The 94,339-nt window shown below is 70.4% G+C and carries 91 protein-coding genes and 1 pseudogene (1 of these 92 only partly in view); 37 read left to right on the top strand and 55 right to left on the bottom strand.

Annotated elements, in window-relative coordinates; all coding sequences use genetic code 11:
• Positions 1 to 600: 600 nt before the first annotated feature.
• Entirely contained in the window at positions 601 to 1,611 is a 1,011-nt protein-coding gene (trpS, locus tag AB0G47_RS26220) for a tryptophan--tRNA ligase (protein ID WP_360774512.1), read from the top strand.
• Between the two features lie 87 nt (positions 1,612 to 1,698).
• On the opposite strand, the gene proC is transcribed toward trpS, so the two are convergent.
• The 3 genes from proC to AB0G47_RS26205 all read right to left on the bottom strand — a co-directional run bounded on the left by proC (position 1,699) and on the right by AB0G47_RS26205 (position 4,201).
• Positions 1,699 to 2,511, bottom strand: a complete 813-nt coding sequence (proC, locus tag AB0G47_RS26215) for a pyrroline-5-carboxylate reductase (protein WP_360774509.1) — start codon at positions 2,509 to 2,511, stop codon at positions 1,699 to 1,701.
• A gap of 113 nt (positions 2,512 to 2,624) precedes the next feature.
• The gene (locus AB0G47_RS26210; protein ID WP_360774506.1) at positions 2,625 to 3,362 is read right to left on the bottom strand and encodes an ABC transporter permease; all 738 of its coding nucleotides are present in this window, start codon (positions 3,360 to 3,362) and stop codon (positions 2,625 to 2,627) included.
• Positions 3,359 to 4,201, bottom strand: coding sequence for an ABC transporter ATP-binding protein (locus tag AB0G47_RS26205; protein ID WP_360774505.1), 843 nt, complete (start codon positions 4,199 to 4,201; stop codon positions 3,359 to 3,361). The genes AB0G47_RS26210 and AB0G47_RS26205 overlap by 4 nt, the downstream gene beginning before the upstream one ends.
• A gap of 360 nt (positions 4,202 to 4,561) precedes the next feature.
• Here AB0G47_RS26205 and AB0G47_RS26200 point away from each other — a divergent pair.
• Positions 4,562 to 4,729 (top strand): annotated as a pseudogene (locus AB0G47_RS26200) (SulP family inorganic anion transporter); the annotation flags it as partial.
• 60 nt (positions 4,730 to 4,789) lie between these two features.
• Here AB0G47_RS26200 and AB0G47_RS26195 read toward each other — a convergent pair.
• Positions 4,790 to 5,296, bottom strand: a complete 507-nt coding sequence (locus AB0G47_RS26195) for an EamA/RhaT family transporter (protein ID WP_360774502.1) — start codon at positions 5,294 to 5,296, stop codon at positions 4,790 to 4,792.
• Positions 5,297 to 5,451: 155 nt separating this feature from the next.
• Here AB0G47_RS26195 and AB0G47_RS26190 point away from each other — a divergent pair, with 155 nt between their 5' ends.
• On the top strand, positions 5,452 to 7,683 hold the full coding sequence (locus AB0G47_RS26190; protein ID WP_360774499.1) for a serine/threonine-protein kinase: 2,232 nt from the start codon (positions 5,452 to 5,454) through the stop codon (positions 7,681 to 7,683).
• Between the two features lie 36 nt (positions 7,684 to 7,719).
• Here the strand turns inward: AB0G47_RS26190 and AB0G47_RS26185 are convergent, their stop codons facing one another.
• The 5 genes from AB0G47_RS26185 to AB0G47_RS26165 all read right to left on the bottom strand — a co-directional run bounded on the left by AB0G47_RS26185 (position 7,720) and on the right by AB0G47_RS26165 (position 12,762).
• Positions 7,720 to 8,022: an SH3 domain-containing protein gene (locus AB0G47_RS26185; RefSeq protein ID WP_360774496.1), complete on the bottom strand. Its 303-nt coding sequence runs from the start codon at positions 8,020 to 8,022 to the stop codon at positions 7,720 to 7,722.
• Between the two features lie 233 nt (positions 8,023 to 8,255).
• Positions 8,256 to 10,109 (bottom strand): dihydroxy-acid dehydratase, encoded by a 1,854-nt coding sequence (gene ilvD, locus AB0G47_RS26180; protein ID WP_360774493.1) that lies wholly within the window; start codon positions 10,107 to 10,109, stop codon positions 8,256 to 8,258.
• Positions 10,110 to 10,257: 148 nt separating this feature from the next.
• Complete coding sequence (locus AB0G47_RS26175; RefSeq protein ID WP_360774539.1) at positions 10,258 to 10,830, bottom strand: TetR family transcriptional regulator; 573 nt, start codon at positions 10,828 to 10,830, stop codon at positions 10,258 to 10,260.
• A gap of 83 nt (positions 10,831 to 10,913) precedes the next feature.
• Positions 10,914 to 11,738, bottom strand: coding sequence for a sugar phosphate isomerase/epimerase (locus AB0G47_RS26170; RefSeq protein WP_360774490.1), 825 nt, complete (start codon positions 11,736 to 11,738; stop codon positions 10,914 to 10,916).
• A 76-nt stretch (positions 11,739 to 11,814) separates the two neighbouring features.
• Positions 11,815 to 12,762 carry a Ppx/GppA phosphatase family protein gene (locus AB0G47_RS26165; RefSeq protein WP_360774487.1) on the bottom strand — a complete coding sequence of 316 codons (948 nt, stop codon included), beginning with the start codon at positions 12,760 to 12,762 and terminating at the stop codon, positions 11,815 to 11,817.
• Between the two features lie 71 nt (positions 12,763 to 12,833).
• Here AB0G47_RS26165 and AB0G47_RS26160 point away from each other — a divergent pair, with 71 nt between their 5' ends.
• Positions 12,834 to 13,667 carry a hypothetical protein gene (locus AB0G47_RS26160; protein WP_360774483.1) on the top strand — a complete coding sequence of 278 codons (834 nt, stop codon included), beginning with the start codon at positions 12,834 to 12,836 and terminating at the stop codon, positions 13,665 to 13,667.
• A 9-nt stretch (positions 13,668 to 13,676) separates the two neighbouring features.
• On the opposite strand, the gene AB0G47_RS26155 is transcribed toward AB0G47_RS26160, so the two are convergent.
• Positions 13,677 to 15,377, bottom strand: a complete 1,701-nt coding sequence (locus AB0G47_RS26155) for a hypothetical protein (RefSeq protein ID WP_360774480.1) — start codon at positions 15,375 to 15,377, stop codon at positions 13,677 to 13,679.
• A gap of 177 nt (positions 15,378 to 15,554) precedes the next feature.
• Between AB0G47_RS26155 and radA the strand changes: the two genes are divergently transcribed.
• Positions 15,555 to 16,964, top strand: a complete 1,410-nt coding sequence (gene radA, locus AB0G47_RS26150; RefSeq protein ID WP_360774478.1) for a DNA repair protein RadA — start codon at positions 15,555 to 15,557, stop codon at positions 16,962 to 16,964.
• Between the two features lie 79 nt (positions 16,965 to 17,043).
• Complete coding sequence (gene disA, locus AB0G47_RS26145) at positions 17,044 to 18,168, top strand: DNA integrity scanning diadenylate cyclase DisA (RefSeq protein ID WP_360774475.1); 1,125 nt, start codon at positions 17,044 to 17,046, stop codon at positions 18,166 to 18,168.
• 83 nt (positions 18,169 to 18,251) lie between these two features.
• On the opposite strand, the gene AB0G47_RS26140 is transcribed toward disA, so the two are convergent.
• Positions 18,252 to 19,079, bottom strand: a complete 828-nt coding sequence (locus AB0G47_RS26140) for a hypothetical protein (RefSeq protein ID WP_360774472.1) — start codon at positions 19,077 to 19,079, stop codon at positions 18,252 to 18,254.
• A 206-nt stretch (positions 19,080 to 19,285) separates the two neighbouring features.
• Here AB0G47_RS26140 and AB0G47_RS26135 point away from each other — a divergent pair, with 206 nt between their 5' ends.
• Positions 19,286 to 19,933 carry a phosphatase PAP2 family protein gene (locus AB0G47_RS26135; protein ID WP_360774470.1) on the top strand — a complete coding sequence of 216 codons (648 nt, stop codon included), beginning with the start codon at positions 19,286 to 19,288 and terminating at the stop codon, positions 19,931 to 19,933.
• A gap of 105 nt (positions 19,934 to 20,038) precedes the next feature.
• On the opposite strand, the gene AB0G47_RS26130 is transcribed toward AB0G47_RS26135, so the two are convergent.
• From AB0G47_RS26130 to AB0G47_RS26120, 3 genes are all read right to left on the bottom strand, one after another.
• Positions 20,039 to 20,692: a response regulator transcription factor gene (locus AB0G47_RS26130; RefSeq protein ID WP_360774467.1), complete on the bottom strand. Its 654-nt coding sequence runs from the start codon at positions 20,690 to 20,692 to the stop codon at positions 20,039 to 20,041.
• A complete protein-coding gene (locus AB0G47_RS26125) occupies positions 20,689 to 22,194 on the bottom strand; it encodes a histidine kinase (RefSeq protein WP_360774464.1) in 1,506 nt (501 codons plus the stop codon). Before AB0G47_RS26125 ends, AB0G47_RS26130 begins: the two co-directional genes overlap by 4 nt.
• A gap of 564 nt (positions 22,195 to 22,758) precedes the next feature.
• On the bottom strand, positions 22,759 to 22,947 hold the full coding sequence (locus tag AB0G47_RS26120; protein ID WP_360774460.1) for a hypothetical protein: 189 nt from the start codon (positions 22,945 to 22,947) through the stop codon (positions 22,759 to 22,761).
• On the opposite strand from AB0G47_RS26120, the gene AB0G47_RS26115 reads away from it, so the two are divergent.
• From AB0G47_RS26115 to cseC, 5 genes are all read left to right on the top strand, one after another.
• Positions 22,946 to 23,908, top strand: coding sequence for an A/G-specific adenine glycosylase (locus AB0G47_RS26115; protein ID WP_360774457.1), 963 nt, complete (start codon positions 22,946 to 22,948; stop codon positions 23,906 to 23,908). The two genes, AB0G47_RS26120 and AB0G47_RS26115, sit on opposite strands and share 2 nt — an antisense overlap.
• A 243-nt stretch (positions 23,909 to 24,151) precedes the next feature.
• Entirely contained in the window at positions 24,152 to 24,700 is a 549-nt protein-coding gene (locus AB0G47_RS26110; RefSeq protein ID WP_135333345.1) for a SigE family RNA polymerase sigma factor, read from the top strand.
• Positions 24,701 to 24,720: 20 nt separating this feature from the next.
• The gene (locus tag AB0G47_RS26105; RefSeq protein WP_360774454.1) at positions 24,721 to 25,341 is read left to right on the top strand and encodes a hypothetical protein; all 621 of its coding nucleotides are present in this window, start codon (positions 24,721 to 24,723) and stop codon (positions 25,339 to 25,341) included.
• An 11-nt stretch (positions 25,342 to 25,352) separates the two neighbouring features.
• The gene (cseB, locus tag AB0G47_RS26100) at positions 25,353 to 26,063 is read left to right on the top strand and encodes a two-component system response regulator CseB (protein ID WP_360774451.1); all 711 of its coding nucleotides are present in this window, start codon (positions 25,353 to 25,355) and stop codon (positions 26,061 to 26,063) included.
• Between the two features lie 37 nt (positions 26,064 to 26,100).
• Positions 26,101 to 27,453, top strand: a complete 1,353-nt coding sequence (cseC, locus tag AB0G47_RS26095; protein WP_360774448.1) for a two-component system sensor histidine kinase CseC — start codon at positions 26,101 to 26,103, stop codon at positions 27,451 to 27,453.
• Between the two features lie 204 nt (positions 27,454 to 27,657).
• Here cseC and AB0G47_RS26090 read toward each other — a convergent pair whose 3' ends face one another.
• Positions 27,658 to 29,310 carry an MDR family MFS transporter gene (locus tag AB0G47_RS26090; RefSeq protein WP_360774445.1) on the bottom strand — a complete coding sequence of 551 codons (1,653 nt, stop codon included), beginning with the start codon at positions 29,308 to 29,310 and terminating at the stop codon, positions 27,658 to 27,660.
• 164 nt (positions 29,311 to 29,474) lie between these two features.
• Here AB0G47_RS26090 and AB0G47_RS26085 point away from each other — a divergent pair, with 164 nt between their 5' ends.
• Entirely contained in the window at positions 29,475 to 30,056 is a 582-nt protein-coding gene (locus AB0G47_RS26085; RefSeq protein WP_360774442.1) for a TetR/AcrR family transcriptional regulator, read from the top strand.
• 22 nt (positions 30,057 to 30,078) lie between these two features.
• Here AB0G47_RS26085 and AB0G47_RS26080 read toward each other — a convergent pair whose 3' ends face one another.
• On the bottom strand, positions 30,079 to 30,768 hold the full coding sequence (locus AB0G47_RS26080) for a M23 family metallopeptidase (protein ID WP_360774439.1): 690 nt from the start codon (positions 30,766 to 30,768) through the stop codon (positions 30,079 to 30,081).
• Between the two features lie 476 nt (positions 30,769 to 31,244).
• On the opposite strand from AB0G47_RS26080, the gene AB0G47_RS26075 reads away from it, so the two are divergent.
• Positions 31,245 to 34,328, top strand: a complete 3,084-nt coding sequence (locus AB0G47_RS26075; protein WP_360774436.1) for an NACHT domain-containing protein — start codon at positions 31,245 to 31,247, stop codon at positions 34,326 to 34,328.
• Positions 34,329 to 34,391: 63 nt separating this feature from the next.
• Here AB0G47_RS26075 and AB0G47_RS26070 read toward each other — a convergent pair whose 3' ends face one another.
• Positions 34,392 to 34,577 carry a hypothetical protein gene (locus AB0G47_RS26070; RefSeq protein WP_360774433.1) on the bottom strand — a complete coding sequence of 62 codons (186 nt, stop codon included), beginning with the start codon at positions 34,575 to 34,577 and terminating at the stop codon, positions 34,392 to 34,394.
• Between the two features lie 241 nt (positions 34,578 to 34,818).
• On the opposite strand from AB0G47_RS26070, the gene AB0G47_RS26065 reads away from it, so the two are divergent.
• The 4 genes from AB0G47_RS26065 (at position 34,819) to AB0G47_RS26050 (ending at position 39,883) form a co-directional block, all read left to right on the top strand.
• Complete coding sequence (locus tag AB0G47_RS26065) at positions 34,819 to 35,706, top strand: helix-turn-helix transcriptional regulator (RefSeq protein ID WP_360774430.1); 888 nt, start codon at positions 34,819 to 34,821, stop codon at positions 35,704 to 35,706.
• A 9-nt stretch (positions 35,707 to 35,715) separates the two neighbouring features.
• Complete coding sequence (locus AB0G47_RS26060; protein WP_360774428.1) at positions 35,716 to 35,898, top strand: DUF397 domain-containing protein; 183 nt, start codon at positions 35,716 to 35,718, stop codon at positions 35,896 to 35,898.
• Positions 35,899 to 36,842: 944 nt separating this feature from the next.
• Entirely contained in the window at positions 36,843 to 37,190 is a 348-nt protein-coding gene (locus tag AB0G47_RS26055; RefSeq protein WP_360774425.1) for a DoxX family protein, read from the top strand.
• A gap of 128 nt (positions 37,191 to 37,318) precedes the next feature.
• Positions 37,319 to 39,883 carry an NACHT domain-containing protein gene (locus AB0G47_RS26050; RefSeq protein WP_360774422.1) on the top strand — a complete coding sequence of 855 codons (2,565 nt, stop codon included), beginning with the start codon at positions 37,319 to 37,321 and terminating at the stop codon, positions 39,881 to 39,883.
• 144 nt (positions 39,884 to 40,027) lie between these two features.
• Here AB0G47_RS26050 and AB0G47_RS26045 read toward each other — a convergent pair whose 3' ends face one another.
• Positions 40,028 to 42,556, bottom strand: coding sequence for an ATP-dependent Clp protease ATP-binding subunit (locus tag AB0G47_RS26045; protein ID WP_360774419.1), 2,529 nt, complete (start codon positions 42,554 to 42,556; stop codon positions 40,028 to 40,030).
• 440 nt (positions 42,557 to 42,996) lie between these two features.
• Here AB0G47_RS26045 and AB0G47_RS26040 point away from each other — a divergent pair, with 440 nt between their 5' ends.
• Entirely contained in the window at positions 42,997 to 43,593 is a 597-nt protein-coding gene (locus tag AB0G47_RS26040) for an SCO3374 family protein (RefSeq protein WP_266863709.1), read from the top strand.
• Here the strand turns inward: AB0G47_RS26040 and AB0G47_RS26035 are convergent.
• The 11 genes from AB0G47_RS26035 to AB0G47_RS25985 all read right to left on the bottom strand — a co-directional run bounded on the left by AB0G47_RS26035 (position 43,572) and on the right by AB0G47_RS25985 (position 52,097).
• On the bottom strand, positions 43,572 to 43,907 hold the full coding sequence (locus AB0G47_RS26035; RefSeq protein WP_360774417.1) for an Lsr2 family protein: 336 nt from the start codon (positions 43,905 to 43,907) through the stop codon (positions 43,572 to 43,574). The genes AB0G47_RS26040 and AB0G47_RS26035 overlap by 22 nt on opposite strands.
• Positions 43,908 to 44,131: 224 nt before the next feature.
• Positions 44,132 to 44,665 (bottom strand): amino-acid N-acetyltransferase, encoded by a 534-nt coding sequence (locus AB0G47_RS26030; RefSeq protein ID WP_266863714.1) that lies wholly within the window; start codon positions 44,663 to 44,665, stop codon positions 44,132 to 44,134.
• Between the two features lie 9 nt (positions 44,666 to 44,674).
• A complete protein-coding gene (locus AB0G47_RS26025; protein WP_360774414.1) occupies positions 44,675 to 45,082 on the bottom strand; it encodes a BlaI/MecI/CopY family transcriptional regulator in 408 nt (135 codons plus the stop codon).
• 169 nt (positions 45,083 to 45,251) lie between these two features.
• A complete protein-coding gene (locus AB0G47_RS26020) occupies positions 45,252 to 45,422 on the bottom strand; it encodes a hypothetical protein (protein WP_266863718.1) in 171 nt (56 codons plus the stop codon).
• Positions 45,423 to 45,436: 14 nt separating this feature from the next.
• Positions 45,437 to 46,117: a hypothetical protein gene (locus AB0G47_RS26015; RefSeq protein ID WP_360774410.1), complete on the bottom strand. Its 681-nt coding sequence runs from the start codon at positions 46,115 to 46,117 to the stop codon at positions 45,437 to 45,439.
• 99 nt (positions 46,118 to 46,216) lie between these two features.
• A complete protein-coding gene (locus AB0G47_RS26010) occupies positions 46,217 to 46,519 on the bottom strand; it encodes a hypothetical protein (RefSeq protein ID WP_360774407.1) in 303 nt (100 codons plus the stop codon).
• Between the two features lie 132 nt (positions 46,520 to 46,651).
• Positions 46,652 to 47,458, bottom strand: a complete 807-nt coding sequence (locus tag AB0G47_RS26005; RefSeq protein ID WP_360774404.1) for a type III pantothenate kinase — start codon at positions 47,456 to 47,458, stop codon at positions 46,652 to 46,654.
• Between the two features lie 7 nt (positions 47,459 to 47,465).
• Positions 47,466 to 48,455, bottom strand: a complete 990-nt coding sequence (gene nadC, locus AB0G47_RS26000; RefSeq protein WP_360774401.1) for a carboxylating nicotinate-nucleotide diphosphorylase — start codon at positions 48,453 to 48,455, stop codon at positions 47,466 to 47,468.
• Entirely contained in the window at positions 48,452 to 50,164 is a 1,713-nt protein-coding gene (locus AB0G47_RS25995; RefSeq protein ID WP_360774399.1) for an L-aspartate oxidase, read from the bottom strand. Before AB0G47_RS25995 ends, nadC begins: the two co-directional genes overlap by 4 nt.
• Positions 50,161 to 51,162: a pantoate--beta-alanine ligase gene (panC, locus tag AB0G47_RS25990; RefSeq protein WP_360774396.1), complete on the bottom strand. Its 1,002-nt coding sequence runs from the start codon at positions 51,160 to 51,162 to the stop codon at positions 50,161 to 50,163. The genes AB0G47_RS25995 and panC overlap by 4 nt, the downstream gene beginning before the upstream one ends.
• A complete protein-coding gene (locus AB0G47_RS25985; RefSeq protein ID WP_360774393.1) occupies positions 51,159 to 52,097 on the bottom strand; it encodes a DUF2520 domain-containing protein in 939 nt (312 codons plus the stop codon). Before AB0G47_RS25985 ends, panC begins: the two co-directional genes overlap by 4 nt.
• A 147-nt stretch (positions 52,098 to 52,244) precedes the next feature.
• Here AB0G47_RS25985 and AB0G47_RS25980 point away from each other — a divergent pair, with 147 nt between their 5' ends.
• Positions 52,245 to 53,480 carry a beta-eliminating lyase-related protein gene (locus AB0G47_RS25980; protein ID WP_360774390.1) on the top strand — a complete coding sequence of 412 codons (1,236 nt, stop codon included), beginning with the start codon at positions 52,245 to 52,247 and terminating at the stop codon, positions 53,478 to 53,480.
• Here AB0G47_RS25980 and AB0G47_RS25975 read toward each other — a convergent pair.
• On the bottom strand, positions 53,437 to 53,697 hold the full coding sequence (locus AB0G47_RS25975) for a hypothetical protein (protein ID WP_360774387.1): 261 nt from the start codon (positions 53,695 to 53,697) through the stop codon (positions 53,437 to 53,439). The two genes, AB0G47_RS25980 and AB0G47_RS25975, sit on opposite strands and share 44 nt — an antisense overlap.
• A 262-nt stretch (positions 53,698 to 53,959) precedes the next feature.
• On the opposite strand from AB0G47_RS25975, the gene AB0G47_RS25970 reads away from it, so the two are divergent.
• On the top strand, positions 53,960 to 55,066 hold the full coding sequence (locus AB0G47_RS25970; protein ID WP_266863738.1) for a DUF5937 family protein: 1,107 nt from the start codon (positions 53,960 to 53,962) through the stop codon (positions 55,064 to 55,066).
• A gap of 16 nt (positions 55,067 to 55,082) precedes the next feature.
• Here AB0G47_RS25970 and AB0G47_RS25965 read toward each other — a convergent pair whose 3' ends face one another.
• Both AB0G47_RS25965 and AB0G47_RS25960 read right to left on the bottom strand, forming a co-directional pair.
• A complete protein-coding gene (locus tag AB0G47_RS25965) occupies positions 55,083 to 55,757 on the bottom strand; it encodes a response regulator transcription factor (RefSeq protein ID WP_360774384.1) in 675 nt (224 codons plus the stop codon).
• Positions 55,758 to 55,838: 81 nt separating this feature from the next.
• Complete coding sequence (locus AB0G47_RS25960) at positions 55,839 to 57,041, bottom strand: sensor histidine kinase (RefSeq protein ID WP_360774381.1); 1,203 nt, start codon at positions 57,039 to 57,041, stop codon at positions 55,839 to 55,841.
• 105 nt (positions 57,042 to 57,146) lie between these two features.
• Between AB0G47_RS25960 and AB0G47_RS25955 the strand changes: the two genes are divergently transcribed.
• Entirely contained in the window at positions 57,147 to 58,199 is a 1,053-nt protein-coding gene (locus AB0G47_RS25955) for an SAM-dependent methyltransferase (protein WP_360774378.1), read from the top strand.
• On the opposite strand, the gene AB0G47_RS25950 is transcribed toward AB0G47_RS25955, so the two are convergent.
• Positions 58,164 to 59,315 carry an NADH-quinone oxidoreductase subunit D gene (locus tag AB0G47_RS25950; RefSeq protein ID WP_360774375.1) on the bottom strand — a complete coding sequence of 384 codons (1,152 nt, stop codon included), beginning with the start codon at positions 59,313 to 59,315 and terminating at the stop codon, positions 58,164 to 58,166. The genes AB0G47_RS25955 and AB0G47_RS25950 overlap by 36 nt on opposite strands.
• A 63-nt stretch (positions 59,316 to 59,378) precedes the next feature.
• Between AB0G47_RS25950 and AB0G47_RS25945 the strand changes: the two genes are divergently transcribed.
• On the top strand, positions 59,379 to 59,888 hold the full coding sequence (locus AB0G47_RS25945; protein WP_360774373.1) for a PH domain-containing protein: 510 nt from the start codon (positions 59,379 to 59,381) through the stop codon (positions 59,886 to 59,888).
• A complete protein-coding gene (locus AB0G47_RS25940; RefSeq protein WP_360774370.1) occupies positions 59,885 to 61,228 on the top strand; it encodes a PH domain-containing protein in 1,344 nt (447 codons plus the stop codon). Before AB0G47_RS25945 ends, AB0G47_RS25940 begins: the two co-directional genes overlap by 4 nt.
• 146 nt (positions 61,229 to 61,374) lie before the next feature.
• On the opposite strand, the gene AB0G47_RS25935 is transcribed toward AB0G47_RS25940, so the two are convergent.
• The 4 genes from AB0G47_RS25935 to AB0G47_RS25920 form a co-directional block, all read right to left on the bottom strand.
• Positions 61,375 to 62,352, bottom strand: coding sequence for a hypothetical protein (locus AB0G47_RS25935; RefSeq protein WP_360774367.1), 978 nt, complete (start codon positions 62,350 to 62,352; stop codon positions 61,375 to 61,377).
• 144 nt (positions 62,353 to 62,496) lie between these two features.
• On the bottom strand, positions 62,497 to 63,471 hold the full coding sequence (locus AB0G47_RS25930; protein WP_360774364.1) for an ABC transporter substrate-binding protein: 975 nt from the start codon (positions 63,469 to 63,471) through the stop codon (positions 62,497 to 62,499).
• A 63-nt stretch (positions 63,472 to 63,534) separates the two neighbouring features.
• Complete coding sequence (locus AB0G47_RS25925) at positions 63,535 to 64,248, bottom strand: ABC transporter permease (RefSeq protein WP_360774362.1); 714 nt, start codon at positions 64,246 to 64,248, stop codon at positions 63,535 to 63,537.
• The gene (locus tag AB0G47_RS25920; RefSeq protein ID WP_360774359.1) at positions 64,245 to 64,973 is read right to left on the bottom strand and encodes an ABC transporter permease; all 729 of its coding nucleotides are present in this window, start codon (positions 64,971 to 64,973) and stop codon (positions 64,245 to 64,247) included. The genes AB0G47_RS25925 and AB0G47_RS25920 overlap by 4 nt, the downstream gene beginning before the upstream one ends.
• 142 nt (positions 64,974 to 65,115) lie before the next feature.
• Here AB0G47_RS25920 and AB0G47_RS25915 point away from each other — a divergent pair, with 142 nt between their 5' ends.
• A complete protein-coding gene (locus AB0G47_RS25915; protein WP_360774357.1) occupies positions 65,116 to 66,273 on the top strand; it encodes a betaine/proline/choline family ABC transporter ATP-binding protein in 1,158 nt (385 codons plus the stop codon).
• A 36-nt stretch (positions 66,274 to 66,309) separates the two neighbouring features.
• On the opposite strand, the gene AB0G47_RS25910 is transcribed toward AB0G47_RS25915, so the two are convergent.
• Entirely contained in the window at positions 66,310 to 67,431 is a 1,122-nt protein-coding gene (locus tag AB0G47_RS25910; protein ID WP_360774354.1) for an alpha/beta hydrolase-fold protein, read from the bottom strand.
• Positions 67,432 to 67,612: 181 nt separating this feature from the next.
• Between AB0G47_RS25910 and AB0G47_RS25905 the strand changes: the two genes are divergently transcribed.
• The 6 genes from AB0G47_RS25905 (at position 67,613) to AB0G47_RS25880 (ending at position 72,465) form a co-directional block, all read left to right on the top strand.
• The gene (locus AB0G47_RS25905; protein ID WP_360774351.1) at positions 67,613 to 69,376 is read left to right on the top strand and encodes a phosphatidylglycerol lysyltransferase domain-containing protein; all 1,764 of its coding nucleotides are present in this window, start codon (positions 67,613 to 67,615) and stop codon (positions 69,374 to 69,376) included.
• 30 nt (positions 69,377 to 69,406) lie between these two features.
• A complete protein-coding gene (gene folP, locus AB0G47_RS25900) occupies positions 69,407 to 70,279 on the top strand; it encodes a dihydropteroate synthase (RefSeq protein WP_360774348.1) in 873 nt (290 codons plus the stop codon).
• On the top strand, positions 70,276 to 70,785 hold the full coding sequence (locus AB0G47_RS25895; protein ID WP_360774345.1) for a nuclear transport factor 2 family protein: 510 nt from the start codon (positions 70,276 to 70,278) through the stop codon (positions 70,783 to 70,785). Before folP ends, AB0G47_RS25895 begins: the two co-directional genes overlap by 4 nt.
• A gap of 133 nt (positions 70,786 to 70,918) precedes the next feature.
• On the top strand, positions 70,919 to 71,278 hold the full coding sequence (folB, locus tag AB0G47_RS25890) for a dihydroneopterin aldolase (RefSeq protein ID WP_135330533.1): 360 nt from the start codon (positions 70,919 to 70,921) through the stop codon (positions 71,276 to 71,278).
• Positions 71,275 to 71,886, top strand: coding sequence for a 2-amino-4-hydroxy-6-hydroxymethyldihydropteridine diphosphokinase (folK, locus tag AB0G47_RS25885; RefSeq protein ID WP_360774343.1), 612 nt, complete (start codon positions 71,275 to 71,277; stop codon positions 71,884 to 71,886). The genes folB and folK overlap by 4 nt, the downstream gene beginning before the upstream one ends.
• Before the next feature lie 84 nt (positions 71,887 to 71,970).
• On the top strand, positions 71,971 to 72,465 hold the full coding sequence (locus AB0G47_RS25880) for a DUF3180 domain-containing protein (RefSeq protein WP_360774341.1): 495 nt from the start codon (positions 71,971 to 71,973) through the stop codon (positions 72,463 to 72,465).
• 23 nt (positions 72,466 to 72,488) lie between these two features.
• Here the strand turns inward: AB0G47_RS25880 and folE are convergent, their stop codons facing one another.
• The 6 genes from folE to dacB form a co-directional block, all read right to left on the bottom strand.
• Positions 72,489 to 73,094: a GTP cyclohydrolase I FolE gene (folE, locus tag AB0G47_RS25875; RefSeq protein ID WP_360774339.1), complete on the bottom strand. Its 606-nt coding sequence runs from the start codon at positions 73,092 to 73,094 to the stop codon at positions 72,489 to 72,491.
• 121 nt (positions 73,095 to 73,215) lie between these two features.
• A complete protein-coding gene (gene ftsH, locus AB0G47_RS25870; RefSeq protein WP_360774336.1) occupies positions 73,216 to 75,240 on the bottom strand; it encodes an ATP-dependent zinc metalloprotease FtsH in 2,025 nt (674 codons plus the stop codon).
• Positions 75,241 to 75,455: 215 nt separating this feature from the next.
• Entirely contained in the window at positions 75,456 to 76,016 is a 561-nt protein-coding gene (hpt, locus tag AB0G47_RS25865) for a hypoxanthine phosphoribosyltransferase (protein WP_135330538.1), read from the bottom strand.
• A 51-nt stretch (positions 76,017 to 76,067) separates the two neighbouring features.
• A complete protein-coding gene (gene tilS, locus AB0G47_RS25860; protein ID WP_360774331.1) occupies positions 76,068 to 77,189 on the bottom strand; it encodes a tRNA lysidine(34) synthetase TilS in 1,122 nt (373 codons plus the stop codon).
• Between the two features lie 224 nt (positions 77,190 to 77,413).
• A complete protein-coding gene (locus AB0G47_RS25855; protein WP_266863781.1) occupies positions 77,414 to 78,535 on the bottom strand; it encodes a zinc-dependent metalloprotease in 1,122 nt (373 codons plus the stop codon).
• 186 nt (positions 78,536 to 78,721) lie between these two features.
• Positions 78,722 to 80,275, bottom strand: coding sequence for a D-alanyl-D-alanine carboxypeptidase/D-alanyl-D-alanine-endopeptidase (gene dacB / locus AB0G47_RS25850; protein WP_360774328.1), 1,554 nt, complete (start codon positions 80,273 to 80,275; stop codon positions 78,722 to 78,724).
• An 85-nt stretch (positions 80,276 to 80,360) separates the two neighbouring features.
• On the opposite strand from dacB, the gene AB0G47_RS25845 reads away from it, so the two are divergent.
• Both AB0G47_RS25845 and AB0G47_RS25840 read left to right on the top strand, forming a co-directional pair.
• A complete protein-coding gene (locus AB0G47_RS25845; RefSeq protein ID WP_135330561.1) occupies positions 80,361 to 80,849 on the top strand; it encodes an inorganic diphosphatase in 489 nt (162 codons plus the stop codon).
• A gap of 131 nt (positions 80,850 to 80,980) precedes the next feature.
• Complete coding sequence (locus AB0G47_RS25840) at positions 80,981 to 82,657, top strand: threonine/serine exporter family protein (protein WP_360774325.1); 1,677 nt, start codon at positions 80,981 to 80,983, stop codon at positions 82,655 to 82,657.
• A gap of 4 nt (positions 82,658 to 82,661) precedes the next feature.
• On the opposite strand, the gene AB0G47_RS25835 is transcribed toward AB0G47_RS25840, so the two are convergent.
• Positions 82,662 to 83,357, bottom strand: coding sequence for a VTT domain-containing protein (locus AB0G47_RS25835; RefSeq protein ID WP_360774322.1), 696 nt, complete (start codon positions 83,355 to 83,357; stop codon positions 82,662 to 82,664).
• 136 nt (positions 83,358 to 83,493) lie between these two features.
• Between AB0G47_RS25835 and AB0G47_RS25830 the strand changes: the two genes are divergently transcribed.
• A complete protein-coding gene (locus AB0G47_RS25830) occupies positions 83,494 to 83,862 on the top strand; it encodes a YbjQ family protein (RefSeq protein WP_360774320.1) in 369 nt (122 codons plus the stop codon).
• A gap of 77 nt (positions 83,863 to 83,939) precedes the next feature.
• On the opposite strand, the gene AB0G47_RS25825 is transcribed toward AB0G47_RS25830, so the two are convergent.
• Positions 83,940 to 84,698 (bottom strand): MerR family transcriptional regulator, encoded by a 759-nt coding sequence (locus AB0G47_RS25825; RefSeq protein ID WP_360774317.1) that lies wholly within the window; start codon positions 84,696 to 84,698, stop codon positions 83,940 to 83,942.
• Between the two features lie 148 nt (positions 84,699 to 84,846).
• Here AB0G47_RS25825 and AB0G47_RS25820 point away from each other — a divergent pair, with 148 nt between their 5' ends.
• Positions 84,847 to 86,268: a glutamate decarboxylase gene (locus tag AB0G47_RS25820; protein WP_360774314.1), complete on the top strand. Its 1,422-nt coding sequence runs from the start codon at positions 84,847 to 84,849 to the stop codon at positions 86,266 to 86,268.
• 16 nt (positions 86,269 to 86,284) lie between these two features.
• On the opposite strand, the gene AB0G47_RS25815 is transcribed toward AB0G47_RS25820, so the two are convergent.
• The 3 genes from AB0G47_RS25815 to AB0G47_RS25805 all read right to left on the bottom strand — a co-directional run bounded on the left by AB0G47_RS25815 (position 86,285) and on the right by AB0G47_RS25805 (position 88,841).
• Positions 86,285 to 87,100: an ABC transporter permease gene (locus AB0G47_RS25815; protein WP_360774536.1), complete on the bottom strand. Its 816-nt coding sequence runs from the start codon at positions 87,098 to 87,100 to the stop codon at positions 86,285 to 86,287.
• A 26-nt stretch (positions 87,101 to 87,126) separates the two neighbouring features.
• Positions 87,127 to 88,080, bottom strand: a complete 954-nt coding sequence (locus AB0G47_RS25810; RefSeq protein WP_360774311.1) for an ATP-binding cassette domain-containing protein — start codon at positions 88,078 to 88,080, stop codon at positions 87,127 to 87,129.
• A gap of 119 nt (positions 88,081 to 88,199) precedes the next feature.
• A complete protein-coding gene (locus AB0G47_RS25805; RefSeq protein WP_360774308.1) occupies positions 88,200 to 88,841 on the bottom strand; it encodes a PadR family transcriptional regulator in 642 nt (213 codons plus the stop codon).
• Positions 88,842 to 88,884: 43 nt separating this feature from the next.
• Between AB0G47_RS25805 and AB0G47_RS25800 the strand changes: the two genes are divergently transcribed.
• Positions 88,885 to 89,493, top strand: a complete 609-nt coding sequence (locus AB0G47_RS25800; RefSeq protein WP_360774306.1) for a VOC family protein — start codon at positions 88,885 to 88,887, stop codon at positions 89,491 to 89,493.
• A gap of 7 nt (positions 89,494 to 89,500) precedes the next feature.
• Here the strand turns inward: AB0G47_RS25800 and AB0G47_RS25795 are convergent, their stop codons facing one another.
• The 3 genes from AB0G47_RS25795 to AB0G47_RS25785 all read right to left on the bottom strand — a co-directional run bounded on the left by AB0G47_RS25795 (position 89,501) and on the right by AB0G47_RS25785 (position 92,569).
• Positions 89,501 to 90,046 carry a DinB family protein gene (locus AB0G47_RS25795; protein ID WP_360774303.1) on the bottom strand — a complete coding sequence of 182 codons (546 nt, stop codon included), beginning with the start codon at positions 90,044 to 90,046 and terminating at the stop codon, positions 89,501 to 89,503.
• 144 nt (positions 90,047 to 90,190) lie between these two features.
• Positions 90,191 to 91,648 (bottom strand): aldehyde dehydrogenase family protein, encoded by a 1,458-nt coding sequence (locus AB0G47_RS25790; protein WP_360774300.1) that lies wholly within the window; start codon positions 91,646 to 91,648, stop codon positions 90,191 to 90,193.
• 57 nt (positions 91,649 to 91,705) lie between these two features.
• Positions 91,706 to 92,569 carry a helix-turn-helix transcriptional regulator gene (locus AB0G47_RS25785; RefSeq protein WP_360774297.1) on the bottom strand — a complete coding sequence of 288 codons (864 nt, stop codon included), beginning with the start codon at positions 92,567 to 92,569 and terminating at the stop codon, positions 91,706 to 91,708.
• 287 nt (positions 92,570 to 92,856) lie between these two features.
• On the opposite strand from AB0G47_RS25785, the gene AB0G47_RS25780 reads away from it, so the two are divergent.
• Complete coding sequence (locus tag AB0G47_RS25780; protein ID WP_360774294.1) at positions 92,857 to 93,342, top strand: ATP-binding protein; 486 nt, start codon at positions 92,857 to 92,859, stop codon at positions 93,340 to 93,342.
• A gap of 92 nt (positions 93,343 to 93,434) precedes the next feature.
• Here the strand turns inward: AB0G47_RS25780 and AB0G47_RS25775 are convergent, their stop codons facing one another.
• From AB0G47_RS25775 to AB0G47_RS25765, 3 genes are all read right to left on the bottom strand, one after another.
• Positions 93,435 to 93,674, bottom strand: a complete 240-nt coding sequence (locus AB0G47_RS25775; RefSeq protein ID WP_360774291.1) for a DUF397 domain-containing protein — start codon at positions 93,672 to 93,674, stop codon at positions 93,435 to 93,437.
• A gap of 341 nt (positions 93,675 to 94,015) precedes the next feature.
• Complete coding sequence (rpsR, locus tag AB0G47_RS25770) at positions 94,016 to 94,255, bottom strand: 30S ribosomal protein S18 (protein ID WP_266863810.1); 240 nt, start codon at positions 94,253 to 94,255, stop codon at positions 94,016 to 94,018.
• Positions 94,256 to 94,339, bottom strand: partial view of a GTP-binding protein gene (locus AB0G47_RS25765; protein ID WP_360774288.1) — the 3' portion only. Its footprint extends 1,053 nt past the window's final position; the window shows 84 of its 1,137 coding nt (coding positions 1,054-1,137); its start codon lies off the right edge, out of view — the gene reads right to left on this strand; the stop codon is at positions 94,256 to 94,258.

Here is a 94,339-nt window from a genome sequence, read left to right as displayed (position 1 = left end):
TATCAGACTCTTTCGTGTCCGATTTCCTCGGTGCCTTTCAGGTTTCCGCTCCGGCCTCTCGGCCTTTCGCGTTTCCCTTTCCGGCGGTTCCGACTCTATCAGATCCTTTCGGGCCTGACTCCCAGTCAGCGGGGTTTGTCTTCCCGGCTGTTGGGCCGTTCCGACGAGTGAGACTTTAGCGGATTCCTGGCTCCCGACCTAATCGGGGCGCCCTTTCGAACGCGGATTCCTCATTTCGCAAACGCATATGAAAACGAACGGACGACGGCTCAGCAAAGAGACACGACGTCGATCGCTTGAATGCTTGTTGCGGAATGGCTGCCCGGGGACCGACCAAGTGGTCGACGCTCACGTCGGGCAACCCGGAGAACACTACGTATCTGGTCAGGGCGTGTCAACCCCACGCCACGGAGCCTCTCAGGAGCTACGGTAGGAGGCGTGACTACGCATGCGAACACCCAACTGTGGTGGGCCGCCTGAGGGCGGCCGTACATACGCATGTACTCAACGGCCGCCGCCTCGGCGGCCGTTCGTGTTTCTCCCCCTGGAGGACCCGGAGCCCGGCCGTCGGGCCGGCGGGCCTGACCAGGAGGTAGAGAGATGACGCGGATCTTCAGCGGGGTCAAGCCGACGGGGCATCTGACCCTCGGGAACTACCTGGGTGCCGTACGCCCGTGGGCAGAAGTCGACCAGTACCGGGCCGAGGCGCTGTTCAGCGTCGTCGATCTGCACGCCCTGACCGTGGAGCACGATCCCGGGCGGGTGCGCAGGCTGAGCCGGCAGGCGGCGACGTTGCTGCTCGCGGCGGGGATCGATCCCGAGCGGGCCACCGTGTTCGTACAGAGTCATGTGGACGAGCACGCCCGGCTCTCGTATCTGCTGGAGTGCGTCGCGACGGACGGCGAGATGCGGCGGATGATCCAGTACAAGGAGAAGTCCGTGCGGGAGCAGGCCCGGGGCGGGAGTGTGCGGCTTTCGCTGCTCACCTATCCGGTGCTGATGGCGGCGGACATCCTGGCGTACGGGGCGGACGAGGTGCCGGTCGGGGACGACCAGACGCAGCACGTCGAGCTCACCCGGGATCTGGCGGTGCGGTTCAACCAGCGGTACGGGCAGACGTTCGTGGTGCCGCGGGCCACGAATCCCAAGGTGGCGGCGCGGGTCATGGATCTGCAGGATCCGACGTCGAAGATGGGCAAGTCCCACGAGGCAGGGGCCGGGATCGTCTATCTGCTCGATGAGCCCGATGTGATCCGGAAGAAGATCCTGCGCGCTGTCACGGACAGCGGGAGCGAGGTCGGGTACGACCGGGAGGCCAAGCCGGGGGTGTCGAATCTGCTGGAGATCCTGGCCGCTTGTGAGGGTGGGAACCCAGACGGCTTGAGCGGTGCATATGAGTCGTACGGAGCGTTGAAGAAGGACACCGCCGAGGCCGTGGTGGAGCTGCTCAGGCCCGTGCAGGAGAGGCACAAGGAGCTGGTCGCGGATCCCGCGTATGTAGAGGAGGTGTTACGGCGGGGGGCCGAGAGGGCGAGGGGGATGTCCAAGCCGACGGTGGACACCGCCTATCGCGCGATCGGTCTGCTGCCGCCGGTGAACGAGGCGCGGTAGCGCGTGGGCTTGCGGTGACGACGGCGGAGGTCGTCACCGCGGCGGAGTGAGGTCGCCGGGGGCGCGGGGCCCCCGGCGCCGAGGGGGTCAGGTGTTGTTGCCGGAGGCCAGTTCGCGGCTGCGGTCGCGGGCGGCTTCGAGGGCGGCGATGAGGGCCGCGCGTACGCCGTGGTTCTCGAGTTCGCGGATGGCGTTGATGGTGGTGCCGGCAGGGGAGGTGACGTTCTCGCGGAGCTTGACCGGGTGTTCGCCGCTGTCGCGGAGCATCACGGCGGCGCCGATCGCGGCCTGGACGATCAGGTCGTGGGCCTTGTCGCGGGGCAGGCCGAGGAGGATGCCCGCGTCGGTCATGGCTTCGACGAGGTAGTAGAAGTACGCCGGGCCGGAGCCGGAGAGGGCGGTGCAGGCGTCCTGCTGGGTCTCGGGGACGCGCAGGGTCTTGCCGACGGCGCCGAAGATCTCCTCGGTGTGGGCGAGGTGGGCGGCGGTGGCGTGGCTGCCCGCGGAGATGACGGACATGCCTTCGTCCACGAGGACCGGGGTGTTGGGCATGACGCGGACGACGGGGGTGTTGTCGGCGAGGCGTTCTTCGATGAAGGCGGTGGTGATACCTGCGGCGGCGCTGATGACCAGGCGGTCGGGGGCGACGTGCGGGGCGAGTTCGTCGAGGAGGCGGCCCATGTCCTGCGGCTTGACGGCCAGGATGAGGGTGTCGGCCTGCTTGGCTGCCTCGGCGTTGCTGACGGGGTCGACGCCGTAGCGGGTGCGGAGTTCCGCGGCTCGTTCGGCGCGGCGGGTGGTGACGAGGAGGTCGGCGGGGGCCCAGCCTGCCCTGATCATTCCGCTGAGGAGGGCTTCGCCGATCTTGCCGGTGCCGAGGACTGCGACGGGCTGGGGCATGTGTGGGTCACCCTCCAGGTGCGGTTCAGCGGTTCAGCGGTTCCGCCAGCGGGGCCGGTGGTTCAGCGGGGCACCGGTTCGGCTGGGTGGGGTCATCCTCGCATTGGTGTGGGTCAGGTCGTGCGACGGCGGAGGGTGGCGGCGCCCAGGGCGAGGACGAGTACGGCACAGCCGGCGACGATGACGACGTCGCGTACGAAGTCGCTGGTGACGGAGGCGTGGCGGAGGACTTCGTTCATGCCGTCGACGGCGTACGACATGGGCAGGACGTTGGAGATCGCCTCGAGGACGGGCTGCATCTGGTCACGCGGGGTGAACAGGCCGCAGAGGAGGAGCTGGGGGAAGATCACGGCCGGCATGAACTGGACGGCCTGGTACTCGGAGGCCGCGAAGGCCGAGACGAAGAGGCCGAGCGCGGTGCCGAGCAGGGCGTCGAGGAGGGCGACAAGGAGCAGCAGCCAGGCGGAGCCGGTGACGTCGAGGCCGAGGGCCCAGAGGGCGAGGCCGGTGGCGAGGACCGACTGGATGGCGGCGAGGGTGCCGAAGGCGATGGCGTAGCCGACGATCAGGTCGCCCTTGGCGAGGGGCATGGCGAGGAGGCGTTCCAGGGTGCCGGAGGTGCGTTCGCGCAGGGTGGCGATGGAGGTCACAAGGAACATCGTGATGAGGGGGAAGATGCCGAGGAGGGAGGCGCCGATGGAGTCGAAGGTCTGCGGGCTGCCGTCGAACACGTAGCGCAGGAGCAGCAGCATCACGCAGGGGACCAGGAGCATCATGCCGATGGTGCGGGGGTCGTGGAGGAGCTGCCGTAGGACGCGGGCCGCGGTGGCGAGGGTGCGGTAGGTGTTCATCGGGGGCTCCTGCGGGGGTCGTTCCGGGGGGTGTTCGCCGCGCTCGGGGTGTTCGCCGGGCTCTCGGAGTTGTTCGCCTCGCTCTGGGCCGCGTTTGCCTGGTCGACCAGGTGGAGGAAGGCCGCTTCGACCGTTTCGCAGCCGGTGCTGGTGCGCAGGGCGTCGGGGGTGTCGTCGGCGAGGAGTTCGCCTTCGCGCATCAGGAGGAGGCGGTGGCAGCGTTCGGCCTCGTCCATGACGTGGGAGGAGACGAGGATCGTGGCGCCGCGGTCGGCGGCGATGGTGTGGAAGAGGTTCCACAGGTCACGGCGGAGTACCGGGTCCAGGCCGACGGTCGGCTCGTCGAGCACGAGGAGTTCCGGCGTGCCGAGCAGGGCCACCGCCAGGGAGACGCGGCTGCGTTGGCCTCCGGAGAGGTGTCCGGCCAGGGAGTCGGCGTGGGAGGTGAGGTCCACGTCGGAGATGGCTCGGGTGACGGTGTCGTGGCGGCGTTGTGCGGCGGGGCCGTGGCCGGGGTCGAGGATGGCGGCGAAGTAGTCCAGGTTCTGACAGACCGTCAGGTCGTCGTAGACCGATGGGCTCTGGGTGACGTAGCCGATGCGGGAGCGGAGTTCGCGGGCGCCGCCGGGGCGGTCGAGGACGTTCAGGGTGCCGGTGACCTTGGCCTGGGTACCGACGACTGCGCGCATCAGGGTGGATTTGCCGCAGCCGGAGGGGCCGAGGAGGCCGGTGATCTGACCTGGGGGGACCGTGAAGGAGAGGTTGCGGAGGACTCGGCGGGGGCCTCGGGTTACGGAGAGGTCCTTCGCCTCGATCGCTGGTGGTTGATTATTCATCATGCGATGATTATCGCTCGCCCGGGGGCAGGGGCGTCAAGGGGTGGCTCCTCCGAGGTTCGGTACCAGCCAGCTTTGGGGTGCTCCGCGGTCGGCCGCAGCCTGGCCCTTTGGGGTTCGGTGCTCGGCAGGTGGCGTTGTGCCCACCTGTTCCGCCGTGCGGAACGCCTGCCCACAGCACGGCTCGCTCGTGCTCGTGCTCGGGGCGGGGCTGCTGCAGGTCGGGGTGGGGTGCTACGGCCCGTGGCCGTGGTGCAGGGATGCTCGCAGGCATCGGGGTCGTGCTGATCGTCGGGCAGCTGTGCGCGATGGGGGACGCCGAAGCGCCGCGGGCGGGGGCGTGGTCGGTGCCGTCCTCGCCTCGCGCTGATCGCGGCCGCGGAGTCGCTGTTCAGTGGGGCGGCGGTGGGCCGGCTGCACCAGGGGCCGCGCACCGACTACGACGAGGAGCTCATCGCGCAGGGCACGGGCAATGCCGTCTCTGGGGCGTTCGGTGCGCTGCCGATGGCCGCGGTGATCGTACGGTCGGCATGTGGATCATGTGTGTGCGGCGGGCGTCTGGCGTTGTGGCATCGGTGGCGGACGCGTCGGTCACCCCTTGCGCTTCCTCCGGGACGGGTTGCCCGTGCGGCGGGACGTGCGCTTCGCGTACTGGTCGCGGGCCGTCTCGTACTCCTCGCGGTGGAGTTTCTCGCCGGGGGCCTCGGTGAGGGAGCGGAGGAAGTAGGCGAGGAGCGAGCCGATGAAGCCGATGGTCATCAGGCCGCGCATCGATGACTGGGACGCCGGGTCGTGGCGTCGGGTGAAGCCGTCCCAGGTGCGCCGGAAGGCGATCGCACTGCAGATGGCGAACATGACGACCATCAGGACGTTCACGAAGGTGCCTACGTCGGCGATCGCCATGCCCTCGTACGCGAAACGCAGCACGAAGCAGCCGGCCACGGCCGCGAGCAGCGAGCCGGCCGCGGCTCCGGCGCGACGTGCGGCATAGCCGTTGTCGTGGGCGACCCAGGTCGTGCCGAAGAAGCGGAGGGGTTCGGGCTGCGGGCCGGGGGCCGTAGCGTCCGTGCGGTCGGGGGTGCTGGAATCTGCGCTCACCCTCCGAGTATCGCCCGGAGTGGCCGCGGTGCGGGCGCGCCCTATTCGTCCCCCGCCTTGCCCTGCCGTACCACTCGGCAGCTAGTTTGTGCGGCAGGACAGGTAAACGGGCTCATGCGGCAACTGGTGCACGGGGGACGGGGAGGTCGGGGAGAGTGTCGCTCCGCGGAGGTGACCCAGCCGAGATCGGCGGCTATCCGCTCGAGGCGCGGCTCGGTTCGGGCGGCATGGGCACGGTCTTTCTGGCGCGTACGGCTTCGGGGCGGCCCGTGGCGATCAAGCTGATCCACCAGCAGTTCGCCGGGGACGAGGAGTTCCGCATCCGCTTCCGGCAGGAGGTGGCGGCGGCGCGGCGGGTGAGCGGCGCGTTCACCGCCGCGGTGGTCGACGCGGACCCGGAGGCCGAGCATCCCTGGATGGCGACGGCCTATATAGAGGGGCACACGCTCGCCCAGCGCATCGCCAAGCGGGGCCCGCTGGCCGGCGCGGAGCTGCGCACGCTCGCCATCGGTCTGACGGAGGCGCTGCGGGACATCCACCGGGTGGGCGTCGTGCACCGCGACCTCAAGCCGTCGAACGTCGTCCTCTCCCCCGAGGGTCCGCGCGTCATCGACTTCGGCATCTCGCGCGCGACGGATCAGCAGACGCTGACGATGACGGGGCGGGTGATCGGTACGCCGCCGTTCATGTCGCCGGAGCAGTTGCAGGCGCCGCGGGGGGTCGGGCCGCGCTCGGACGTCTTCTCGCTGGGCACGCTTCTTGTGTACGCGGCCACCGGGCAGGGGCCCTTCGACGCGGACAGCCCGTATATGACGGCGTATCAAGTGGTGCACGAGGCACCGTCGTTGGGGTCGGTCCCCGCGGCGCTGCGGGCGGTCGTCGAGCCGTGCCTCGACAAGGACCCCGAGGCGCGGCCGTCGGCGGACGAGCTCCTGGAGCGGTTGCGGGACCTGCCGGTCGAGATGGGGGCGGCGGGCGCGGGCGGCAGTCGTACGCGGGACACGGATACGCAGCATCATCGGTCAGCAGGTGGGGACACCGGGTCCGGGGGCGGCGACACGGGTTCCCGGGGCGGGGTACCGGACGGGTCCGAGACGTCCATCCGCCGCCGGTTGCGCCGCCGTTGGCGCCCGGTGCTTGCCGCTGCGCTCGCCGTGGCCGCCATCGGGGGCGGGGTCGCGTGGCTTCAGCTGGACGGGTCCGAGGCCCCTGCCGACGACCGCAAGGAACAGACCGTGGCCGCGGCGGGTGTGCCCCTGCCCGACGGCTTCCACCCGTGGCGCAGGACCGTGCCCAACGGCTCGAACCCCCCGGACGAGCTGCGCTGCGTACCGCGCGGCGACGCGTTGTTCTGCGGGGGCGGTGGTGTCGTCGCGTCCCGGATGCGGATCTCCGACGGCAAGGAGATCTGGAAGGTGAAGAGCGGCGGCGTACCGGTCGAGGGCATGCACATCGTGGGCGCCACGGACGACACGGTGCTTGCCTACCGCCCGCCGACCGACGCGGACGGGGCGACCGACGCGACGACCCAGGTCGTGGCGCTGGACGCGGAGACCAGCAAGGAGCTGTGGTCGACCGGCTCCGGCTCGCAGTCGACGGGCCTTACGGGCCGGACCCAGGACGCCGTGCTTTTCGGCTCCCGCGTCCTGACCGTCAATCCGGCAGGCACCCATATCGAGGCCCGCGAGGCACGCGGCGGCGACGTGCTCTGGTCGACGCCGATGCCTGCGGGCTCGGAGTGCGCGCCCTTCACGGCGGGCGAGCGGCTGTACGCCCTGTGCGCGCCGCAGGCCGAGGTCGACAGTCTTGAGCTGAACCACCCTGTCGTGCACACCGTCGACCCGGAGTCGGGCGCGCTCGACAAGGGCGTCGCGGTCAAGGGGCCTGTGCAGCCGGTGGGCGGCGACGACGGCGGGCTCGTACTGCTTCATCAGCGTATGAAGGGGCCGGAGTTCCTCGGGTACGACCAGGTGGTGCGGGTCGACACGGAGAGCCGTGACGTGTCGTACCGGCCGCTGCGGACCACGTACGGGGCGACGCCCGGCATGGCCGGCAAAACCGTCTACTTCGCTGGGCCGACCGGTCTCATCAGCGCGGTGGACCCCGCGACGGGGCGGCAGAAGTGGGCCCGGCAGACGAATGTGGACAGCGCTTCGGGGCCGGTCGCCGGGGACGGTGTCCTGTACTTCAGCTCGGCCAGCGGGCGGGTCGTGGCGCTGACGCCGGGCGGCAGGACACTGTGGAACGGCGATCCGCGGGCCGATGGTCTTGGCGGCGGGGTGAACGCGAGTCCGCGTGTGGTGGTTTCGGGGCGAGTCGTGGTGGTGGCTGCCGCCGGGAACACGGTGTTCTCTTTTGACGCGAAGAAGCCGCCGAAGTCCGGGTGAACTTCGGCGGCTTCTTCTCTTTAAGAAGCGGTGTGCTCAGCAGCGGGGTGCCACGTAGCCGTCGCTGCCCGTGCGGACGTATGTGTCCGATACGTAGCGGCCGCTGCCGATGCGGTCCCAGATGCTGGAGGTGCCGGTCGGGCCCGTCACCGTCTCACCAGGCCGCTGGCAGTAGAGCGTGACTCGGGTGCCTGCCGAGAGGCGGCCGACCTTGGCGTAGGAGGTGCCGGGGCCGGAGCGGACGTTGACGTCTGCGGCTATGGGGTACGACTTTGCTGCCGCGGCCTCAGCAGACTCTGCGGACCCTGCGGACTCCGGTGCTATGACGTTCTCGCTCATGCTTCTCTCCCCCGTGAAGTTGCGATTGCTCTTCGCTGGGTGGACGCGTGGGCGGGGTGCGGTGGTTGCGGTTGGTGGGGCGGGCGGTTTTCTTTCCCCGAACCCGCCCCTACCCGAATCCATTCCGGCTTCGCCGGCCGTGTGCGTACCGGAAATCACCGGCTTCGCCGAGTTCGTCCTCAAGCGCCGGACAGGCTGAAATTTCGCCGGCCCGAGGCTGGAAGCGCAAGCGCCTAGCCCAGCTTCGACACGTCCCGCACCGCTCCCCTGTCCGCGCTCGTCGCCATCGCCGCGTATGCCCGCAGTGCCGCCGAGACCTTGCGCTCGCGGGACTTGGGGGCGTAGACGCCGGCCAGGGCCTCTCGGCGGGCTGTCAACTCAGGCTCGGGGACGAGGAGTTCGATGCCGCGGTTGGGGATGTCGATGCGGATGCGGTCGCCGTCCTCGACCAGGGCGATGGTGCCGCCGGATGCCGCCTCGGGCGACGCGTGGCCGATCGAGAGGCCCGACGTGCCGCCGGAGAAGCGGCCGTCCGTGACCAGCGCGCAGACCTTGCCGAGGCCGCGACCCTTGAGGAAGGAGGTGGGGTGGAGCATCTCCTGCATGCCCGGGCCGCCCTTGGGACCCTCGTAGCGGATGACCACCACGTCGCCCGGCTCGACCTGCTTGTTGAGGATCTTCTCGACGGCCTCTTCCTGCGACTCGCAGACCACGGCCGGGCCCTCGAAGGTCCAGATCGACTCGTCGACGCCCGCCGTCTTCACGACGCAGCCGTCCTGAGCCAGATTGCCCTTCAGGACCGCGAGACCGCCGTCCTTCGAGTACGCGTGGGCCACGTCCCTGATGCAGCCGCCCGCGGCGTCCGTGTCCAGGGTGTCCCAGCGCTCCGACTGCGAGAAGGCCTGCGCGGAGGGCTTGCAGCCCGGGGCCGCGTGCCACATCTCTACGGCCTCGGCGGAGGGCGAACCGCCGCGCACGTCCCAGGTGTCCAGCCAGTCCTTGATGGACTTGGAGTGGACCGAGCCCACGTCCTCGTGCAGCAGGCCCCCGCGGTACAGCTCACCGAGGAGCGCGGGGATGCCGCCGGCGCGGTGCACGTCCTCCATGTAGTACGTGCCGCCGGGCGCCACGTTCGGCGCGACCTTGGCCAGGCAGGGGACGCGGCGCGAGACGGCGTCCATGTCGGCGAGGGTGTATTCGAGCTCGGCCTCCTGCGCGGCGGCCAGCAGGTGCAGGATCGTGTTCGTGGAGCCGCCCATGGAGATGTCGAGCGCCATGGCGTTGTCGAAGGCGGCGTGCGTGGCGATGGAGCGCGGCAGGACCGACGCGTCGTCCTCGTAGTAATAGCGCTTGGTGATCTCGACGACCGTCTCGCCGGCCTTCTCGTACAGCGCCTTACGGCCCGTGTGCGTGGCGAGCATCGAGCCGTTGCCGGGGAGGGAGAGGCCGATCGCCTCGGTCAGGCAGTTCATCGAGTTCGCCGTGAACATGCCGGAGCAGGAGCCGCAGGTCGGACAGGCGTTCTCCTCGATACGGAGGATGTCCTCGTCCGAGATGCTCTCGTCCACGGCGTCGCTGATCGCGTTGACCAGGTCCAGTTTTCGGACCGTGCCGTCGACCAGCGTGGCCTTGCCGGCCTCCATCGGGCCGCCGGAGACGAAGACCGTCGGGATGTTGAGACGCAGGGCCGCGTTCAGCATGCCGGGGGTGATCTTGTCGCAGTTGGAGATGCAGATCAGGGCGTCGGCGCAGTGCGCCTCCACCATGTACTCCACGCTGTCCGCGATCAGGTCGCGGGAGGGCAGCGAGTAGAGCATGCCGCCGTGGCCCATCGCGATGCCGTCGTCCACGGCGATCGTGTTGAACTCGCGGGGGATGCCGCCCGCGGCCTTGATCGCCTCGGAGACGATCCGGCCGACCGGCTGCAGGTGGGTGTGGCCCGGGACGAACTCGGTGAAGGAGTTGGCGACGGCGATGATCGGCTTACGCCCGATGTCCGCGCCGGGTACACCGGAGGCGCGCATAAGGGCGCGGGCGCCCGCCATGTTGCGGCCGTGGGTGACAGTGCGGGACCTGAGCTCGGGCATCGTCGCTCGCTCCTTCAGGGATCTCAGAGACATAAGACTCGACTGTTGTCGAGCGTACGCCGACCCTCCACGATCTGGACAGGCTGTCCGGATGGCGGAACAGCCGTCTCGGTGAGCGGCCTGCGAAGAGGACGTGTACGTGCCGGGCTCACGGCCCCGTCAGATGCCCCTGCACCACCGGCGCGATCCGCGCGATGATCACTTCCGGGTCCGCAGAGGCCAGCGGCTCCACCTGGATCACGTACCGCAGCATCGCCGTTCCCACGAGCTGCGCGGCCGCGAGCTCCGCCCGCAGCTCCGCGTCCGGCTGGTCGATGCGGCGCGTCACCTTGGAGAGCAGCTGCGTCACGATGAGGCGGCGGAAGACCGCGGCCGCCGTGTCGTTGTTCACCGCGGAGCGCACGATCGCCAGGAGCGGGACGCGGGTCGCGGGGTTCTCCCAGACGCCGAAGATGAAGCGGGTGAGACGCTCGCCGATCGCGTCGAGCGGGCCCTCCTCGATCGCCGCGGGCGCCTCGAGCGCCGGCGCGAAGGCCACCTCGATCGCCGAGGCGAAGACCTGCTCCTTGGTCCCGAAGTAGTGGTGCACGAGCGCCGAGTCCACCCCGGCCGCCTTCGCGATCCCGCGCACGGAGGTCTTCTCGTACCCACGCGCGGAGAACTCGGTGCGGGCCGCTTCCAGGATCCGGTCCCGCATCGCGGGCCCCTCGGCCGACTGCATACGGGACGGACGCCCCCTGCGCCGCGGAGCCGCCGCCCCCTCGGCCGCGCCGCCCTTCGCCGCGCCGCCCCGTGCCGCCGCCGTCACGACCGGGGCACCTGCACCGCGGACGCCAGATGCAGCCGCGTATAGGCGAGGGCCTCGGCGAGATCGGCCTCACGTTCGGCGCTGGACATCGCGCGCCGGGTATTGACCTCGATGACGACGTGCCCGTCGAAGCCGCTCGTCGCGAGGCGTTCGAGCAGCTCGGCGCAGGGCTGTGTGCCGCGGCCCGGCACCAGGTGCTCGTCCTTGGCGGAGCCCTTGCCGTCGGCGAGGTGGACATGGCCGAGGCGGTCGCCCATGCGGTCGATCATCTGCAGCGCGTCCGTGCGGGCGGTCGCGGTGTGGCTGAGGTCGATCGTGAAGTGGCGGTAGTCGTCCTTGGTGACGTCCCAGTCGGGGGCGTACGCGAGCATCTCGCGGTCGCGGTAGCGCCACGGATACATGTTCTCGACAGCGAAGCGGACGTCCGTCTCGTCGGCCATCCGCCAGATGCCCTCGACGAAGGCGGACGCGTACTGCCGCTGCCAGCGGAAGGGCGGGTGCACGACGACCGTCGATGCGCCCAGCTTCTCGGCGGCGGCCTGGGCGCGCTGGAGCTTCACCCAGGGGTCCGTGGACCACACGCGCTGCGTGATCAGCAGACATGGCGCGTGCACGGCGAGGATCGGGATCCGGTGGTAGTCGCTCAGCCTGCGCAGGGCCTCGATGTCCTGGCTGACGGGGTCTGTCCAGACCATGACCTCGACGCCGTCGTACCCCAGGCGCGCGGCGATCTCGAAGGCCGTCGCCGTCGACTCCGGATAGACCGAGGCCGTCGACAGGGCGACCTTCGCATCCGGGATGCGCACCACTGGTTCTGCCACGAGGGACAGCGTACGGGCCCTCGCCCGACGCCGGGGAGGTGGTCTCCCGCAGTGGCCTACGTCACCGGCCCGCCGGTCACGAGCTCACGTCCCCAGGCGCCGGGAGGTGGTCGAGCCGCCGCAGGATCACGCCCTCGCGCAGCGCCCAGGGACAGATCTCCAGGGTCTCGACGCCGAACAGATCCATCGCGCCCTCCGCGACGAGCGCCCCCGCGAGCAGCTGTCCGGCCCGCCCCTCGGAGACCCCCGGCAGCTCGGCACGCTCCGCCGCCGTCATCGCGGCCAGCTGCGGAACCCAGTCCTCCAGGGACTTCCGCTTCAGCTCACGCTGTACGTAGAGGCCATCGGCCGAGCGTGCGGCGCCGGCCAGCCTGGCGAGCTGCTTGAACGTCTTCGACGTCGCCACGACATGGTCCGGGCTGCCGAAGCGGCTGAACTCCCCCACCGTGCGGGCGATCTGGGCGCGCGCGTGCCGCCGCAGCGCCTTCACGTCCTGCGGGGCCGGCGGGTCCTCGGCCAGCCAGGCCGACGTGAGCCGGCCCGCGCCGAGCGGCAGGCTGACCGCCGCGTCCGGTTCCTCGTCGATGCCGTACGCGATCTCGAGAGACCCACCGCCGATGTCGATGACCAGGAGCTTTCCCGCCGACCAGCCGAACCAGCGGCGGGCCGCCAGGAAGGTGAGCCGGGCCTCCTCGGCGCCGGTGAGGACCTGCAGGTCGACGCCGGTCTCCTCCTTCACGCGGGCGAGCACCTGGTCCGCGTTGCTGGCCTCGCGGACCGCGGAGGTGGCGAAGGGCAGCAGATCCTCCACGCCCTTGTCCTCGGCCGCCTCCAGGGCGTCACGGACCGTGGCGACGAGCCTTTCGACGCCTTCGGGGCCGATGGCTCCCGCCTCGTCGAGGAGTTGGGCGAGGCGCAGGTCGGCCTTGTGCGAGTGCGCGGGCAGCGGGCGCGCGCCGGGGTGGGCGTCCACCACCAGCAGATGCACCGTGTTCGAACCTACGTCGAGGACACCGAGTCTCATATACGGAACGCTACTGCGCGTTCGGCGGTCGCTGGTCCTCGGACCGGGCACCGCGCGCATACCCTGGAGTCGTGCCAAAGACGAAAAAGGCGAAGACCGACAAAACGAAGTCGAAGAAGAAGTCGGGGAAGCCGGAGAAGGTGCAGAAGTCCCAGCCGGACGAGAAGGGCCTCGACTTCGCCCGCGCCTGGGTGGAGTTTCCGGACCCCGCGGACGACGAGCAGGTCTTCCGTTGTGATCTGACATGGCTGACCTCTCGGTGGAGCTGCATCTTCGGAAGCGGCTGCCAGGGCATCCAGGCGGGCCGGGCGGACGACGGCTGCTGCACGCTGGGCGCGCACTTCTCGGACGAGGACGACGAGAAGCGGGTCGCCGGGTTCGTGGAGCGGCTCACGCCGGACATCTGGCAGCACCACGACATCGGCACGGAGACCGGCTGGGTGTCGACGGACGAGGACGGCGAGCGCCAGACCCGCCCGTACAACGGCTCCTGCATCTTCCAGAACCGCCCCGGGTTCGCGGGCGGCGCGGGCTGCTCGCTGCACATCCTGGCCCTCAAGGAGGGCCGCGAGCCGCTGGAGACGAAGCCGGACGTGTGCTGGCAGCTGCCGGTGCGGCGGACGTACGACTGGATCGACCGGCCCGACGACACGCGGGTTCTGCAGGTGTCGATCGGTGAGTACGACCGGCGTGGCTGGGGCCCCGGCGGGCACGATCTGCACTGGTGGTGCACGTCGGCGACGTCGGCGCACGGTGCGGGGGATCCGGTGTACGTCTCCTACCGCCCCGAGCTGACGGAGATGATGGGCAAGGCGGGCTACGACCGCCTGGCCGAGCTGTGCGAGGAACGACTGGCGTCGCAGCTGCCGCTGGTGGCGCCGCATCCGGCGGATCCTCCTCGGTAACAAAGATCCCTAGCTGCCACTCGGGCTCGGCTCCCCGCTGCCGTCGGTCGGTGACGGGGACGGGTCCGGCGGGGTGGGGGTCGGAGTCGGGTCCGTGGGAGTCGGCGTCGGCTCCGGGTCCGACGGCGTAGGCGTGGGGGTAGGCGTCGGGTCCGTAGGCGTAGGGCGCGGGGCCGGTGTCGCCGGGCCCGTCGCGCGCCCGTACCCGTCGATCGACACGATCGCCCCCGCGGGGGCGATGGACACCCGCGCGCTCCAGTGCCCCGCGGGCTCACGGTCGTGGTCCACGTACACCCGGATCGTGAACGTCTCGCCCGGCGAGAGCGTTCCGGAGGAGCGGCTCAGGTAGAGCCAGGAGGCGCCGGCGCTCGCCGACCAGCGGACCGGCTCGCCTCCGGAGGCCTTCAGCGTGATCAGCGTCGTGCCGCCGCTCGGCTGTGCCGCCACGGTGAGGCGGCCGGGCCCCGTCGAGGAGTGCGACGGCGGCGAGCCGCCGCTGATGACCTCTACGGAGACGTCCGGTGAGCGGCTGCCCGCGGTGAAGCGCGGGTCCGGCGGTGTCTGCGCGTTGCCCGCGTTCTCGTAGTCCTCACGGCGCCGGTCGCCGTCCATGCCGTCGGAATCGCCCGCCTCGGTGGCGCTGACGGAGGTGCCGTCCGCGCCCTCGCCGGTCAGCGGCGCCCCGCGGTATGCCGCCCAGAGGGCGAGCACCGGAGCGGCGATCACGGTGGCGACGACCGTTGTCGTGACGGCGCGCGCGCGTAGCCGGTGGCGGCGGGCGGCGTGGTCCTTGGGGTCCATCGGGAAGCCGCGCCGGTCGAAGCGCGGAGCGCCGCCACGCGCGCGCGGGACATGCGCCATCGCCACGTGCACGGCGGGGCGCGGGGCCTCGACGACGGGCAGCGCGGCCGGCGAGGCCGCCGTGCCGGGCCACGCCCCGGAGCCCGCGCGCTCGGCGGTGAGCCGGCAGCGCGGGCAGTCGTCGACGTGCCGGACGAGCTCGCGGCGCAGGGCCGTGCCCAGGAGGAGCTGGTTGTCGCCGGTGAGTCGGGCGACGATCGGGCAGGTGCCGGTCTCCACGACGGCGAGCGCGGCCCGGGTGCGCTCCACCTCGCAGGCGGCGGACGCGAGGAGGTCGCGGGTCCTGCCGAGGTCGAGGCCGACGACGGCTGCGACCTCCTGGGGGGCGAGCTGGTGGCGGACGGCGAGCTCCAGGGCCTCCCGCTGCTCTGGAGTCGTCCCCGCGGCCTCGGGCCAGGCCAGCTGGGCGAGTTCGCGGCGCCGCTCTCGCTGGGTCTCGTCGTCCGGCTGCGCGGCGGACCCGGGGTCCTTCGGCGAGGCGGCTCGGGAGACGCCGCCGGAGGCGTGCGCGCCGCCCTGCCGCTTGCGCCTGGCTTCGGCGAGCGCCCGCAGGCAGACCCAGCGCGCGAGTGCGTACAGCCAGGGTCTGAGTTCGGACGCGGCGGCGGGACCGCGCGAGCCGCGGCGCTCGGCAATGGCAAGTACGTCGCCCACGGCGGTGGTCGCGGCGTCGTGGTCACAGAGGACGGACAGGCAGTACGTGAACAGGCCGTCCAGACAAGGTTCGTAGCGTGCGGGCGGCGCGGGCGGCGCGGGCGGCGCCGAGCGGGGCACTACGCGCTGGCGCGCGTCTCTGTGCGCCCGGTGTGCGCCGGTTGCTTGCGTGGGGGATTCCGGCCTGCTGCTCATCACCCGTGCGAAGTTAGGCGGATGATGCCGGGTCCCTCCTCCCTCTTGAGCACATTTAATCCTTACGGGTGAACAGATCCCTCAAAAGGGGACAGGAACCCATGATTCCGTGACCCGCGCCCCCTCGGCATCGGCGCGCGTGCCGCGTTGTCAGTGCTGCCCGCTACGGTTCGGTTCATGGCTGCCCGTACGAAGTCGAGCAAGGACCGGCCGTCCTACCGCTGCACCGAGTGCGGCTGGCAGACGGCCAAGTGGCTCGGCCGCTGCCCCGAATGCCAGGCCTGGGGGACGGTCGAGGAGTACGGCGCGCCCGCTGTCCGCACCACCGCCCCCGGCCGCGTCACCTCCTCCGCCCTGCCCATCGGCGAGGTCGACGGCCGCCAGGCCACCGCCCGCTCCACCGGCGTACCGGAACTGGACCGCGTCCTGGGCGGCGGCCTCGTCCCCGGTGCCGTGGCGCTGCTCGCGGGCGAGCCGGGCGTCGGCAAGTCGACGCTGCTCCTGGACGTGGCGGCGAAGGCGGCCAGCGACGAGCACCGCACGCTCTACATCACCGGCGAGGAGTCGGCGAGCCAGGTCCGGCTGCGCGCGGACCGCATCAAGGCCATCGACGACCACCTCTACCTGGCGGCGGAGACCGATCTCGCCGCCGTTCTGGGCCACTTGGACGCGGTGAAGCCGTCCCTCCTGATCCTCGACTCGGTCCAGACGGTCGCGTCGCCGGAGATCGACGGGGCGCCGGGCGGCATGGCCCAGGTCCGTGAGGTGGCAGGGGCCCTGATCCGCGCCTCCAAGGAGCGCGCCATGTCGACGCTCCTGGTCGGCCATGTCACCAAGGACGGCGCGATCGCGGGACCGCGCCTCCTGGAGCACCTGGTGGACGTCGTCCTGTCCTTCGAGGGCGACCGCCACGCCCGCCTCCGTCTCGTCCGGGGCGTCAAGAACCGCTACGGGACGACGGACGAGGTCGGCTGTTTCGAACTGCACGACGAGGGCATCACCGGCCTCGCCGACCCCAGCGGCCTCTTCCTCACCCGCCGCGCGGAGGCCGTCCCCGGCACCTGCCTGACGGTCACCCTGGAGGGCCGCCGCCCGCTGGTGGCCGAGGTCCAGGCGCTCACGGTCGACTCGCAGATCCCCTCCCCCCGCCGCACCACATCGGGCCTCGAGACCTCCCGCGTCTCGATGATGCTGGCCGTGCTCGAACAGCGCGGCCGCATCTCCGCGCTCGGCAAGCGCGACATCTACAGCGCGACGGTGGGCGGCGTGAAGCTCTCCGAGCCGGCCGCGGACCTCGCCATCGCGCTCGCCCTGGCCAGCGCGGCGAGCGACACCCCGCTGCCCAAGAACCTGGTCGCGATCGGCGAAGTGGGCCTCGCGGGCGAGGTCAGACGGGTCACGGGGGTCCAGCGCAGACTGGCCGAGGCGCACCGTCTGGGCTTCACGCACGCCCTCGTTCCCGCCGACCCCGGCAAGGTCCCGCCCGGCATGAAGGTCACCGAAGTCGCCGACATGGGGGACGCGCTGCGCGTGCTTCCGAGGTCGCGTCGCAGAGAGGCCCCACGGGAGGAGGAAGACCGCCGGTAGACTTTGCCCTGGTCTCGCCCATCCGTACGAAGCAGTCGTACGGACCGGGGCTTGGACAACCCGCGACCCGAGGAGTGCAGTGGCAGCCAACGACCGGGCGTCAGCTCCCGGCAAGTCCGGTGGAAGCTCCGGTGCAGATGGGCTGATGCGCGCCTCCCTGAGCGCGGTCGCGCCGGGCACAGGCCTGCGCGACGGCCTCGAGCGGATCCTCCGCGGCAACACCGGAGGGCTCATCGTCCTCGGCTGGGACAAGACCGTCGAATCGATGTGTACGGGCGGCTTCATCCTGGACGTCGAGTTCACGGCGACGCGGCTGCGCGAGCTCTGCAAGCTCGACGGCGGCATCGTCATCGACAAGGACGTCACCAAGATCCTGCGGGCGGGCGTGCAGCTCGTCCCCGACCCGACGATCCCCACCGAGGAGACGGGCACCCGGCACCGCACCGCGGACCGCGTCTCCAAGCAGGTGGGCTTCCCCGTCGTATCCGTCTCCCAGTCCATGCGCCTGATCGCGCTGTACGTGGACGGACAGCGCCGCGTCCTCGAGGACTCGGCGGCGATCCTGTCCCGCGCGAACCAGGCGCTCGCGACCCTGGAGCGCTACAAGCTCCGCCTCGACGAGGTCGCGGGCACGCTCTCCGCCCTGGAGATCGAGGACTTGGTGACGGTCCGCGACGTCACGGCGGTCGCCCAGCGCCTGGAAATGGTGCGCCGCATCGCCACGGAGATCGCCGAGTACGTGGTGGAGCTCGGCACCGACGGCCGTCTTCTCGCCCTGCAGCTGGACGAGTTGATCGCGGGCGTCGAGCCGGAGCGCGAGCTGGTGGTCCGGGACTACGTCCCGGAGCCGACCGCGAAGCGCTCCCGCACGGTGGACGAGGCGCTCTTCGAACTGGACGCGCTGAGCCATGCGGAGCTGCTCGAACTGCCGATCGTGGCACGGGCGTTGGGCTATACCGGCTCCCCGGAGGCCCTTGACTCCGCGGTCTCGCCGCGGGGCTTCCGCCTCCTGGCGAAGGTGCCGCGGCTGCCGGGCGCGATCATTGACCGTCTTGTCGAGCATTTCGGTGGCCTGCAGAAGTTGCTCGCTGCGAGCGTTGATGATCTGCAGACGGTGGACGGGGTGGGGGAGGCGCGCGCACGTAGCGTGCGCGAAGGGCTTTCGCGGCTTGCCGAGTCGTCGATCCTGGAGCGGTACGTCTAGAGCGCTGCAGGGTAACGGGTGGGTGGTTGGGGAAACCCCGCGCGGAGCGCGGAAAAACCACCCACCGGGCGGCCAGCCGCCCGTCAGCCCTCTTCGAGCACGAACGACGCCTGCGCCGACCCCAGGCCAGGCGACTTGGCCTCGACGAGATACGTCCCCGGGGCCGCGCTCCCCGCGGAAGGCGTCGCGCACCGCGGCTCGCTCGCCCGGCGGTCCCACTCCACGGTGTGCGTGACGCGCCCGTCCCCCGGCACGCGCAACAGCAGGCTGCCGCTCCCGGCCGGGCAGTCCGCCGACGACCAGATCTCCTTGTCGCCCTCGGCCTGAGTGATCGTCAGGACCGTTCCCTTGCCACCGAGATCCACCTTGCAGGCCTTGCCCGCACTGTTCTGGGCGATGATCTCGAACTTCGGCTTCTCACCGATCTCGTACGTGTTCTGGACGCTGCGCAGCTTCAACTTCACATCCCCGCGCACACAGTCGGGCAGCCGCGACCCCGCGGGCAGCTGACCGCCCGCGCCGCCACCGCCCTTGGCGCCGTCGTCCGACCCGCTGCCGTCACCGCCGCCGGAGGCACCGTCGGAGTCACCGCCGGAGTCACCGGAGCCCGAGCCGTCTCCTGAACCGCCGCCCGAGCCCGAGCCGCCGCCGGAGCCCTCGCCGTCCGACTCGTCGCGCCCGCCCGGGTGTTCACTGATGGCGGGCCCGGAGCCGGAGGGGCCGGGCGTGATGGACGTGGCGGGCCCGGAACCTGACGGCCCGTCGGCGGTGTTCTTCCCGCCTCCGCCGCCCATCGTCAGCACCCACACGGCGAGGAGCGCGAGCAGCCCGACAAGGGACAGCAGAACGGCCCTCCGACGCCAGTAAATGGTGGAGGGAAGCGGCCCGACCGGATTGCGCAGAGATCCCACGCCCAAACCTTACGAGAGATCCGGGCCTTCTCCTGCCCCACCCGCCGCCCCGGGCAACAAAGTTTGCGGATCATCATCTCGGAACGACCCACTCCGCTTACCCCGGCTACAGCCCGTTCCCCCCTCACCCCTGTCTGTCGTCAGGGGTCGGGACAGGTCGATCGCCGGATGTGACGATTCGGGCCCACTCCGTACCGTCCGTAATCATGGACACCATGACCGACGATCTCTACCGCGACATCACCGAATTCGCCCACGACACCCCGGCCTGGGTGCAGCACACCGCCGAGGTGTGGACGGAGCTGGGACTGCTGCTCTTCGGCGTGCTTTTCATAGTCGCCTGGTGGCGCTCCCGGCGCGGTGATCCGCGCGCCGTAGCGATAGCGGTGCTCGCCCCGCTCGTCACCGCGGTGGCGTATGTGTGCAGCGAGTTGATCAAATCGGGGATCGACGAGGAGCGCCCGTGCCGGGCGGTCTCCGGGGCGCTCGCACCGCTCGTCGCGTGCCCGCCGCACGGCGACTGGTCCTTCCCCAGCAACCACTCGACGATCGCCGGTGCCGCGGCGGTCGGCCTCGCCGTCGCCTGGCCGCGCATCGCCGCGCTGACGCTGCCGATGGCCGTGCTCATGGCCTTCTCGCGGGTCTTCGTGGGCGTGCACTATCCGCACGACGTGGCCGTCGGCCTGATCCTCGGCGCCGTGCTGGCTTTCCTGCTCGTCCGTCTGGCCACTCGGCCCGTGGCGCGGGTCGTCGAGAGCATGCGGGGGTCCTCTACCGGGGTCGTCCGGTGGTTCGCGGGCCCGGGCCCGGCGACGTACGCGACACCGCACACGCCTGTGTCGCACCGCCGCTGAGCGCTTCGCCGGATCAACAGTGCAGAATCTGCGGGCCGTCTGTGGCTGGTCGCGCCCCGCGGCGGAGCCGCAAATCTATACAGCCCCGCGCAGTCGGCCAGACAGCTAACCCCCCACAATCCCCGCCTCGTACGCCACGATCGCTGCCTGGACGCGGTTCTTGACCCCCAGTCGGTCGAGGACCGCGCTCACGTATGCCTTGACCGTGCCTTCGACGAGGTGGAGGCGGGCGGCGATCTCCGGGTTGGAGAGGCCCTCCCCGACCAGGCCGAGCACCTCGCGCTCCCGCGGGGTCAGGGTGGCCGTCCGGGAGCGGGCCTGCGCGCCGCGGCCGATGCGCCGGGCGCCGTAGCCGTCGATGACGTGCCGGGCCACCTTCGGCGAGAGGAAGGCGGCGCCGCCCGCCACCGCGCGTACGCCCGCGATGAGTTCGTGCGGATCGCCGGACTTCAGCAGGAACCCCGTGGCTCCACCGCCGAGCGCACGTGCGACGTACGCGTCCTCGGAGAACGTCGTCAGCATCGCGACCGCGGTGCCCGGCACCGTGCGTACGATCTCCTCGCCCGCGGCGAGACCGTCGAGCCCCGGCATCCGGATGTCGAGCAGCGCGACGTCGGGCCGGTGGGCCTGGGCGAGCTCCACGGCCGCGCGCCCGTCGCCCGCCTCCGCGACGACCTCGATGTCATCGCCCGCGCCGAGGATCGCGCGGACGCCCGCGCGGATCATCGCCTCGTCGTCGGCCAGCAGTACGCGGATCACCGCACCCACTCCTTCTCCTCTTCCAGCGCCTTCTCGCGGCCCCCGGCTTTCGGGATCACGCTCTTCTCCACAACGGCCCCGCCCTCGAAGCAGACCCTGAAGTGCTCCACGGTGACGAAGAGTTCACCGCTCGCGCGGTAGTAGCGGCAGTCGGCGCCCGCCGGCGGCGGGCTCGGGGCGCGCTCCTTCGGCGGATCGGACGCGGCCCGGTCCGGCAGCAGCCGCTCGGCCGCGCCCTGCGGCTGTCCGACCCGCAGCCGCGCGTAGTCGCCCGGATCGAGGACCGAGTGCGAGCGGGAGTACGCGTACCAGGCGAAGGCGCCGCCGACGAGGAGTACGCCGGTGGCGACGGCGGCCCCGAAGGCGAGAGCCGTCCGCCGTCTCGCGTACGAGATGACGGCGCCGCCCGGCGCGGGGGCGGGCGCAGGGGTGGTGTGCCCTGCGGGGAGCCGTGCGACGACGCGGAAGCCGTCGCCGTGCGGGCCTGCGTCGAGGGTGCCGCCGAGGTCGCAGAGCCGGGCCTTCAGCCCGGCGATGCCCGAGCCGCCGCCGGGCGCGGGGGCTGCCGGTTGCTCGGCGGGACCGTTGGTCACGGTCACGACGGTCGTGCCCGTGACCGCGTCCCGCGCGCTCTCGACCGTCACCGGGGCGCCGGGGGCGTGCCGGGCGGCGTTGGTGAGGGCCTCCTGGACGACTCGGTGGACGGTGCGTTCGGACTCCGTCCCGGTCGGCTCGGCGCGCGTCGTGCCACCCTCGGCGATGTACCTGACCGGGAGGCCCGAGCCTGCCGCGCGCTCGACCAGCTCCGCGACGGTCTCGCCCGCCGGGGCGAGCGGCGCGGCCTCGTCGCCGTCTTCTCTGAGCAGCCCGATGATCTCGTGCAGCCGGTCGGTGGCGTCCGATGCGGCGGCGCGGAGGTCGGCGACGGCGGCGCGGTGCTCGTGTGGCAGATCGGCGGCGACTTGCAGCGCACCGGCCCGGACCGCGATGAGACTCAACTCGTGCCCCAGGGAGTCGTGCATGTCCTGGGCGATCCTGGCCCGCTCCCGCAGCCGGGCGCGGTCGGCGACGATGCGCTGCTCGCGCTCCAGGTGGCCGGCGCGGGCCCAGCCGGCGGCGGCGAGTTCGCGTCCCTGGCGCCAGTAGCGGCCTGCGAGCCAGGGGAAGACGGCCCCGAAGAGCAGGGTCCCCATCAACACAAGCCACTCGACGACGGGGTCGACGCCCCGCACGGCAATCTTGGCGGTGCCGACAACCGCGATGCCCGCGAAGGCGATGACCGCGGGCCGAGCGTGCTCTGCCCTGCGGCCCATCAGCAGGGCGAAGAGGGCGAGGGCGCCGCCGTACGAAACAGTGAACAGGGAAGGGGCGAGGGCGAGCCCCAGCCCGGCCACGACCACGAAGGCACCCAGCGGGTACCGCCGCCAGATACCCACCGCGAGGGCCAGCGCCCCGAGCCCCGCCACCTCCAACGCGACCGAGCGGGGCTCATTCAGCCCCACCCGGTCCACACCGACAGCGGGCAGGGCAACCCCCGCCCAAGCCCCCACATCCACCCACCACCGCCGACTCACCCCCTCGACGCTACTTCCCTCCGCCCACCAACACCCCTGCCGAAAGTCAGGACTTCCCCTTGCCCCCACGCCTTGCTCCATCACTCACCCGGCAGTTTGGGCTGTGCCCACCCGTTCCGCCCTGCGGAACGCCTGCCCACAGCGACGGCGGCCGACAGCGGGGGGACTCGCCGGGGTGGGTGGGGGAGGCGGGGGCGTAGGCGGGGGGCGGAACGGCTGCCCACAGCGGCGGAGGGCTGTGGCATGGCAGGGGGTGACTCGCCCGGGTGGGTGGGGGAGGTGGCGGAACCGCACCGCTCCCCCGCAGTGCGCGACGTACACAAGGGGCTTGACCACGGCCTCACGCACCGGCAGCGCGCATCGAGACACGAGGGGAGGGACCGGGCCATGGCCCCCACGCACCGTTGGCGCGCAACGAGACGCGAGGGGACGTGTCGGTATGTCCGCACGGAGCACGGTACGCAGCACTCCCCAGCCGCAGCAGCAAGACGCTCAGACCGAGATGGCGAGTACGGACATACCGGCGCGGCCCCGCCCCACACCGGGCAGTACCGCAGACGGCACCCCCAAACCAGGCAGCACCGCAAGGACCACCGCCCCGCCCGCCGCAGGCGACATCGCCGTGCCCACCTCCAGGTTGGCCCAACGCCCGCCGCCCCCATGGCAGGATCGTCCTGCCATGACTGCGCCCACGAAGCCCATGCCCATGTCCACGCCACTGTCCACGCCACTGTCCACGCCCGACGGCGAGTCCCCGCACGGGCCCGCCGGCAAGGCCCTGCACAGCCCCGTCATCGCCTGGTTCGACGCCAACGCCCGGGATCTGCCGTGGCGTCGGGCCGACGCCGGTCCCTGGGGCGTGATGGTCAGCGAGTTCATGCTGCAGCAGACGCCGGTGAACCGCGTCCTGCCCGTGTACGAGCAGTGGCTCGCCCGCTGGCCCCGCCCCGCGGACCTCGCCAAGGAAGCCCCGGGCGAGGCCGTCCGCGCCTGGGGACGCCTCGGCTACCCCCGCCGCGCGCTCCGGCTGCACGGCGCCGCCGTCGCCATAACGGAGCGGCACGGCGGCGACGTACCGACAAGGCACGCACAGCTGCTCGCGCTGCCCGGCATCGGCGAGTACACGGCCGCGGCCGTGGCGTCGTTCGCGTACGGGCAGCGGCATGCCGTCCTCGACACCAACGTGCGGCGGGTGTTCGCGCGCGCCGTCACCGGCGTGCAGTACCCGCCGAACGCCACCACCGCCGCCGAGCGCAAGCTCGCCCGCGCCCTGCTCCCCGAGGACGAACGCACCGCGTCCCGCTGGGCCGCCGCGTCCATGGAGCTCGGCGCCCTCGTCTGCACCGCGAAGAACGAGGACTGCTCCCGCTGCCCCATCGCGCAGCAGTGCGCCTGGCGCACTGCGGGGAAGCCCCCGCATGAGGGCCCGGCCCGCAAGGGCCAGACGTACGCGGGCACGGACCGCCAGGTCCGGGGCAAGCTGCTCGCGGTCCTGCGCGATGCGCTGGCCCCCGTACCGCAGTCGGCCCTCGACCGGGTGTGGGACGAGCCGGTGCAGCGGGCCCGCGCACTGGACGGCCTGGTCTCCGACGGCCTGGTGGAGCCGCTCCCGAACGGCTTCTACCGGCTGCCGCTCACCTGACAGTCCCGCTTCCACCGGCTGCCGCTCACCTGACAACTCCCGCCAAAAGGCCCCCGCTTTACGCCTCGCCTACTTCTGTTACACAACCGACGGAAGGCCGTGCGCCCTCCGCTGGCTGCTCCGCACAGCCCCGTGACAAGCCCTCCGTAGCTTCATTCCCGTACCGCACAGGCAAGGGACAGCGGTCGAGGGACGTGTCAAACCAGACGCGTCGTGGTGTTGGCGGAACGGAGGCGGTTAGGTATGGCGCACGGCGAGGTGCTCGAGTTCGAAGAGTACGTCCGCACTCGGCAGGACGCCCTGCTGCGCAGTGCCCGGCGCCTGGTGCCCGACCCGGTCGACGCCCAGGACCTCCTTCAGACCGCACTGGTGCGGACGTACGGCCGCTGGGACGGCATAGCCGACAAGCGGCTCGCGGACGCCTATCTGCGCCGCGTCATGATCAACACGCGTACGGAGTGGTGGCGGGCCCGCAAGCTCGAAGAGGTCCCCACCGAGCAGCTGCCCGACGCAAGCGTGGAAGACTCCACCGAACAGCACGCGGACCGCGCCCTGCTCATGGACATCATGAAGGTGCTCGCACCCAAGCAGCGCAGTGTCGTCGTGCTGCGACACTGGGAGCAGATGTCCACAGAGGAGACGGCCGCCGCACTCGGCATGTCGGCAGGAACGGTCAAGAGCACGCTGCACCGGGCGCTCGCCCGGCTCCGCCACGAGCTGGAGAGCCGGGACAGCGAGGAACCCGCGGGCGGCGCGCTCGAACGTGAGGAGCGGGAGCGTTGCGCGGCCTAAGCACCCGGGCCAGAAGGACCATGAAGGCGGGGAGTACGGCAGTGGCCGTACTCGCCGCCGTCGGCCTTTTGCTCACCGCCTGCTCGGCCGGCGGCTCCGGCGCCCGCGACGAGGGCCCGGCCAACCGCGGCGAGACGGTGGTGTCGCCATCGCCGACCGTGGCGCCTTCGACATCGGCGGCGCCCGCGCCCGCGGCGGATGTCGACCCCGTGCAGCTCATCAAGAGCGACCCGAAGGTCAGCCAGTCGGTCAAGCGCGAGCTGCAGCCCTGCTCGGCCGACGACTACCCCGTCGACGTCTCGTACGGCAACCTGACCGGAGGATCCGCGTCCGATGTCGTCGTGAACGTCATGTCCTGCGACGACACCGTCGGCACCGGTACGTACGTGTACCGCGCCGAGGGCAAGAAGTACCAAAATGTCTTCCAGGACGAGGAGCCACCCGTCTACGCGGAGATCGACGGTGGTGAGCTGGTGGTCACCAAGCAGGCGTACCAGAAGGGTGATCCGGTGGAGTTCCCGTCCGTCGAGGACGTCATCACCTACCGCTGGACCACGAACCGCTTCAGGGAGACCGACCGCCACCGCACTCACTACGGCAGAGCGGCGGGCGGCGAGGCTCCCGCCCCGACGGAGAACTGAGAGAGCACCCGATGGCTGAGCACACCCACGTCCTGTTCGTCGAGGACGACGACGTCATCCGTGAGGCGACGCAGCTCGCGCTCGAACGGGACGGGTTCGTGGTCACCGCGATGCCCGACGGCCTGCTCGGCCTTGAGGCGTTCCGCGCCAACCGCCCCGACATCGCGCTGCTCGACGTGATGGTGCCCGGCCTCGACGGCGTCTCGCTGTGCCGCCGCATCCGCGACGAGTCCACGGTCCCGGTGATCATGCTCTCCGCGCGTGCCGACTCCATCGATGTCGTCCTCGGCCTGGAGGCGGGCGCCGACGACTACGTGACCAAGCCGTTCGACGGCGCCGTGCTCGTCGCCAGGATCCGCGCCGTGCTGCGCCGCTTCGGCCACGCGAGCGGTCCGAACGCGGCGCCCGCGGCCGGTGAGGCCGGCTCGCCGGACGGCGGCGTGCTGCACTTCGGCGATCTGGAGATCGACACGGAGGGCATGGAGGTCCGCAGGGCCGGCGCTCCGGTGGCGCTGACGCCGACCGAGATGCGGCTGCTCCTGGAGTTCTCCTCCGCGCCCGGCACGGTCCTCTCCCGCGACAAGCTCCTCGAGCGGGTGTGGGACTACGGCTGGGGCGGGGACACGCGCGTCGTCGACGTCCATGTGCAGCGGCTGCGTACGAAGGTGGGCCAGGACCGCATCGAGACGGTCCGCGGCTTCGGCTACAAGCTCAAGGCATGAGGGACATTCACCGCCAGGCGGATCGCAGGGGACGCATATGAGCAGGGGGACGCTGGGCTCCTGGCTGCGCCGGACGGTTGGCTGCCGGCTGCGCACCGGTGTGCGCTGGAAGATCAGCGCGGCGATCGCCCTGGTCGGAGCGCTGGTCGCGGTGGCGCTCAGCCTTGTCGTACACAACGCGGCGCGCGTCTCGATGCTCGACAGCGCGCGCGATTTCCAGGACACGAAGCTCGCGTACATGCAGCGGGGCTACGAGAACTCCGCGGGCCGGGCGGTCGGCTTCAAGATCGACGACCCGGATCTGCCGGACGCGCTGCGGGACAAGGTCGTGGCCGGGCGGCGCGGGACGTTCGTGGAGGAGCATGCCGACGGCGTGCCGGACATCTGGGCCGCCGTGCCGCTCAGCGACGGCCGCATCCTGTCGCTGCACACGCCGCTGCCCGACCGCAGCACCACCGTCATGAAGGACCTCGACCAGGCCCTGGTGATCGGCTCGATCTCGGTCGTCTTCGGCGGCTGCGCGCTCGGCGTGCTGATCGGCGGCCAGCTGTCACGGCGGCTGCGCAAGGCGGCGGCCGCGGCGCAGGACGTCGCCCAGGGGCAGACGGATGTCAGCGTACGAGAGGCCATCGGCGGCGTCGTACGCGATGAGACCGATGATCTGGCACGGTCGGTGGACGCGATGGCGGACGCCCTGAAGCAGCGCCTCGAGGCCGAGCGGCGGGTGACGGCGGACATCGCGCACGAGCTGCGTACGCCGGTGACGGGCCTGCTCACGGCGGCCGAGCTGCTCCCGCCGGGCCGCCCGACCGAGCTGGTCAGGGACCGCGCGCAGGCGATGCGCACGCTCGTCGAGGACGTACTCGAAGTCGCCCGCCTCGACAGCGCGGCCGAGCGTGCCGAGCTGCAGGACATCATGCTGGGCGAGTTCGTGACCCGGCGGATCGCGGTCCTCAACTCGGACGTGAAGGTCACGGTGGTGCACGAGTCGGAGGTGACCACCGATCCGCGCCGCCTGGAGCGGATCCTCGGCAACCTCCTCGCCAACGCGGCCAAGCACGGCAAACCGCCGGTCGAGGTCAGTGTCGAGGGCCGCGTGGTGCGGGTCCGCGACCACGGCCCCGGCTTCCCCGCGGGTCTCCTCGCGGAGGGCCCGAGCCGCTTCCGCACCGGCAGTTCGGACCGCGCGGGCGTCGGCCACGGCCTGGGCCTGACGATCGCGGCGGGCCAGGCGCGCGTCCTCGGCGCCCGCCTCACCTTCCGCAACGTGACGCCGGCGGGCGTGGGCCCCGACGACCCGGCGGAGGGCGCGGTGGCAGTCCTCTGGCTCCCGGAACACGCCCCGACGAACACGGGCAGCTTCCCGATCTTGCAGCTGCCGGACATGTAGCGGGCGCGGGCCTCGCTCGTTGTGGGCAGGCGTTCCGCAGGGCGAGTGGGGTCTCCCCTGCTCGAGCGGAGTCGAGAGCTTGGGGAAGGGTGGGCACAACGCCAGCTGCCGGGTGCCGGAACCCAAGGGACCAGGCCAAGAAACGGGCCCCCGGCGCCAGAAGGCACCGGGGGCCCGTTCAGCCGGGGGTAGGCGGACCGCAGGTCAGACGACCTCTGCAACCGTCGCCCGCGGCGCAGCCCCCGCGGCGTCCCCAGCCGCACCCTCGACCGCCCCACCGGGCCCGGAATCCTCCGGCCCGGAGTCCTTCGGCCCAGCCCCCCGCAGCGGGACCTCCTTCACGAAGAAGGCCGCGACCAGAGCGACCACCCCGATCGCCGAGCCCAGCAGAAACGCCGAGTGCGTACCGGAAGACACCGCGTGCTGATACGCGTCCCGCACCGCCTCCGGCAGCTTCGCCAGACTCGCCGCATCCAGCTGCGCCGACTTCTCCGTGACGTTCCCGCCGAGCGACCCGGCCCGCTCCTCCATGACGTCGTTCACCCGGTTGTTGAACAGCGCGCCCATGATCGCGACGCCGAACGAGGAGCCGAGCGTACGGAAGAGGGTGGTCGACGAGGACCCGACGCCCATGTCCTTCATCTCGACGCTGTTCTGCGCGACCAGCATGGTGATCTGCATCAGGCAGCCCATGCCCGCACCGAGTACGGCCATGTAGAGCCCGGAGGTCACCCGCGAGGTGTCCGTGTCCATCTGGGCCAGCAGGAAGAGCCCCACCACCATCAGCGCACCGCCGACGATGGGGAAGACCTTGTACCGCCCGGTGTTGGTCGTCACCCGCCCCGCGATCAGCGAGACGACCATCATCGCGCCGAGCATCGGAAGCAGCAGAAGCCCGGAGTTGGTGGCCGAGGCCCCCTGCACGGACTGCTGGTAGAGCGGCAGGAAGAGCACCGCTCCGAACATCACGAAGCCGGTGATGAAGCCGATGACGGACATCAGCGTGAAGTTGCGGCTCTTGAAGATGTGCAGCGGCATGACCGGCTCGGCCGCCTTCGTCTGGACGAAGAGGAAGCCGATGAGCGAGGCGACGCCGATCCCGATGAGCTCCATGATCACGGCGGAGTCCCAGGCGTACTCCGTGCCGCCCCAGGTGGTGACGAGGACGATGGAGGTGATGCCGACGGTCAGCAGGGCCGCGCCCAGGTAGTCGATCCGTACCTTGGACCGCTTCTTCGGCAGATGCAGCACCGCGCTCACCGCGAGCAGGGCCACGACACCGAGCGGCAGGTTGATGTAGAAGGACCAGCGCCAGCCCCAGTGGTCGGTGATGGTGCCGCCGACCAGCGGTCCGCCGATCATGGCGAGCGCCATCACGCCGGCCATCATGCCCTGGTACTTGCCGCGCTCCCGCGGCGGAACGAGGTCACCGATGATCGCCATGACGCCGACCATCAGACCGCCGGCGCCGAGTCCCTGGAGGGCGCGGAAGCCGATGAGCTGGCCCATGTCCTGGGCCATGCCGCTGGTCGCGGAGCCGACCAGGAAGATGACTATGGACGTCATGAAGGCGCCCTTGCGCCCGTACATGTCGCCGATCTTGCCCCAGATCGGGGTGGAGGCGGCGGTGGCGAGGGTGTACGCGGTGACGACCCACGACAGATGCTCCAGACCGCCGAGCTCGCCCACGATGGTCGGCATCGCGGTGCCGACGATCATGTTGTCGAGCATCGCGAGCAGCATCGTGACCATCAGCGCCAGCATGACGACACGCACACTGCGCTGCGGTGGCTCCGCCTTGCCGGCTGGGCCCGCCGGGCCCTCCGCCTGTTCCTTCGGTTCCTTGGTCTCCGCCATGTTCCCCACTCCCCGGTAACCCCGACCTCGCCGCTACTTACTTGCCGCCCGGCAAGTTGACTACACTGAGGGAAACTAGACCCCTAACTAGCCGGGCGTCAAGTAAGTAAATTCGAGTCCTTCGAGTCCAGGGATTCGAGCCGAGGGAGCCGAGGAGCACCGAGATGGTCACGGGCACGGGCAAGCAGCAGCGCCGCGGGAACACCCGTCAGCGCATCCAGGACGTGGCCCTCGAACTCTTCGCCGAGCAGGGGTACGAGAAGACGTCACTGCGCGAGATCTCCGAGCGCCTGGACGTCACGAAGGCGGCGCTCTACTACCACTTCAAGACCAAGGAAGACATCCTCACCAGCATCTTCGAGGATCTGACCAGGCCCATCGACGAGCTGGTGGAGTGGGGCAAGGAACAGCCCCGCACCCTGGAGATCAAGCGGGAGATCCTGACCCGCTACAGCGAGATCCTCACCGGCGCGGCGCCGCTCTTCCGCTTTATGCAGGAGAACCAGGCGACGATGCGGGACCTGAAGACGGGCGAGACCTTCAAGGACCGCATGTTCAGCCTGCTCGACATCCTCAAGGAGCCGGGCGCCCCGATGACCGCCCAAGTGCGCTGCTTCAGCGCGCTGTTCACGATGCACGGCGGCATGTTCGTCCTCAAGGACGCCGAAGGCGACCCCGAGGAGAAGCGCAAGGCCATCCTCGAGGTCGCCATCGATCTGGTGACACGGGCGCACGAGGGCGCCTGAGTCGTACTGCGGTCTATAGCTGTCAGACGGTGACGCCGTTGGAGCGCAGGAACGCGACGGGGTCGACCGCGGTGCCGTAGTTCGGGGTCGTACGGATCTCGAAGTGCAGGTGCGGGCCGCTGGAGTTGCCGGTGTTGCCGGAGGCGGCGATGTGCTGCCCCGTGGCGACGGCCTGGCCGACGCGCACGTCGATCTTGGACAGGTGCGCGTACTGCGAGAAGGTGCCGTTGCTGTGCTTGATCACGACGGCGTTGCCGTACGCGGGGCCGTCACCGGCGCCGTTGCCGCCGGCCTTGACGACGGTGCCGCCGTGCACGGCCTCGACCGAGGTGCCGATCGGCACCGCGAAGTCCTGGCCGGAGTGCTTGGAGGACCACATGCTGCCGCCGAGACCGAAGGACGCGGAGAGCGTGTACTTGTCGACCGGGTCCTGCCAGGAGGAGGCCTTCTTCGCCGCGGCCTGCTTGGCCTGCGCGGCCTTCTTCGCGGCGGTCTGCTTGGCCGTCTCCGCGGCCTTGGCCTGAGCGGCGGCCTGGGCGGCGATCGAGTTGCTGGAGATGCCGGGCAGCGCACCGGCGCTGTCGGCGGCGGCCGCGACACCGGATCCGAGAACTGCCGATGCTCCGAGCCCGAGGGCTGCGACGCTGACGACGGCGGTCCGCGTACGGAGCAGGGACAGGCCGGAATGGTGGGTCTTGGCGCGCTTCGACATGCTGGATTACCTCCGGGATGGGGAGCGTGGTTCGGCTCGCGTCGGCGGGCCGGGCATAAAGGCACCCGGCACACGCAGCTCTGCGCCCCGCCGGGTTGGCCATACCTTGGTAACCCGCACCCCCACCCATGCTCAAACCCCCCATCTACTACTGAAAGCCGTAGCTCGGGGCGGCCCTTTCGCCCCCTTGACACCCACCAAATCCGACAATTCCCCCTTCGGCTACTTGCCGGAATTAGCTACCGAAGACGGGTTTAACCCCACATAGCGGAGGCCCTCGGGCCCACACCCGCCCGCATCGAAGGCTCCGCACCCCGACGCGCCGAAGGTCCCGGAGGTTGCGGACCGAAGGTCCCGACCAGATCCCCGTACGTCACCACTATTCCGCCTAGTATCGGACATAACGCCTGTGCGTCATGTCACCGGGGACCGAGATCCACATCCCCCGGAATGTGACCGGCACTACGCTCACGCGCATGGATCCCGTGGCCATCGGCACCCGCCTCGCGTCGGCGGCCGTAACCCCTCTGATCAAGAAACTCTTCGTACGAGAGGGGCCAGGGGCAGGCCTGGTGGACCGTCCCGTACGCCTTTCCGGCCTGGTCTCCTTCAGAGGCGAGAAGCGCACGCTGACTCAACAGGACCTGGCAATGCTGGCCGCCGCCCTCGTCCGCCAGGCCCTGCGCACCGGAGAGCGGGCGATCACCGCCGACGAGGAACGGGCGGTGGCGGACGCCCTGACCCGCACCCTGCACGCGCTCGGCGACCTCACCCTCAGCGACGTGGAGGCGGTCGAACTGGGCCACGGCCCCCTGGCCGCCCGCCTCCGCCAGGCCGCCGACCGCCCGGACCGCGACCTCTCGGCGGACGCCACGTACTTCTACGAGCGCCTGCTCGACACCACCTGCCTGCACATCCTGCACTTCTTCACGCAACGCTCGACCTTCGTGGCCGCGACGCTGGTGGCACAGAGCCGCCGCCAGGCGGACCTGATCGCGAAGATGGACGAACTGATATCCCGCAGCCCGCTCCCCGGCGCGGAGGACGTGGCCTTCGAGCAGCGCTATCTCGCGTACGTCGCGAAGAAGCACGGGAAGCTGACGATCTTCGGGATCGACCTGGCGAATTCGCCGGGGCGGTGGCCGTTGGATGCGGCGTATATGTCGCTGGAGGCGAGGCACCAGCTGTCCCTGGAGGAAGTTGCCCTCGCGGGCCCCGAGCAGTGGGCGGCCCAGATGGACCGCTCGGCCCCCGTACCCCACCCCGCCGACCAGGCCCTGGCCGACCACGACCGCGTACTCCTGAGGGGCGAGGCAGGCTCCGGCAAGACCACACTCGTCCAGTGGCTGGCGGTGAGCGCATCGGGCGGCCCCGCCACCCAGAACCGCATGACATACCTGCACGACCGCATCCCCTACGTACTCCCCCTGCGCACCCTCACCCGCCACGGCGAGCGCCTCCCCGCCCCGGCGGACTTCCTCGCGGCGGTCGGCTGCCCGCTCGCGGGAACACAGCCGAAGGGCTGGGAATCCCGGGTCCTTGCGGCAGGCCGCGGCCTGATCCTGGTGGACGGCATCGACGAGATCCCGGAGCCGGAACGCGCCCGCACGCGCGCGTGGCTCACGGACCTGATCGACGCGTACCCCGGCAACCGGTGGCTGGTCACCTCCCGCCCCTCGGCGATCCGCGAGGACTGGCTTGCCGATGAGGGCTTCACCGAGCTGACACTCGCCGAGATGAGCCGGACGGATGTGGCGGCATTCATCGCCCGCTGGCACGCGGCCGCCGCGACGGGCACCCCTGACGAGGACGCCGCGCTGGCTTCGTACGAGAAACAGCTCCTGGAAGCGATCGGCTCGAAGTCGGACTTGGGCCGCCTGGCCACCAACCCCCTGATGTGCGGCCTGATCTGCGCCCTGCACCGCGACCGCAGGGGATTCCTCCCCCTCAGCCACAAGGACCTCTACACAGCGGCTCTTTCGATGCTCCTCGTACGCCGTGACCGCGAACGCGACATGGAAGTCCCGGAGATACGCGAGGAGCCCCAACTCCAACTACTGCAACGCCTCGCCCACTGGCTGATCCGCAACGGCCGTACAGAGATGGATCGTTCGCGGGCGGAGGCGATCATCGCGGACGCGTTGCCGGCGGTGCCGGAGCTGGCGGCGCTCGGCGACGCGGCGGCGGTGTACGCGCACTTCCTGCACCGCAGCGGCCTGCTGCGCGAACCCGCCCCGGACACAGTCGACTTCGTACACCGCACCTTCCAGGACTTCCTGGGGGCGCGGGCAGTCCTGGACGAGGGTGACTTCGGGCTGCTGGTCGGCAACGCGGCAAACGACCAATGGGCGGACGTCATCCAGATGACGGTGGCGCAGGCGCGGCCGCGTGAACGGGTGCACATCTTCCGGGACTTGCTGGCGTCCGGGGACGAGCATCGACTGGACGACCCGGCCCGGATGCGGATCCATCTCCTCGCGGCGGCCTGCCTGGAGCATGCGGCGGAGTTGGAGCAGGCGGTCCGGGGGGACGTGGAGCGACGGATGAGGGAGTTCATTCCGCCGCAAAGCCCGAAGGCCGCCCGAGCGCTCGCGGCGGTCGGGCCTCTGGTGCTCGGTCTGCTGCCGGGCCCTGACGGCCTGAGCGACGAGGAAGCCCTGCACGTCACCATTGCCGCGACGCACCTCAAGTCGGACGCGGCGATCCCGTTCCTCGCGCGCTTCACACAACACCGCAACTTCAGAGTCGACAGCCAGCTCATGTGGGCCTGGGACCGCTTCGACTGCCGACTCTACGCGGAACAGATCATCACCCGACTCGACGACAACACCACGCAGTTCAGCATCCGCAGCGACGCGCAGGCAGCGGAGCTGGAACGCCTCGGGCTGTTCCCGGGAATGCTGGACATTCGAGCCACCGCCTCCCCGGAGGCCGCCTCCCGACTCCTCACCGCGTGCGAGCCCACCAACCTGCGGCTGATGATCGCTCCGTCCCGCCTGACTCCGGAGGCACTCGCCGCACTGCGCAAGGTGAACCACCTGTTCGTCATCGACGTCAAGGAGCCCTGGAGCCTCGCCGCGATCCCGGCCGAGACACCACTGCTCGGCCTCTCCGTCCTCAACTCGGAGGATTCCCTCACCGATCTGCCGTACGTGACCACGTGGCAGCGGCTGGAACGGCTCACCTTCGGCCGCTTCCGGGGACCGATGTCCGAGACGGAGTGGCAACTCCTGACCCGCCTCCCCCACCTGGCGGATCTGACGGTGCCGCCCAGCAGCATCGCCTGCGCGCCCTCCGAGTTCAGCCTGCCCCAGGTCCGCCTGCTCTGCCTCAGCGGCACCGACGGCTGGGAAGCCGCAGCACCGCGCATCGCGGAACTCTTCCCCGAGGTCACCGAGATCCGCCTCTTCTCGTTCCCCGACCAGCAGACGGCCGACCTCACCTCACTGTCGCTCCCCACGACCCTCCGCAGCATGACCGTCCCGGCCACCCAGGTATCCGGTGCGGAGAACCTCCCCACCCACATCGAGGTAGAGACCTACCGCCCCATCACCGATTGAGCTGAAACCACACCCCTTTGCCGCCCCCGGTGGGCGTCACCCCACACACATCCGACAACGCGGTCACGAGAAACAACCCCCGCCCACCGGTGTCTTCAGCGGGAGCGCGGCGGATTCGGCCAGATGCCCGAGCCCGAGGGTCTCCAGCGCGCTGCGCACGAAGTCCCGGCAGATCTTGGGTGAGGTGGCACTGGCCGGGGTGAACAGGGTGTAGGTCTGCGGAAGTTGAGAACTCTCGGGTACGCCCATCAAACGCCTCCCAGGCGTCGGGTCCGCTGTGACGGTCACTCACGCGCAAGGGCCCGCCGGCAGTTGCGGTCAGGCATGGCTGCGCTGCGTCGACAGCGAGGCTTCCGGCATCTCTGCGTGAGCGTCGCCGCACTCAGCGTAGGGAATAACTCCACATAACTGCAACCTACTCTGCCTATTGAGTGGACTCCCGCTTACCGCAGCGGAACACTGAGGCCCAATCAGATAGGGAAGGCTGCACGTGGCACTGCGGATCAACATCAGCGAGCGCCAGCGACGCGTCGGGGCCGAACTACGCAAAGCGCGCCGACAGGCCGGAATCGCTGTCGGCGAAGGCGGCCGCCTCATCGGCATGGGTGGCCCGCACCTCACTCATGTCGAGTCCGGCCGCACCGGAATCCCGTCCCAGCGGCTCCGCGAGCTACTCAAAGCGTATGGCTGCAAGAATGAGGAGTACGTCGACGCTCTGGTGGACCTCGCCGAGAGCAAAGGCAGAGGCTGGTGGACCGAGTACCGCAAGTCCCTGCCTCAACGCAGCCTTGATCTGGCCGAGTTGGAATCCCGTGCCACATCGATCCAGAGTTACGAGACCCTCCTCATTCCAGGGCTGCTCCAGACCGAGGCCTACATGCGGGCCCTCTTCTGCAGCTCGCGACCAGGCGCCTCCCCCGCAGAGATCGACACGCTTGTCGGCTACCGCCGCGCACGCCAGCAGATCCTCGCGGACGGCTCTCCCACGACCATCCACGCCGTCATCCACGAAGCCGCTCTACGCATCACCGTGGGCAGTTCGGATGTCATGCGAGACCAACTCACACACCTACTCCGCTCTGCCCAGCGCCCGGGGACCACGATCCAGATCTTGCCCTTCGACGCCGGGGCCCGCGCCTGGTTCGGCACGCCGCTGCTGATCCTCGGCGCAGGTGTGCCTGGACTGGAGACAGTGATCGTCGAGCACCCGGCGGAGCCCCTCAGACTTGGTGACATCGAATCCATCGCCCGCTACAGGAGCACCTTCGACTCACTGAGCCGGAACTCGCTCCCCCGTGTGACAGCCGATGGCTCCCCGGGCAGCCACGAACGTCGGGACTCCTGGGGGCTCATTCACCACGTCCTCTATACCTACTAGGAGTACGTCATGGCCGAACTCACCTGGCAGAAGTCCACTTTCAGCGATGGGGCAGGCGACAACTGCGTCTACGTGGCCGCCACGTCCAAGGGAACAATCCGCCTCCGCGAAAGCGACATCCCGGAGACCGCCCTCACCACGACCCCCAAGGCCCTGTCGGCCCTAATACGCACCCTCACAGCAGGCGCCTGAGGGCGGGGCTTTGCCGGGCCTGTGGCTTTGATTGGTGCCGGGGCCGCCCGGTTGTCCTGAGGTTGGCGATTCCGGGCCGGGAGTCAAGGGCGCTCCTTCGTCGCGTCGGCTGCGCCGATTCCGCTGCGCTCCACCCTTGACACCCGTCCCTCCACCGCACGGAGGAGATGACCGGGCGGCCCTGGAAGCGGGGCTCTCGGGGACTGCCGGTCGGGTCATCGGGCTTGTCTGCCGGGTGCGGACTGGTTCGTATCAGTGCGGCCGGGTGGGAGGGGTGCGCGGCCGGTCCGGGGAGCGGTGCCGGTCTCGTCAAGCGTCTGGCGTCCGGATCTTCCGGGGTGACCGTCACGCCTCACAGGCTGGGTGGGGGTGGGGGACCTACTTTGGGAAAGTAGTGTTCTGGCACAAGGGGGGCGCGCGGCACCGCGAAACGCAACTTTGCCGAAGTAGGTTCCCCACACCCCCCTCTCTCTTCTTCTCTCCCGGCCGGGGCCGGAAGATCCGGTCGGCAGACGCTTGACGAAGCCGGCACCCATCCCCGAGCCGACCGCGCCCCCTCCCGCCTCCCGCCCCTTCAGTCGGCGGCACGCTGCGACGAACAAGTCCGCACCCGGCGCTCAAGCCGGATGACCCATCCCCGCAGTCCCGTGAGCCCCGTTTCGTGGCCGCCCGGTCAAATCGCTTCTCGCGGTGGAGGGTTGGGTGTCAAGGGTGGAGCGAAGCGGAATCGGCGCAGCCGACGCGCAGCGCAGCGGAGCGCCCTTTACACCCGGCCCGGAACCGCCAACCTCGGGACAACCGGGCGGCCCCGGCAAGAACACAACGCCGCGAGGAAAAGCCTCCCTCCCCACCGGTCACACTCCCGCGACGCGCTCCGTCATAGCAGCGAGGCACCACCAAGGGCACCAGCCGGAGCCCCCCTCGCCCCCAAGAAGGAGCACCCCATGTCCACCGCCCACATCATCGTCACCCTCCTCGCCGCCGCCATGACCGCCTTCTCCGCCACCTCCGTCTTCCTCCGCTCCAAGTGGGTGGTGGAGCCCATGGCCGACTACGGCGTCCCCATGACCTGGCTCCCCTGGCTCGGCACGGCCAAGGCCGCGGGAACCCTCGGCCTCCTGGTCGGGCTCTTCGTACCCGTCATCGGGGTCGCGGCCGCAATCAGCCTGATCCTGTACTTCGCCGGCGCCGTCATCACCGTCGTACGCGCCCGCTGGTACACCCACATCCCCTTCCCCCTGATCTACGCGGCGCCGGTGGTCGGCGCCCTGGCCCTGGGGCTCGCCGCCTGAGCGAAGAGCCCAAGCCCAAGCCGAGCCCGATCCCGAGCCCAGATGCCTCCCACCATCCCGACATCCACGCGGAGTTCACCTAACCTTGACGCTCCAAGACAACCCACCCGCAGGGACCCCCAATGTCCATGGAGCCCGTTGTCCGCATTCCCACGACGCTCGCCGCTCCGCTCGTTCAACGGCTCATCCGCACCACAGTTCAACAGCCGCCCAGCGCACCGGAGTTGATTGCCGCCCTCGCCACCTGGCGAGGGCCCGACGCGCCGGCGACCCCGGACGACGTCCACCGCACGGCCGCCGAGTTCGTCCAGCTCGCCGCCGAGGCGCACACCGCGCCCGGCGGTGAACTCACCGGCATCGCCGATGTGTTGGCCAGGACCCTGCTGGCCGTCGGCGAACTCGACCTCACCGACGTCGACGCCGTGCGGCTCGGCCCGCAGGACTACGCGCGGCGGCTGCGCGGCGCCGTGCAGGGCGCGGACCGGGACCTGTCCCCCGACGCCGCCTGGTTTCACGACGAGTTGCTCGTGGCCGTGTGCCTGCATGTGCTCTATCACTTCGTACGCCGCTCCCCGCACATCCAGCAGCAGATGCCCGGACGCTCCAGCCGCATACGCCAGCTCGTCGACCTGAACGACGCGGAGGCCGCCGCCCGGCAGCCCGAACGCTCCCAGGAGGACCGGGACTTCGAGGCCCTGTACGCCGAGGAAGTCGTACGGCAGCACGGCTGGCTCACCATCGTCGGCGTCGACCTCGCCAACGCGCCGGACCGCTGGCCCCTGGAGGACACCTACCTCAGCCTGGAGGCCGAGGAGAGCAGCGGCAGCGGAGTGCCGGGCGAGCCGCGGACCGTGCTGCTCGCCGACCGCGCCCTGGAGGGGCACGAGCGTGTGCTGCTGCGCGGTGACGCGGGCTCGGGCAAGACGACTCTCGTGCAGTGGCTCGCGGTCGCCGCGGCCCGCGAGGGCGCCCGGGTGCCTTTCGTGCTCCCCGTACGCCGCTTCGCCCGCGAAGGCTTCCCCGCCCCGGACGACTTCCTGCACGCCATCCGCCACCCACTGGCCGACCGCGCCCCGGAGGGCTGGGTCGTCCGTACGCTCCTCGCCGGTCGCGCCATGCTCCTGGTCGACGGCATCGACGAGGCCCCGGAGGCGAGCCGCGGCGAACTGCGCGGCCAGCTCCGCCGTCTCCTGCGCATCTTCTCCGGCAACGGCTGTCTGGTCACCTCGCGTCCTTCCGCCGTCGAGGACGGGTGGCTGGCCCAGGAGCGCCTCGCCGAGGAAGGCTTCCGGGAGCTGTCGCTCGCGCCCATGTCACGCGACCAGGTCACCCGGTTCATCCACGACTGGCACGCGGCCGCGCTGAGCGACGAAGCGTGCAAGGAGCAGCGCGACCGCGACGAGCTGAGGGAGTACGAGCAGCGCCTTCTGCACTCCGTACGCATCTATCGCGAGCTGCGGCAGCTCGCCACCAACCCCCTGATGTGCGGGCTGATCTGCGCCCTCAACCGCGACCGCTCGGGCTCGCTCCCCAACGGCCGCAAGGAGCTGTACGACGCCGCCCTGGAGATGCTCCTCCAGCGCCGCGACCCCGAGCGTGATGTCTTGTACGCCGATGATGTGCGGCTCCAGCAGGGGCCGCGCGAGCTGCTGCTGCGCAAACTCGCGCACGCGATGGTCGAGGAAGGCGTATCGGAGCTGCCGCGCCACCGCGTGGTCGGCATCCTGGACGCGGCCCTGCCCGCCATCCCCTCCGCCCGCGCGGCGGGCGACGGCGAGAAGATCTTCCGGCATCTGCTGCACCGCACAGGGCTGCTCCGCGAACAGGCGGGCCTCTCCGTGGACTTCATCCACCGCACCTTCCAGGACTATCTGGCGGCCAAGGAGATCGTGGCCCGCGGGCAGTTCCGTACGCTCGTGGAGCACGCGCACCGCTCCGAGTGGGAGGAGGTCATCCGCATGTCCGCCGCCCACGCACGGCCCGAGGAGTGCGCCGACTTCCTGGAGCGGCTCCTGGCCGCCGCCCCCAACCTGCGCCGCCCGCACGTGAACCACCGGCGCCTGATGGCCGCGGCCTGCCTGGAACACGTCACCGAGCTCGACCCCGCGGTGCAGCAACTCGTCCACGACCGCACCAAGAACCTCGTACGCCCCACGAACGAACTGGCCGCCCGCAGCCTCGGCTGGGTCGGCCCCATCGTCCTGGAGCAGCTGCCGGACCCCGAGCAGGTGCCGAGCGACCAGCAGGCGCTGCTGCTCGCCATCACGGCGACCCGCGTCCAGGACGACGCCGCGATCGACTACCTCGCCCGCCTGCGCCACCGCTCGGCGCTCTCCATCCGCGCGGAGCTGGTCCGCCCTTGGCGGCACTTCGACACGGAGCGGTACGCGCGCGAGATCATCGCCCATCTGGATCCGGTCGGCCTGTACTTCCCCGTCTCCGACACCGCCGAGCTCGCGGCACTGCGGCATCTTGGCGGACGGCCCTGGATCCAGGTGGTCGGCGTCATGCGCACCGAGGAACTCCTGGACGGCCTTGAGCACGAGCAGCTCACCCATCTCTGGATCACCGCGGAGCTCGCCGATCCGGACATGTCCTGGCTGGCCGGCTTCCCAAACCTGAGCGTGCTCCGGGTGAACCCGCGACTGCCGCGGGTACGGAACGTACCGGAGGGCGTGACGATCACGTCGTAAGGGGCGCCCCGTAAGGGGCGCGGGGAACTGCGCGAGCAACCACAACGCACCCGCAGTCAAAATCAAACCCATAAAAAGGGGCTGCCCCGGATCGCGACAAACGATCCGGGACAGCCCCTGCACTGCTCAAGGCGGGCCGCAGGCCTACGCCTCCTTGCTCAGGTTGGGCCCGGCGCCGCCGCCCGCGGCCTGCTCGATCGGCGGGACATCCGGCAGCGCCGTCTTCTCCTCGCCACGGAAGGTGAACTTGGCGGTCTCGCCCTCGCCCTCCGTGTCGACGACCACGATGTGGCCGGGGCGCAGCTCGCCGAAGAGGATCTTCTCCGACAGGATGTCCTCGATCTCGCGCTGGATCGTCCGGCGCAGCGGCCGGGCGCCCAGGACCGGGTCGTAACCCTTCTTCGCGAGGAGCGACTTGGCGGTCGAGCTGAGCTCGATGCCCATGTCGCGGTCCTTCAGGCGCTCGTCCACCTTGGCGATCATGAGGTCGACGATCTGGATGATGTCTTCCTCGGTGAGCTGGTGGAAGACCACCGTGTCGTCGACACGGTTCAGGAACTCCGGGCGGAAGTGCTGCTTCAGCTCGTCGTTGACCTTGGTCTTCATGCGCTCGTAGTTGGTCTTGACGTCACCCGACGCGGCGAATCCCAGGTTGAAGCCCTTGGAGATGTCACGCGTGCCGAGGTTGGTCGTCATGATGATGACCGTGTTCTTGAAGTCCACGACCCGGCCCTGGGAGTCGGTCAGGCGACCGTCTTCCAGGATCTGCAGGAGCGAGTTGAAGATATCCGGGTGGGCCTTCTCGACCTCGTCGAAGAGGACGACCGAGAACGGCTTGCGGCGGACCTTCTCGGTCAGCTGACCGCCCTCTTCGTAACCGACATATCCGGGCGGCGAACCGAAGAGACGCGAGACCGTGTGCTTCTCGCTGAACTCCGACATGTCGAGCGAGATCAGGGCGTCCTCGTCACCGAAGAGGAATTCGGCGAGCGTCTTGGAAAGCTCCGTCTTACCGACACCGGACGGGCCGGCGAAGATGAACGAACCACCGGGGCGCTTCGGGTCCTTCAGACCGGCGCGCGTACGCCGAATCGCCTGCGAAAGCGCCTTGATGGCGTCCTTCTGACCGATGACCCGCTTGTGGAGCTCGTCCTCCATGCGGAGCAGCCGCGAGGACTCCTCCTCGGTGAGCTTGAAGACCGGAATGCCCGTCGCCGTGGCGAGGACCTCGGCGATGAGCTCGCCGTCGACCTCGGCGACGACGTCCATGTCGCCGGCCTTCCATTCCTTCTCGCGCTTGGCCTTCGCCGCGAGCAGCTGCTTCTCCTTGTCGCGGAGAGAGGCCGCCTTCTCGAAGTCCTGGGAGTCGATGGCCGACTCCTTGTCGCGGCGGACACCGGCGATCTTCTCGTCGAATTCGCGCAGGTCCGGCGGCGCGGTCATCCGGCGGATGCGCATCCGGGAACCGGCCTCGTCGATCAGGTCGATGGCCTTGTCCGGCAGGAAGCGGTCCGAGATGTACCGGTCGGCCAGGGTGGCGGCCTGGACCAGCGCCTCGTCCGTGATGGAGACCCTGTGGTGGGCCTCGTAACGGTCGCGCAGACCCTTGAGGATCTCGATGGTGTGCGGCAGCGACGGCTCCGCGACCTGGATGGGCTGGAAGCGGCGCTCGAGGGCCGCGTCCTTCTCCAGGTGCTTGCGGTACTCGTCCAGCGTGGTGGCGCCGATGGTCTGCAGCTCACCACGGGCGAGCATCGGCTTCAGGATCGAAGCCGCGTCGATCGCGCCCTCGGCGGCGCCCGCACCCACCAGGGTGTGGAGCTCGTCGATGAACAGGATGATGTCGCCGCGGGTGCGGATCTCCTTGAGGACCTTCTTCAGGCGCTCCTCGAAGTCACCGCGGTAGCGCGAACCGGCGACGAGCGCGCCCAGGTCCAGGGTGTAGAGGTGCTTGTCCTTGAGGGTCTCGGGCACCTCGCCCTTGACGATGGCCTGCGCCAGGCCCTCGACGACGGCGGTCTTGCCGACGCCGGGCTCGCCGATGAGCACGGGGTTGTTCTTCGTACGGCGGGACAGCACCTGCATGACCCGCTCGATCTCCTTCTCGCGCCCGATGACCGGGTCGAGCTTGGACTCACGAGCGGCCTGGGTGAGGTTCCGGCCGAACTGGTCGAGCACCAGGGACGTGGAGGGCGTGCCCTCGGCAGGACCGCCCGCGGTGGCGGTCTCCTTGCCCTGGTATCCGGAGAGCAGCTGGATGACCTGCTGCCGCACCCGGTTGAGATCGGCACCCAGCTTGACCAGGACCTGGGCGGCGACGCCCTCGCCCTCACGGATCAGGCCGAGCAGGATGTGCTCCGTGCCGATGTAGTTGTGGCCCAGCTGAAGGGCCTCGCGGAGCGAAAGCTCCAGGACCTTCTTGGCACGGGGGGTGAAGGGGATGTGCCCGGACGGAGCCTGCTGGCCCTGCCCGATGATCTCCTCCACCTGCTGGCGGACCGCCTCGAGCGAAATCCCGAGGCTCTCCAGGGCCTTAGCGGCGACACCCTCGCCCTCGTGGATCAAGCCCAGGAGGATGTGCTCGGTGCCGATGTAGTTGTGGTTGAGCATCCGGGCTTCTTCCTGAGCCAGGACGACAACCCGCCGCGCGCGGTCGGTGAACCTCTCGAACATCGTTAATCGCTCCTCAGAGCGGTCAGAAAGATTGGGGACGATCCCCTCCCTGTCCTTCCGCAGCTTAGTCCCGCAAGCGGGGACCGCTCATTCCAACTGCCGACACCCGGCCGAGAACAAGAGGTGCCTCCTGACCCCGAACGCCGACAACTGCTCCAACCCGATGGTGCGAGACGATGTTCCCGCAGGCCAGGCACTTACCCTCACCACCACTACGCCGATGGCGAACGTGAGACGGCCTAGCGCGCGTGTCGCCCCTCCCCACTAGGGATGTCTTACCCGTAACGACTGACACTCCATGCGGCGCGCGCCGGTTCCCTCCGCTACGGGCGAACACCCTTGCGCCGCCGAACACGCTTTTACGCCTCGAATCCGGACACTCTGCGCGTTCGCCCGAGCACCCTGCGTAACCCACCGGTCCGTCGGGCGGTTGCTCAGACATGGCCCACCTCACTGTTCCCCAGCCCCGCCTGCCGTACGAGCAGAGCGATCCGGTGCGTCAGTGGTACGAGAACGAACTCGGCTGGGCGACCGAGGACCGGCGCCCGGGGCTGCCGGTACGGCTGCTCACGGGGCTGCGCTTCGATGTGCTCGAACTTCCCGCGGAGGCCGGCTTCGCCGCGCTGCGGCATCTCGGGCCGAAGGCTCCGGTGGCACTGCGCGGGGAAACGATGCGGCTCTTCGTGGCCGCGGGGAGCGCCGAGGAACTGCCGGGGCTCCTGGAGTGGCTGGAGTGGGGTGACATCCCGCTGGAGCTCACAGCCGTCGGGGCGGGCGGGCGGACCGATGCGCCCACGCCCCCGGGGTGGTCCGGCTCGCGGGGGGCGGCCGTCTGGCTGCGCCCCCCAGAGCCCGGGTGCGAGGTGGAGCCGACGCTGCCGGCACTGCCGTCCCTGTACTGCGTGGGGGGTGGCACCGTGCCCCACAGCGACCCCGCCGTGGGCTCCGGTCTCGTACGACTTGTGGACACGGCGGCAACGCAGTGCCACCGGGTCCGTCTGCGACGGGGCCGTCGTCAGCCGTTGGCCTTCTCGTAGGCCTCGCGGATGGACGCGGGGACGCGGCCGCGGTCATTGACCTCGAAACCGTTCTCCTTCGCCCAGGCGCGAATGGCTGCGGTGTCCTGACCACCGCTCGTCGCGACGGGGCGGGCCTTGCCGCGTCCGCCCGCACGGCCACCGGTACGACGACCACCCTTGAGGTAAGGCTCAAGAAGACCGCGGAGCTTGTCCGCGTTCGCAGTGGTGAGGTCAATCTCGTACGACTTGCCGTCCAGCGCGAACGTCACCGTCTCGTCCGCCTCGCCACCGTCGAGGTCATCGACAAGAAGGACCTGAACCTTCTGTGCCACCGGATTTCCTTTCATCGATAACTTCAGGGCCGGACCATGCGGCGTGAGCCGCTGAATCGCCGCCCCCTGTTATATGCAGTACTGCAGTACATCGGAAAGCAAACCGCTTTTGCTGGAAAAACACAAACCCCCGGGAGAGACCGGGGACCCCGAGAACCCAGGAAACATGCGCGTTTCGGACATAGGGAACCGGGGCAGCAGGCGTTCGGAATACGCAGCGACGATCACAGATGCAGAAGCATCCGGCTGTTGCCCAAGGTGTTCGGTTTCACTCGTTCGAGGCCGAGGAACTCGGCGACACCCTCGTCATTGGAACGCAGCAGCTCGCTGTAGACATCTCCGTCGACCGGCGTCTCACCGATCTCCACGAAGCCGTGCTTCGCGAAGAAGTCGACTTCGAAGGTGAGACAGAAAACTCGCCGGACACCGAGCCAGCGAGCGGTCTGCAGCAACTTCCCCAACACCTGATGTCCCACTCCGACGCCCTTGACATCGGGCTTCACCGCGAGCGTGCGCACTTCCGCGAGGTCTTCCCACATCACATGCAGGGCACCGCAGCCGACGACCTCGGCGTTGTCGTCGCGTTCCGCTACCCAGAACTCCTGGATCGACTCGTAAAGCGCGACGGTCGCTTTGTCGAGCAGGATCCCCTGGCGGGTGTAGGAGTCGAGGAGGTCGCGCACGGCCGGGACATCGGCGGTGCGCGCCCTGCGTACGGAGACTGCTTTTGCGCTGAGTTCAGGGGGTTCTGCTGGCATGATCGGACGCTATCGTTCTGCTTCGCGCTCCGCCGCGTCGGGGTTCGGCGGGTTCTGTCCCTGAACGTTCGGTCCCTGAACGATGCGCATCGCATCGCTGAGCGCTTCGCGCTGTTCCTCCGACATCATGCCGAAGAACGCGACAAGAGCGGCCGCGGGGTTGTCACTCTGGGACCATGCTTCGTTCATCAGTGCGGCCGCGTAGGCGGCCCGAGTGGAGACCGCCTCATATCGATAGGCGCGGCCTTCCGCTTCACGGCGCACCCAGCCCTTCTGATGGAGATTGTCCAAAACGGTCATGACAGTGGTGTAGGCGATGGACCGTTCCTGCTGAAGGTCTTCAAGGACTTCCCGAACGGTCACGGGGCGGTTCCACTTCCACACCCGTGTCATGACTGAGTCTTCGAGTTCTCCCAAGGGGCGAGGCACACCAGAACAATAGTGGGAGATGTCACTAATGCCATGACGGACGTGGCGGAGGCGCCATTTACCCAACAAAAAGGGCGTACGACTCGGAATGTGAGCGAGCCGTACGCCGTGCGTGCGCGAGGGGTGACCCCAGGTCACCGGAAGGAGTCTGCCGTGGTCAGGGCTGCGGAGACTGCCGGACGCCCTCGGCGCGGGTGATCGCGGCGTCGACGGCCGCGTCCTCCTTGGCCTTGTTGGCGCCGCCCTGGGTCTTCACGATCGTCACGATGAGACCGGTGAAGAACACGGCCATCACTACGGGGGGCAGGAGCGCGGAGACGTAGTCCATGCCCCCCAGAGTAGCTAGCCCGCCACGAGCCGGTGCGCCGGGTCCGCCGGATTTGCCGGAGCCGCCGGGTCGGCCGGGTCCGCGGGGCGGCGCTTGGGCGGGAAGACCTCGGCCGGGGTCGGCACGGGACGGCCCGGCTCGGGGGCGGCAGGGCGGCGGGCCGGGGCCGCCGGGGACTTGGGCTTGGGCGCCTCGGGGCGCTCCGCGTCGCCGCGGCCGCCGGGGAGGGCGAGCAGGCGTGTGCGCGACGCGGGGACGCGGGGACGCGGGGCGGCCTTGGTCTGCACGGCCGCACGCCCCGACAGACGGGCGCGTACGTCGCGTTCGGCGAGGGCGCGGCAGCGTTCCAGGAGCGCCGCGGCGGCCGGGTTGCCGCGCAGCGCTCGCAGCGCGGCGAGGTCGTCGGGGCCCGGCTGGTGGCCGGAGCCGATGACGTCCTCCAGGAGCGCGAGGTAGCCGGTCGCGGTGCCGGGCAGGGCCGCCCGGTAGCGGGCGAGGTCGGCCAGCAGGAAGGCGCGGAGCCTGGCTCCCTCACGTGCCGCCTCGTCGACGGAGTCGGCGAGGCTGAGGCAGTCCTGGACGTCCTCATCGGAGACGGGGCTGGGATGCAGGGCGAGGGCCAGGGCGCGGCGGAGCACACGCAGCTCCTCCGCACTGAAGGCCATGCCGCCGCGGGATCCGTATGGCGTGGGCATGGACCGACGATACGCTCAATAACGGACAAAATCGGCTTAACGCCAATCTTTGGCGTGGCTTGGCTCGGGGGCCGGCGCGTGGGGTCAGTCCGCGTGGGGTCAGTCCGCGCGGCGGCGGACCATCGCGAAGGCGACCGCGCCGACTCCGAGCGCAGCGGCCCCGGCGAGGGCGATCCAGGGGAGGACGCCTGCGCCGGTTTCCGCCATGGTTCCGTCGGGCGCCGGAGGGGCGGAGGCCTCAGGGACTTCGGGGGTGTTGGTGGTACCCGCGGTGCGCGTGGCGGTGGCCGTGCCGGGGCCGTCGGCCTGGACCGTGGTCACGATCGGGGCCGGGGGCACGGCGTGGACCGCGCTCGCCGATCCCGCCGGGCCGCCGAGCCCGATCAGCACCGCGGCCGCCACTGCCGCGGCCGCTCTTCCGCTACGCCCCATTTGCCCCACGCCCACTAGACACCGGCCCAACTCCCGTCCCTGCGCAGACTCTTGTATGGGGCGGAGGGTTGTGTGCGCAACCCCGCTCAGGTGCGGAAACGGTCAACTACGCGAAACATTGCGCTCGTAGACCAGCCGCAGGCCGATCAGGGTCAGCCACGGCTCGTGCTCGTCGATGACCGAGGACTCGCCGAGCACCATGGGCGCAAGGCCGCCGGTCGCGATGACCGTGACGTCGTCCGGATCGCCGCCGGGGCCCGCCAGTTCGCGCGCCATGCGCTGTACGACACCGTCGACCTGGCCCGCGAAGCCGTACAGGATGCCCGACTGCATGGCCTCCACGGTGTTCTTGCCGATGACGCTGCGCGGCCGGGCCAGCTCGATCTTGCGGAGCTGCGCGCCGCGTACGCCGAGCGCCTCGACGGAGATCTCGATGCCGGGGGCGATGACGCCGCCGGTGTACTCGCCGCGCGCGGAGACCGCGTCGAACGTCGTCGCCGTACCGAAGTCGACGACGATGGCGGGCCCTCCGTAGAGCTCGACCGCGGCGACCGCGTTGATGATGCGGTCGGCGCCGACCTCCTTGGGGTTGTCCATGAGGATCGGCACGCCGGTCTTGATGCCGGGCTCCACGAGGACGGCGGGCACGTCTCCGTAGTAGCGCCTTGTGACCTCGCGCAGTTCGTGCAGGACGGAGGGGACCGTCGAGCAGATGGCGATGCCGTCGATGCCGTCGCCCAGCTCGTCGCCGAGCAGCGGGTGCATGCCCATCAGGCCGTTGAGCAGCACGGCGAGCTCGTCGGCGGTGCGGCGCGCTTCGGTGGAGATGCGCCAGTGCTCGACGATCTCCTCGCCGTCGAAGAGGCCGAGGACGGTGTGGGTGTTTCCGACGTCGATGGTCAGCAGCATGTCGTCGTCACTCCGCGGCGCGCAGGTCGAGGCCGATGTCGAGGATCGGCGAGGAGTGGGTGAGGGCGCCCACCGCGAGGAAGTCGACGCCCGTGTCCGCGTACGCGCGGGCGTTCTCCAGGGTGAGGCGGCCGGAGGACTCCAGGATCGCGCGGCCGTGCACGATCGCCACGGCCTCTTCGGTCTCGCCCGGCGTGAAGTTGTCCAGGAGGATCAGGTCGGCGCCCGCGTCCACGACCTCGCGCAGCTGGTGGAGCGTGTCGACCTCGACCTCCACGGCCAGGTCGGGGAAGGCCTCGCGTACGGCCTTGAAGGCCTGCTGCACGCCGCCGGCGGCCACCACGTGGTTGTCCTTCACCAGGGCCGCGTCCGAGAGCGACATGCGGTGGTTGACGCCGCCGCCCATGCGGACCGCGTACTTCTCCAGGGAGCGCAGTCCGGCCGTCGTCTTGCGGGTGTCGCGGACCTTGGCGTTCGTGCCGTCGAGTGCGTCGGCCCACGCGCGCGTGGCGGTCGCGATCCCGGAGAGGCGGCACAGCAGGTTGAGCGCGCTGCGCTCGGCGGTGAGCAGGTCGCGGGTGCGGGTGGTGACGCTGAGCAGCTTGTCGCCCGCCTCGATCCGCTCGCCGTCCTCGATGTGCCGCTCGACCTCGAAGGTGTCCGTGCAGACGAGGGAGATGACGGCCTCGGCGACGCGCAGGCCCGCGACCGTGCCGGCCTCGCGGGCGGTGAAGTCACCGGTGGCGACGGCCTCTTCGGGGATCGTGGCGACCGAGGTGACGTCCACGCCGCCGTCCAGGTCCTCCGAGACCGCCATGTGCGCGATGTCCTCGACCTCGACGGGGTCGAGCCCCGCGTCGGCCAGGAGCTGCGCCAGGGCGGGGTCGAGGCCGCACTCCATGGGGTCGTAGGCGTCGTCTCCGCCGCAGCCGCAGGCGTCGCCGCAGCCGCCGCCGACGGGGGCGATGGGGAGGTCGGGGGTGCTGCTCACGGTCACTTCTCCTGAAGTCTCGTCGTCGGGGGGAAGTCGTTGGTCTCGGTCGTCCACACGGCCAGCGTCCGGTCCGCGTTGAGACGTACGACGATGTGGCGCCGCCAGGCCGCGTCGTCGCGGTCGGCGTGGTCCTCGCGCCAGTGGCAGCCGCGGGTCTCCTCGCGGCGCTGCGCGGCGGCCACCAGGACGCGGGCCACACACAGGAGGTTGGTGGTCTCCCACGTGTCGACGCCGGGCTCGGCGGTCTTGCCGTCCTCGGCGAGCGCGCCCGCGGCTTCGGCGTGGACGCGGGCCAGCCGGGCCGCGGCCTCGGAGAGGGAGTCGGCGGACCTGAGCACTCCGGCGCCGTCGGTCATGACGCGCTGGATGGTGAAGCGGGCCTCGGGCGGCAGCAGAGGGTGCTCGGGGGAGTCGGGGCGGGACACCGGCGCGGGCACGCGCGCGTGGAGGGCGTCTTCCGCGTGGCGCGCGGCGATGTCCGCGGCGATGCGCTCGGCGTAGACCAGGCCCTCCAGGAGGGAGTTGGAGGCGAGGCGGTTGGCGCCGTGCACGCCCGTGCAGGCGACCTCGCCGCAGGCGTAGAGGCCCGGCACTGTGGTGCGGCCGTGCGGGTCCGTGCGCACGCCGCCGGAGGCGTAGTGCGCGGCCGGGGCGACGGGGATGGGCTCGGTGACCGGGTCGATGCCGTGGGCGCGGCAGGCGGCGAGGATGGTCGGGAAGCGGCTCTCCCACATCTCGGCGCCGAAGTGGCGGGCGTCCAAGTACATGTGGTCGGTGCCCCGCTCCTGCATGCGGCGCGTGATGCCCTTGGCGACGATGTCGCGGGGCGCCAGCTCGGCGAGCTCGTGCTGACCGACCATGAAGCGCACGCCGTCGGCGTCCACGAGGTGCGCGCCCTCGCCCCGGACGGCTTCGGAGACGAGCGGCTGCTGGCCCTCCGCGTCGGCGCCGAGGAAGAGCACCGTGGGGTGGAACTGCACGAACTCGAGGTCGCTCACCTCGGCGCCCGCGCGCAGGGCGAGCGCGACGCCGTCGCCCGTGGACACGGAGGGGTTGGTGGTCGCGGAGAAGACCTGGCCCATGCCGCCGGTGGCGAGGACCACCGCGGGGGCGTGCACGGCGCCCACGCCGTCGTGCTGGCCCTCGCCCATGACGTGCAGCGTGACACCGGCGGTGCGGCCGTCGGCGTCCGTGAGGAGGTCGAGGACCAGGGCGTTCTCGACGGTCGGTATGCCACGCGCGCGGACCGCCTCGACCAGGGCGCGGGAGATCTCCGCGCCGGTCGCGTCGCCGCCCGCGTGCGCGATGCGGCGGCGGTGGTGGCCGCCCTCGCGGGTCAGCTCGATGGCGCCTTCGGGGCCCGTGTCGAAGTGGGCGCCGGTCTCGATGAGGCGGCGTACGGCGTCGGGGCCCTCGGTGACGAGGGTGCGCACCGCCTCTTCGTCGCACAGGCCCACGCCCGCGACGAGCGTGTCGTCCAGGTGCTGTTCGGGGGTGTCGCCCTCGCCGAGTGCCGCGGCGATGCCGCCCTGGGCCCAGCGCGTGGAGCCGTCGTCGAGGCGGGCCTTGGTGACGACGACCGGCTTCAGGCCGGCCGCCGAGCAGCGCAGGGCGGCGGTAAGACCGGCCACTCCGGAGCCGACGACCACGATGTCGGCGTCCAGGGACCATCCAGGGGCGGGGGCGTGCAGCCGTATTCCGGTGGCACTCATGCGGTGGCTCCGAACGTGAGCGGGATGTTGTCGATCAGCCGGGTCGCGCCGACCTTGGCCGCGACGGCGAGGACCGCGTCGCCCGTGTGGTCCGGCCCCACGTCCGTGAAGTCGGCCGGGTCGACGAGCGCCAAGTAGTCCAGTTCGAGCGGGGGTTGGCGGCGGGCCGCCTCGTCGATGACCTGGCGGGCCGCGGCGCGGACGGCCGCGGGGCCGCCGGGCACGGCCGGCGTGACGGACTGGGCGACGGCGTGGGTGTCGGCGGCGGCGCGGGACTCCCCCAGCGCGTTCAGGGCGGCGGCACGCGCGTGCGTGGCGGGGGCGCTCGCCGCCCGTGCGCGCAGGGCCTCCTGCGCGGCGTGCCGGTCGCGGCCCGCGAAGAGGGCCTGGGAGAGTGCGAGGGCGGTGCGCCGCTCGGCCGCGGACAGGTAGCGGTTGCGGCTGGAGAGCGCCAGGCCGTCGTCCTCGCGCACCGTGGGTACGCCGACGATCTCGACGCCGAAGTTCAGGTCCCGCACCATGCGGCGGATGAGGGCGAGCTGCTGGGCATCCTTCTGTCCGTACAGCGCCACGTCGGGGCGTGTGAGGTGCAGGAGTTTGGCGACGACCGTGAGCATGCCGTCGAAGTGGCCGGGGCGGGTGGCCCCTTCGAGGCGGGTGCCCATGGGTCCCGCGCTGATGCGGACCTGAGGTTCGCCGCCGGGGTAGACCTCGTCCACGGAGGGGGCGAACACGAAGTCCGCGCCCTCCTGTTCGGCGATCTTGATGTCGGCGTCCAGGGTGCGCGGATAGCGGTCGAGGTCCTCGCCCGCGCCGAACTGGAGGGGGTTGACGAAGACCGTGACGACGACCTCGCCCTCGTCGCCCGCGATGCGGCGTGCGGTGCGGATGAGCGTGGCGTGGCCCTCGTGCAGGGCGCCCATCGTCATGACGACGGCGCGGCGGCCCGCACGCGTGCGCGTGCGCAGGGCGTCGGCGGTGTGCAGGAGGCCGGTCATCGGCTGTCTCCCTCGGTGTCGCCGGTCCCGCCCGCGCCGTTGGCCAGGACCCCCAGGAGGTCCTCGGCGAGCTCCGGCTTGAGCAGTCCGTGGGCGAGTGCGCGGTCGGCGGTGGCACGGGCCATCGCCAGGTATCCGGCGACGGTCTGCGGGGCGTGCTTGCGCAGCTCGGCGACGTGGGCGGCGACGGTGCCCGCGTCCCCGCGCGCGACGGGTCCGGTGAGGGCGGCGTCGCCGGACCGCAGCGCGTTGTCGAGCGCGGCACCGAGCAGCGGGCCGAGCATCCGGTCCGGGGCCTCCACGCCGGCGTCCCGGAGCAGCTCCATGGACTCGGCGACCAGCGTGACCAGGTGGTTCGCGCCGAGCGCGAGAGCCGCGTGGTAGAGCGGCCGCGACTCCTCGGCGATCCACTCGGGCTCGCCGCCCATCTCGATGACGAGCGCCTCGGCCGCGAGCCGCAGCTCGTCGGGGGCGGTCACGCCGAAGGAGCAGCCGGCCAGGCGCTGTACGTCCACGGGGGTGCCGGTGAAGGTCATGGCGGGGTGCAGCGCGAGCGGCAGGGCGCCGGCCCGCAGCGCAGGTTCGAGCACCTTCGTGCCGTACCGCCCCGATGTGTGCACGATGAGCTGGCCGGGGCGGACGGCACCGGTCTCGACGAGGCCGTCGACCAGGCCCGGAAGGGCGTCGTCCGGCACGGTCAGGAGGACGAGCTCGGCGCGCTCCAGGACCTGGGCGGGCGTGACCAGCGGGACGTCGGGCAGCAGGACCGCCGCTCTGCGCACGGACGCGTCGGAGACACCGGACGCGGCGACCGGGCGGTGCCCGGCCAACTGGAGCGCCGCGGCGAGCGCAGGGCCGACCCGGCCCGCTCCCACGACGCCCACCGTGAGCCTCGCGGGGCGGTCCCGCGGGTCTGGCTGATGAGGTGCGTTCACGCGATGACGCCTTCCCGTTCCAGTCCGCTCGGGGTACCGGACGATTTCTCGTCATGCTAACGCGATCGGTCCGTGGCGCGTCTTCGGCTGTCCACAGGCTGTGGGTATTCGTATGACTGGTGGCCTCGGGCAGGCCATGCTCGAAGGATGACTGTGCACGAGGCGGAAGAAGAGCGGCCCCAGGAACAGCTCACGCATCAGCCGGAAGCGCTCGGGGACGGACCCGCGGAGGACTCCGCGGAGGACTCCGCGGAGGATCCGGACGGGCGCGCCCGGCGCTCGGCGGCGGCCCGTGGCGCAGCCCGGGCCCTGCACCGCTCACCCCTGGTCGTGCCGCTCGCCGAGCGCCTGTCGGCCCTGGCGGCCGCGGCCCACGAGGTCGTCGGCCCGGACGACCCCACCGACGTCTACGGCGACGCCGTCGTCGCGACCCTGGAGGAAGAGGTCGCGCGCCTGCTCGGCAAGGAGGCGGCCGCCTTCTTCCCGACCGGCACGATGGCCCAGCAGGTCGCCCTGCGCTGCTGGGCGGGCCGCACCGGCAACGCGACGGTCGCCCTGCACCCGGTCGCGCACCCCGAGGTCCACGAAGGGGGCGCCCTCTCCGTGGTGAGCGGTCTGCGCACGGTCCACCCGACGAGGGAGCCGCGGCTGCCCACGGCCGACGAAGTGCGGGACTTCGAGGAGCCCTTCGGGACGCTGATGCTCGAACTGCCGCTCCGGGACGCCGGTTTCGTCCTGCCGTCCTGGGAGGAGCTCGAAGAGGTCGTGGAGGCGGCGCGCGAACGCGACGCGGTCGTGCACTTCGACGGCGCACGCCTGTGGGAGTGCACACCGCACTTCGGCCGCCCCCTGACGGAGATCGCGGCCCTCGCGGACACGGTGTACGTGTCGTTCTACAAGTCCCTCGAAGGCCTCAGCGGCGCCGTGCTCGCCGGGCCGCGCACGCTCGTCGAGGAGGCGAGGGTGTGGCGCCACCGCTACGGAGGCCAGCTGTTCCAGCAGTTCCCGGCCGCCGTGTCCGCGCTGCTCGGCCTGAAGCACACGCTGCCCCGGTTGCCCGATTACGTGGCCCACGCGCGCGTGGTGGCCGACGCGCTGCGCGAAGGGTTCGCGGCGGCCGGGGTGCCGTGGTCGCGCGTGCACCCCGAGCGGCCGCACACCCATCAGTTCCAGGTCTGGCTGCCGTACGACTCCGAAGTCCTGACCGAGGCGTCGCTCGCCCAGGCGGAGGAGACCAAGACCCTGCTGTTCGGCCGCTGGTTCCCCGACGGCCCGCCCGGCCTCTCGGTCACGGAGGTCACCGTGACCGAGGCCGGCCTGGAGTGGACGGCCGACGACGTCAATGATGCGGTCGCGGAGTTCGTGCGGCGGCTCCCCGGCTGACGGATCCCCGGCCGAGGTGGACGGAGTGGGCGAGCCGGGCCAGGGCGGCCCGGACCCATCCGTGGGCGGGGCGTTCCTCGACGACGGCCTGGAAGCGCCCGTAGTCGCGCACCTCGCGGATGACCTGCCAGTCGTGCTGACCGGGGGCAGGTGGGGTGCGCTCGTCGTGCTGGGCGGCGCGGTAGCTGTCGAGGAGGTACTGCTGCGTGATGCTCATGATGGCCTCGCCTCTCGGGGTAAATGGTACTTATCGGGCACTCGTGGGTCGACGGGAAGCAGGGTCGACACATGGAGGGCATGAAGGGCATGGAGGGTGCGGGAAGGACAGGTCCCCCGGGCGCTGCGCCCCGGGTGCTGTGCCCCGCTTGCTGCGTCCCGCTCACCACAGACTGCGCCCACCGACCCCACGCCGTCGCGTCGATTGACGCCGAGCGTCAATCGACGGCGGGGATGTCGGTGGCGGGGTGCACCATGGGGCCATGAGCGTGAGCATCGACATCACCGGGCTGCTCCCGGAGCGGATCCACGTCGTGCCCTCGCCCCTGGCCGAGCTCGGCATGGCGCTGCACGCGCTGGCGGAGCCGGGCCACCACCCGGGGCTCCAGGGCTGGGCGACGGCGGTGTCCGCGCGCATGGACCCGTGCCTCGCGGACCGCATGTGCGACGCGGACTTCCTGTGGCGCACGACGTTCTCGGACGTCTTCGCGCCGTTCGCCGGCATCCCCGGCAGGCAGGCGCTCCCGGGCGCCACGCTCGCCGAGGAGCTCGACCTGCTCGACAAGCTGACCGACGAGCAATTCGTGGACGCCGCCCTGGAGTTCACCTGCCAGTCGTCGTACGCGGAGCCGAACCGCTCCATCCTGGGCACCCCGGAGGTGCAGCAGCGCGCCCTGGAGCTGGCCGCCGCCCGAGGCCCGCACCAGGTGCGTTTCACCCGGCGGCTGCTCGACGACCCGTCCGCGGTCCGCGCCTGGTTCCGGCAGCTGGTGGAGGACTGCGACGAGGCGTTCTTCGCGGACACCTGGGAGCGCCTGCAGCACCAACTCGCCGCCGACGCCCGGCACAAGACCGACCTGCTGCGCCGCAAGGGCCTCGCCGAGGCCCTGAAGGCGGTGTCCGGTGCGGCCTCCCTGGACGAGGAGGCCCGGCTCATCACCTTCGACAAGATCACCGAGGGGCGCACGGTCACGGGGGACGGCAGCCTCGTGCTCGTCCCGACCAGCCTCGGCTGGCCGCATCTGATGGTGCTGCACCGCTATGGCTGGCAGCCCGCGATCACGTACCCGATCAGCGGGCCCGGCCTCACCGCCCCGCCCTCCGTGGAGCAGCTGACCCGCCGCATGTCGGCGCTCGCCCACCCGGCCAGGATGCGCCTGTGCCGCCACCTCGCGCGCGGGGCGTACACCACGGGCGAGCTTGCGGACGCGCACGGCCTGACGGCGCCCGAGGTGTCACGCCACCTCAGCGTCCTGAAGAAGGCCGGGCTCGTCACGACACGGCGCCGCGGGCGCTATGTGCAGCACCAGCTGGACATCGGCGTGGTGTCACGCCTGGGCAGCGACTTCATCGAGGGGGTGCTGCGCTAGGGCAGGCCCGTAGCTCTCAGGCCCCGCCGCCACCCGCCCGCACCAGACCCGTCTCGTACGCGAGGACCACCACCTGCACGCGGTCCCGCAGCCCGAGCTTGGTCAGGATGCGTCCCACGTGCGTCTTGACGGTGGCCTCCGACAGGACGAGCCGCGCCGCGATCTCGCCGTTCGAAAGCCCCTGGGCGACCAGGACCATGACCTCGCGCTCGCGGTCCGTGAGCCGTTCGAGCTCCTTGTGCTGCGGCTGGCCGCCCGCGTTCGGCAGCATCGGCGCGAAACGGTCGAGCAGGCGCCGCGTGGTGGACGGCGCGACCACGGCGTCACCGCTGTGCACGGACCGGATCGCGGCGAGCAGCTCCCCCGGAGGCACGTCCTTCAGCATGAAGCCGGAAGCACCCGCCTTCAGCCCCGAGAAGGCGTACTCGTCGAGATCGAAGGTCGTCAGGATCAGCACCTTGGGCGGATTCTCGTCCTGGCAGATGCGCCGGGTCGTCTCCACGCCGTCCAGTTTCGGCATGCGTACGTCCATGAGCACCACGTCGACCTTGGTCGACCGCAGCGCCTCAAGCGCCTCGACGCCGTCGCCCGCCTCCGCGACGACTTCCATGTCCGGCTGGGCTGCGAGCACCATCCGGAACCCCGTGCGCAGCAGCGCCTGGTCGTCGACGAGCATGACGCGGATCGACATCAAAGGCCCCTTCGTGGATGAGTTCATAAGCGTATGGCGTTGATGCATCGGTGACAGGTGTCAGTTCGCAGGCGTCGCGTGTCAGCTCGCGGGCTTCAGCGGGAGCAGCGCACTGATGCGGAAGCCGCCGCCGGGCCGCGGCCCCGCGTCCAGCGTGCCGCCGACCATGCCGACGCGCTCGCGCATGCCGATCAGGCCGTGCCCGCTGCCGTCGGCGCCGCCGTCCTCGTACAGCTCGTGCGGGGCGCCCTTGCCGTCGTCCTCGACGAGCAGCCCCAGGCCGTCGTCGAAGTAGACCAGGCGCACGCTCGCCCCGGTGTTCTCGCCGCCGTGCTTACGGGTGTTGGTGAGTGCCTCCTGCACGATGCGGTACGCGGTCAGCTCCACGCCGCTCGGCAGCGGGCGCGGGGTGCCCTCGACCTTGAAGTCGACGGGCAGCCCTGCCGTGCGCACCTGCTCGATGAGCTCGTCGAGCTGCTCGACATCGGGCTGCGGGACGTACTCGCCGCTCTCCTGGTGCTCACCGGTGCGCAGCACGCCGAGCAGCCTGCGCATCTCGGCGAGCGCCTGCCTGCCGGTGCCCGAGATGGTCTCCAGGGCCTGCTTCGCCTGCTCCGGGGCGCTGTCGAGGACGTACGCGGCACCGTCGGCCTGGACGACCATCACCGAGACGTTGTGCGCGACGACGTCGTGCAGCTCGCGGGCGATCCGGGCCCGCTCCGCGGCCACGGCGACCTTGGACTGGGCCGCACGCTCCTTCTCCAGGCGGTCGGCGCGCTCCTCCAGCTGGGCCAGATAGGCGCGGCGGGTGCGGATGGAGTCGCCGAGCACCCAGGCGAGCGCGAAGGGAACCATCTGGAAGACCATGAACAGGACGTTCCCGAAGGCGCTTATGTTCTCCTCCGGCCAGCGCAGGGCCGAGAGCGGAGCCGCGCACAGACCGCCGGTCAGGGCGACCCGCGAGGCCCATTTCGAGCCGTCGGCCGACGCGGTGTAGATGATCACCAACATCGCGAAGTCGGCGGGCATCGGGCCCACGTCGAAGATCAGCTGGGCGACGCCGAGGACGACGGCGAGGATCAGCATCTTCTCGGTGGCCTTGCGGCGCAGCGCGACGACGACGGCGAGACCGACAGCGATCACGGCGGCCGCGGCCGCGGGGTCGCTGCCTTCCGCCTCGGCCATCGAGACCATGCCCAGGCCGGAGATCCCGAGCAGGAAGAGGGCCCAGAAGCCATCGACCCCGGTCGGGTGTCTGCGGAGGAAGTCATAGACGCGCTGCACGTAACCCAGCGTAGGCAGCCGCACGGCCCTCCGGGGTCAACCGGAGGGCCGATCCGCACCCGGCACGTGTACTCCCCAAGGTGGAGGCGCCCTTAGCCTTCTCGCGTGGCGAACGAGGTCCGGGGTGAGCGGCGGGACGTGTGGCGGGGCTGGCGTGAGGCCACCGAGGAGGCGCTCTACGGCCCTGCGGGCTTCTATCTGCGCCCCGGCGGACCCGCGGCGCATTTCCGCACGTCGGTGCATGCGTCGCCGCTCTTCGCCGCGGCCGTGGCCCGCCTCCTTTGCCGCGTGGACGAGGCGCTCGGCCACCCCGCCGAGCTGGCCTTCGTGGACCTCGGCGCGGGCCGCGGCGAGCTGACCGCGGGCGTCCTGGCCGCGCTGCCCGCCGAAGTGGCGGCACGCACGCGTGCGTACGCGGTGGAGCGCGCCGCACGCCCCGAAGGGCTCGACCCGCGCGTCGAGTGGCGGGACCGGGCGCCGGCCGGCGTCACGGGTCTGCTCTTCGCCAACGAGTGCCTCGACAACGTCCCCCTGGACATCGCCGAGGTGGCGCCGGACGGTGTCGTGCGCCGGGTCCTCGTGCGCGACGACGGCACCGAATCGCTCGGGGCCGCCGTCGACGGCGCGGACGCCTCCTGGCTCGCACGCTGGTGGCCGCTGCCCCCGGAGCCGGGCCTGCGCGCGGAGATCGGCCGCCCCCGTGACGAGGCGTGGGCGGCGGCCGTGGCGACGCTGACGCGCGGCCTCGCCGTCGCGGTCGACTACGCGCACGACCGGGCGGCACGACCGCCGTTCGGGACGCTGACGGGCTTTCGCGCGGGCCGCGAGACGGTGCCCGTGCCGGACGGCGGCTGCGACATCACCGCCCATGTGGCGTTGGACGCCTGCGCGCTGGAGGGGGCGACGCTGCTCACCCAGCGGGCGGCGCTCGGCACCCTTGGCGTGAGCGGCGGCCGCCCGCCGCTGTCCCTCGCCTCCAGCGACCCGGCCGCGTACGTACGGGCCCTCACGCGCGCGGGAGAGGCGGCGGAGCTCACCGCGCCCGGCGGGCTCGGGGACTTCGGGTGGCTGGTCCAGCCGGTCGGCGTACCGCTCGAAGGCCTGCTGCCCGGCGCGGATCCGCTACTTGTCGATGTCGCCGACCACGAAGAACAGTGACCCCAGGATCGCCACCATGTCGGCGACCAGCTGGCCCGGAAGGAGTTCCACCAGCGCCTGGATGTTGTTGTACGAGGCCGAGCGGAGCTTGAGGCGGTAGGGCGTCTTCTCGCCCTTGGAGACCAGGTAGTAGCCGTTGATGCCGAGCGGGTTCTCGGTCCACGCGTACGTGTGGCCCTCGGGGGCCTTGAGGACCTTCGGGAGGCGCTGGTTGATCGGCCCCTGGGGCAGGTCGGCGAGCCGGTCGAGGCAGGCGTCCGCGAGGTCGAGCGCGTTGTGGGTCTGCTCCAGGAGCACCTCGAAGCGGGCCAGGCAGTCGCCCTCCTGGCGCGTGACGACCTTCAGGGTGTCCTGCAGTTCCCCGTACGCGAGATACGGCTCGTCGCGGCGCAGGTCGAAGTCGACTCCGGAGGCACGCGCGATGGGACCGCTCACTCCGTAGGAGTGCACCGCCTCCGGGGACAGCACGCCGACGCCGCGGGTGCGGCCCCGGAAGATCTCGTTGCCGAGCACCAGCTTGTCGTACACGTCCATGCGGGAGCGGACCGATGCGACGGCGGCACGCGCGCGTACCGGCCAGCCGGCGGGGAGGTCCTCCTTGAGGCCGCCCACGCGGTTGAACATGTAGTGCATCCGCCCGCCGGAGATCTCCTCCATCACGTTCTGGAGCTCCTCGCGCTCCCGGAAGGCGTGGAACACCGGGGTGATACCGCCCAGTTCGAGCGGATACGAGCCCAGGAACATCAGGTGGTTGAGTACGCGGTTCAGCTCGGCGAGCAGCGTGCGCATCCAGACGGCGCGCTCGGGCACCTCCATGCCGAGCATGCGCTCCACGCCGAGGACGACCCCGAGCTCGTTGGAGAACGCGGACAGCCAGTCGTGCCGGTTGGCCAGCATCACGATCTGCCGGTAGTCCCGCGCCTCGAAGAGCTTCTCCGCACCGCGGTGCATATAGCCGATGACCGGCTCCGCGTGCTGGATCCGCTCGCCGTCGAGGACGAGACGCAGCCGCAGCACGCCGTGCGTGGACGGGTGCTGCGGGCCGATGTTGAGCACCATGTCGGTGCTCTCCGCGGCGCCGCCGATGCCGAGCGTGGTCTCCGTCGTGGGGCTCATGCGCGCATTCTCTCGTACGCTCCGGCATACGCGACTGTGACCCGGCGTACGTACGCTTGCGGCATGGATACGGGGACGGCGGAACCCGCGCGACCGGCGGGGACAGAGGCACAACCGGTATGGACCGGGCTGCCCAGGGGACTGCTCAGAATGCGACGGCTTCTCCTGGTGGTGTGGCTCGTGCCGATCGCGGTGGCCGTGGGGGTGCTCCTGGGGGTGTTCGCCGGACCGGCATGGGCGTTCTTCGCGCTGCTGCCGCTCGCCCTCGTGGTGTGGGGCTGGCCGATGCTGGAGCGCAACTGGCGGTCCTGGAAGTACGCGGAGCGCTCCGACGACCTTCTGATCAGCAGGGGCGTGCTCTGGCGCGAGGAGACGATCGTCCCCTACGGCCGGATGCAGCTCGTCGAGGTCACGTCGGGACCGGTGGAGCGGTACTTCGGGCTCGCGGGCGTGCAGCTGCACACGGCGGCAGCCGCCACGGACGCGCGGATCCCCGGGCTGCTCCCCGAGGAGGCCGAGCGGCTCCGCGACCGGCTCACCGAGCTGGGCGAGGCCCGCTCGGCGGGGCTGTGAGCGGCGTACGCGAGGCGGCGGGGGAAGAACACACCCGCGGCCCCGACGACGTACGAGAGCGGCGTCTGCACCCCGTCACGCCCCTGCGCAGGGCCTGGGCGCCGGTCGCGGTCCTCGTGGGCTTCGCGGTGCACGACCCGAACGGCACCCAGCGGCGCGTCTCCGAACTCGCCGTGTCCCAGCTGCTGGCCGGGATCGCCGTCGTCCTCCTGGGCGGCGCCCTCTACGGCTTTCTCAGCTGGTGGTTCACGCACTTCGCGGTCACCGACACGGAACTGCGCATCCGCACCGGCCTGATCTTCAGGCGCACCGCCCACATCCGGCTCGACCGGCTCCAGGCCGTGGACGTGACGCAGCCGCTCGCGGCCCGGATAGCGGGCGTCGCCAAGCTCAAGCTGGACGTCGTCGGCGCGGAGAGCAAGGACGAACTCGCCTATCTGGGCGAGGAGGAGGCCGCTGTCCTACGGGCCGAACTCCTCGCGCGGGCGGCCGGTTTCGCCCCCGATGAGGCCCGCGAGGTCGGCGAGGCGCCGGTCAGGAATCTGGTGCACGTACAACCGCGCATGCTCGCGATCTCGCTTCTCCTGACCGGCACTACGTGGGGCATGCTCATCGCCACGCTGATCGTGCCGCCGTTCCTGTGGTTCGTCACCCACAACCTGTGGACGGTCCTCGCGACCGGCCTTCCCATGCTGGGCGGCGCCTTCGCCAGCAGCGTGGGGCGCTTCATCGGCGAGTACGACTGGAAGGTGGGCGAGTCCCCCGACGGCCTGCGCATCGACCACGGGCTGCTCGACAAGGCGCACGAGACGGTGCCGCCGGGGCGGGTGCAGACCGTGCGGGTCGTGGAGCCGTGGCTGTGGCGGCGGCGCGGGTGGGTGCGGGTCGAGCTGGACGTGGCGGGCTCCGCCAACGGCGTCCTGGTCCCGGTCGCGCCCCGGGATGTCGCCGAGGCGGTGATCGGCCGGATCCTGCCGGGCGTCCGGGTGCCGGCCGCCGCCGAGCTGATCCGGCCGCCCTCGCGCGCGGCGTGGTGCCTTCCGGTGTGGTGGAAGGGGTACGGCCTCACGGTGACGGACACGGTGTTCGCCGCGCGGCACGGTCTGCTGCGGCGGCGCCTGTCGTTGGTGCCGCACGCGAAGGTGCAGAGCGTGCGGCTCACGCAGGGGCCGTGGGAGCGGCACAAGGGGGTGGCGGATGTGGTGGTGGACACCGGCGCGAACAAGACGGTGACCGCACGGCTGCGTCCTACGGGGGAGGCGGTTTCGCTCCTGGAGGCGCAGGCCGAGCGGTCGCGTACGGGGCGGAGGGATGCGCTGCCGGATCGGTGGATGGCGTGATGTGAGGGGTTCGGTGCCGGGCAATCGGGAAGGGGGTCCCCCTGCTCATCAAGAGCTTGGGGGAGGGCGGGAAAGATCCGCCGCGAAGCGGCGGTCTTGAGCGGGGTCCGGGGCGGAGCCCCGGTACCGAGCCACGGCGGGCCTAGCTACGCCCGCAGGGCGGTCCGCAGTTCCGCCACGTCGATCTGCTCCGTCTCGTCATGCGCCGTCAGGTCGATGACCTGACCCGCCGCACCGCCCGAGCCCTCCGCGGGAGCCTGCTTGAAGTCCGCCTCGGCCTCCGCCTTGTGCAGGGCGAGTGCCTCCTCGCCCACCACGTCCGCGAGGTCCGCGTTCTGCACGGCCTCCAGCGCGGCGGGCGCCGCGCCCTTCGTGCCGAAGAAGTCGAAGCCGCCCTGGACGACCGGGCGCCTGGTCTGCGCGGGCGGCGCGACGGCGACCGCGCGCTCGTGCCCGCCGTACCCGTCGGCCGCCCCGGACTTCCCCCGCGCCTCGTCTCCGTCCGCGCCGGAGGCGGACGGCTTCGGCGTCAGCCGGTCCAGCGCGGCGTTCGCCCGCAGGTACAGCGACGGAGTCGCGCTCTCCGGAGCCTTGGCCTGGGCCGGGACCGGAGCCTGGGCCGGGACCGGAGCCTGGGCCTGAGCCGGCGGCAGCGCCCGCGCCGGAGTCGACGCCTCGATGGCGAGGAGCCGCCGCCCCTCCAGCGCACTGGCCCGCTCGGTCTCCGCCGTGGCGTACCGCCGAAGCAGCGCCGCGTGCTCATTGCGCAGCGCGGCAAGCTCCGCCCGCTTGGCGCGCAGCTTCGTCTCCAGGCGGCCGCGCAGCTCGCGGGACTCGTCGAGGTCGGACTCGCACTCGGCTATCCGTTCCTCGTAGCGCCACTCGTCGCTCTTGCGGGCGCGGCCGAGCTCGGCGACCTGCTTGCCGGCCGAGAGGTCCCAGCGGCGCATGACGACGGAGCCCACGACGGCGGCCGCGGCGGCCGCCGCGGTGAGGCCGCGGAGCACGATCGGTTCCGCGAAGAGCCAGGCGCCGCCGGCGCAGACGAGAGAGAGGCCTGCGACCGTCGAGGGGGGAAGCAGCCGGTGCAAGGGTGGGGAATGGCGGTGGCGTCCACGTGGCATGGCCAGAAACTTACCGCGCGTAGGCGAACTCTGGTGCCCCGGGCGCCAAAATGACAGTGCCACAGCGCTGATTCCCCGCCCTTGCCGATCCTCTTCGGCCACTCGACTCCACTTTCGGCCGCGCCAACTCCGGTTTCGGCCGCGCTACTTCTTGATCAATCCCTTCGACTCCAGATACTCCCTGGCGACATCGGCTTCCTTCTGCCGCTCGACATCGACCTTCCGGTCGAGTTCGGCGAGATCTTCCGTCGTGAGCGTCTCGGTCAGCTTGCCGAGCGCTTCGGCTATCTCCTTGTCGCCCGCTTCCTTCGCGTTCACCACCGGAAGGATGTTGTCCGCGTTCTGCAGCTTCTTGTCGTCCTCGAGGGCCACCAGGCCGAAGCTGTCCAGCGTCGCGTCGGTGGTCGTGGTCAGCACCACCTGGTCCGTGCCGTTCTTCACGGCCTGCTTGGACTGTGTGGTGCCGACGCCCTTGGGGTCGATTCCGGCGATGTCGATGCCGTACTTCTTCTTCAGTCCCGGCGCGCAGAACGGCCGGGTCTCGCATTCGTCACTCGCGGCGATCTTGACCTTCTCGCCCGACTCACCAAGATCAGAAAGCGTCTTGAGCTTGTGCTCCTTCGCGTATTCCTTGCTCACCGCGAACGCGTTCTGGTCGACCGCCTCGCCGACCGGAAGCACCTTCAGGCCGCGCGGCTCGGCGAGCTTCTTCAGCTCGGCCACCGTGGCGTCCACATCATTAGAAGCGACCGGCTTCGCCTTGGGCCCGTTCTTGCCGAGGTTGAGGAACTCCGCGAGCGTCGCCGCGTATTCGGGAGCGACATCGATCGAGCCCTTCTTCAGCTCGGGCTCGTACACCTCGCGGTTCTGGACGGTCTTGACCTCCGCGTCATATCCGGCCTCCTCCAGGACACCGACGTACAGCTCGGCGAGGACCTTCTGCTCGGTGAAGCGGGCCGAACCCACGACGAGCTTGCCCTTGCCGCCCGCCTTGTCGCCCGAGCCCTTGCCGTCCTCCTCCAGGCTGTCCCCGCCGCACGCGGTGAGCCCCGCGGTCAGCGCCACGACGGCCACGGCCGCCCCTGCCATCCGTCGCGCGCGACGCGTTGTGCTGTTCATCGGTGAACCACCATTTCGAAAGGTCGAACGGAAACAAGAAACCGGATCCGGGCCGCTGAGGAATCACCCGGCCGCCGAGGAGTCACTCACCGGACGGGGCCGCCCGCCCCTGCCGACACCGCGGGACGGGTCGAAGACGCGCCCCACGACCACGAGCACCACCTCCACGAAGAGCGCGAGCAGCGCCACGAGCAGGGCGCCCGCCACCACCTGGGGCGTGTTCTGCAGGTTGAACCCGGCCGTGATGATCCGGCCGAGACCCCCTTCGCCGGCCATCGCGGCCAACGTCGCCGTGGCGACGACCTGCACCCCGGCGGACCGGACACCCGTCATGATCAGCGGGTACGCGAGGGGCAGTTCGACCCGCGCGAACAGCTGGCCGCCGCTCATGCCCATCCCCCGCGCGGCCTCCACCACCGACCGGTCGACCTCGCGCATCCCGATGTACGCGTTGGTCAGCAGCGGCGGCACCGCGAAGAGCACCAGGGCGATCAGCGTCGGTACGTCCCCGTGCTCGCCCAGCGGGGTGAGCGTGAGGAGCACGAGCACCGCGAGCGTCGGCACCGCACGGCCGATGTTCGAGATGTTCACCGCGAGGGCGCCGCCCTTGCCGATGTGGCCGAGGAACAGCGCGATCGGCAGCGCGATCAGACACGCGACGGCCAGACACACCCCACTGAAGTAGAGATGCTCCGCGAGCCGGTGCCACACCCCCTTGTCGCCCTGCCAGTTGGCGGACGTGGTCAGCCAGTCGTACGCACCGGTGATCGCGTTCATGCAGGTTCAGCCACCTTGGCCGTGCGCTGCGCGCGAGCGGCACGGTTCGTCCGTATTCGATGGACCCGCGTCCAGGGCGTCAGCCACCGCTGGAGCGCCAGGAGCAGCAGGTCGGCCACGACGGCGAGGAGCACGCACAGCACGGACGCCGTGAGCACCTGTGCCTTGAAGGTCGTGTCGAGGCCGTCCAGGATCAGCGTGCCGAGCCCGCCGTAGTCCACGATCGCGCCGACCGTGGTCAGCGCCACCGTCGACACCGTCGTGATGCGCACGCCTGCGAGCAACGCGGGCAGCGCGAGCGGCAGTTCGACCTCCCACAGCAGCCGCAGCGGGCCGTACCCCATCCCCTTGGCCGCGTCCCGCGCCTCGTCGGGCACGGCCTGCAGCCCCGCCAGGATGTTCCGCACCAGGATCGTCAGCGAGTACAGCACCAGGCCCGTCACGACCAGCGAGGCGGAGAGCCCGAAGAACGGCAGCAGGAGCGAGAACATCGCGAGCGAAGGGACCGTGTAGAGCACGGTCGTCAGGCCGAGGATCGGCCCCGCGAGGAAGCGCCAGCGCCGGGCGAGCAGCGCAAGCGGCAGGGAGACGGCGACGCCGATCGCCACCGATGCCACGGTGATGCCCACGTGCTGCACGGTGGCGTCGATCAACTCCTGGCTGCGGGAACGGACGTACTCCCCGCAGATCCAGTCGTTCGCCACCAGACAGTTCTGCTCGCTCATCGCGCCCCGCCCCCTCCTCACTCCCCCGAAAACCGATTCCTGCGGCTGTCTGGCGACCCTAACGCGCACCACTGACAATCGCCGAGACTCGTCGTACTGGCGCAACATGGGCTTTACACAACGCCCGCAACAATGGGGAATCATGATCCGGTTCGAGCACGTCACCAAGCGGTACGCGGACGGCACCACCGCCGTCGACGACCTGTCCTTCGAGGTCGCCGAGGGTGAACTGGTCACGCTCGTCGGCCCGTCGGGCTGCGGCAAGACGACGACGATGAAGATGGTGAACCGTCTCATCGAGCCGACCGAGGGCCGGATATTCGTGGACGGCGACGACATATCCGCCATCGACCCGGTCCAACTCCGGCGCCGTATCGGCTATGTCATCCAGCAGGTCGGCCTCTTCCCGCACAAGACAGTCCTGGAGAACACCGCGACCGTCCCGCATCTCCTCGGCGTCAAGCGCGCCAAGGCCCGCGAGCGCGCGGCCGAACTCCTCGACCTGGTCGGCCTCGACCCGGCCACCTTCGGCGACCGCTACCCCGAGCAGCTCTCCGGCGGCCAGCGCCAGCGCGTCGGCGTGGCCCGCGCGCTCGCCGCCGATCCGCCGGTGCTCCTGATGGACGAGCCGTTCGGCGCCGTCGACCCCGTGGTCCGCGAGCACCTGCAGAACGAGTTCCTCCGCCTCCAGCAGGCCGTGCGCAAGACGGTGCTCTTCGTCACGCACGACATCGAGGAGGCGGTCCGGCTCGGCGACCGCATCGCCGTCTACGGCCAGGGCCGCATCGAGCAGTTCGACACTCCCTCGACGGTGCTCGGCGCACCCGCCACCGACTACGTGGCCGACTTCGTCGGCGCGGACCGCGGCCTCAAGCGGCTCTCCGTGACACCCATCGAGGAGGGCGACCTGGAGCAGCCGCCCGTCCTGCACCTGGACGACCCGCTGCCCGCGAAGCTGGACGCCCGCTGGGCCGTCGTCCTGGACGGCGAGAACAACCTGCACGGCTGGATCTCCGCCGAGCACGCGCACGGCGGTTCGGGCACGGTGCGGGACCACGCACGCCGCATGGAGGCGTGGCTTCCGGTGGGCGCGACCCTGAAGCAGGCGTTCGCCACGATGCTGCAGCACGACGCCGGCTGGATCGCCGTCATCGACAAGGACAGCGAGGGCCGCTTCCTGGGTGTGCTCACGCCGGCCCGGCTGCACGAGGCACTGCGCAGGTCGACGGCGGCCGACGCGCGTGACATCGCGCGCGGGGAGGTCGAGTTGGAGACGATCGCGGCCATCGGCGGGAGCTGAACCGCCTGCCGGCCCAAGAGAAGCCCAGGAGGAGCCCTACCGAGCGCTCAGCCGCCCACTGATCCACTCCAGTGTCGCGGGGATCTCACGGCGCCACGTGTTGAAGTTGTGCCCGCCGCTGGGCAGCGTGATCGACGAGACCCGGGTGGGCGGCTTCACCTTGTCGATGAACTTCTCGGTGTCCGCGTAGTTGTCCTCGCCCTGCTTGCTCGTGGTGACGAGGAGGGACGTCTGGGGCGGCGGCATGTGGTCCAGGGACCACATGAGGTCGGCGCGCCGCTCCAACTCCTTGTCACCGTGGAAGAGATCGCCGGTGGTGACGTCGATGGGCGCCTTGTAGTACGCGGAAAGGCCCGCCCCGGCGGCGTACACGTCGGGGTGGTGCACGGCCAGCTTCAGCGCGCAGTAGCCGCCCGTCGAGTCGCCGATCACGCCCCAGCTCCCCGGCTTCCCGCCCACCCTGTAGTGCTCGGACATGGCGTCGGGCAGGTCCTTGGCGAAGAACGTCTCGGCCTGCGGGCCGCCGGGGACGTCCACGCACTCGGTGTCCCGCGGCGGCGCGACCGTCGGCCGCAGCATGACCAGGATCATCGGCTGCATGGTGCCCCGCTTGGCCTGCGCATGGGCGGTCTGCGGGTAGCGCAGGCCCTTGATGAGCGCCTCCGCGGTGCCGGGGTAGCCGGTCAGCACCACGGCCGCGGGGAACCTGCGGTCCTTGTAGCGGGGCTGGAAGTACTCGGGCGGCAGGTAGACGTACGCCTGGCTGGCGATGTCCGACTCCTTCCCGCTGACGGTGACGTCCTGGATCTGGCCGCCGGTCGATGGCCTGCCGCCCCCGGGGACGTTCACCGGGCGGGTGCCGCGGACGTCGACCGGGCCGCCCTCGCCCTTGGCGGGGTCGTGGTCGACGACCACTCCGGGGCTTGTCTCCTGGCCGAAGAGGTCCGCCCAGGTCGCGTAGAAGCCGAACGCCTGGTTGGCGGCGAGGCCGACCGAGGCGAAGATCGCCAGCTGGGTGGCGATCAGCAGGCCGACACGTCCGGTGATGGTCCGCCAGTTCTGCCGGGCCAGGCGTGGCCAGAACCAGACGGTTCCGATGAACAGCACGACGGCCAGAGCCACCGCCAACGCGAGGACCTTGTTGCTCGTAAGACCCATTTTTCCGATCCGGAGTGAACCCGAGGCCCGGAAGGGCCGTCCTAGAGGGCGCAATTGTCGCCGGATGCCGCTTTTGGCACCGGGTCCAAGGTCTCTCGCGGAACTACGGGATGCGATGTCTGTCAGGATAGATGGGGAAATTTCAGGAGTGGTTCCAGGCGGTGGCGGCAAGCTCCGCCGGATGCTCCGCGGCCCCCGCCCCGAGGCAGTACCGGCCTTCGTGGCCCGCGCCTGCACCCTCGTAGGGCTGCTGAACATCGCGGCGGGCGTCTTCCCGCGCTTCCGGCACAGCCGCATGCACGCCGTCGCCGAGGTCCTGCCCGGCGCGCTCGGCCCCTTCGCCGCCGCCCTCGCGCTCAGCTCCGGCGTCCTCCTGCTGCTGCTCGCGCACGGCCTGCGCCGCCACAAGCGGCGCGCCTGGCGGGCCGCCGTGGTGCTGCTCCCGGCCGGAGCCGTGGCCCAGTTCATGTACCGCCACTCCGTCATCGGCGTACTGATCTCGCTCGCCCTGCTGACCCTGCTGCTGCGCCATCGCGGGGAATTCGCGGCGCTCCCCGACCCGCGCAGCCGCTGGCGCGCCCTGGCCAACTTCGTGGTCCTGGGGGCCGGTTCCATCGCGCTCGGCCTGGTGATCGTCAGCGCCCACCCCGGCAAGGTCATCGGAGACCCGAGCATCACGGACCGCCTGGCCCACGTCCTGTACGGCCTGTTCGGCTTCGAAGGCCCGGTCGACTACTACGGGAGGACGTCCTGGACGGTCGGCTGCTCGCTCGGCGCACTCGGCCTCCTCACAGCGATCACCACTATCTATTTGGCCTTCCGCCCCGAACACCCCGCCGCGCGGCTCACCGAGGACGACGAGACGAAGCTGCGCGCCCTGCTCGCCAAGCACGGCGCCCGCGACTCCCTCGGCCACTTCGCGCTCCGCCGCGACAAGGGCGCCGTCTTCTCGCCCAGCGGCAAGGCCGCCGTCACCTACCGCGTCGTCTCCGGAGTGATGCTCGCCAGCGGTGACCCCATCGGCGACGTGGAGGCCTGGCCAGGCGCGATCGAGCGCTTCATGGACGAGGCGAAGGCCCACTCCTGGACGCCCGCCGTCATGGGCTGCTCCGAGACGGGCGGCGAGGTCTGGACCCGCGAGACCGGCCTCGACGCCCTCGAACTGGGCGACGAGGCGGTGGTGGACGTCGCGGATTTCTCCCTGACCGGGCGCGCGATGCGCAACGTGCGCCAGATGGTCAAGAGGATCGAGCGCAATGGCTACGAGACGCGCGTACGGCGCGTGCGTGACCTCGGCGAGCAGGAGCTCGCCAGGATCCAGCGGGCCGCCGACGACTGGCGCGGCACCGACACCGAACGCGGCTTCTCCATGGCGCTCGGCCGGATCGGCGACCCCGGAGACGGCGACTGTCTGATCGCGACCGCCCACAAGGCCGACGAGGACCCGGGGCCCTACGGCGACCTGAAGGCCGTCCTGCACTTCGTCCCCTGGGGCGAGGACGGCGTCTCCCTGGACCTCATGCGCCGCGACCGCGCCGCCGACCCCGGCATGAACGAGCTGCTCATCGTCGCCGCCCTGCAGACCGCCCCGAAGCTCGGCATCGCGCGCATGTCCCTCAACTTCGCCATGTTCCGCGCGGCCCTCGCACGCGGCGAGAAGATCGGCGCGGGCCCGGTCCTGCGCGCCTGGCGCGGCCTGCTCGTCTTCCTCTCCCGCTGGTTCCAGATCGAGTCCCTGTACAAGTTCAACGCGAAGTTCCGCCCCCGCTGGGAGCCCCGCTTCGTCGTCTACCGCTCCTCCAAGGACCTGCCCCGCATCGGATTCGCGGCCATGCAGGCCGAGGGCTTCGTCACGTTCGCGCTGCCCCGTTTCCTGCGCGGACGCACTCCGGGGCGCCGCCCCTGCCCGCACCGGTCGACGGAGCGTGAGGTCCGGGCGGCGTAAGGGCGCCTCGTACGGGCCTACGCTGGAGGCATGAGTACGTTGCGCGGGCGGGGATCGGTCGAAGGGCTGCCGGAGTGGGGCCGCTGTGCGGTCATGGGGGTCGTGAACGTGACGCCCGATTCCTTCTCCGACGGAGGCCGCTGGTTCGACACCACGGCCGCCGTGAAACACGGCATCGACCTGGTCGCCCAGGGCGCGGACCTGGTCGACGTGGGCGGCGAGTCCACCCGGCCCGGCGCCACGCGCGTGGACGAGGACGAGGAGCTGCGCCGCGTGGTGCCCGTCGTGCGGGGTCTGGCCGCCGAGGGCGTCACGGTCTCCGTGGACACGATGCGGGCCACCGTCGCCGAGCAGGCACTGGCCGCCGGCGCGGTCCTGGTCAACGACGTCAGCGGCGGCCTCGCCGACGCCCGTATGGTCCCCGCCGTCGCCGCCGCCGGCGCGCCCTTCGTGGTCATGCACTGGCGCGGTTTCCTCGCCGACATCCACGCCAAGCCCGTGTACGAGGACGTGGTCTCCGAAGTCGTCGACGAACTCCACGCGCGCGTGCGGGCCGCCATCGAGGGCGGCATCGCCCCCGAGCGCATCGTCGTCGACCCCGGCCTCGGCTTCTCCAAGGACGCCGAGCACGACCTGGCCCTCCTCGCCCGCCTCGACCGGCTGCGTGAGCTCGGCCACCCGATCCTGGTCGCCGCGTCCCGCAAGCGCTTCCTCGGCCGCGTCCTCGCGGGCCCCGAGGGCGCGCCGCCGCCCGCCCGCGAGCGGGACGCCGCCACCGCCGCGGTCTCCGCCATCGCCGCCCACCAGGGCGCCTGGGCGGTCCGCGTGCACGAGGTGCGGGCCACCGCCGACGCCGTCCGGGTCGCACACGCCGTGACCAGCGCGGCCGGCGGCGACCTGTGACCGGGGCCCGTACCGACGTCGAACAGGTCGAGCGCGCCAACACGGCCTTCTACGAAGCGCTGGAGCGCGGCGACTTCGACGAGGTGTCCGACCTGTGGCTGGACACCGGCACCAGGGACGCCCTCGACGACGAAGAGGTCGGCTCGGACGACGAGGAGACCGCGATCTCCTGCGTCCACCCCGGCTGGCCGGTCCTCACCGGCCGCGGCGAGGTGCTCAGGTCGTACGCGCTGATCATGGCGAACACGGAGTACATCCAGTTCTTCCTCACCGACGTCCACGTCGGCGTGGCGGGCGACACCGCCCTGGTGACCTGCACTGAGAACATCCTCAGCGGCGGCCCGCCCCCCGAGGGCGGCGGCGAGCTCGGGCCGCTCGTCGGGCAGTTGGTGGTCGCCACGAATGTGTTCCGGCGCACATCGGACGGATGGAAGCTCTGGTCGCACCACGCATCACCCGTACTCGCCGAAACCGACGACGAAGAGGGCGAAGAGTCACCCTCCTGAGTGGGTAGGGGCGGGTCGAGGAGCCCCCGCGGGCGAGGACTGTCAGTGCTCGCAGGTAGATTCGATCGTGGCTGGTGTGCCGACCGCACTCGGTGCAGGCCTGCCGATACCGACGATTGCAGGAGTGATTCGCGTGGATCGTGTCGCGCTGCGCGGCCTCAAGGCCCGTGGGCACCACGGTGTCTTTCCGCGGGAACGCGAAGAGGGCCAGACCTTCATCGTGGACCTGGTCATTGGCCTGGACACCCGTGCGGCCGCCGCCGACGACGACCTGTCGAAGACCGTGCACTACGGCGTCGTGGCGGAGGAGGTCGTGGCCGTCGTCGAGGGCGAGCCGGTGGACCTCATCGAGACGCTCGCCGAGCGCATCGCCCAGACGTGTCTGAAGCACGACGGAGTCCTGGAGGTCGAGGTGTGCGTCCACAAACCGGACGCCCCGATCACCGTCCCCTTCGACGATGTGACCGTCACCATCACCCGGAGCCGAGTATGACCGCGTTTTCCACGCAAGGGCAGAGCGACCCGACCGTCCAGCCGGTGCCCACGGCCGTGGTGGAGCAGGTGGACGCCGCCGACACGACCCTCTCCAACCCCAAGCGCGCCGTGATCTCCCTCGGCAGCAACCTCGGCAACCGCCTGGAGAACCTGCAGGGCGCCGTCGACGCCCTGGAGGACACCCCCGGCCTGCGCGTCAAAGCGGTCTCTCCGGTGTACGAGACCGAGCCCTGGGGCGTCGAGCCGGGCAGCCAGCCGTCGTACTTCAACGCGGTCGTCGTGGTGAAGACGACCCTGCCGCCCTCCTCGCTCCTGGAGCGGGCGCACGCGGTCGAGGAGGCCTTCCACCGCGTGCGGGACGAGCGCTGGGGCCCCCGCACCATCGACGTCGACATCGTGGCGTACGCGGACGTGGTGTCGGACGACCCGGTCCTCACCCTGCCCCACCCCCGGGCGCACGAGCGGGCCTTCGTCCTGGCCCCCTGGCACGACGTGGAGCCGCAGGCCCAGCTGGCCGGCCACGGCCCGATTGCCGAGCTGCTCGCCGCGCTCACCCGCGAGGGCGTCAAGCCCCGTGTCGACCTGGAACTCCGGCTGCCCGAGTAGTCGTTAGGGTCATCGGGTCCGCACAACGAAGATCCGTACGACGATCCGTACGACGCGGATCCGCACAACGACGAAGGGTCATCCGTGAAGCAGCTGCGCATCAGGACACTGGCCGGCCTCTTCGTGGTGGCCGGAGTGCTGTCCTGGGCCGGCGCCCGGCTCTGGGACTCCCTCGGCACGCTGCCGAGGGTCCCGCTCGCCGCGCCCATCGTGCTCGCGGTGATCGCCGTGGTCCTGCTGGCCACGGCCCTCTCCCTGCGCTCCCGGCTGCGCGCCCAGCGCGAGCGGCGCCCCGGCGCGAAGGGTGTCGAACCGCTGATGGCCGCCCGCGCGGTCGTCTTCGGCCAGGCGAGCGCCCTGGTGGCCGCCCTCGTCGCCGGCATGTACGGCGGGACGGGCGTCTTCCTCCTGGAGTACCTGGACATCCCGGCCCGCCGCGACCAGGCGATCTACGCCGGTCTCTCGGTCGTGGCGGGCATCGCGGTGATAGCGGCCGCCTTCTTCATGGAGCGGGTCTGCAAGCTCCCTGAGGACACCGACGAGGACGGCCAGAACGGCGGGGCGGCTCCGGCCGCGTAACACTCTCCCGCCGACGTGTGGCGCTATCGCGCCATGATCAGGCTCATCGCCTCGTTGCGCGTCGCGGGGTCACGCAGCTGACCGCGCACGGCCGACGTGATCGTCTTGGCGCCCGGCTTCCGCACGCCGCGCATCGTCATGCACATGTGCTCGCACTGGACGACCACGATGACGCCGCGCGGCTCCAGGATCTGCATCAGGGAGTCCGCGATCTGCGTCGTCAGGCGTTCCTGGACCTGCGGACGGCGGGCGTACACGTCCACGAGGCGGGCGAGCTTCGACAGACCGGTGATCTTGCCGTCGGTCGACGGGATGTAGCCGACGTGGGCGACACCGACGAACGGCACGAGATGGTGCTCACAGCTGCTCATGACCTCGATGTCCTTCACCAGGACCATCTCGTCGTGACCGAGGTCGAACGTCGTCGTCAGGACGTCCTCGGGCTTCTGCCACAGGCCCGCGAATATCTCTCTGTACGCGCGTGCCACGCGACCGGGAGTCTCCCGCAGACCCTCGCGGTCCGGGTCCTCCCCGACCGCGATCAGCAGCTCACGCACGGCGTTCTCGGCCCGCTTCTCGTCGAACTCGCTGATCGAGCCCTCGCCGTCCAGGGTCACAGGGTCGGTCATCTGGTGCCTCGTTCCTTGCGTTCTGCGTGCCTGCGCGCAACTGCGTACGAAAAAACTGCGCCCCCCAGGCTAAAACCAGGGGGGCGCAGCATCCATTCCGGGCCTGCTGAGGCGACCGGGGTCAGCTCTCGGGGCGATCCTCCTTGGTCACCTCGACGGGCGTCTCCGACGCACCCGCCGTGACCGCGGGCGTAGAGCCGTTCGCACCGTTCGTCAGCGACAGCTCCTTGGGGGAGAGCACCGGCGGGCGGGTCGAGGGCGTGCGCCGCGAGGAACCGGTCCACGCCGGGCGGGCCGGGCGCTTCACGATGCCGGCGAAGACCTCGGCGATCTGCTCCTTGCCGAGGGTCTCCTTCTCAAGGAGCTGGAGGACCAGGTTGTCGAGAACGTCGCGGTTCTCGACGAGGATCTCCCAGGCCTCGTTGTGCGCGGTCTCGATGAGCTTCTTGACCTCTTCGTCGACCAGCGCCGCGACTTCTTCCGAGTAGTCACGCTGGTGCGCCATCTCGCGCCCCAGGAACGGCTCGGTGTTGTCGCCGCCGAACTTGATCGCGCCGAGCCGCTCGGTCATGCCGTACTGCGTGACCATGGCCCGCGCGGTCGCGGTGGCCTTCTCGATGTCGTTCGCCGCGCCCGTCGTCGGGTCGTGGAAGACGAGCTCCTCGGCCGCGCGCCCGCCCAGCATGTACGCGAGCTGGTCGAGCATTTCGTTGCGCGTGGTCGAGTACTTGTCCTCTTCGGGCAGGACCATGGTGTAACCCAGGGCCCGGCCGCGGGACAGGATCGTGATCTTGTGCACCGGGTCCGAGTTCGGGGAAGCCGCCGCGACCAGGGCGTGTCCGCCCTCGTGGTACGCGGTGATCTTCTTCTCCTTGTCGGACATGATCCGGGTCCGCTTCTGCGGGCCGGCCACGACGCGGTCGATCGCCTCGTCAAGGGAGTGGTTGTCGATCAGCTTCTTGTCGCTGCGCGCCGTCAGGAGCGCCGCTTCGTTCAGCACGTTCGACAGGTCGGCACCCGTGAAGCCGGGCGTGCGCCGGGCGACCGCGCCCAGGTCGACGTCCGGGGCGACCGGCTTGCCCTTCTGGTGAACCTTGAGGATCTCCAGACGGCCCTGCATGTCCGGGCGGTCGACCGCGATCTGCCGGTCGAAACGGCCGGGGCGAAGCAGCGCCGGGTCGAGGATGTCGGGCCGGTTCGTGGCGGCGATCAGGATGACGCCGCCCTTCACGTCGAAGCCGTCCATCTCGACGAGCAGCTGGTTGAGCGTCTGCTCGCGCTCGTCGTGGCCACCGCCGAGACCGGCACCACGGTGACGGCCCACCGCGTCGATCTCGTCGACGAAGACGATCGCCGGAGCGTTCGCCTTGGCCTGCTCGAAGAGGTCACGCACTCGGGAGGCACCGACACCGACGAACATCTCGACGAAGTCGGAACCGGAGATCGAGTAGAAGGGGACGCCCGCCTCGCCCGCGACGGCACGCGCGAGCAGCGTCTTACCCGTGCCGGGCGGGCCGTAGAGCAGCACACCCTTGGGGATCTTGGCGCCGACGGCCTGGAACTTGGCCGGCTCCTGGAGGAACTCCTTGATCTCATGGAGTTCTTCGACGGCCTCGTCGGACCCCGCCACATCGGAGAAGGTCGTCTTCGGGGTGTCCTTGGTGATGAGCTTGGCCTTGGACTTCCCGAACTGCATGACCCGGGAGCCGCCGCCCTGCATCTGATTCATCAGGAACAGGAAGACGACGACGATGAGGACGAAGGGGAGCAGGGAAAGAAGGATGCCGACGAACGGGTTCTGCTTCGACTCCGAGACGGTGTAACCGTCCGGGATCTTCTTCTGCTCGAACTTCTCCTGCAAGGTGTTGGCGATGGCGACGCCCTGGTCGCCGATGTAGCTCGCCTGGATCTTGCTGCTGTCCTTGACCTTCTGGTCGCCCTTGAGCTCGACCTTGATGGTCCGCTCGTCACCGGTGGTGAGCTTGGCGGACTCGACCTTGTCGTCGTTGATCGCCTGCACCACTTGGCCGGTGTCAACCGTCTTGTAGCCGCCGGACGAACCGACGACCTGCATCAACACGACCACGGCAAGGACGGCCAGCACGATCCACATGACTGGCCCACGGAAGTATCGCTTCACGTCCATCCATACGGAGCGATGACGCCCCGTCCCTCCTGCCATAGTGAGTTTGATAAAGACTGTTCTTCGGACGGTACCCCAGCATTGTCACCCGAAGCCGCACGGGACGGCTGACAAACCCGTCTTCGCATGCTCCAACGGCGGGAAACGGGTGAGGGTTCCCGGCCGCCTCAGTGGAGTTGGCCGGGAGGGCCGGGATCAGCCGCCGGGAGGCGGAACGTTCAGCCGCCGTAGACGTGCGGAGCGAGCGTGCCGACGAACGGCAGATTGCGGTACTTCTCCGCGTAGTCCAGGCCGTACCCGATGACGAACTCGTTCGGGATGTCGAAGCCGACCCACTCCACGTCGATCGCGACCTTGGCCGCCTCCGGCTTGCGAAGCAGCGTGCAGACCTTCAGCGACGCGGGCTCGCGCGAGCCGAGGTTGGAGAGCAGCCAGGACAGCGTCAGACCGGAGTCGATGATGTCCTCGACGATCAGGACGTGCTTGCCCTTGATGTCGGTGTCCAGGTCCTTGAGGATCCGCACCACACCGGAGGACTGGGTGCCCGCGCCGTACGACGACACAGCCATCCAGTCCATCGTGAGCGGGGTGGACAGCGCACGCGCCAGGTCCGCCATGACCATCACGGCGCCCTTGAGGACTCCGACGATCAGCAGGTCCTTGCCCGCGTACTCCGCGTCGATCTTCGCGGCCAGCTCAGCCAGCTTCGCGTCGATCTCTTCCTTGGTGATGAGCACCGACTGAAGGTCGGTGCCCATGTCTTTCGCGTCCACCCGCATCACTTTCGGTCGTCCGTCACACCGGCTGCGCGGGGACCAGGGTCCCCTCGGTCAACAGCCTTGCCGGATAACCAGTCTGCCACCCTGGCGCTGAGCCACGACTTTGCCCGGCAGATTGATGGCTCCCTGACCGCGCCATCCGGTGATCAGCCGGTCGATCTCCTCGATGTGCCGGGCGAACAGCGCACCGGCCGGGGAGCCCGCCTCGATGGCCGCGCGGCGCACGATCCTGCGGCGTACGGCGGGCGGCAGGGCGTAGAGCTTGGCGCACTCCAGGAGTCCCGTGGCGTCGCGCACGGAGGCTTCGGCCTGCGCGGCCCAGTGGTCCAGGGCGTCGGCGTCGTCCCGGGACAACTGGGCCGTGCGGGCCAGTGCCTCCACGACGCCCTTGCCGAGCGCCTTCTCCAGGGCGGGCAGTCCTTCGTGCCGCAGCCGGGAGCGGGTGTAGGCGGGGTCGGTGTTGTGCGGGTCGTCCCAGACGGGCAGCGACTGGACCATGCAGGCCTTGCGGGCGGTCTGCCGGTCGATGTGCAGGAACGGGCGGCGGTAGCGGTGGTCGGCGCCGGGCCCGCCGGAGACGGCCGCCATCCCGGACAGGGAGCGGATGCCGGAGCCGCGGGCGAGGCCGAGCAGAACCGTCTCCGCCTGGTCGTCACGGGTGTGGCCGAGCAGGATCGCGGCGGCGCCGTGCCGCTCGGCGGCGGCGTCGAGGGCGGCGTAGCGCGCGTCGCGGGCCGCGGCTTCGGGGCCGCCGTCCCTGCCGACGTCGACGGCCACGGACTCGATGGGGTCGAGGCCGAGCGCGGTGAGGCGGGTGACGACCTCGGCGGCGCGCAGATCGGAGCCGTCCTGCAGCCGGTGGTCGACGGTGACGCCGCCGGCGCGGATGCCGAGCTTGGGGGCCTCGAAGGCGAGGGCGGAGGCGAGTGCCATGGAGTCGGCGCCGCCGGAGCACGCGACGAGCACGAGTGGCGGGGCGGCCTGCTCGCGTGGAGGGTCGTGGGGGCGGGAGGCGCGCGGGACGCGCCCGGGGTCGCGCTGTGCGTCGGGACGGGCGTCCTGGCGCGGTGCGTCGGGGCGCTGGTGATCGGTGCGTTGTACGTCGGTCAGTACGTCGTGGAGTACGCGGCGGACCGCCAGGCGTATCGCCGCGACCGCAGGATGGGGACCCATGTCCGGTTCCCTTCATGAAGTTCGGGGGTGAGCCTCGGACCTGTCACTCAGGACCGCTCAGGAGATCGGTCCTCAGTCAGACCTCATGAGGTTAGTCACTCAGAGTGTGTCGATGGTGACAGAGCCGAGCCGTTCCCCGAGCATTGCACGCCTACCCATGGCTCACGGTCCCTCGGACGGGTGATTGCGGGGGCGTTCTCCTGCCATCGGCCGCATCCGGTCCCTCACTCTCCCTTACGGTGCACCCTCGCGACCCAGTCCGCCGGTTTGGCGATCTCCGCCTTGGTGGGCAGGGTGTTCGGCGAAGTCCACACGCGGTTGAAGCCGTCCATTCCGACCTCGCCGACGACGGCTCGGACGAAACGCTCGCCGTCCCGGTATTGGCGCAATTTCGCGTCAAGGCCGAGGAGCTTGCGCAGCGCCTGGTCAAGGCGGCTCGCCCCGCGGGCGCGGCGCTGCTGGAATTTCTCACGGATCTCGCCGACGGACGGCACCACATCGGGTCCGACCCCGTCCATCACGAAGTCCGCATGGCCCTCCAGGAGCGACATGACGGCCGTGAGGCGGGCGAGGATCTCCCGCTGGGCGGGGGTCTGGACCAGCTCGACGATGGAGCGGCCCCCGTCGTCCTCCTCGCCCTCGGGGCGGCCGCCTGCGAGCGACTGGGCGGCCTCCCTGATGCGCTCCAGGAACGTCATCGGGTCGACGTCGGTCTCGGAGAGGAATGACTGGATCTCCCCCTCCAGGTGGTCGCGCAGCCAGGGCACGGCGGAGAACTGGGTGCGGTGCGTCTCCTCGTGCAGACAGACCCAGAGCCTGAAGTCATGGGGATCGACGTCCAGTTCGCGCTCGACGTGCACGATGTTCGGCGCGACGAGGAGGAGCCTGCCGCCGCCGTTCTCCCCCGCCGGGAGGTCGCGGGTGGCCGGGGCGAAGGTCTCGTACTGCCCGAGGACGCGCGAGGCGAGGAAGGAGAGCAGCATGCCCAGCTCGACGCCCGTCACCTTGCCGCCGACCGCGCCGAGCATGGCGCCGCCGGGGCCGCTGCCGCGGCGGTCCTGCATCTTGTCGAGGAGGGGCTTGAGGATCTCCCGGAACCCCGCCACGTTCGCCCGGATCCAGCCGGCCCGGTCGACGACGAGCACCGGGGTGTCATGGATGTCGCCCGTCCCCATCCGGGTGAAGGAACGGACGTGCTCCTCCGAGGACTTGGCATGCTTGCGGAGCTCGGCGACGATGGCACGCGCCTCGTCCCGGCTCACTTCTGGACCCGGCCGTACGAGCCGGGTCGCGGTCGCCACCGCGAGATTCCAGTCGACCATCTCCGCACCACCGATGCTCGTCATGCGTCAACGGTACGTGGTCGTGTCCGGCTGCGGAGTAGGTTGCACCCCCGGAGCTTCCCCGACCCTGGCCCTTAGGGGCTGCCTTGGCCTGAGCGCCCGCTTCATCGCTCGCCCCGCACTTGGCGCTGTGCCCACCCGTTCCGCCCTGCGGAACGCCTGCCCACAGCAAGGGCGGCCAAGAGACGGCTACCTGCAGCCGCAGCCCGCCACCGCTGATGCCATTCCGTCGAGTGCCGCCTGTGCCGCCTTCGGGTCCGTTGTGCCCGTTGTCATGAAGGCGAAGACCAGGAGGCGGCCGTCCGCGTCCACGACCGTGCCCGCCAGGGTGTTCACGCCCGTGAGGGTGCCGGTCTTGGCGCGTACGACGCCGGTGCCCGGGGAGTCCTTGGGGTAGCGGTCGACCAGCGTGCCCGTGAAGCCGGCCACGGGGAGGCCCGTGACCACCGAGCGCAGTTCGGGGTGGGCCGGGTCGGCGGCGCGGTCGAGGAGCGCGGCGAGCAGCTCGGCGGAGATCCGGTCGGCCCGGTCGAGGCCGCTGCCGTCGGCGAACTTCGCCCCGGCCATCGGCAGCCGGACCTTGCCCAGCTCGGCGGAGATCGCCTTGGACGCGCCGTCGAAGCTCGCCGGCTCCTTCGCGGCGAGCGCCGTCTGGCGGGCCAGGGCCTCCGCGATGTCGTTGTCGCTGTGCGTCAGCATCCGCTCGACCAGGGACGAGAGCGGCGGGGACTCGACCTTGGCGAGGGATTCCGCCCGGCCGGACGCCTTCGCCGGGGCGGGGTCCTTCTTCGTCTCGATGCCGTGGTCCTTCAGGAGGTCCGCGAACTTCTTCGCCGCGTCCTTCGCCGGGTCGCCCGAGCGCGCGGCGGGCCCGCTGGCGGAGTCGTCGAGGCGGCCCTCGTCGGCCATCAGGGCGGTGACCGGGGAGAGGTTCTCGTTCGGCCCGATGGGGTGCTTCGAAGGGCCGGCGTACAGCGAGGTGTCGTACGACAGAGTCACCTTGTCGGCGTCGCGGTCCTTCAGGGCGCGCGCGGTGTCCTCGGCCAGCTCGCGCAGGCTCGCGGAGCTCTTCGCGTACGGGCCGTCCTTGCGGGCGGTGAGCGTGGGATCGCCGCCGCCGACCAGGACGACGTCCTTCGAATCCGGCTCGATCACCGTCTTCGTGGTGATGCGGTGGTCCGCGCCGGCGGCGGTCAGCGCCGCCACCGCCGTGGCGATCTTCGTGGTGGACGCGGGCGTCAGGGTCTCGCCCACCCCCTTGCCGTAGACCCGCTCCCCGGTGTCCGCGTCGACGACGACGGCCGAGCGCTCCGGGCCGAGGGCCTTGTCCTTCATCAGCGGGTCGAGGACCCCCGCGAGCGCCTTCCCGTTCGGCACGGGCGCCGCCGCGCCGCCCTTCGCGGCACCGGCGGGAGCGCCGAGCCCGCTGAGCACGGAAGGGGCGCTCGGGGCGGCTTCCGGCGCTTGTCCGGACGTACGAGCGCCGTGATCTGTGCCACCCCCGGCCTCCTGAGAAGCGGCCCAGTCCCGCTCGGCCGTACGCTGACCGGAGGAGTCCCAAGGGCCGGCCGCGGCCACCGCCCCGGCCGCGACAGCGAGTCCGACGGTGGCGGCACCCGCTGTGAGCTGCCAGGTCTTGAGTTTCGCAGGAGATTTGAGAGCGCCAGGGAGCTTGGGAGCCGAAGGCTTCGGAAGCTGCCTCAATAGCTGCCGGGTCTGCTGCCAAGGCTTGAGCTCAGGCACGACGACCAGCCCCTTTCGCGATCACACTTCTGCGTGAGGGACACTTAACCACCCGAAGTATGTGCTGATCATGGAGGAGCCACCCGTGGAGTTCGACGTCACCATCGAGATTCCGAAGGGTTCGCGGAACAAGTACGAGGTGGACCACGAGACCGGCCGGATCCGCCTGGACCGTCGCCTCTTCACGTCGACCAGCTACCCCGCGGACTACGGCTTCGTCGAGAACACCCTCGGCGAGGACGGTGACCCGCTGGACGCCCTCGTCATCCTGGACGAGCCGACCTTCCCGGGCTGCCTCATCAAGTGCCGCGCGATCGGCATGTTCCGGATGACCGACGAGGCGGGCGGCGACGACAAGCTGCTCTGCGTGCCGGCCTCCGACCCCCGTGTGGAGCACCTGCGCGACATCCACCACGTCTCCGAGTTCGACCGCCTGGAGATCCAGCACTTCTTCGAGGTCTACAAGGACCTGGAGCCCGGCAAGTCCGTCGAGGGCGCCGACTGGGTCGGCCGCGCGGACGCCGAGGCCGAGATCGAGAAGTCGTACAAGCGCGCCGAGGCCCAGGGTCACTGACCCAACCTCCCCCGCCTCTGACGGGCCGCGCGGTCTTCACCAGGACCGCGCGGCCCGTTCGCGTATCCCCGCGCATACTGTTCGTACTGGAGGTGCACAAGGGTTCGTATGTGGGAATGAGGCTGAAGTAAGTGGCTGACCAGCAGGATGCGGAAGACCGCAAGCCACAGTCGGACGAGGCACGCAGCGCGTTCACTCAGCCCACCGGTGTAGTGCCGCAGCCTCCGGTGCCCGAGGACGAGGCGCAGACGACCTCCGAGTTCGCGATCCCGACGGGTGTGCCGAGTCCCTCGTCGACGACTCAGGAGACCGACAAGTCGGCGTTCACCCCGCCGCACACCTACAGCGCCCGCAACGCGCCGCCCGCCTTCACGCCCCCGCACGGCGTCCCCCTGGTGAAGCTCACCAAGGAAGTGCCCTGGCAGGACCAGATGCGCACGATGCTGCGCATGCCGGTCGCCGAGCGGCCCACTCCGGAGGCGTCGCAACGGCACGAGGACGAGACCGGGCCCGCCGTGCCGCGCGTGCTCGACCTGACGCTGCGTATCGGCGAGCTGCTGCTCGCGGGCGGTGAGGGCGCCGAGGACGTGGAGGCGGCGATGTTCGCCGTCTGCCGCAGTTACGGCCTCGACCGCTGCGAGCCGACCGTGACGTTCACGCTGCTCTCGATCTCGCACCAGCCGTCCCTGGTGGAGGACCCGGTCACGGCCTCCAGGACGGTACGCCGCCGGGGCACCGACTACACGCGGCTCGGGGCGGTCTTCCAGCTGGTGGACGACATCAGCGACACGGACACCGATGTCTCCCTGGAGGAGGCCTACCGGCGTCTCGCGGCGATCCGCCGTAACCGCCACCCCTACCCCGGCTGGGCGCTCACCGCGGCCAGCGGGCTGCTCGCGGGCTCGGCCTCCGTGCTCGTCGGCGGTGGCGTCCTGGTCTTCCTGGTCGCGGCGTTCGGCGCGATGCTCGGCGACCGTCTCGCCTGGCTGTGCGCGGGCCGCGGGCTTCCGGAGTTCTACCAGTTCGTGGGCGCCGCGATGCCGCCCGCCGCGATGGGCGTCACGCTCAGCCTCGTGCACTCCCAGGAGGTCAACGCGTCAGCGGTGATCACGGGTGGCCTCTTCGCGCTGATCCCGGGAAGAGCCCTGGTGGCGGGCGTCCAGGACGGCCTGACCGGCTACTACATCACCGCGGCCGCCCGCCTCCTCGAGGTCTGCTATCTCGTCGTGGGCATCGTCGTCGGCGTACTGCTCGTGCTGTCGCTCGGCGTGATGGCGGACGCGACGAGCCTGCAGCCGGAGACGGCGTTCGTGGCGACCGACTCGCGCCCGGTGATCCAGATCCTGGCGTCGATGGCGCTGAGTCTCGCCTTCGCGATCCTGCTCCAGCAGGAACGTCACACCGTGCTGATCGTGACCCTCAACGGCGGGATCGCCTGGGTCATGTTCGGCGCCCTCGCACAGACGTCGCTCGAGCTCTCGCCGGTCGCGGCGACGGCGATCGCCGCCGGGCTCGTGGGCCTGTTCGGGCAGCTCTTCTCGCGCTACCGGTTCGCCTCTTCACTGCCGTACGTCACGGCGGCGATCGGCCCGCTGCTGCCCGGTAGCGCGATCTACTTCGGGCTGCTCGCCCTGGCCCAGAACGACATGACCACGGGCCTCAACTCGCTCACCAAGGCCGCCGCGACGGCGCTGGCCATCGCGATCGGCGTGAACCTGGGGAGCGAGGTGTCCCGGCTGATCCTGAAGGTGCCGGGCGCCACGTCCGCCGCGAACCGCCGCGCGGCCAAGCGGACGCGCGGCTTCTAGAGGGCTACCGCTTGGCGTGCCGGCCGCGCGGGGCCTGGGGCACCGCCCCGGGGATCTCGCCCTCGGCAGCCGCCGACTTCTTGGACTTGCTGCGGGCCCGCAGGAACTCGACCGCGATCGGGACCACCGAGATCAGGACGATCAGGATGAGGATCGCCTCGATGTGCTTGTGCACGAAGTCGATGTTGCCCAGCCACGCGCCGAGCAGCGTGACGCCGGCGCCCCACAGGACGCCGCCGATGATGTTGAACGTGATGAACGAGCGGTACCGCATGCCGCTGACGCCGGCGATGATCGGCGTGAACGTGCGCACGATGGGCACGAAACGGGCCAGGACCAGGGACTTCGGGCCGTACTTCTCGAAGAATTCGTGCGCCTTGACCACGTTCTCCTGCTTGAACAGCTTGGAGTCCGGGCGGTTGAAGAGCGCGGGGCCGACCTTCTTGCCGAAGAGGTAGCCCGCCTGGTCGCCGAGGATCGCGGCGATGCAGATGAGGACGACACAGAGCCAGAGCGGGAAGTCCAGCTGCTTCGTCGTGATCAGCAGGCCCGTCGTGAACAGCAGCGAGTCACCCGGCAGGAAGAAGCCGATGAGCAGGCCGGACTCGGCGAAGACGATCGCGAGCAGGCCCCAGACCCCGAACGTGTTCAAGAGGTAATCCGGATCCAGCCAGCTTGGTCCGAGCGCAAGCGTCGTCACGGTTCCGGGCTCCTGAGGGTGAGAGGTCGATGCGGCGGGGATGGCCGCCCAAAGCTATCAACGCGAGGTGACGTGCCCAGGTTCCACTGCACTCCCCAGGGTGCACTGTGCGCCACCTGGGACAAAGCTGTGTGCCATGGGTATCGAAGATTTCGGCGGCGGCCTCAATCCGCAGTCCGACGTACTGGTCGTGACGACGAACGACGTACCGGGCTACCGCGTACAACAGGTTATCGGTGAGGTCTTCGGCCTCACCGTCCGCTCCCGGCACATCGGCAGCCAGATCGGCGCCGGCCTCAAGTCCATGATCGGCGGAGAGCTGAAGGGCCTCACGAAGACGCTGGTGGAGACCCGGAACCAGGCCATGGAGCGCCTCATCGAGCAGGCACGCGCGCGGGGTGCCAACGCGGTCCTGATGATGCGGTTCGACGTCACCGAAGCGGCGGACGTGGGCACGGAGGTGTGTGCGTACGGGACGGCGGTCGTGATCGCGCCAGGGGAGTAGCCGTAAGGGGCATCCGCCATGGCGGATGCCCCTTACTGTGCGGATGCCCCTTACTGACCCATCTCAACTGACCCGTCTCAGCTGTTGCGCACCGCGTTCGCCAGGATCGCGTCCCGCGTGTAGACCGCGAGCCCCGGCCGGATCGCCTCGTAGGTGGCCGTGAACCGCTCGTCCGCCACGTACATCTCGCCGAGACAGGTGTGGATCTCGTACGAGCAGTCGTAGTGGAAGCGCGAGATGAAGCGGCGGTGTTCCTCCGCGACGTCCATCGCCTCCACGGAGTCCGCAGGCAGGCCCCGGTCGAGCAGGTCGCTCATGCGGGCGTTGATCGCCTCGGCCTCGTCGTTGATCCGCTTCCAGTCGTCCTTGGTGTACGAGGCATGCCTGCGCTGCGACTCCTTGTAGGCGTCGGTGTCGCCCCAGCGCCGCTCGACCTCCTCCGCGTACTGGTCGGGGTCGTGGTCCCCGAAGACCTCGAACTTCTCCTCGGGCGTGAGGTTGATGCCCATCTTCTTCGCCTCCATGGCGGTCTCGACGGCGGCGGCCATCTCCTGGAGCTTGGTGATCCGGGCGGTCAGCAGCTCGTGCTGGCGGCGCAGATGCTCGCGCGGGTCCGTCTCCGGGTCGTCCAGGAGGGCCGCCACCTCGTCGAGGGGGAAGCCCAGCTCCCGGTAGAACAGGATCTGCTGCAGCCGGTCCAGGTCGTCGTCGCCGTAGCGCCGGTGGCCCGCATGGCTGCGCTCGCCGGGCACGAGCAGGCCGATCTCGTCGTAGTGGTGCAGCGTGCGCACCGTCACTCCGGCGAAACCGGCGACCTGTCCCACGGAGTAGCTCATGGCTCCCGCCTCTCTCTCGGTACGCACCTCAGCCTGTGTCCTCACGCCACGTGAGGTGCAAGTGCAGGCCCCGACGGGGGGCCATATCCTCGCCAGCAGGAACATAAAGCCCATATAGGGAGAACCCCTCAGCCCGAGGAGACCGCCCATGCCGTTCCACCGCAGCGAGGACCCCGACGGCGACTCCAAGGAGCGCCCTCTCGCGGTGAACCCCTTCTACGGAGAGGCCGACCCGGTCGGCGGCATGACCGAGGCGCCGCCCAAGCACCGCCTCGCCGAAGGACCGCTGCCGCCCATGTCTGCGTACCAGCTGGTGCACGACGAGCTGATGCTGGACGGTAACGCGCGGCTCAACCTCGCCACCTTCGTCACCACCTGGATGGAGCCGCAGGCCGACGTCCTGATGGCGGAGTGCCGGGACAAGAACATGATCGACAAGGACGAGTACCCGCGCACCGCCGCGCTGGAGCGGCGCTGTGTGGCGATGCTCGCCGATCTGTGGCACGCGCCGGACCCGACGGCGGCCGTCGGCTGCTCGACGACCGGGTCGAGCGAAGCCTGCATGCTCGCCGGGATGGCGCTCAAGCGCCGCTGGATGCAGCGGAACAGCGACCGCTACCCCTCCCCCGCCGCCCGCCCGAACCTCGTCATGGGCGTCAACGTCCAGGTCTGCTGGGACAAGTTCTGCAACTTCTGGGAGATCGAGGCGCGCCAGGTCCCCATGGAGGGCGACCGTTTCCATCTGGACCCCGAGGCAGCCGCCGAGCTCTGCGACGAGAACACGATCGGCGTGGTGGCCGTGCTCGGCTCGACCTTCGACGGTTCGTACGAGCCGGTCGCCGAGCTCTGCGCGGCCCTCGACGCCCTCCAGGAGCGCACCGGCCTCGACATCCCCGTGCATGTCGACGGCGCGTCCGGCGGGATGATCGCGCCCTTCATCGACGAGGACCTGGAGTGGGACTTCCGGCTGCCGAGGGTGGCGTCGATCAACACGTCGGGCCACAAGTACGGCCTGGTCTATCCGGGCGTCGGCTGGGCGCTGTGGCGGGACGCGGACGCGCTGCCGGAGGAGCTGGTGTTCCGGGTGAACTACCTCGGCGGTGACATGCCGACGTTCGCGCTGAACTTCTCCCGGCCCGGCGCGCAGGTCGTCGCGCAGTACTACACGTTCCTGCGCCTGGGCCGGGACGGCTACCGGGCCGTGCAGCAGGCGAGCCGGAACGTCGCCCGCGGGCTCGCCGAACGCGTCGAGGCCCTCGGCGACTTCCGGCTGATCACACGCGGCGACCAGCTTCCGGTGTTCGCCTTCACGACGCGTGACGACGTGAAGGCGTACGACGTCTTCGACGTGTCCCGGCGGCTGCGCGAGCACGGCTGGCTGGTGCCCGCGTACACCTTCCCGGCCCACCGCGAGGACCTGGCGGTGCTCCGCGTGGTCTGCCGCAACGGCTTCTCGGCCGACCTCGCGGAGCTGTTCCTGGCGGATCTGCGGCGGCTGCTGCCCGAACTGCGCCGCCAGCCGCACCCGTTCACCCGGGACCGGGAGGCAGCCACGGGATTCCACCACTAGGGCAGCTGATCGCCCACTACTTGCTGAGCGCCCCGAACTTCCGTACGGCCAGCGGCAGGAACACCCCCACGAGCACCACCGGCCACACCACCGCCATCAGCCCCGCATGCTCCGCCGCCCACGAAGTGCCCACCACTCCCGGGTCGTTGCCGAACAGATCGCGCACCGCCGTGGCCGTCGCCGACATCGGGTTCCACTCGACCACCGCGCCGAGCCAGTCCGGCATGTTCTGCGGGACCGTGAAGGCGTTGGAGAGGAAACCGACCGGCCAGACCAGGATCTGCACGGCCGCCACCAGCTCCGGCTTCCCCGCGACCATCGCCAGGTGGATGCCGATCCACAGCATCGCGAACCGCAGCAGGAGCAGCAGCCCCACCGCGCCGAGCGCCGCCCCGAAGGAGCCGTGCCAGCGCCAGCCGATCGCGAGGCCGACGCCGATCATGACCAGGAGCGAGGCCACGGACTGCAGCATGTCGGCGACCGAACGGCCCACGAGGACCGCCCCGTTGGTCATCGGCATGGAACGGAAGCGGTCGATCACGCCCTTGTTGAGGTCCTGGGTGACCGCGACCATCGTGGCGTCCAGACCGAAGGTCATGGTCAGCGCGAACATGCCGGGCACCAGGAACTCGGCGTAGTCGCCCTCGATGCCCTTTCCGCCGCCGATCAGGTAGTTGAACATCAGCAGCAGCATCACGGGGAAGACCAGGCCGACCAGGACCTGCACGGGCTGCCGCGCCCAGTGCGCGAGTTCGCGCCGCGTCATGGTCCAGGAGTCGGTCGCGGCCCAGCCGATCGCCGAGCCCCGCTTCATCGGCGTACCGGCCGTCATCGAAGGGCCACTCGTCATGGACGTACTCACACAGCCTCCTTCATGCGTTCCTGGTCTTCGGTACGTCCCGTAAGCCGCAGGAACACCTCGTCCAGCGTCGGCCTGCGCACCGCGATGTCCTCGGCCTCGATGCCGGCCGCCCGCAGCGCCTGTACGACCCCGGTGAGCGCCTCCATCCGGTCCTCGACCGGCGCGCTCGCCAGCCTGCGGTCGGCGTCCAGGGCGGCACCGCCGGGCAACAGGCGGGCCACGTCCTCCAGTTGGGCCGCGTCCCGCACCACCACGTCGATCCGGTCGCCACCGATCTTCGACTTCAGCTCGTCCGCCGTGCCGTCCGCGATGACCCGGCCGTGGTCGACCACCGAGATGCGGTCCGCGAGCTGGTCGGCCTCTTCGAGGTACTGGGTGGTCAGCAGGACCGTCGTGCCGCCGTCCACCAGCGAGCGGACCGCGTCCCACACCTCCGTGCGGCCGCGCGGGTCGAGGCCGGTGGTCGGCTCGTCCAGGAACAGCACCTCGGGGTCCGTGATGAGCGAGGCCGCGAGGTCCAGGCGGCGGCGCATGCCGCCGCTGTACTGCTTGACGGCCTTGCGGCCCGTCTCCCCGAGGCCGAACCGGACCAGAAGCTCATCGGCCCGCACGCGCGCGTGGCGGGCACCCAGGTGGTAGAGCCGCCCGAACATCTCCAGGTTCTGCCGGCCGCTCAGCTCCTCGTCGAGCGCCGCGTGCTGGCCGAGCAGTCCGATCCGCCTGCGCACCTCGTCCGGCTGCCGCTTCACGCCGTACCCCGCGACCTCCACGCGGCCCTCGTCCGCCCGCAGCAGCGTGGCGAGCACCCGCACCGCCGTGGTCTTGCCCGCGCCGTTCGGACCGAGCACGCCGTGCACCGTGCCCCGCCCGACGGTCAGGTCCAGGCCGTCAAGGGCCCGCTTCTCCCCGTACCGCTTCCGCGCTCCCTCGACGACGATCGCGTCCGTCATCCGTCTCCCTCCGAGCCCGATCCGCACCCGTAGTCAAACTTGACTACGAACCCAACGCGAAGGAAGGTACTCCCGGATTCAGGATTCGTCAAACTTGATTAGCGGACACTTCCCGACGATCAGCCGTCGTCCCCCGCGTGCGGCTCCCCGGTCGCGTACGGGTTCACCTCGCCCTCGCCGAGCACTGCGACGAACGGCTCACCTTCCCCCGCGAACGTGTAGGAACCGCCCTCGATGCGCTCGATCAGGCCGCGCGCCCACTCCGCGCCACCGTCGGCCGTGTGCACCCAGAGGTTCATGATCTCGCCGATGTGCCCGAGCTGCTCCGGGCCGTCCTCGGGCGTGTAGTACTCCGTGACGGACCTGCGCCACTCCTCGATGCTGCGCACCCGCTCCTTGAGCAGCTCGACGGCCTCGCCGCGCGGCAGGTCGACGATGAAGCCGAGGCCCGCCGAAAGGATGTCCGGCCGCTGGTCGTACGAGGTGAGGGCGGACCGGAGCAGCGCGAAGAACTCCTCGGTGCCGGCTTCCGTGATCTCGTACTCCGTGCGCGGCGGCCCGCCGGCGGTCGACGGGGCGATCTCGTGCGCGTGCAGCAGGCCTTGCTTCGCCATCTGCTTCAGGGCGTGGTAGATCGAGCCGGGCTTGGCGTTGGACCACTCGTGGGCGCCCCAGTACTCCAGGTCGTTGCGCACCTGATAGCCGTGCGCACGGCCGTGCTGACGGACGGCACCGAGGACAAGGAGTCGGATCGCCGACATGAAGCCACCTCTCTTTCTAATCAACTTTGATTAGAGTAGCGGTATGGCTGAGACAATGATCCCCTTGTTCCCTTGCCACAAGCTCGACGAGACACTCGACTTCTACGAGGCCATCGGTTTCGAGGTGACCTTCCGCCAGAAGGCGCCCAATCCGCACGGCGTGGTCCGGCGCGGCGACATGCAACTGCAGTTCTTCCAGCTGAAGGACTACGACCCCAAGGCCTCCTACAGCACCTGCTACATCCTGACCGACGACGTGGACACCCTCCACGCGTCCTTCCGCGCCGGCCTCAAGCAGACCCTCGGCCGGATCCCGACCCGCGGCCTGCCCCGGATCGGGACCGTGCGGGACATGAGCTACGGCGTACGGCAGTTCCTGATGACGGACCCGGCGGGCAACTGCGTCCGCATCGGGCAGCCCATCGCCGATTCCTTCGAGCACGCGCCGGTGCCCAAGGAGCGGTACGCGCGTGCCCTGCACCAGGCCACCCTCCTCGGCGCGTCCAAGGAGGACCACGCGGCCGCGGTCCGCATCATCGACCGGGCGCTCGCGGCCGACGGCACCCCCACCCCGGATCAGCTCCGCGAACTGCACGCCCTGCGGGCGGAGATGGCCGCCCACCTCGACGACGAGGGGCAGGAGAACTCCTAGCCGGCCCCTAGCCCCAGCTCTCCCCGCGCTCCAGGGCCACCAGCTCGAAGGCCGTCTTGCCGTCGAGGGACTCGCGGATGATGTCGGCGTGGCCCGAGTGCCGGGACATCTCCGTGATCAGCCGGAGCAGTACCCAGCGCATCGACACGTCCTCCTTCGGGAACCACGGCTGGTCCGGGAGCGCGAAGGTCGCGTCGAGGGTGGGCAGGGAGCGGATGAACTCCTCGGTGCGGTCGGCCACTTGGGCCCAGTACGCGAGCGCGGACTCCACCGTCTCGTCCTCGGTCAGGCGGAAGCACTCGTCCCAGTTCGCCTCGGTGCGCTCGACCGCCGGGGCGACGCCCTTCGCGCGCGAGATCCAGCCCTCCTCGACCTCCGCGACATGCTTGAGCAGCCCGGAGAGCGAGAGTTCGCTGGCGCTCGGCTTCGTCGCCGCCCGCTCGTCGCTCAGGCCGATCAGGGCCCGCCGGATGCCGCCGCGCTCGGCGTCCAGGAAGGCGAGCAGCGCGCCGCGCTCGTCGCCGGGGGCCTCTGCGTTGACGTGGGTGACCATGGGGGTCCGCCTCTCCGAGCCTGTGGAGCCTGCCGGGCTTTCCGACACCACAGACGCTACGGACCCTTGCGGTCAGGTTCTGTCCGCAAGGGTCCGCAGGTTCGGTCGGGGAGTTCTACGACGTACGCAGAAGGGTGCTCCGCATCAGAACGGGAAGCGCGACCTGCCGTGCTGCACCGAGATCCACTTCTGCGTCGTGAACGCGTCCACCGTCGACTCGCCGTTCAGCCGCCCGACGCCCGAGCTCTTCTCGCCGCCGAAGGGCACGATCGGCTCGTCGTGCACGGTGCCGTCGTTCACGTGGAACATGCCGCTCTTCACCCGCTGCGCGAACCGCACACCGCGCTCCACGTCGGCCGTGTGGACGGCGCCGCTGAGCCCGTACGGGGTGTCGTTGGTGATCCGCAGGGCGTCGTCCTCGCCGTCGAAGGGCATCAGGATCGCGACGGGGCCGAAGATCTCCTGCTGCAGGACCGGGGAGTCGGCCGGCACGTCCGCGAGGACGGTGGGGTGCACGAGGTTTCCCTCGACATGGCCGTGGATCAGCGCCTTCGCGCCCGACGCCACCGTCTGCTCGACGGTCTTCATCACCGCGTCGGCCTGCGAGGAGTTGATCAGCGGGCCGATGTGGGTCGCCGGGTCCGCCGGGTCGCCGGCCTTCAGGGTCGCGACCTTCGCGACGAACTTCTCGGTGAACTCCGCCTGCAGCGACCGGTCCACGAGGATGCGGTTGGCGGCCATGCAGACCTGCCCCTGGTGCACGAACCGGCTGAAGACCGCCGCGTCCACGGCGTAGTCGATGTCCGCGTCGTCCAGGACGACGAGGGCGCTGTTGCCGCCGAGCTCCAGGATCGAGCGCTTGAAGTTCGACGCGCAGACCGTGCCCACGTGCCGGCCGACGCGGTCCGAGCCGGTGAAGGAGATGACGCTCGGCACCGGGTGTTCGATGAACGCGTCACCGATCTCGGCGATGTCGGTGATGACGACGTTCAGCACACCGGCCGGAAGCCCCGCGTCCTCGAACAGCCTGGCAAGGAAGCTGCCGCCCATCACAGGCGTGTTCTGGTGCGGCTTGAGCACCACCGCGTTGCCCAGGGCGAGCGCAGGGGCGACGGTCTTGAGGGAGAGCAGGAGCGGAAAGTTGAAGGGGCTGATGGCCCCGACCACACCCACCGGGACGCGGTAGAGGCGGTTCTCCTTGCCGGCGTCGGGCGAGGGCAGGATGCGGCCCTCGGGCTGCAGCGCGACATGGACGGCCTCGCGCAGGAATTCCTTGGTGAGGTGCAGCTCGAAGGCGGCCTTGAGCCGGGTGCCGCCCAGCTCGGCGACTATCGCCTCGGCTATCTCGTCCTCGCGGTCCTCGATGATGCGCAGGGCGCGCTCGAAGACACCGCGCCTGGCGTAGGGGTTGGTCGCGCCCCACTCCTTCTGCGCACGCTCGGCCGCCCGGTAGGCCTGGTCCACCTCGTCGGCCGTGGCCACGGTGATCGACGCCAGCTTCTCCCCGTTGTACGGGTTGAAGTCGATGATGTCCCAGGAGCCGGAGCCGGCCTTCCACTCACCGTCGATGTACTGGTGAGCCAGGTCAGTGAAGAAGGACATGAGACCCCTTGCCGCAGACTGTGCAGACATCTGATTTCACGTCATCGTACTGACGTTTCAGGTCAGTTGGAGTAGACCACGGAGAAGATCCCGGCTATCGGCCGGATTCGGGCTGTCGCTCTGCAGCTGGCTCACCACCCGCTCGTACTGGGCCACTTCCTCGGCCTTGTCGAGATACAGGGCTCCGGTCAGCTGCTCCACGTACACGACGTCCGAGAGGTCCGATTCCGGGAAGCGCAGCATCGTGAACGCTCCGCTCTCGCCCGAGTGCCCACCGAAACTGAACGGCATCACCTGAAGGGTGACATTCGGCCGTTCCGAGATGTCGATGAGATGCTGAATCTGACCGCGCATCACTTCCCGGTCTCCGTACGGGCGTCGCAGGGCCGCCTCGTCGAGTACGCAGTGGAAGCGGGGAGCGCGCTCGGAGATGAGCAGCTTCTGGCGCTCGAGACGGAGCGCGACGCGGCGCTCGATCTCGGCCTTGCTCGCGCCCTTCATGCCGCGCGCGACGACCGCATGGGCGTACGCCTCGGTCTGCAACAGGCCGTTGACGAACTGCACTTCATAGACACGGATGAGCGATGCGGCGCCTTCGAGACCCACATAGGTCTGGAACCAGCCGGGCAGGACGTCGGAGTAACTGTGCCACCAGCCTGCGAGGTTGGCCTCTTTGGCGAGCGAGAGCAGAGCGACGCGCTCGGTCTCTTCGGTGACGCCGTACAGCGTCAGCAGGTCCTCGACGTCCCTGGACTTGAAGCTCACCCGTCCCAACTCCATGCGGCTGATCTTCGATTCGGAAGCGCGGATCGAGTAGCCGGCCGCTTCACGGGTGATGCCACGCGATTCCCTGAGGCGCCTGAGTTGCGAGCCAAGGAGCATGCGCCGTACGACCGAGCCGCTCGACTCCCCTGCGGTCACTTCGCTCAATCCTCCCCATCACTTGGAAGCCAGCAGTCTGCCATTAAACGCTTCAGGCCGTACTCGTTCGGTTACAGAAACGGAAAGCCTTCGGAAGTCCTCCACAAGAAGTCGTAGGAAGAAATAGGCAAGAAGTGGCACGGGAACGGCCAAGTCCGGCGCGTGCACGTGCATCTGCCCTTGCATCTGCTGTACGCATTCGGAACCATGGTCCGCGCGCCACCTCTGTACCACCGACCGCGCCACCGCTCCATCGCTATGTACCGCGAAACCGGGGAGTGCCTCGCATGGGGACGAATGGATCGACCATGCTCGAGCCGTTACGGCAGGGGCTTCCCCCACTCGACCCTTCTGCGGTCTCCAGCGCGGCATCCTGCTCCCTGCCCGCCCGCTACGAAGCGGTGGGCAGCGCACGGCAGTTCACGCGCAAGACGCTGAATCAGTGGGAACTGGAAGAGCGCTTCGACGACATAGCTCTCGTCGTCTCCGAACTCGTCACCAACGCCCTCAGACACGCGCTGCCATCCGACACCCCGCGCGACCAGAACCCGCCGGTGCGGCTGCACTTGATGCGCTGGACCTCGCGCCTGGTGTGCGCGGTGCGCGATCCCAGCGACGACAGTCCGGTGGCGCGCGAGACGGACGACGACTTCTCCGCCGAGTCGGGCCGCGGCCTGTTCCTGGTGGACTCCTTCAGCGACAGCTGGGGCTGGCACCCGCTCGCGGGCACCCTGCGCGGCAAGGTGGTCTGGGCACTGTTCCAGCTGTCGTAGGCGGGCCGGTCCAGCTGCCGTAAGCGGGCCGGTCCAGCTGTCACAGGCGGGCCGGCCGCCGCCATGGGCGGCCGCACCCGCTTTTCAGCGGGCTAACCACCTATCAGGTGGTCGAACTCCCCGTCCTTCATCCCGAGCAGCATCGCCTCTATCTCCGCCCGCGTATAGACGAGCGCCGGGCCGTCGGGGAAGCGCGAGTTGCGCACGGCGACGTCGCCACCGGGCAGTTTCGCGAACTCCACGCAGGATCCCTGCGAGTTGCTGTGCCTGCTCTTCTGCCAGACCACCCCGTGAAGCTCCGTGGCCGCCATGCCGTTAAACACGTGGTGCACAGGTCGCTCCCCGGTGGTGCAGTGCCTGATGTGGCTCTAGATGCAGTGGTCAACTGTCCCGGATCATAGCTGTGTTCACATGCCGATGCATGGGCAGATGCACGTGCACGCGGGGTGTTCCCTTGGTTACAGCTCTGTCAGCACCTGCCCAGGCCCCCGCACGACATGCGAACGCCGGCCCCCGCTAGAGAGACGCATACCGCGCCCTTCGTGTTCCACCATGCGCGTCATGGTCCAGGCCATCGGCCGATCGTGGTCATGAATACGACGAAAGGCGGGCATCCGCCTACGGGTCACACGTAGGGGGATGCCCGCCTTCGGAGGGCCGGGAGGGGCGCGGTTCAGCGAGGAGAGCCGTACGGCAGCAGCGCCATCTCCCGGGCGTTCTTGATCGCCCGCGCGAGCAGCCGCTGCTGCTGGGCGCTGACACGGGTGACCCGCCGGGAGCGGATCTTGCCGCGGTCCGAGATGAACTTCCGGAGCAGATCCGTGTCCTTGTAGTCGATGTACGTGATCTTCGCCTGGTCGAGGGGATTGGGACGCGGCTTCTGGACGCGCGGGTTCGGCTTGCGGGGGGACATTCAGACCTCCAGGAGGGTGTCGAAGGCGGGGGGCAGGTGTTTCCAGGCGTCGCGCCCTGCGGCGTACTCCTCGTCGGTCAACAG

Origin of the sequence: Streptomyces sp. NPDC021622, from assembly GCF_040640795.1 — a bacterium.
Classification (GTDB): domain Bacteria; phylum Actinomycetota; class Actinomycetes; order Streptomycetales; family Streptomycetaceae; genus Streptomyces.
The sequence above is the reverse complement of the archived record's forward strand: the minus strand, read 5'-3'. Positions and strand labels throughout refer to the sequence as shown.

Bases quoted from the DNA above. Each gene is read 5' to 3' on its own strand.
- AB0G47_RS26015 (WP_360774410.1), bottom strand. From the start codon at position 46,117: ATGCCCACGCCATACGGATCCCGCGGCGGCATGGCCTTCAGTGCGGAG.
- AB0G47_RS26105 (WP_360774454.1), top strand. From the start codon at position 24,721: ATGAAGGCGGGGAGTACGGCAGTGGCCGTACTCGCCGCCGTCGGCCTT.
- AB0G47_RS25800 (WP_360774306.1), top strand. From the start codon at position 88,885: ATGGCTGAGACAATGATCCCCTTGTTCCCTTGCCACAAGCTCGACGAG.
- ilvD (WP_360774493.1), bottom strand. From the start codon at position 10,109: ATGCCCGAGCTCAGGTCCCGCACTGTCACCCACGGCCGCAACATGGCG.
- AB0G47_RS25965 (WP_360774384.1), bottom strand. From the start codon at position 55,757: ATGTCGATCCGCGTCATGCTCGTCGACGACCAGGCGCTGCTGCGCACG.
- AB0G47_RS25830 (WP_360774320.1), top strand. From the start codon at position 83,494: ATGGGTATCGAAGATTTCGGCGGCGGCCTCAATCCGCAGTCCGACGTA.
- AB0G47_RS25825 (WP_360774317.1), bottom strand. From the start codon at position 84,698: ATGAGCTACTCCGTGGGACAGGTCGCCGGTTTCGCCGGAGTGACGGTG.
- ftsH (WP_360774336.1), bottom strand. From the start codon at position 75,240: ATGGACGTGAAGCGATACTTCCGTGGGCCAGTCATGTGGATCGTGCTG.
- AB0G47_RS25790 (WP_360774300.1), bottom strand. From the start codon at position 91,648: ATGTCCTTCTTCACTGACCTGGCTCACCAGTACATCGACGGTGAGTGG.
- AB0G47_RS26070 (WP_360774433.1), bottom strand. From the start codon at position 34,577: ATGGGCGTACCCGAGAGTTCTCAACTTCCGCAGACCTACACCCTGTTC.
- AB0G47_RS25925 (WP_360774362.1), bottom strand. From the start codon at position 64,248: ATGAACGCGATCACCGGTGCGTACGACTGGCTGACCACGTCCGCCAAC.
- AB0G47_RS26115 (WP_360774457.1), top strand. From the start codon at position 22,946: ATGACTGCGCCCACGAAGCCCATGCCCATGTCCACGCCACTGTCCACG.
- cseC (WP_360774448.1), top strand. From the start codon at position 26,101: ATGAGCAGGGGGACGCTGGGCTCCTGGCTGCGCCGGACGGTTGGCTGC.
- AB0G47_RS25945 (WP_360774373.1), top strand. From the start codon at position 59,379: ATGGATACGGGGACGGCGGAACCCGCGCGACCGGCGGGGACAGAGGCA.
- AB0G47_RS25805 (WP_360774308.1), bottom strand. From the start codon at position 88,841: ATGTCGGCGATCCGACTCCTTGTCCTCGGTGCCGTCCGTCAGCACGGC.
- tilS (WP_360774331.1), bottom strand. From the start codon at position 77,189: ATGGGTCCCCATCCTGCGGTCGCGGCGATACGCCTGGCGGTCCGCCGC.
- AB0G47_RS26005 (WP_360774404.1), bottom strand. From the start codon at position 47,458: ATGCTGCTGACCATCGACGTCGGAAACACCCACACCGTCCTCGGCCTC.
- AB0G47_RS26085 (WP_360774442.1), top strand. From the start codon at position 29,475: ATGGTCACGGGCACGGGCAAGCAGCAGCGCCGCGGGAACACCCGTCAG.
- AB0G47_RS26090 (WP_360774445.1), bottom strand. From the start codon at position 29,310: ATGGCGGAGACCAAGGAACCGAAGGAACAGGCGGAGGGCCCGGCGGGC.
- AB0G47_RS26155 (WP_360774480.1), bottom strand. From the start codon at position 15,377: ATGAGCAGCAGGCCGGAATCCCCCACGCAAGCAACCGGCGCACACCGG.
- AB0G47_RS25995 (WP_360774399.1), bottom strand. From the start codon at position 50,164: ATGAGTGCCACCGGAATACGGCTGCACGCCCCCGCCCCTGGATGGTCC.
- AB0G47_RS26050 (WP_360774422.1), top strand. From the start codon at position 37,319: ATGGAGCCCGTTGTCCGCATTCCCACGACGCTCGCCGCTCCGCTCGTT.
- AB0G47_RS25980 (WP_360774390.1), top strand. From the start codon at position 52,245: ATGACTGTGCACGAGGCGGAAGAAGAGCGGCCCCAGGAACAGCTCACG.
- trpS (WP_360774512.1), top strand. From the start codon at position 601: ATGACGCGGATCTTCAGCGGGGTCAAGCCGACGGGGCATCTGACCCTC.
- radA (WP_360774478.1), top strand. From the start codon at position 15,555: ATGGCTGCCCGTACGAAGTCGAGCAAGGACCGGCCGTCCTACCGCTGC.
- AB0G47_RS25975 (WP_360774387.1), bottom strand. From the start codon at position 53,697: ATGAGCATCACGCAGCAGTACCTCCTCGACAGCTACCGCGCCGCCCAG.
- AB0G47_RS25780 (WP_360774294.1), top strand. From the start codon at position 92,857: ATGGGGACGAATGGATCGACCATGCTCGAGCCGTTACGGCAGGGGCTT.
- AB0G47_RS25795 (WP_360774303.1), bottom strand. From the start codon at position 90,046: ATGGTCACCCACGTCAACGCAGAGGCCCCCGGCGACGAGCGCGGCGCG.
- AB0G47_RS26135 (WP_360774470.1), top strand. From the start codon at position 19,286: ATGGACACCATGACCGACGATCTCTACCGCGACATCACCGAATTCGCC.
- AB0G47_RS26045 (WP_360774419.1), bottom strand. From the start codon at position 42,556: ATGTTCGAGAGGTTCACCGACCGCGCGCGGCGGGTTGTCGTCCTGGCT.
- AB0G47_RS26040 (WP_266863709.1), top strand. From the start codon at position 42,997: ATGGCCCACCTCACTGTTCCCCAGCCCCGCCTGCCGTACGAGCAGAGC.
- AB0G47_RS25815 (WP_360774536.1), bottom strand. From the start codon at position 87,100: ATGACGGCCGGTACGCCGATGAAGCGGGGCTCGGCGATCGGCTGGGCC.
- proC (WP_360774509.1), bottom strand. From the start codon at position 2,511: ATGCCCCAGCCCGTCGCAGTCCTCGGCACCGGCAAGATCGGCGAAGCC.
- cseB (WP_360774451.1), top strand. From the start codon at position 25,353: ATGGCTGAGCACACCCACGTCCTGTTCGTCGAGGACGACGACGTCATC.
- AB0G47_RS25950 (WP_360774375.1), bottom strand. From the start codon at position 59,315: ATGAGCCCCACGACGGAGACCACGCTCGGCATCGGCGGCGCCGCGGAG.
- AB0G47_RS26020 (WP_266863718.1), bottom strand. From the start codon at position 45,422: ATGGACTACGTCTCCGCGCTCCTGCCCCCCGTAGTGATGGCCGTGTTC.
- AB0G47_RS25810 (WP_360774311.1), bottom strand. From the start codon at position 88,080: ATGACGGACGCGATCGTCGTCGAGGGAGCGCGGAAGCGGTACGGGGAG.
- AB0G47_RS25910 (WP_360774354.1), bottom strand. From the start codon at position 67,431: ATGGGTCTTACGAGCAACAAGGTCCTCGCGTTGGCGGTGGCTCTGGCC.
- hpt (WP_135330538.1), bottom strand. From the start codon at position 76,016: ATGCGGGTGGACGCGAAAGACATGGGCACCGACCTTCAGTCGGTGCTC.
- AB0G47_RS26060 (WP_360774428.1), top strand. From the start codon at position 35,716: ATGGCCGAACTCACCTGGCAGAAGTCCACTTTCAGCGATGGGGCAGGC.
- AB0G47_RS26075 (WP_360774436.1), top strand. From the start codon at position 31,245: ATGGATCCCGTGGCCATCGGCACCCGCCTCGCGTCGGCGGCCGTAACC.
- AB0G47_RS25935 (WP_360774367.1), bottom strand. From the start codon at position 62,352: ATGCCACGTGGACGCCACCGCCATTCCCCACCCTTGCACCGGCTGCTT.
- AB0G47_RS26210 (WP_360774506.1), bottom strand. From the start codon at position 3,362: ATGAACACCTACCGCACCCTCGCCACCGCGGCCCGCGTCCTACGGCAG.
- AB0G47_RS26080 (WP_360774439.1), bottom strand. From the start codon at position 30,768: ATGTCGAAGCGCGCCAAGACCCACCATTCCGGCCTGTCCCTGCTCCGT.
- AB0G47_RS25905 (WP_360774351.1), top strand. From the start codon at position 67,613: ATGCTCCGCGGCCCCCGCCCCGAGGCAGTACCGGCCTTCGTGGCCCGC.
- AB0G47_RS26030 (WP_266863714.1), bottom strand. From the start codon at position 44,665: ATGCCAGCAGAACCCCCTGAACTCAGCGCAAAAGCAGTCTCCGTACGC.
- AB0G47_RS25820 (WP_360774314.1), top strand. From the start codon at position 84,847: ATGCCGTTCCACCGCAGCGAGGACCCCGACGGCGACTCCAAGGAGCGC.
- AB0G47_RS26110 (WP_135333345.1), top strand. From the start codon at position 24,152: ATGGCGCACGGCGAGGTGCTCGAGTTCGAAGAGTACGTCCGCACTCGG.
- rpsR (WP_266863810.1), bottom strand. From the start codon at position 94,255: ATGTCCCCCCGCAAGCCGAACCCGCGCGTCCAGAAGCCGCGTCCCAAT.
- folP (WP_360774348.1), top strand. From the start codon at position 69,407: ATGAGTACGTTGCGCGGGCGGGGATCGGTCGAAGGGCTGCCGGAGTGG.
- folK (WP_360774343.1), top strand. From the start codon at position 71,275: ATGACCGCGTTTTCCACGCAAGGGCAGAGCGACCCGACCGTCCAGCCG.
- folE (WP_360774339.1), bottom strand. From the start codon at position 73,094: ATGACCGACCCTGTGACCCTGGACGGCGAGGGCTCGATCAGCGAGTTC.
- AB0G47_RS26165 (WP_360774487.1), bottom strand. From the start codon at position 12,762: ATGAGACTCGGTGTCCTCGACGTAGGTTCGAACACGGTGCATCTGCTG.
- AB0G47_RS26175 (WP_360774539.1), bottom strand. From the start codon at position 10,830: ATGCAGTCGGCCGAGGGGCCCGCGATGCGGGACCGGATCCTGGAAGCG.
- AB0G47_RS26120 (WP_360774460.1), bottom strand. From the start codon at position 22,947: ATGGCAGGACGATCCTGCCATGGGGGCGGCGGGCGTTGGGCCAACCTG.
- panC (WP_360774396.1), bottom strand. From the start codon at position 51,162: ATGACCGGCCTCCTGCACACCGCCGACGCCCTGCGCACGCGCACGCGT.
- AB0G47_RS25915 (WP_360774357.1), top strand. From the start codon at position 65,116: ATGATCCGGTTCGAGCACGTCACCAAGCGGTACGCGGACGGCACCACC.
- AB0G47_RS25920 (WP_360774359.1), bottom strand. From the start codon at position 64,973: ATGAGCGAGCAGAACTGTCTGGTGGCGAACGACTGGATCTGCGGGGAG.
- AB0G47_RS25970 (WP_266863738.1), top strand. From the start codon at position 53,960: ATGAGCGTGAGCATCGACATCACCGGGCTGCTCCCGGAGCGGATCCAC.
- AB0G47_RS26185 (WP_360774496.1), bottom strand. From the start codon at position 8,022: ATGAGCGAGAACGTCATAGCACCGGAGTCCGCAGGGTCCGCAGAGTCT.
- AB0G47_RS26055 (WP_360774425.1), top strand. From the start codon at position 36,843: ATGTCCACCGCCCACATCATCGTCACCCTCCTCGCCGCCGCCATGACC.
- AB0G47_RS25930 (WP_360774364.1), bottom strand. From the start codon at position 63,471: ATGAACAGCACAACGCGTCGCGCGCGACGGATGGCAGGGGCGGCCGTG.
- AB0G47_RS25855 (WP_266863781.1), bottom strand. From the start codon at position 78,535: ATGACGAGCATCGGTGGTGCGGAGATGGTCGACTGGAATCTCGCGGTG.
- AB0G47_RS26205 (WP_360774505.1), bottom strand. From the start codon at position 4,201: ATGATGAATAATCAACCACCAGCGATCGAGGCGAAGGACCTCTCCGTA.